At 59.8% G+C, this 113358-nt stretch carries 114 protein-coding genes, 1 tRNA gene and 3 pseudogenes (1 of these 118 cut by a window edge); 51 read left to right on the top strand and 67 right to left on the bottom strand.

Going from position 1 to position 113358, the window contains the following annotated elements; genetic code table 11:
• Window positions 1–133 precede the first annotated feature (133 nt).
• On the top strand, window positions 134–502 hold the full coding sequence (locus tag DWU98_RS06440; protein WP_230474731.1) for a ribbon-helix-helix domain-containing protein: 369 nt from the start codon (window positions 134–136) through the stop codon (window positions 500–502).
• A gap of 398 nt (window positions 503–900) precedes the next feature.
• On the opposite strand, the gene DWU98_RS06445 is transcribed toward DWU98_RS06440, so the two are convergent.
• From DWU98_RS06445 to DWU98_RS06535, 19 genes are all read right to left on the bottom strand, one after another.
• Complete coding sequence (locus DWU98_RS06445; protein WP_115494691.1) at window positions 901–1344, bottom strand: hypothetical protein; 444 nt, start codon at window positions 1342–1344, stop codon at window positions 901–903.
• 44 nt (window positions 1345–1388) lie between these two features.
• Window positions 1389–2708: a FliI/YscN family ATPase gene (locus DWU98_RS06450; protein ID WP_115494692.1), complete on the bottom strand. Its 1320-nt coding sequence runs from the start codon at window positions 2706–2708 to the stop codon at window positions 1389–1391.
• On the bottom strand, window positions 2701–4809 hold the full coding sequence (locus DWU98_RS06455; protein ID WP_115494693.1) for a flagellar biosynthesis protein FlhA: 2109 nt from the start codon (window positions 4807–4809) through the stop codon (window positions 2701–2703). Before DWU98_RS06455 ends, DWU98_RS06450 begins: the two co-directional genes overlap by 8 nt.
• 11 nt (window positions 4810–4820) lie before the next feature.
• Window positions 4821–5558 carry an EscU/YscU/HrcU family type III secretion system export apparatus switch protein gene (locus DWU98_RS06460; protein ID WP_115494694.1) on the bottom strand — a complete coding sequence of 246 codons (738 nt, stop codon included), beginning with the start codon at window positions 5556–5558 and terminating at the stop codon, window positions 4821–4823.
• The gene (locus DWU98_RS06465) at window positions 5555–6376 is read right to left on the bottom strand and encodes an EscT/YscT/HrcT family type III secretion system export apparatus protein (protein ID WP_115494695.1); all 822 of its coding nucleotides are present in this window, start codon (window positions 6374–6376) and stop codon (window positions 5555–5557) included. The genes DWU98_RS06460 and DWU98_RS06465 overlap by 4 nt, the downstream gene beginning before the upstream one ends.
• On the bottom strand, window positions 6298–6567 hold the full coding sequence (locus tag DWU98_RS06470; RefSeq protein WP_115494696.1) for a flagellar biosynthetic protein FliQ: 270 nt from the start codon (window positions 6565–6567) through the stop codon (window positions 6298–6300). Before DWU98_RS06470 ends, DWU98_RS06465 begins: the two co-directional genes overlap by 79 nt.
• Entirely contained in the window at window positions 6567–7292 is a 726-nt protein-coding gene (locus DWU98_RS06475; RefSeq protein WP_230474732.1) for an EscR/YscR/HrcR family type III secretion system export apparatus protein, read from the bottom strand. The genes DWU98_RS06470 and DWU98_RS06475 overlap by 1 nt, the downstream gene beginning before the upstream one ends.
• On the bottom strand, window positions 7250–8083 hold the full coding sequence (locus DWU98_RS06480) for a FliM/FliN family flagellar motor switch protein (protein ID WP_158544992.1): 834 nt from the start codon (window positions 8081–8083) through the stop codon (window positions 7250–7252). The genes DWU98_RS06475 and DWU98_RS06480 overlap by 43 nt, the downstream gene beginning before the upstream one ends.
• A gap of 152 nt (window positions 8084–8235) precedes the next feature.
• Window positions 8236–8871, bottom strand: coding sequence for a FliH/SctL family protein (locus tag DWU98_RS06485; RefSeq protein ID WP_115494698.1), 636 nt, complete (start codon window positions 8869–8871; stop codon window positions 8236–8238).
• On the bottom strand, window positions 8868–9284 hold the full coding sequence (locus tag DWU98_RS06490) for a hypothetical protein (protein WP_147293236.1): 417 nt from the start codon (window positions 9282–9284) through the stop codon (window positions 8868–8870). Before DWU98_RS06490 ends, DWU98_RS06485 begins: the two co-directional genes overlap by 4 nt.
• 196 nt (window positions 9285–9480) lie before the next feature.
• Window positions 9481–10365, bottom strand: coding sequence for a type III secretion system inner membrane ring lipoprotein SctJ (sctJ, locus tag DWU98_RS06495; protein WP_115494700.1), 885 nt, complete (start codon window positions 10363–10365; stop codon window positions 9481–9483).
• A gap of 2 nt (window positions 10366–10367) precedes the next feature.
• Window positions 10368–10682, bottom strand: coding sequence for a hypothetical protein (locus DWU98_RS06500; protein WP_115494701.1), 315 nt, complete (start codon window positions 10680–10682; stop codon window positions 10368–10370).
• A 16-nt stretch (window positions 10683–10698) separates the two neighbouring features.
• Window positions 10699–11187: a tetratricopeptide repeat protein gene (locus DWU98_RS06505; RefSeq protein ID WP_147293237.1), complete on the bottom strand. Its 489-nt coding sequence runs from the start codon at window positions 11185–11187 to the stop codon at window positions 10699–10701.
• A 54-nt stretch (window positions 11188–11241) separates the two neighbouring features.
• Window positions 11242–11625, bottom strand: a complete 384-nt coding sequence (locus DWU98_RS06510; RefSeq protein ID WP_147293238.1) for a hypothetical protein — start codon at window positions 11623–11625, stop codon at window positions 11242–11244.
• Window positions 11626–11918: 293 nt separating this feature from the next.
• On the bottom strand, window positions 11919–12239 hold the full coding sequence (locus DWU98_RS06515) for a hypothetical protein (protein ID WP_115494704.1): 321 nt from the start codon (window positions 12237–12239) through the stop codon (window positions 11919–11921).
• Window positions 12226–13536 (bottom strand): FHA domain-containing protein, encoded by a 1311-nt coding sequence (locus DWU98_RS06520; protein WP_115494705.1) that lies wholly within the window; start codon window positions 13534–13536, stop codon window positions 12226–12228. The genes DWU98_RS06515 and DWU98_RS06520 overlap by 14 nt, the downstream gene beginning before the upstream one ends.
• Window positions 13445–15460: a type III secretion system outer membrane ring subunit SctC gene (sctC, locus tag DWU98_RS06525; protein WP_115494706.1), complete on the bottom strand. Its 2016-nt coding sequence runs from the start codon at window positions 15458–15460 to the stop codon at window positions 13445–13447. The genes DWU98_RS06520 and sctC overlap by 92 nt, the downstream gene beginning before the upstream one ends.
• Before the next feature lie 237 nt (window positions 15461–15697).
• Window positions 15698–16795: a hypothetical protein gene (locus DWU98_RS21645; RefSeq protein WP_147293239.1), complete on the bottom strand. Its 1098-nt coding sequence runs from the start codon at window positions 16793–16795 to the stop codon at window positions 15698–15700.
• Between the two features lie 5 nt (window positions 16796–16800).
• Window positions 16801–18291, bottom strand: coding sequence for a dermonecrotic toxin domain-containing protein (locus tag DWU98_RS06535; protein WP_147293240.1), 1491 nt, complete (start codon window positions 18289–18291; stop codon window positions 16801–16803).
• A 437-nt stretch (window positions 18292–18728) separates the two neighbouring features.
• Between DWU98_RS06535 and DWU98_RS06545 the strand changes: the two genes are divergently transcribed.
• From DWU98_RS06545 to DWU98_RS06580, 7 genes are all read left to right on the top strand, one after another.
• The gene (locus DWU98_RS06545) at window positions 18729–19301 is read left to right on the top strand and encodes a fimbrial protein (protein ID WP_115494710.1); all 573 of its coding nucleotides are present in this window, start codon (window positions 18729–18731) and stop codon (window positions 19299–19301) included.
• A gap of 65 nt (window positions 19302–19366) precedes the next feature.
• Complete coding sequence (locus tag DWU98_RS06550) at window positions 19367–20113, top strand: fimbrial biogenesis chaperone (protein ID WP_158544993.1); 747 nt, start codon at window positions 19367–19369, stop codon at window positions 20111–20113.
• A gap of 73 nt (window positions 20114–20186) precedes the next feature.
• Window positions 20187–22889, top strand: coding sequence for a fimbria/pilus outer membrane usher protein (locus tag DWU98_RS06555; RefSeq protein ID WP_158544994.1), 2703 nt, complete (start codon window positions 20187–20189; stop codon window positions 22887–22889).
• Window positions 22890–23001: 112 nt separating this feature from the next.
• Window positions 23002–23283 carry a hypothetical protein gene (locus DWU98_RS21650; RefSeq protein WP_147293241.1) on the top strand — a complete coding sequence of 94 codons (282 nt, stop codon included), beginning with the start codon at window positions 23002–23004 and terminating at the stop codon, window positions 23281–23283.
• Window positions 23284–23743: 460 nt separating this feature from the next.
• On the top strand, window positions 23744–25276 hold the full coding sequence (locus tag DWU98_RS21655; RefSeq protein ID WP_230474733.1) for a collagen-like domain-containing protein: 1533 nt from the start codon (window positions 23744–23746) through the stop codon (window positions 25274–25276).
• A 159-nt stretch (window positions 25277–25435) separates the two neighbouring features.
• Entirely contained in the window at window positions 25436–26551 is a 1116-nt protein-coding gene (locus DWU98_RS06575) for a glycosyltransferase (protein WP_158544995.1), read from the top strand.
• 159 nt (window positions 26552–26710) lie between these two features.
• The gene (locus DWU98_RS06580; protein ID WP_158544996.1) at window positions 26711–28000 is read left to right on the top strand and encodes a trypsin-like peptidase domain-containing protein; all 1290 of its coding nucleotides are present in this window, start codon (window positions 26711–26713) and stop codon (window positions 27998–28000) included.
• A gap of 504 nt (window positions 28001–28504) precedes the next feature.
• Here the strand turns inward: DWU98_RS06580 and DWU98_RS06585 are convergent.
• A complete protein-coding gene (locus DWU98_RS06585; RefSeq protein WP_115494717.1) occupies window positions 28505–29722 on the bottom strand; it encodes a LysR family transcriptional regulator in 1218 nt (405 codons plus the stop codon).
• A gap of 258 nt (window positions 29723–29980) precedes the next feature.
• Here DWU98_RS06585 and DWU98_RS06590 point away from each other — a divergent pair, with 258 nt between their 5' ends.
• The 5 genes from DWU98_RS06590 to DWU98_RS06610 all read left to right on the top strand — a co-directional run bounded on the left by DWU98_RS06590 (window position 29981) and on the right by DWU98_RS06610 (window position 35459).
• On the top strand, window positions 29981–30838 hold the full coding sequence (locus tag DWU98_RS06590) for an amidohydrolase family protein (RefSeq protein ID WP_115494718.1): 858 nt from the start codon (window positions 29981–29983) through the stop codon (window positions 30836–30838).
• Window positions 30835–31731 carry a PhnD/SsuA/transferrin family substrate-binding protein gene (locus DWU98_RS06595; RefSeq protein ID WP_115494719.1) on the top strand — a complete coding sequence of 299 codons (897 nt, stop codon included), beginning with the start codon at window positions 30835–30837 and terminating at the stop codon, window positions 31729–31731. Before DWU98_RS06590 ends, DWU98_RS06595 begins: the two co-directional genes overlap by 4 nt.
• 39 nt (window positions 31732–31770) lie before the next feature.
• A complete protein-coding gene (locus DWU98_RS06600) occupies window positions 31771–33099 on the top strand; it encodes a cation:dicarboxylate symporter family transporter (protein WP_230474734.1) in 1329 nt (442 codons plus the stop codon).
• A gap of 67 nt (window positions 33100–33166) precedes the next feature.
• A complete protein-coding gene (locus DWU98_RS06605; protein ID WP_115494720.1) occupies window positions 33167–34585 on the top strand; it encodes a carbohydrate porin in 1419 nt (472 codons plus the stop codon).
• Between the two features lie 487 nt (window positions 34586–35072).
• Window positions 35073–35459 (top strand): hypothetical protein, encoded by a 387-nt coding sequence (locus tag DWU98_RS06610; protein WP_147293242.1) that lies wholly within the window; start codon window positions 35073–35075, stop codon window positions 35457–35459.
• A 74-nt stretch (window positions 35460–35533) separates the two neighbouring features.
• Here the strand turns inward: DWU98_RS06610 and DWU98_RS06615 are convergent, their stop codons facing one another.
• The 4 genes from DWU98_RS06615 to DWU98_RS06625 all read right to left on the bottom strand — a co-directional run bounded on the left by DWU98_RS06615 (window position 35534) and on the right by DWU98_RS06625 (window position 36762).
• Entirely contained in the window at window positions 35534–35719 is a 186-nt protein-coding gene (locus tag DWU98_RS06615; RefSeq protein ID WP_115494722.1) for a DUF805 domain-containing protein, read from the bottom strand.
• A gap of 64 nt (window positions 35720–35783) precedes the next feature.
• Window positions 35784–35957: a hypothetical protein gene (locus DWU98_RS21920; RefSeq protein WP_158544997.1), complete on the bottom strand. Its 174-nt coding sequence runs from the start codon at window positions 35955–35957 to the stop codon at window positions 35784–35786.
• Window positions 35958–36037: 80 nt separating this feature from the next.
• On the bottom strand, window positions 36038–36286 hold the full coding sequence (locus tag DWU98_RS06620) for a hypothetical protein (RefSeq protein WP_115494723.1): 249 nt from the start codon (window positions 36284–36286) through the stop codon (window positions 36038–36040).
• A 131-nt stretch (window positions 36287–36417) separates the two neighbouring features.
• A complete protein-coding gene (locus tag DWU98_RS06625; RefSeq protein WP_115494724.1) occupies window positions 36418–36762 on the bottom strand; it encodes a carboxymuconolactone decarboxylase family protein in 345 nt (114 codons plus the stop codon).
• Window positions 36763–37136: 374 nt separating this feature from the next.
• Here DWU98_RS06625 and DWU98_RS06630 point away from each other — a divergent pair, with 374 nt between their 5' ends.
• Window positions 37137–38540 (top strand): RAD55 family ATPase, encoded by a 1404-nt coding sequence (locus DWU98_RS06630; protein WP_115494725.1) that lies wholly within the window; start codon window positions 37137–37139, stop codon window positions 38538–38540.
• A gap of 4 nt (window positions 38541–38544) precedes the next feature.
• Entirely contained in the window at window positions 38545–38904 is a 360-nt protein-coding gene (locus tag DWU98_RS06635) for a response regulator (protein ID WP_115494726.1), read from the top strand.
• Between the two features lie 53 nt (window positions 38905–38957).
• Here the strand turns inward: DWU98_RS06635 and DWU98_RS06640 are convergent, their stop codons facing one another.
• The 5 genes from DWU98_RS06640 to DWU98_RS06660 form a co-directional block, all read right to left on the bottom strand.
• Entirely contained in the window at window positions 38958–41360 is a 2403-nt protein-coding gene (locus tag DWU98_RS06640; RefSeq protein WP_115494727.1) for a PAS domain S-box protein, read from the bottom strand.
• 121 nt (window positions 41361–41481) lie between these two features.
• Complete coding sequence (locus DWU98_RS06645; protein ID WP_115494728.1) at window positions 41482–42108, bottom strand: hypothetical protein; 627 nt, start codon at window positions 42106–42108, stop codon at window positions 41482–41484.
• 254 nt (window positions 42109–42362) lie between these two features.
• Window positions 42363–44558, bottom strand: coding sequence for an alpha-N-acetylglucosaminidase (locus DWU98_RS06650; protein WP_230474735.1), 2196 nt, complete (start codon window positions 44556–44558; stop codon window positions 42363–42365).
• 1 nt (window position 44559) lies between these two features.
• Entirely contained in the window at window positions 44560–44835 is a 276-nt protein-coding gene (locus DWU98_RS06655; RefSeq protein ID WP_115494729.1) for a lipid-A-disaccharide synthase N-terminal domain-containing protein, read from the bottom strand.
• Window positions 44836–44902: 67 nt separating this feature from the next.
• Window positions 44903–45196, bottom strand: coding sequence for a lipid-A-disaccharide synthase N-terminal domain-containing protein (locus DWU98_RS06660; RefSeq protein ID WP_115495079.1), 294 nt, complete (start codon window positions 45194–45196; stop codon window positions 44903–44905).
• Window positions 45197–45332: 136 nt separating this feature from the next.
• On the opposite strand from DWU98_RS06660, the gene DWU98_RS06665 reads away from it, so the two are divergent.
• Window positions 45333–46343 carry a Gfo/Idh/MocA family protein gene (locus tag DWU98_RS06665; RefSeq protein WP_115494730.1) on the top strand — a complete coding sequence of 337 codons (1011 nt, stop codon included), beginning with the start codon at window positions 45333–45335 and terminating at the stop codon, window positions 46341–46343.
• An 83-nt stretch (window positions 46344–46426) separates the two neighbouring features.
• Window positions 46427–46801, top strand: coding sequence for a YciI family protein (locus DWU98_RS06670; protein ID WP_115494731.1), 375 nt, complete (start codon window positions 46427–46429; stop codon window positions 46799–46801).
• Window positions 46802–46964: 163 nt separating this feature from the next.
• On the opposite strand, the gene DWU98_RS06675 is transcribed toward DWU98_RS06670, so the two are convergent.
• Window positions 46965–47882 carry an ion channel gene (locus DWU98_RS06675; protein WP_115495080.1) on the bottom strand — a complete coding sequence of 306 codons (918 nt, stop codon included), beginning with the start codon at window positions 47880–47882 and terminating at the stop codon, window positions 46965–46967.
• A 110-nt stretch (window positions 47883–47992) separates the two neighbouring features.
• Between DWU98_RS06675 and DWU98_RS06680 the strand changes: the two genes are divergently transcribed.
• Together DWU98_RS06680 and DWU98_RS06685 are read left to right on the top strand one after the other, a co-directional pair.
• Window positions 47993–48712, top strand: a complete 720-nt coding sequence (locus tag DWU98_RS06680) for an HAD family hydrolase (RefSeq protein ID WP_115494732.1) — start codon at window positions 47993–47995, stop codon at window positions 48710–48712.
• Between the two features lie 7 nt (window positions 48713–48719).
• Window positions 48720–48908, top strand: coding sequence for a CPXCG motif-containing cysteine-rich protein (locus tag DWU98_RS06685; protein WP_115494733.1), 189 nt, complete (start codon window positions 48720–48722; stop codon window positions 48906–48908).
• A 144-nt stretch (window positions 48909–49052) separates the two neighbouring features.
• Here the strand turns inward: DWU98_RS06685 and pncA are convergent, their stop codons facing one another.
• Window positions 49053–49688 (bottom strand): bifunctional nicotinamidase/pyrazinamidase, encoded by a 636-nt coding sequence (gene pncA / locus DWU98_RS06690; protein ID WP_115494734.1) that lies wholly within the window; start codon window positions 49686–49688, stop codon window positions 49053–49055.
• Window positions 49689–49776: 88 nt separating this feature from the next.
• Here pncA and DWU98_RS06695 point away from each other — a divergent pair, with 88 nt between their 5' ends.
• A complete protein-coding gene (locus DWU98_RS06695; RefSeq protein WP_115494735.1) occupies window positions 49777–50160 on the top strand; it encodes a hypothetical protein in 384 nt (127 codons plus the stop codon).
• A gap of 139 nt (window positions 50161–50299) precedes the next feature.
• On the opposite strand, the gene cls is transcribed toward DWU98_RS06695, so the two are convergent.
• From cls to DWU98_RS06710, 3 genes are all read right to left on the bottom strand, one after another.
• Entirely contained in the window at window positions 50300–51700 is a 1401-nt protein-coding gene (cls, locus tag DWU98_RS06700) for a cardiolipin synthase (RefSeq protein ID WP_115494736.1), read from the bottom strand.
• Window positions 51701–51812: 112 nt separating this feature from the next.
• A complete protein-coding gene (locus DWU98_RS06705) occupies window positions 51813–53180 on the bottom strand; it encodes an FAD/NAD(P)-binding protein (RefSeq protein WP_115494737.1) in 1368 nt (455 codons plus the stop codon).
• 33 nt (window positions 53181–53213) lie between these two features.
• The gene (locus tag DWU98_RS06710) at window positions 53214–53792 is read right to left on the bottom strand and encodes a cysteine dioxygenase (protein ID WP_115494738.1); all 579 of its coding nucleotides are present in this window, start codon (window positions 53790–53792) and stop codon (window positions 53214–53216) included.
• 243 nt (window positions 53793–54035) lie between these two features.
• Between DWU98_RS06710 and DWU98_RS06715 the strand changes: the two genes are divergently transcribed.
• Complete coding sequence (locus DWU98_RS06715; RefSeq protein ID WP_115494739.1) at window positions 54036–54320, top strand: hypothetical protein; 285 nt, start codon at window positions 54036–54038, stop codon at window positions 54318–54320.
• Window positions 54321–54380: 60 nt separating this feature from the next.
• On the opposite strand, the gene DWU98_RS06720 is transcribed toward DWU98_RS06715, so the two are convergent.
• The gene (locus tag DWU98_RS06720) at window positions 54381–55049 is read right to left on the bottom strand and encodes an energy transducer TonB (RefSeq protein WP_115494740.1); all 669 of its coding nucleotides are present in this window, start codon (window positions 55047–55049) and stop codon (window positions 54381–54383) included.
• A 337-nt stretch (window positions 55050–55386) separates the two neighbouring features.
• Here DWU98_RS06720 and DWU98_RS06725 point away from each other — a divergent pair, with 337 nt between their 5' ends.
• Complete coding sequence (locus tag DWU98_RS06725) at window positions 55387–56397, top strand: hypothetical protein (RefSeq protein WP_147293243.1); 1011 nt, start codon at window positions 55387–55389, stop codon at window positions 56395–56397.
• Window positions 56398–56634: 237 nt separating this feature from the next.
• Window positions 56635–57081, top strand: a complete 447-nt coding sequence (locus tag DWU98_RS06730; protein WP_115494742.1) for a hypothetical protein — start codon at window positions 56635–56637, stop codon at window positions 57079–57081.
• 128 nt (window positions 57082–57209) lie between these two features.
• On the opposite strand, the gene DWU98_RS06735 is transcribed toward DWU98_RS06730, so the two are convergent.
• Window positions 57210–58976 (bottom strand): DUF885 domain-containing protein, encoded by a 1767-nt coding sequence (locus DWU98_RS06735; protein WP_196239485.1) that lies wholly within the window; start codon window positions 58974–58976, stop codon window positions 57210–57212.
• 81 nt (window positions 58977–59057) lie between these two features.
• The gene (locus DWU98_RS06740; protein ID WP_115495081.1) at window positions 59058–59543 is read right to left on the bottom strand and encodes a DUF456 domain-containing protein; all 486 of its coding nucleotides are present in this window, start codon (window positions 59541–59543) and stop codon (window positions 59058–59060) included.
• 85 nt (window positions 59544–59628) lie between these two features.
• Between DWU98_RS06740 and DWU98_RS06745 the strand changes: the two genes are divergently transcribed.
• Entirely contained in the window at window positions 59629–60279 is a 651-nt protein-coding gene (locus DWU98_RS06745) for an RIO1 family regulatory kinase/ATPase domain-containing protein (RefSeq protein WP_115494744.1), read from the top strand.
• 90 nt (window positions 60280–60369) lie between these two features.
• On the opposite strand, the gene DWU98_RS06750 is transcribed toward DWU98_RS06745, so the two are convergent.
• Entirely contained in the window at window positions 60370–61146 is a 777-nt protein-coding gene (locus tag DWU98_RS06750) for a ferredoxin--NADP reductase (protein ID WP_115494745.1), read from the bottom strand.
• A gap of 353 nt (window positions 61147–61499) precedes the next feature.
• Here DWU98_RS06750 and DWU98_RS06760 point away from each other — a divergent pair, with 353 nt between their 5' ends.
• Complete coding sequence (locus DWU98_RS06760) at window positions 61500–62210, top strand: hypothetical protein (RefSeq protein WP_230474736.1); 711 nt, start codon at window positions 61500–61502, stop codon at window positions 62208–62210.
• Between the two features lie 6 nt (window positions 62211–62216).
• On the opposite strand, the gene DWU98_RS06765 is transcribed toward DWU98_RS06760, so the two are convergent.
• Genes DWU98_RS06765 through DWU98_RS06775 form a run of 3 tightly spaced genes read right to left on the bottom strand, consistent with a single transcriptional unit; the run spans window position 62217 to window position 65325 of the window.
• Window positions 62217–63821: a tetratricopeptide repeat-containing sulfotransferase family protein gene (locus tag DWU98_RS06765; RefSeq protein WP_230474737.1), complete on the bottom strand. Its 1605-nt coding sequence runs from the start codon at window positions 63819–63821 to the stop codon at window positions 62217–62219.
• Window positions 63818–64429: a class I SAM-dependent methyltransferase gene (locus tag DWU98_RS06770; RefSeq protein WP_115495084.1), complete on the bottom strand. Its 612-nt coding sequence runs from the start codon at window positions 64427–64429 to the stop codon at window positions 63818–63820. Before DWU98_RS06770 ends, DWU98_RS06765 begins: the two co-directional genes overlap by 4 nt.
• A 56-nt stretch (window positions 64430–64485) precedes the next feature.
• The gene (locus DWU98_RS06775) at window positions 64486–65325 is read right to left on the bottom strand and encodes an AraC family transcriptional regulator (protein WP_115494747.1); all 840 of its coding nucleotides are present in this window, start codon (window positions 65323–65325) and stop codon (window positions 64486–64488) included.
• Between DWU98_RS06775 and DWU98_RS06780 the strand changes: the two genes are divergently transcribed.
• The gene (locus DWU98_RS06780; RefSeq protein ID WP_147293244.1) at window positions 65298–65936 is read left to right on the top strand and encodes a hypothetical protein; all 639 of its coding nucleotides are present in this window, start codon (window positions 65298–65300) and stop codon (window positions 65934–65936) included. The genes DWU98_RS06775 and DWU98_RS06780 overlap by 28 nt on opposite strands.
• Before the next feature lie 42 nt (window positions 65937–65978).
• Here DWU98_RS06780 and DWU98_RS06785 read toward each other — a convergent pair whose 3' ends face one another.
• The 7 genes and pseudogenes from DWU98_RS06785 to DWU98_RS22175 form a co-directional block, all read right to left on the bottom strand.
• Window positions 65979–67865, bottom strand: a complete 1887-nt coding sequence (locus DWU98_RS06785; RefSeq protein WP_115494749.1) for a M61 family metallopeptidase — start codon at window positions 67863–67865, stop codon at window positions 65979–65981.
• A 74-nt stretch (window positions 67866–67939) separates the two neighbouring features.
• Window positions 67940–68233, bottom strand: a pseudogene (locus tag DWU98_RS22545) (TraB/GumN family protein); the annotation flags it as partial.
• Between the two features lie 233 nt (window positions 68234–68466).
• Window positions 68467–68763 (bottom strand): HigA family addiction module antitoxin, encoded by a 297-nt coding sequence (locus DWU98_RS06795; RefSeq protein ID WP_115494751.1) that lies wholly within the window; start codon window positions 68761–68763, stop codon window positions 68467–68469.
• Between the two features lie 64 nt (window positions 68764–68827).
• Window positions 68828–69106 carry a type II toxin-antitoxin system RelE/ParE family toxin gene (locus DWU98_RS06800; RefSeq protein ID WP_115494752.1) on the bottom strand — a complete coding sequence of 93 codons (279 nt, stop codon included), beginning with the start codon at window positions 69104–69106 and terminating at the stop codon, window positions 68828–68830.
• 9 nt (window positions 69107–69115) lie between these two features.
• A complete protein-coding gene (locus DWU98_RS06805) occupies window positions 69116–69442 on the bottom strand; it encodes a hypothetical protein (protein WP_115494753.1) in 327 nt (108 codons plus the stop codon).
• A 63-nt stretch (window positions 69443–69505) separates the two neighbouring features.
• A pseudogene (locus DWU98_RS06810) lies at window positions 69506–69820 on the bottom strand (DDE-type integrase/transposase/recombinase); the annotation flags it as partial.
• A gap of 25 nt (window positions 69821–69845) precedes the next feature.
• Window positions 69846–69968: pseudogene (locus tag DWU98_RS22175) on the bottom strand (transposase); the annotation flags it as partial.
• Window positions 69969–70265: 297 nt separating this feature from the next.
• Here DWU98_RS22175 and DWU98_RS06820 point away from each other — a divergent pair.
• Window positions 70266–71012 carry a hypothetical protein gene (locus tag DWU98_RS06820; RefSeq protein ID WP_147293245.1) on the top strand — a complete coding sequence of 249 codons (747 nt, stop codon included), beginning with the start codon at window positions 70266–70268 and terminating at the stop codon, window positions 71010–71012.
• Between the two features lie 543 nt (window positions 71013–71555).
• Window positions 71556–71885 carry a hypothetical protein gene (locus DWU98_RS06830; RefSeq protein ID WP_147293246.1) on the top strand — a complete coding sequence of 110 codons (330 nt, stop codon included), beginning with the start codon at window positions 71556–71558 and terminating at the stop codon, window positions 71883–71885.
• A gap of 171 nt (window positions 71886–72056) precedes the next feature.
• On the opposite strand, the gene DWU98_RS06835 is transcribed toward DWU98_RS06830, so the two are convergent.
• The 3 genes from DWU98_RS06835 to DWU98_RS06845 form a co-directional block, all read right to left on the bottom strand.
• Window positions 72057–72548, bottom strand: a complete 492-nt coding sequence (locus DWU98_RS06835; protein WP_115494758.1) for a GNAT family N-acetyltransferase — start codon at window positions 72546–72548, stop codon at window positions 72057–72059.
• Entirely contained in the window at window positions 72545–72835 is a 291-nt protein-coding gene (locus DWU98_RS06840) for a type II toxin-antitoxin system TacA family antitoxin (protein WP_115494759.1), read from the bottom strand. The genes DWU98_RS06835 and DWU98_RS06840 overlap by 4 nt, the downstream gene beginning before the upstream one ends.
• 269 nt (window positions 72836–73104) lie before the next feature.
• Window positions 73105–74289, bottom strand: coding sequence for a site-specific integrase (locus tag DWU98_RS06845; protein ID WP_115494760.1), 1185 nt, complete (start codon window positions 74287–74289; stop codon window positions 73105–73107).
• A gap of 125 nt (window positions 74290–74414) precedes the next feature.
• Between DWU98_RS06845 and dusA the strand changes: the two genes are divergently transcribed.
• The 4 genes from dusA to DWU98_RS06865 all read left to right on the top strand — a co-directional run bounded on the left by dusA (window position 74415) and on the right by DWU98_RS06865 (window position 77897).
• A complete protein-coding gene (dusA, locus tag DWU98_RS06850) occupies window positions 74415–75386 on the top strand; it encodes a tRNA dihydrouridine(20/20a) synthase DusA (RefSeq protein ID WP_115494761.1) in 972 nt (323 codons plus the stop codon).
• Window positions 75387–75512: 126 nt separating this feature from the next.
• Window positions 75513–75830, top strand: coding sequence for a PepSY domain-containing protein (locus DWU98_RS06855; protein WP_115494762.1), 318 nt, complete (start codon window positions 75513–75515; stop codon window positions 75828–75830).
• Window positions 75830–76516 carry a response regulator transcription factor gene (locus DWU98_RS06860; RefSeq protein WP_115494763.1) on the top strand — a complete coding sequence of 229 codons (687 nt, stop codon included), beginning with the start codon at window positions 75830–75832 and terminating at the stop codon, window positions 76514–76516. The genes DWU98_RS06855 and DWU98_RS06860 overlap by 1 nt, the downstream gene beginning before the upstream one ends.
• On the top strand, window positions 76488–77897 hold the full coding sequence (locus tag DWU98_RS06865) for an ATP-binding protein (RefSeq protein ID WP_115495085.1): 1410 nt from the start codon (window positions 76488–76490) through the stop codon (window positions 77895–77897). Before DWU98_RS06860 ends, DWU98_RS06865 begins: the two co-directional genes overlap by 29 nt.
• A 33-nt stretch (window positions 77898–77930) precedes the next feature.
• Here the strand turns inward: DWU98_RS06865 and DWU98_RS06870 are convergent, their stop codons facing one another.
• The gene (locus DWU98_RS06870) at window positions 77931–78305 is read right to left on the bottom strand and encodes a hypothetical protein (protein ID WP_115494764.1); all 375 of its coding nucleotides are present in this window, start codon (window positions 78303–78305) and stop codon (window positions 77931–77933) included.
• 173 nt (window positions 78306–78478) lie between these two features.
• On the opposite strand from DWU98_RS06870, the gene DWU98_RS06875 reads away from it, so the two are divergent.
• The 4 genes from DWU98_RS06875 to DWU98_RS06890 all read left to right on the top strand — a co-directional run bounded on the left by DWU98_RS06875 (window position 78479) and on the right by DWU98_RS06890 (window position 81099).
• Window positions 78479–79450, top strand: a complete 972-nt coding sequence (locus DWU98_RS06875) for a biotin--[acetyl-CoA-carboxylase] ligase (protein ID WP_115494765.1) — start codon at window positions 78479–78481, stop codon at window positions 79448–79450.
• A complete protein-coding gene (locus DWU98_RS06880; protein ID WP_115494766.1) occupies window positions 79447–80202 on the top strand; it encodes a type III pantothenate kinase in 756 nt (251 codons plus the stop codon). Before DWU98_RS06875 ends, DWU98_RS06880 begins: the two co-directional genes overlap by 4 nt.
• A 31-nt stretch (window positions 80203–80233) precedes the next feature.
• Complete coding sequence (locus DWU98_RS06885; RefSeq protein ID WP_115494767.1) at window positions 80234–80974, top strand: SPOR domain-containing protein; 741 nt, start codon at window positions 80234–80236, stop codon at window positions 80972–80974.
• 49 nt (window positions 80975–81023) lie between these two features.
• A tRNA-Thr gene (locus tag DWU98_RS06890) sits at window positions 81024–81099 on the top strand.
• A gap of 528 nt (window positions 81100–81627) precedes the next feature.
• On the opposite strand, the gene DWU98_RS06895 is transcribed toward DWU98_RS06890, so the two are convergent.
• Window positions 81628–82629: a hypothetical protein gene (locus tag DWU98_RS06895; protein WP_115494768.1), complete on the bottom strand. Its 1002-nt coding sequence runs from the start codon at window positions 82627–82629 to the stop codon at window positions 81628–81630.
• 281 nt (window positions 82630–82910) lie between these two features.
• On the opposite strand from DWU98_RS06895, the gene rocF reads away from it, so the two are divergent.
• A complete protein-coding gene (rocF, locus tag DWU98_RS06900) occupies window positions 82911–83834 on the top strand; it encodes an arginase (protein ID WP_115494769.1) in 924 nt (307 codons plus the stop codon).
• A gap of 83 nt (window positions 83835–83917) precedes the next feature.
• The gene (locus DWU98_RS06905; RefSeq protein ID WP_115494770.1) at window positions 83918–85291 is read left to right on the top strand and encodes a tryptophan--tRNA ligase; all 1374 of its coding nucleotides are present in this window, start codon (window positions 83918–83920) and stop codon (window positions 85289–85291) included.
• 217 nt (window positions 85292–85508) lie between these two features.
• Here DWU98_RS06905 and DWU98_RS06910 read toward each other — a convergent pair whose 3' ends face one another.
• From DWU98_RS06910 to DWU98_RS06920, 3 genes are all read right to left on the bottom strand, one after another.
• Window positions 85509–85970 carry a BON domain-containing protein gene (locus tag DWU98_RS06910; protein ID WP_115494771.1) on the bottom strand — a complete coding sequence of 154 codons (462 nt, stop codon included), beginning with the start codon at window positions 85968–85970 and terminating at the stop codon, window positions 85509–85511.
• Between the two features lie 238 nt (window positions 85971–86208).
• The gene (locus tag DWU98_RS06915) at window positions 86209–87792 is read right to left on the bottom strand and encodes an inorganic phosphate transporter (protein ID WP_115495086.1); all 1584 of its coding nucleotides are present in this window, start codon (window positions 87790–87792) and stop codon (window positions 86209–86211) included.
• 225 nt (window positions 87793–88017) lie between these two features.
• The gene (locus DWU98_RS06920) at window positions 88018–88518 is read right to left on the bottom strand and encodes a Spy/CpxP family protein refolding chaperone (RefSeq protein ID WP_115494772.1); all 501 of its coding nucleotides are present in this window, start codon (window positions 88516–88518) and stop codon (window positions 88018–88020) included.
• Between the two features lie 171 nt (window positions 88519–88689).
• Here DWU98_RS06920 and DWU98_RS06925 point away from each other — a divergent pair, with 171 nt between their 5' ends.
• Together DWU98_RS06925 and DWU98_RS06930 are read left to right on the top strand one after the other, a co-directional pair.
• Entirely contained in the window at window positions 88690–89385 is a 696-nt protein-coding gene (locus tag DWU98_RS06925) for a response regulator (RefSeq protein WP_115494773.1), read from the top strand.
• Entirely contained in the window at window positions 89382–90764 is a 1383-nt protein-coding gene (locus DWU98_RS06930) for a HAMP domain-containing sensor histidine kinase (RefSeq protein ID WP_230474738.1), read from the top strand. The genes DWU98_RS06925 and DWU98_RS06930 overlap by 4 nt, the downstream gene beginning before the upstream one ends.
• A gap of 10 nt (window positions 90765–90774) precedes the next feature.
• Here the strand turns inward: DWU98_RS06930 and DWU98_RS06935 are convergent, their stop codons facing one another.
• The 4 genes from DWU98_RS06935 to pdhA form a co-directional block, all read right to left on the bottom strand.
• Window positions 90775–91158, bottom strand: a complete 384-nt coding sequence (locus DWU98_RS06935; RefSeq protein WP_115495088.1) for a VOC family protein — start codon at window positions 91156–91158, stop codon at window positions 90775–90777.
• Between the two features lie 204 nt (window positions 91159–91362).
• Window positions 91363–92739: a dihydrolipoamide acetyltransferase family protein gene (locus DWU98_RS06940; protein WP_115495089.1), complete on the bottom strand. Its 1377-nt coding sequence runs from the start codon at window positions 92737–92739 to the stop codon at window positions 91363–91365.
• Between the two features lie 69 nt (window positions 92740–92808).
• The gene (locus DWU98_RS06945) at window positions 92809–93789 is read right to left on the bottom strand and encodes an alpha-ketoacid dehydrogenase subunit beta (RefSeq protein ID WP_115494774.1); all 981 of its coding nucleotides are present in this window, start codon (window positions 93787–93789) and stop codon (window positions 92809–92811) included.
• Window positions 93790–93792: 3 nt separating this feature from the next.
• On the bottom strand, window positions 93793–94878 hold the full coding sequence (gene pdhA / locus DWU98_RS06950; protein ID WP_115494775.1) for a pyruvate dehydrogenase (acetyl-transferring) E1 component subunit alpha: 1086 nt from the start codon (window positions 94876–94878) through the stop codon (window positions 93793–93795).
• 266 nt (window positions 94879–95144) lie between these two features.
• On the opposite strand from pdhA, the gene DWU98_RS06955 reads away from it, so the two are divergent.
• Window positions 95145–95993, top strand: a complete 849-nt coding sequence (locus DWU98_RS06955) for a tryptophan 2,3-dioxygenase (protein ID WP_115494776.1) — start codon at window positions 95145–95147, stop codon at window positions 95991–95993.
• 242 nt (window positions 95994–96235) lie between these two features.
• On the top strand, window positions 96236–97744 hold the full coding sequence (locus DWU98_RS06960; RefSeq protein ID WP_115494777.1) for a peptide MFS transporter: 1509 nt from the start codon (window positions 96236–96238) through the stop codon (window positions 97742–97744).
• 49 nt (window positions 97745–97793) lie between these two features.
• Here DWU98_RS06960 and DWU98_RS06965 read toward each other — a convergent pair whose 3' ends face one another.
• The 3 genes from DWU98_RS06965 to DWU98_RS06975 form a co-directional block, all read right to left on the bottom strand.
• Window positions 97794–98291 (bottom strand): MarR family winged helix-turn-helix transcriptional regulator, encoded by a 498-nt coding sequence (locus tag DWU98_RS06965; RefSeq protein WP_115494778.1) that lies wholly within the window; start codon window positions 98289–98291, stop codon window positions 97794–97796.
• Between the two features lie 125 nt (window positions 98292–98416).
• On the bottom strand, window positions 98417–99160 hold the full coding sequence (locus DWU98_RS06970) for an FkbM family methyltransferase (protein ID WP_158544999.1): 744 nt from the start codon (window positions 99158–99160) through the stop codon (window positions 98417–98419).
• A gap of 28 nt (window positions 99161–99188) precedes the next feature.
• Window positions 99189–100481: a hypothetical protein gene (locus DWU98_RS06975; protein ID WP_147293247.1), complete on the bottom strand. Its 1293-nt coding sequence runs from the start codon at window positions 100479–100481 to the stop codon at window positions 99189–99191.
• A gap of 1018 nt (window positions 100482–101499) precedes the next feature.
• On the opposite strand from DWU98_RS06975, the gene hppD reads away from it, so the two are divergent.
• The 4 genes from hppD (at window position 101500) to tpx (ending at window position 105739) form a co-directional block, all read left to right on the top strand.
• Window positions 101500–102594, top strand: a complete 1095-nt coding sequence (hppD, locus tag DWU98_RS06980) for a 4-hydroxyphenylpyruvate dioxygenase (RefSeq protein WP_425480218.1) — start codon at window positions 101500–101502, stop codon at window positions 102592–102594.
• A gap of 160 nt (window positions 102595–102754) precedes the next feature.
• Window positions 102755–104053 carry a homogentisate 1,2-dioxygenase gene (gene hmgA / locus DWU98_RS06985; protein WP_115494781.1) on the top strand — a complete coding sequence of 433 codons (1299 nt, stop codon included), beginning with the start codon at window positions 102755–102757 and terminating at the stop codon, window positions 104051–104053.
• 97 nt (window positions 104054–104150) lie between these two features.
• Window positions 104151–105134, top strand: a complete 984-nt coding sequence (locus tag DWU98_RS06990; protein WP_115495091.1) for a fumarylacetoacetate hydrolase family protein — start codon at window positions 104151–104153, stop codon at window positions 105132–105134.
• A gap of 104 nt (window positions 105135–105238) precedes the next feature.
• Complete coding sequence (tpx, locus tag DWU98_RS06995; RefSeq protein WP_115494782.1) at window positions 105239–105739, top strand: thiol peroxidase; 501 nt, start codon at window positions 105239–105241, stop codon at window positions 105737–105739.
• A gap of 55 nt (window positions 105740–105794) precedes the next feature.
• Here the strand turns inward: tpx and DWU98_RS07000 are convergent, their stop codons facing one another.
• The 3 genes from DWU98_RS07000 to gap all read right to left on the bottom strand — a co-directional run bounded on the left by DWU98_RS07000 (window position 105795) and on the right by gap (window position 108310).
• Window positions 105795–106706, bottom strand: a complete 912-nt coding sequence (locus tag DWU98_RS07000; RefSeq protein WP_147293248.1) for a hypothetical protein — start codon at window positions 106704–106706, stop codon at window positions 105795–105797.
• A gap of 88 nt (window positions 106707–106794) precedes the next feature.
• Complete coding sequence (locus tag DWU98_RS07005) at window positions 106795–107196, bottom strand: group III truncated hemoglobin (protein ID WP_115494784.1); 402 nt, start codon at window positions 107194–107196, stop codon at window positions 106795–106797.
• A 100-nt stretch (window positions 107197–107296) separates the two neighbouring features.
• Entirely contained in the window at window positions 107297–108310 is a 1014-nt protein-coding gene (gene gap / locus DWU98_RS07010) for a type I glyceraldehyde-3-phosphate dehydrogenase (RefSeq protein WP_115494785.1), read from the bottom strand.
• A 172-nt stretch (window positions 108311–108482) separates the two neighbouring features.
• Between gap and DWU98_RS07015 the strand changes: the two genes are divergently transcribed.
• The 5 genes from DWU98_RS07015 to DWU98_RS21925 all read left to right on the top strand — a co-directional run bounded on the left by DWU98_RS07015 (window position 108483) and on the right by DWU98_RS21925 (window position 112834).
• Window positions 108483–109295, top strand: coding sequence for a S1/P1 nuclease (locus DWU98_RS07015; RefSeq protein WP_115494786.1), 813 nt, complete (start codon window positions 108483–108485; stop codon window positions 109293–109295).
• Between the two features lie 217 nt (window positions 109296–109512).
• A complete protein-coding gene (gene pyk, locus DWU98_RS07020; protein ID WP_115494787.1) occupies window positions 109513–110985 on the top strand; it encodes a pyruvate kinase in 1473 nt (490 codons plus the stop codon).
• An 83-nt stretch (window positions 110986–111068) separates the two neighbouring features.
• A complete protein-coding gene (locus DWU98_RS07025; RefSeq protein ID WP_115494788.1) occupies window positions 111069–111512 on the top strand; it encodes an energy transducer TonB in 444 nt (147 codons plus the stop codon).
• A gap of 133 nt (window positions 111513–111645) precedes the next feature.
• Window positions 111646–112650: a class I fructose-bisphosphate aldolase gene (locus DWU98_RS07030; protein WP_115495092.1), complete on the top strand. Its 1005-nt coding sequence runs from the start codon at window positions 111646–111648 to the stop codon at window positions 112648–112650.
• A 16-nt stretch (window positions 112651–112666) separates the two neighbouring features.
• Window positions 112667–112834 (top strand): hypothetical protein, encoded by a 168-nt coding sequence (locus DWU98_RS21925; protein ID WP_158545000.1) that lies wholly within the window; start codon window positions 112667–112669, stop codon window positions 112832–112834.
• 33 nt (window positions 112835–112867) lie between these two features.
• Here DWU98_RS21925 and DWU98_RS07035 read toward each other — a convergent pair whose 3' ends face one another.
• Window positions 112868–113358, bottom strand: the 3' portion of a protein-coding gene (locus DWU98_RS07035) for a porin family protein (RefSeq protein ID WP_115495093.1). Its footprint extends 109 nt past the window's final position; 491 of the gene's 600 nt are visible here — the last part of the coding sequence; its start codon lies off the right edge, out of view; it ends in the stop codon at window positions 112868–112870.

Here is a 113358-nt window from a genome sequence, read left to right on the forward strand (position 1 = left end):
GCCAAGGATCGGAGGGTTTTAAGACAACGCTATATATATATAACGCCATGGACGTGGACATATAGGCAACTATAAGTCCAGACGTCCATGGAGAATGGACGCTACAAGAAAAATAATTAATAGGAAGTGGCGTGTGAGTAGTGAGTTTCTCTCAGTTGAAAACGATAAGGCGTGGTTTTCGTTTAAATCAGGTAAGTCATCGTCGGCTCTATTGGAAGGCCTTGATAAAAAGCTGACTGAACCGCGACCTAAATCCATTCGCCTCGACGGGATGTCGACGTGTGTGCGCCTGGAAGGGGTTTATTGGGCCATTTTGAAAACCATGGCTTCATATAACGAAATGACAACCAATGTATTGCTGACTGCGATGGATCGTGAGGTGCAGTTACGTCTTGGAGGCGCCAAGAACTTCAGCTCGCTCATTCGTGTCATGAGCACGACGCAGCTTCTCAGGATGTGTCCAGACGAAGTGGTGACGAAGGTCATGCAGAACATCGAATGAGTGAATCGGGCTAACAGGCGCGCGTGGCACGATGCGCCATGGACCCCCGTGGAGCGATGGGACGTTTCCCGCGTTAGCGCGCGACCATGGGTGCCCGTATCTTGTTTGCGTAGCGGGCCTTCTTGCGATGGAGAGTGGGTGATGTACGCATTGATCTGGCGCATGCATGGCATGCTGTTCATAGCGCAGGCACGTAGTGCGATGTGATCAGTTTTTTTGCACGAATGCGTAATAGGTTTTCACGGCGATCGCGCAAGCGATCACGCTGGATGTTGCGTGTCTAAGGTAAGCGTCTTATCAACTTGGCGGCAAGATGGGCGAGATAAGTGCCTGGGTTGCCCGTGCCCTAACAGGGTGTTTTCAGGTGCTATGAAACAAGGCATTTTAACAACGATGGATTAATGGTCAATCTCGTACCAATTTTCCGCGAGAATGGCGCTTGCCCGGCGCTCGATCTTCGCATAGGCGTCTAACCTTTCTTCCATGGCGGACAATTTTTCTTTCGCCTTAGATAATTCAAGGGCGATTGACTGGCATTGCTCTCGTTTTGCATCCGCCTGCGCGTGCGTGCGATGCAGTTCGACATCCATGGCGCGAAGCATGTTTCGATAGATATGGATGCTTCCAGGACGGCCGGAGATGATCTCCATACAGGCTGTACGGACCGCCTGCATCTCCTGCTCGATATGGCTTACTTTGTCCGAAAGCAGCTCGATCTGCTGCTGGGTATCCTGAAGACAGGAAGTCAGCTTCTGCACCTGTGCATCGATCCGCCGACAGCGAATGGTCGCAATCGTACTGAGTTCGCTCCTTGCGATGGCTAAAATCTGCGCGCGCTGCATCCTGCGTTCCTTCGATGGGGTGCAAAGTCAGGTTCCGGCGGACGTCAGGAGACCTGTGTAAGCATATTTAATGATGTTATGGTCTTTTGCCAATCGCGATGCTCGTGCGAGGGCTGGCGCAGTAAATCGCCGATCGCGTCCTTTTTCAGCACAGCCTGGTCCAGCTCTCTGTCGGAACCTTGGCGATATTCACCGAGCCTGATCAGCATTTCCGATTTTCTATAATCGGCCATCCATTTTCTGACCCGGTTGGCCATGGCAACGTGCTCGGGTCTGCAGACGTTATGCATGACGCGGCTCTTGCTTGCCAGAACGTCAATCGCCGGATAGTGACCGGCTGCCGCCAGTTCGCTGGATAAAACCAAGTGGCCATCGAGTAGCGAGCGGGCTTCTTCGCAGATCGGATCGCCGCCGTCCTCATCCTCGGCCAGCACGGTATAGAACGCCGTGATCACGCCGCGAGTGAGTCGCCCGGAACGCTCGAGCAGCCTGGGCAGCGCCGCAAATACGCTGGGCGGAAATCCTCTACGCGCCGGGGGTTCGCCAGCGGCCAGCCCGACTTCCCTTAGCGCTCGCGCGAATCGCGTCAGGGAGTCGAATAAAAGCAGAACGTGTTTTCCCTCTTCGCGCAAATCTTCAGCGATGGCCGACGCAGTTTGCGCGGCCTTGATGCGCTCCGCGGCAGGTCGGTCCGACGTGGACGCGACGACGATTGCACGGTTGAGCGCATGTTCGCCGAGTGCGTGCTGAATGAACTCCTGGACTTCTCGTCCACGTTCGCCGATAAGCGCCACCACGACGGCATCGACCTTCGAAAACCGGGCAAGCATCGATAGCAGCGAGGTCTTGCCGACGCCGGCCGGCGCAAAGATGCCTACTCGCTGTCCCACTCCGCACGCAAGCAGCGCGTCGATGGCGCTGATGCCTGTTTCGAGATGGCTGTCGATCACGGGTCGATCCATGGGCGATGGGATCTGCTCTTCGACGGAATACTCGCTCGGAGCCGTTATGGGCCGGCCGTCCAGCGGACGACAGAAACCATCCACCACACGGCCCAACAGTGCGTGGGCCTTCGGAATGAGCAGGCCGCCGCCCGTGGCTTCGACCATGCTTGCCGACGACAAACCGGTCATGGGGCCCAATGGCATCACAATCGTTTGACCGCCTTCCATGCCAACGACCTCGCCGAACAAGCCAGGATCGGAGGACGATGAATAGATGCGGCAAAGATCGCCCACGCGCAGTTGCACGCCGACGACACGAATCAAGGTTCCTACTGCCGATACGACCTTGCCACCTTGCCGCACCGGCGCAACCGATTGCTCCTGTGTACCTTTCCATCCTGCATGAACTGGTTCAATCATTGTCTCGCTCCACCACCGCAACGCGCTCCACGACAATGCTCTCGGACGGAATTTCTTCGAGCGCCAGCACGTGCCGCCTGATGCCGAGCCCTTTGAGCAAGCCCGCGATATGCCGACGCAGGGAGGCCGAGGTCAACACGGCGGCCGAGGCGGGCGCTTCATCCGACACCCTTTGCAGCGATGCCTGGAGCCGCTGCGAATCCTGGAAGCTCAGGGCGAGGCAGGGTTCGCCATCGTTGTCGATGCGCAACGCCTGGCTCAGCAACGTTCCCCATGCTTCATCGATAACAATCACTTTTAACGTCGACTCGCCTTCCGTGTACGTAGGGATTGTCAGCGGAACCACCGCCATTCTTGCTACTTCCAGGAGCCGATGACGAGAGCGATCGCCCGCAGGCATGCGTACGAGTGCCTCGCAGATGCCGCGCAAATTGCGTATCGACACGGACTCTTCCAGCAACTCCGCGAGCAGCCGGCCGAAAATCGTCGGTGTGACCGTTGTAAGCAGCGCGGCGACAAGATCGGGAAACGACGAGCGCAGCCTGTTGATAAGAAACTGGGCCTCCTGCGTGCCGACGAATTCGTGGGCGTGGTGATGGCAAATGGCATATATCTGCGCGGCCAATGCCTCGTCGGGACTGGCCACATTGGCACCGCGATCGCGCAGGAGCGCCATGGTGGCGCTATCGACCCAATAGGCCGCCTTGCTGCCCGGGAAGGATGTACTTCGTTCCGGATTGCAGTCGGCCAAGACATCGAAGGGTCCGTGCACCACAAATTCGCGAGCGTAAAGCTCTCCAGATATCACGATCGTATCGTTGACTTCGATGACATAGCTGTTGTCCCCCATCTGTGGTTCGCCGACCATGGAAAGTCCGGGAAACGGAAGGCCGAGGTTTTGCATCAAGTAGCGGCGAACATTGCCAAGTTCGCTATTGAAGTCGGCAGGCGCAAGCGCGTTGTAGGCTTGCCTTCCCACTCTTACCCGCAACGGCACGGTTGTACCGAATTCAACCGTATCCAGCAGGCAAGGCACATAGTTGGAACCGTCTCGTGCCATGTTGGGCATGGGCGCTTGGCGAGAAAGCGCGACGGTTTGCTCGTGCCTGCGTTTGGCCGTGCCGATGCCGAGCAAGGCCAGCCCGATAAGCGCGAACTGCACATGGGGAAAGCCAGGGATCACGGCGAGGATGAAGGTGATGGTCGAAGCCATCAGCACAGGGCGCGGCTGATTGGCGACCTGATCGTAAATGCGGCGTCCGAGATTGGAGAACTCACTGGACGATCCGCCGGAGTCGCCGCGCGTAATCACCAGTCCTGCCGCGATTGCCACCATAAGGGAAGGTATCTGTGACACCAGGCCGTCGCCAACGGTCAATATCACATACGTGTTGACCGCATTCGAAAACGTCAGGTGGTGTTGCGCGACACCTACCGCGATGCCGCCGACGATATTGATCAGGGCCACGATGATGCCGATCATGGCATCGCCCTTTACGAATTTCATCGCACCATCCAGCGCGCCATGGAGCTGGATTTCCTGCTGCAAGACTTCCCTTCGAGCGCGTGCCTCATCGGGCGTGATGACATTGGAGCGAAGATCTGCATCGATGCTCATCTGTTTGCCGGGAATGGCATCGAGCGTGAAGCGCGCGGCCACCTCCGCCACACGATCGCCGCCCTTGGCCACCACCACGATCTGCACGACACACAGAAGCAGGAAAATGACCAACCCGACCACGACGTTGCCGCCCACCACAAGCTGGCCGAAAGCCGCCACCATTTCGCCCGCATGGGCATGCAACAGAATGCCTTTGGTGGTGGCCACCTCCAATCCAAGTCTGAACAACGTGGTCAACAGAAGCAGGGAAGGGAAGATGGCAAGGTCAAGCGTCGACTTGATGTAGATGGCGACCGCGATCAACAGAAGCGAAAACGAAAAATTGGTAGCGATGGCCATGTCCAGCAAGAAGCCGGGTGTGGGCAGTACAAGCAGGCTTATGATGGTAAGAAACACCAGGCCCATCGCGATGTCGATATACCGCTCGACAAAAGGCGTGATATCCCACCTTTTCAGATCGCCAAATTGCGTGAGGTTCATCAAATAATCCTTTAGGAACTCAATTCGCGGTGAAGCCGTCGTCGCGCGCTTTTTACTTCAGGGCTGCCTTCCTGTTCCTTGTATTCGCGCTTTATTTCATCATCGCTCATCCTATTTCGCCGTATCCAAAGCTTGTGCTGTATAAGAAGGTCGCATGCGCCGATGCCGACACACCCAAGTACCGCAAAGCCCGAGGCCTTCCATCCGTCAATCAGGGCGGCTGAAAAGGCTGCGCGCCAGGAAACGTGATTGATCGACATGCTGCTCAATGCAGCGAGCAAATCCTGGCCGACACGAAAGCAGGCGGCGCCAATCATCAGCCCTTTGACGATTGAAATGCCTGTATTGATTAATTTCTGAGGGCTGAATAACTGCTTTATTCCCGAGGCGGGATTAATGCGTTTGAGGTCAAAAACGGTGCGTTTGCGCGCGGTGCGGCCTTTTGACTGAATGAAGCCGAGCGATAGCGCAAGCAGCAGGGCCACGCTGCAAGGCACGGCCAGACTCATGCCGACGAATTCCAATAGGGACGACCGGCTTGCCAGTTGATCGTCCATGACTCTCAAGGAGACGACGTCATCAATGAAAGGCGCGACCCAGCGCAGGAGCACGGTCGAGGCGAGCGGTATCAGCATCCACCACGCCAGCATCGTCATGCTCAGGCTAAAGGATTGGCTTTTCGGTATATCGCCGCGTTCCGCCGCTTCCTTCAATCGTTGTGGCGTGGGTTGTTTGGTTTTATTGCTCATTGCACCCGTGTAAGTTCGTGCATCAGGCGATGGAGGTAGCCCATCTGGCCTGCGATGGACAGGAGAAGCATCAGCGTCAGAAGCAAGGCCTTGAGCGCGAGCGATGCGCTTTGCGGATTGAACTCCGGGGTGTATCGCGATAACAGAACAATGCTGATGTCCGCAAACATGAGCATTGCCATAATCGGGGCTGCCATTTGGATCGACAGATTGACAAGCAGGTCAACGCCCTGGCCAAGCAGCATCGCTACGAATGGCTTGATGGATGCGGCTGGTACAAGCTCCGAAACAGGCCATGCCTGATACGTTGCGAGTATCACTTTCGCAAAATAGTAGCCATTACCGGCCGACATAAGAATCAATATAAGGAGCATGCTGTAGAGCGATTCGACGGGGCCGACCGAGCGGCCAAGGCTCGGGTTGAATAACTGGCCAACGGTGTAACCGCTGACCTGATCGATCAGCGCACCCGCGGCCCCAACCACCATGAACATACGGCTGATCATCCATCCCAGCGCGATGCCGACGGCGCCCTCTTTCAGCGCCAGCGCGTAGAAGAGAACCGACGTCACCTCGGGTACGTTGCCTGCCTGGTGTACGCACAATCCCACAGCGACGGCCATCGGCAGCACGAATGCACGGCCGGCCGAGGACCCGCCGCCGATGGGTAGCACCGCGAGCATGCACAGTGTCCGGATCATCGCCAGCAAAAGCGTCCCCGCCCAGCTGATCGTATCGATCATATCGAGCCTGCTTTCATACCCGGCACGAGCAGATAGATCGCGCCAAAAAGCTGGTCGAGCGTCTGCAATAGCCATCTGGACATCATGAGCAGAATCAAGCACACGACGGCCAGCTTAAGGACGTAGGCAATGGCCTGGTCCTGCACCTGCAAAGCCGATTGCAGAAGTCCGACAAAGACACCCACCACGAGTGCGGCGAGCAGTGCCGGCGCGGTGGCAAACAAAATGACCCGGAACGCCTGGTGGATAACCTCAAGCTCGGACATCACGGCGGATAGGATGCGATCAGGCTATGCATCAGCCTGGATAAGCCCGTGGTCGTCACGAATACCAGCAATTTAAGCGGCACAGAGACCGTCGATGGCGGGAACATACTCATGCCCATGGCCATGAGGAGATTGGCGACGATCAAGTCGATCACCGCGAATCCAATCGAAAGAAACATGCCGATTTTGAACGCCTGGGCGATTTCGGAGATCGTGAAGGCCGCCACGAGTACGGGTCCTTCTTCATCGCTGTGCTCTGCGGACGCATCGGCCGGATCGTCGTTTCCGCTGAAGTGCATGTCTTTGACCAGCTTCTGCAGAGAGTCGAACTCCATGCCATCGACATGTTTGCGCATGAACGCTTCCAGCGGCGCGCGCGTGGCGTCCATGACGTCCGCCATCATGGGCTTCGAATGCCCTTCGATAATCGAAATGATGTCAAGCCGCGACGCTATTTGCTGCCATACCGGCGCCATGATCATCAGCGTGGCGGCCATCGCCAGGCCGCTGATGGCCATGCCCGACGGCGCCTGCTGTACACCAAGCGCATTGCGAAGCAGAACAAGCACTATGGATATTTTGGTAAACGACGTTGTCATGACCACGATCAGTGGCAGCAGTCCGAGCACGGCTGCAATGATCAGGACGGCCGGAATATCCGGCACCTGCATGTCGGCACCGCTCACGGCTGCTCTCCACGGCACTCGGTGATAAGCACGGCCCAATAATGGTCGACCTCGACGAGTTCCCCGCGCGCGACGATCCGGCCGTTACAACACAGCGTTACGGATTTGCCTGAAGCGACATGGGAAAGCGTATACACCGAGCCCTGCCTGAGTCGTTGGATTTCGCCCAGCGTCAATAGCTTTTTATCCAGGATGACGTCGACGGGCACCGCCATGTCCTCCCATGCGCCTTTCACGCCAGGCTCCGAATCCACCAGCGCAAGCTGCCAGTCGTTCGCATCATTTTGTTCAGTCCGTTCCATTGGTTTGTTCCCGTTGATTCGGCGCATCGGTATCCGAGTGCCTTGAGTCAAATCGCCCACGTGCAGTACACATTCAAGCTTTGCCATGCGAACCATCGCGCCGGGTGCCAGCGAGCGAATGTCGCGTAATGAAAAGACACCTGCCGGCGCCATGACATAGGTCATGGTGGCGAGCCAATCGAGCCGTTTGGATGGTTCTTCGATAGTCAAAAAATCGTTCCATGCGATGCGTCGCAACGCCGTGCCGGCGACACCGACATGCCCACGTCGTTCTTTCCATGCGACACGAAAGCCGATGCTATCTGCGGGAAGCGAGGCGATAGTCTTTGCGGACTTCAGCGAAAATGTTGTGCCGATACGTTCCTCCAGCAAGCCGATCCATGGCGACAGCATCCAGTCGAGCCACTCTTTCAGCGCCGCCCCGGTGGGGGCGGCGCGCGTCAGGACATCCAATGAATATTCGGGCCACGCCGATCCGAGTTCCAAACCCAGATGCAAGGAACCGTAGCTTCCGATGAATTCGCTCACCAAGGCATAAGCAGGTAACGGCTCCTCCAGCGTGAGCAGTGGAAGCGAATCGTTTTCCCATTCGGGTACGTTGACGGCAATCTTTGCCCCTGCAAAGGCATTGCGAAGTTCGATGGTGTGTGGGCCCATGCGCCTCATTGATGGTTGGGCACTCATGATGGTGTATGACTTTCTTCAAGCTTCCATTGCACATCCAGTTCGCGCATAAGGCTCGTGCAGATCGCACGGACCTGACGATCGAACCCAACCTCAAGCACGCCTGTGTCTGTTTCGAGGCGAACTTCTCCCCTCTGGAGACGCGAATCGGAAACGGTCTCGCAGCCGGTTTTGCCAAATTTCGCATCCAGCGCAGCGATGGCCTGATCGACGATGGGAAACTGGGAGGGGTGAATATGGATGCGCACGAGCGGATTTTGGCGAGCGGCCAATAGACCCTGGTTGATGCGGGCGATCAGCAATACATCAGGGTCCATTCCATTAAGTGCTTCACGAATGGCTTTCTCTGCCGCCAACTTCAGATGCTTGTGGGCACCTCGCCACAGCTTCATGTGCGCAGCGAACGCGCCGGCAGCGTCACTGATGGCTTGTTTGTAGCCTTCCTCGTAACCCTTGCGGCGCGCTGCGAACCGACCTTTCGATAAGGCTGCGGCCAAGCGGCGGCGGGTTTGCCGGGATTCTTCTTCCAGACGTTCGTGCAAGCGCTTGACGTCGTCCAGGGCATCGATGTCCTCCTTGGACGAAATGGCGCTGCCATGGACCGTCCATGAACCTATGCGGGCAATGATCACTTGCTATCTCCCATGGCGAGATCGAGGCTGGACAAAACCATGTTGCCGATCGGGGAACAAAAACGTGTGGCGAGGCGACGTGCCGCGCATAAAGCCGGGCGAAGAACCGGGTCCTCGCTGGAAAAACGGCGCAGCAGGCGGCGACCTGCCTCCATGTGTGCCGCCCGTGTGTAGCGGTACATCACCGCCAGGCCGAATGCTTTGAGTGCGTAGCGATCTACATCATGGGCGAGCGTGGCCGGTGGATCGATGTCATATCGAAGCGCTTCGGTGAGCCTTCTTGCACCGATTTGATTGATAAGCTGCTCTTTGAGCGCACCGGTCACCAGGCGTTTGCGCAGGTGCTTGCCATGCAACATCACGCCCGCGTAAAGCAGTCCGACGCCCAGTAGCTCTTCATCGGTCGTTACCAAGGACCAGGACGCCACCTGCGATGGCATTGCGGGTGGTTCAAAGGCGTGAACAAGCCTGGCATTGGCGAAACGAAACCGACGAATATTTTTTCCAAGGTCTTCCATACCCTGCGGAAGACGAGAGGGTGAGTAAGCGTACGCAGGCAGCAATGCAGCGCGCACCAACGAACAATGAGCCGGAAGCATGGTGTGTATCTCAGTCATCGTCCTGGACGGCCGACTTGGGCTTACGCCTACCCAGACCACTTAGGCCCCCGACGGCATAACTTGAGCGTGAACCATTCCCTGCTTTTTGCTCACCGCCGCGGTGATGTCGAATCCAATCGTTGAACTTCTGCCAGAGTGCGGAAAAAGAAACCATGCTCGATCGGCCCATGGCCTTGAGCATGACAATCAACAAAAGGAATGCGACGGCCCAAGGAAGTCCCGTCAACATGGCGACCCGCGTCCATTCTGATGCTCTGTAGCGCAGCCCAAGATGCGTCTTGACCTCTTGAATGGCGTTGTCCCGCGCGATCGGGTAAACCGGCACCATCAGCAAGTCCACGTTGTCAGGCGAACCTTCGGCCAGGCTGTCGGCGATCAGGCGCTTGATCTGCGGTGTCAGCAAATCCATCCGCTGATCGCTGCGGTAGCGAATCATGGCGGACGCGGAAGGCGGCTCGGGATCCGTTCGTCGCGGATCTTTTTCGGGAAGGGCGACATGCACGCGCGCCGTGAGCACGCCGTCGATTTTCTCAAGCGTGCTGGTCAGTTCCTGGGCCAGCGCGTACTCATAACGGATACGCTCCTCCGTCTCGCTTGGCAGCAAACTTCCGCCAGGAAAGATATCCCCTAGTGTGGGATGACTTTGCCGCGGGCGGTCATAGGCCTGCATGATCTGCCCGGCCTCCGTCTCGGCGCTACCTTCCACATCGACGCTCCAGCTTCCATCCTTGGCGTGTGCCTTGCTCGCCTTGATGCCCTGCTGTTGAAGCAGAATGACGACGTCGTCGGCCTGCCTCTCATCGAGCCCGTCGCGGAAAGAGGCATTGCATCCGGCAAGCAGGCACGCGATACCGATAAGAACTGCCTTGCGCATGATCAACCGTTGATCTGTTCGAGGCGACTTACCGATTTCATCAAGTTGCCCATTAGCGTGGAAACGACGTCCACGGACAACTTGTTTTGCAGAACAGCGGTCTCAAGCCGGAGCGAAGAGGAGGTCTGGCTATTGATGCCAAGCAGCGAGCCCATGACGTCAAGCTGATGTTGCAGCCATTGCTTGTCCAGGTTTTGTAAGGCTGACCCCGAGCCCGCATTACCTGCGTCTGCGTCGTTTTGGTTTGCGTCGTCCTGCAGCGAAATATCGCCAAGACCCAGATTGGAAATTGCTGAAGCGACAGATTGAATGCCCATAATTGTGTAAACCTCATTATTGACGATGATTGATTTGACGGCGAAAGGCCGACAGCTCCCGCACGCCGAGCAGGGATTGAGCCAGTGCTTTAACGCCGCCGTTGTCAGTGGTGAAGCTTGTTTCGCTCAGGCGATGGAAAATGGCGGCGGCATCGGCAAAGCGGCCGCAATGAAAGTCGCATATGCCTTGCCATAGGCAGACATCGCGGTCCTGATTGCCAAGCGCTCTGGCCTGCTCGAAGGCATGAGAGCCTCGTGCATAGCGACCCGCTTTGACGCATGCCAGCCCGATGCCGATATACGGGAAAGCGTGCAGCGGATACGCGTGGCAAAGATGCTCGAACATGCGTTCCGATTGCGCGATCAACCCCGCGTGGCGACCGACATGGCCAATGCGTATCAATGCGTCGAGTGTTTTTTCGGGAATCATTTCGTTGGGTGCGGCACGATGGAGACGGCGTGCGTGGCAATCGCCGCTATTGTTTGTCGGGAATGCTTGTTCCAAGCTCAGGCGGATCTGAATGATCAGATCCGCACTGATCGAACGTTTGTTCCAGGATCAGCCACGTACGTTTGCAATGGCGTTGGCGTCGGTGTCCATCAATGCCTTGAAGGCGTTCGATGCCGCCTCGTGGGCATTTTTGTATTTCTCCATATCCATTTGGAATCGCATCGAAGCGCCCGGATCACCTGACATCGCTGCGGCCATGTCGGCTTCGGCTTGTGCGAACAAGGCCGAGGTGCCGGCTTCGGCGGTGGCCATCATGCTCGTGCTGTTCGCTGCGCCATTAACGCTTGCCAGCGAAGTGAACATGTTGTTGAGGATCGTATTGGTGTTGCCGATCAAGTTTTGAAGGTAGTTCGGATTCTGATAGTTATTCGTGTAGTAGCCATGTTGCGGGTCGACGGGGGTGGGAATGTTGACGTTGGTCGTCGTAGACATGATTTTCTCCATGATCGCGCCGGTTAATAATGACGTCGCTCCAAGACCGGGCTTGCTTGGGGGACTATGAGAATGGTCGTGCAATGAATGGATGGATGGGTGTTACAGCGTTATGTCCGTGCGTCAGTTAATGACGGTATCGACGCACGCTGATGCGGCCTTTTGCGCGCGTGATTGAACGCGTTTCGCTCTGGAAGAATGGAAATCGGGTCGAGGTGCCTTCGGCCTCAGAGACCCGCGCTATGACATTGCCCGAAGGTGCCAATTAGGATTTTTTTGCCAGGCCAACGTTCTCAACGCGGCGGGGGTGCGCCAAGGTGATGGGTGAGAGCGCTTGGCGACCCGGACATTTCCCTTGCCAGCGATATGACCCAATCATGCCGGTTGCTTCCTTTTAGCCGCATGACGATGTCGTAGGCCGCGGCCATACCCATGGCGAGCGCTTCGTGTCGACGTGCCGCCGGTCCCGACTGCGCTTCCTCGGCGGCGACGCGCTGCGCCTGCTCGAGTTTCCTGAGTGTGTCCAATATCGTTTCAAAAGCCATGTCGACTTCATGGCGGCCCGACATGGCAACGGGTGCATCGGCGCCGTTCTTGTTTTCACTGGCAGCCATTGTGCTTGTCCTTTTGCGTGTAGGCGTCGAATATGGCCGCATCATCGGCTGCCTTGAGCTTTACGCGGCATAGGCTGATGTCATCAACATGACCTTCCGGTACTACGGCTCCGGGAAATAGCCGATCGCCCCGTTTATTGATGACGATGGGCTCGCCCGTCGACGAAGAGACGATGCTGAAACCGAGGCGATCCAGCGGCACACGGACTTCATCCAGCCTCGGCTCGATCAGTGTGATCGTCACCTTCTTGAGGTCGGGGAGGTTGTTCTTCATTCGAGCTTCAACCGCCTCGAAATTCCATCCGTCCAGATCCTTGATGGCATCGGCGGTGAGAATGGTCACGGCGACCTCTCCGGGACCACTTACCGTCACCCGCGGCTCCCGGTAATGTTGTTCAAGCGTGGCTTGTATATTCAGTGCCAGGACGTCCATGGGCAATACATTCATGATGACCGCTCCGTAATTGGCTCTCAGTGCCAACTGCCGCAGGGCACCGAGTTGCTTCTGATCATCTACATAACCGTTATAGGTCGTGTAGCCGGTCACAGGATCGAGCCGATGCGATACGTTGGGATATGACTGTTGTATTTCTCGCATGCTTTCCTCGCGGTACTCGGTGGAAAGGTCGGGCTTGCTCAACATCAGCGCGACGACGGCCGTGCTGGCCGCCAGCGATCCCGCCAGCGGAATGAGATACCGTGGCTTGCCGGCGTACGCCAGGCAGAGCAGGGCATAACGAAACCAATGCGCCCTGCGCAAAAAGCGCATCCGCGCTACGCGCTCCTGTTGAGCGGAGAGCGCTCCAATAGTCGGCGTGCCCAACGGATCCATGCTGGTGATAAGCACCACATCGCAGCGCACGGGGCCCAGGGAAAAGCGGCTTCCCACGGTGAGGTCGGCCTTCTGGCCGACCTTCAGCGGGTCATCGAATACGTAAATGCCCTCCACCTCGGCGATGAGTTCGCCGCAGCCCTGATCCGGCTGCCAGAAGAGGCGGGCGTGGAGTGGTTCAATGTGTTCGTCCAGCAAGAGTATGTCGCCGGTTTCATCGTGGCCGATCGACCACGTTGTCTTGCCCGCAAGTTGAATGATTGCATCCGCGTGCATGCCGGACAGAATGCGTAAAGCGCACGTATTCATGGGTTGCCCATCAATGGGGTTTTTATTCGCGTACTGAACGGTTGAGATGCCTGAAACCTTGCGGCTATGGTCTGGCCGCGTCAGAGGTCTTCTTCGAAGCACCGTTTCCAGGTTTGCGCTCGACGGTTGCCTTGACCTTTTTGCCAGGATCGTCATTCGCCGGCGTTGAAGGCGCGGAATGTTCGTTCGGAATGGGTGGCAGCTGTTTCACCGGAAGTACCGCCGGCGGCGCTGTATCGATCTTTCGGGTCGGTGTGGCCCAGACATTCAAGAATTCCGTCGTGTCGATGCGCTTTGAATGCGGCGATGGCGATGGACGGACCTTGGAGGACGCATCGATGGACGGTGGTGACGCGGGCAACATGGCTCGCATCACCGGCGTGTCGTTGAGTTGATCACCCACAACCCTGGGCGTGATCAGGAACAGGCGTTCCACTTGCTGATGGGAATTACGCGTGCGTCGGAAGAGCGCCCCGAGTCCTGGGACAGAGCTCAGCCCCGGCACACCGGACAGATTGTCGCCGACGTTCTCGTATTGGAAACCGCCCACCAATAGACTTTGTCCGTCTTGCACGACCGCTTCCGTGGAGAGGTATTTATGGCTGGAACCGGGTACGCCTTCCACATTCGAATCGACGAAGCCGCCATCGTCCACTTCCAGGGTCAATTTGATCCGAGCGGGTTCATTGTCCACGGGGATGACCAGCGGTGTCGCTCGAAACGACAGGCCGGAATGGATGGGCGTGACATTGGCGTACCGATCGCCGCTGGCCTTGATGTAATAGGTTTGTTCGTTACCCATGTACGCCTCGGTGTTGTCCAGCGTCATGATTTTCGGTCGTGACAACACGCGCGCACGTCCATGGGTTTGAAGCGCGGTCAAACGGGTATTCAGCCGATCGAGCGATCCGCCGCCGATGGACTGAAAATTCAGACCCTGGCCGCCTGCGCCGAGTTCGGCATGGCCACCGCGAAGCGAAAGGTCGATGCCAAGATCGCGGACGTCTTCGCTGTCAATGTCGATGATAGTCACGTCGAGCTGCACGAGACGCTGGGGCCGGTCGAGTTGCTCAATGAGTTGCGCGTAGATCGGCATCATCGCCGGCGTGTCGTAGATCACCACCGAGTTGGTACGCACGTCCGCTTGAATGTGCACGGAGCGGTCAAGCTGTCCTTCGGCGGGATTACCCTGTGGCACGCTCCTCTGTTGCGCGGCAATGAAGGCCAACAGTGCTTGCGTGCGCAAGTCGTTGGTATCGCCTTCCTGCCCGGGCATCGGAGCCAGCGCATTGAGCGCGCTACCAGCGGCCAGCCCTTGAATAAGTTCCTTATTGTCGGGTGCAGGCGACGGTGCGTAGGAGTCTTTGAGCAGATTGCGCAGCAGCGTCGCCACACCGGGGATCACGTAATTGCCGTCATTGCCACGCAGATAGCGTTTGCTGTCCTGCGCCTGTGCGTAGTGCAAAGGAAAAACGCGAATTTCCATGGAAGAAATCGCAGGCCCGGGCGAGGGCCTGGCCAGCGAACCGACCAGCGACATGCTGCGTTGGTTGAGCGCCAACGACGCGCGATTGCGCTCGCTCTCCAACGCCTTGACCACCAGCTCGACATAACGGCTCGGCCCCGTGACCAGCACGCTTCCGCCGGAGTTGCGCACGCTGAAGCGCGGTTCGATCAAGCCAAGGTCAGCCAGCGCATGCAGTGCTTGAGTGCCTGTCAATGGCGCAATGGAAACGACTTCGGACATGTTGTCCGCACTTGAGGCGATATACATCGTCGAGCCATCGAAGTACCAGGTAAAGCCGTAGGCCGCTTCCAGATCGGAAAAAACTGCGCGGGCAGGCTTCTGGAACTGCCCATTCACAGTGCCGCGTACGTCGGGTTTGACAATGACGGGGAAGGCCTGCGTGGCGAGGATATCCTTGAGCACCTGCGTCAGCGGCTTGTCTTTCGCCGTATACACCACCATGCCGTCCCGCCAGGGAACATCCGCCGCATGGGTGATAACGGGAAGGGAAAGCAATAGGCTTGCTGCGCCGCCAAGCATCCATTGTTTGCATCGGTCCAGAGGCGTTCTCATAGATTTTCCATAATCATTGCATTGTAGTTAGGGGTTAAAGACTGTTTGTTGAGCACCAATGAGACGTCTGGAAAATGCCAACGTAGCGTTCCATCCATCGATGATAGAGATGCGCTTTCTCGCATCGGCATTAAATATGTAGTGAAGTGTCACCGCCGACGCGTGTATACGGACCTGGCATGGGGCAGGCCGCAACCGCCCCTTCCATTGATCAGTCTTGAAATATCAACTCGCTAATCAACGAGCTCCTTGGTACCTCGCGAGAACTGAGTGACCATTCGACGAGTTATCAATCAAGAAATTATTGCCTTCGCTATTTGGAAGGTTGCTCGCAAAATAGGGATCGGACGAAGCAACATACAGGTACGCATAGTCCGGATTTCGACGCTCCATCACGCCCCAGTCCGAATCTCTTGGTACTGTAAACGTAGCGTATCTGTTGACTACATTGATATGCGTTATACCGTCCGCCTTCTTCACTTCGTTGTAAGTGATGACCTCACTCCGGGTCTTGTAGTTTTCCGGATCGATATTACTGAGGTGGGTGCTGTCATCGGGCCTCAGGTAGAAATATTGCAAACACTTGTCTGATTTGCCTGCGTCATCAGTTTCTTTATTGAACGATTTGAACTGATAGCTGAGATAGTCGTTATCGTCGGCATTTTTCCCTCCGTGAATATAAATTCCAGTGGGGTCTGGTTTCCTCTTGATTCCAAAAATGAATGGGTCTCCTATAAAACCACGGAAATAATCGCCTATCTGGGTAAACTGATCTGGAAATGCTTTCCTCAAGGCACGCAGCGCCTCAGTGTTTTCTCTTGTTGGACCTGGGCCGGAGTCACCAACTTTTTCGGGCCCGATTGGCGCCGCCGGCTGCTCAGTCACTCCGGGGTCGTTGTGTCCGGGGAAGGGCTTACCCGGCTTGGCGTACTGTGGGGTTCCCGGTGGAAAGCCGGCATAAATATTGTAATTGTTCTGAAGCGTTCCACCGTACCACCACCCGCTCCTGGGATCGTCAGGTGGAAGACCCTTGGAAACACCTGCGCCGTTTGGACGTCTATAAACATTGTTGTGGTAAACGACTTCGCTGCTTGGCTGATAGGTCATAGCCTTGCGCCATTCCTTAGGGGCAATCGTATGTAACCATGATTGGTAATCCACCTTTCCGCTCTGGGGCCTGCTGGAGGCATGATCGGTGTTGGGTGATATAGGTGGATTTATGCAGTTGTTAGGGTCGTTGTTTGCTGTCGGGTTTGATGCGTCAGTGGCGGAGGGCGAGCTACGTAAGTCGTCCATGGGAGAGGGGGCTGAAGTGGGTAATTTGTCGATTTCCATAAGGGCTAATTGCTTATTGCATTGCATTGATTGACCGGATCGATGGGCTTATCGTCTTGATTGGGGTTTCGGTTGGCCGAAAGAGTTGATCGGGCGTTGATCACTCCGAACATATTTCGCCGGGGGAAAGATTCATTGGCGTGCTCAAGATCGCGCATGAGCGCATAGCCGGGTATTGCCAGGCTTGGTTTAAGCAAAGCCAGGGGCGTCAAGGCCATGCCGAACTCGGCCACGGCTGAGCTAAGGTCGAATAGGCGCGGCTGATTCATGTCGTGATCAAAAACGATATGAAGCAACGCATCGGAGTAGCTGCGGTTTTTCTGTCGTGCCGTGACGGTTTGAAACGTGTCGATCTGTGGCGCTGTGCCTAGGATCTGTTGTGGGTCCAAGTCGTTGCCGTGGTGTTCGCTCTCCCATGTTTCCAGCCATGCAGAGCACTGCGGCCATGCACCAAGCCTTTGCAGCGTTTCATCGAGTCCAACGTGCGGCCCGCTATAAGGGCGGTCTGCGAGTCTGAAGTGAGTGGACAATACTTCCCGTTTTAAGGCATCGCGTGCTTGCTCCGCGAACCAGCGTTTCATGCCCGGCAGGCTTTCGAATTCGTGCAGCGGCGATGAATGGCCAGGAATGTAAAGTAAGGTTTTCTGATCGGTGTGGTCGGTGACGTAGACCAAGTCGGTGGCGTGATACTGCCCGATATCAAGGATGCCGCTTTCCAGCCATGGGTCCACGGCCTCGACAGTGCGTAGATCTTCAGGCGTAAGCGCGAGCCACGGCTTGCCGGTCACGACACCAAAAGCGCGAAAAGCCAGTTGTAGGCCTTCATCGGTGAGGCTTCGCTCACCATGCTGCAGTGTGGCAGCCTTCAAAAAGGCGATCTTCGCCAGCAATCCATAGTGTTCTTCATGCGCCTTCCAGAATTTGTCGAGCTGCGCGAGATAGAGCACGGTGAAATCGGTTCGGACTGCGATGTCTCGGAGTTGAAGGGGCGAGATGTCCAGTTGAAGGATAGAGCCAGAGGAAGGTGACAGCGGTGCGCATCTGATGTGCCAATGGTCTCCCTCGTCGAGGGAGACGCTTGTACGAATCGCGTCGGCGCTCGGTGTTTCATGGTCTTGTTGCTCCCGCAACAGCGCTTCAGTCAGAGAGATCCCGCTCTGCGTGCCCGCTTGTGAGTGCTGGTTCTGCTCTTTCGTGTTGCGATCGACGCGCGGAAGGTATGTCTGATCCGGATCGACGTCGAGATCGAAGCGGCGCTTCAACTCGAGACGGATCATCGTCGCCGCTTGCTGGCGGGGCTCGTGCATGCCGGATGTGTACTTATCCGCATGGATATCGAGCGCGGAGCGCGCAAGCGAAATCGATGGTGCGCTCGAAGTTGTTTCAACGCCGGCAGCGTCGTTCGAGGCCGAACGCGTAGCGTTCGAAGAGGAAGGAGCGAGCGGCTGCGCACTGGCCGGTGATGGCGTCGCCATAGTGGTGCGGAAGGCTGGCATGGGAGACCCCTGGATGAAAAGTGGGGCCGATGATGCCGGCCGGTGGGTGATCGGCGGTGGTAACTATGTATTGGAGGCGATGAACGCCTGTGCGTGGATTTGCGCATACATATGTAACACCTAAGTCTGCTGTGGGAAGCGCATCATTCCCCGTCGATGCCTATCCGGGCATCGATTCATGGAAGTCGGACAGGGATGTCACCGGAGCGGGGAAGAAGGTGTCCGTGTCTCACAAGGCCGGTACATATCGACGTGCACTTGCCCGTATCGAACCCGAATCCCACTGGATCGGGTGTTCGGTTTATGCACGGAAAGAAGGCATTGCATAACGTACGTAGTCAGGCGTGAATGCGAATGCTTTTGCCGACTCCAATGGCATCGGCATTTTAAAACAGTCCATATACAGATGGACGCCTATATCAAGACAAGGAAACGAAATGAAGCACATCACGTATCTACCCGCCGTGGCGCTCGCCGCGAGCATGGTTGCCGGTTCAGTCAGCGCGACAACCATTGGAGGCGGCGCGATTACTTTCATCGGTACGATCACCGATAACACCTGCTCGGTGGAGGGTGGCGCCGGTACAGGAGGCGGTCTGGATGACTTCGCCGTGACATTGGATCCGGTCAAGGCATTTAACCTGGACCAGGCCGGTAAAGTCGCCGCGACCAAGGAATTCAAGGTGGTCGTGGGCGCCCCGGGCCAAGGCACCTGCCAAAACGGCAAAGTGGCGTCCATGTATTTCCTGAACGAATCGCCGGATGTGGTGGCGGAGACTGGCAATCTTGCCAACAAGCTTCCTGAGGACGAGGAAACCAACGTGCAGGTTCAGTTGCTGGATGACAAGCGCCAGGTGATCAACCTCACCAGTGCCAGGGCGGGTTTGCAAAACGTCACCATCGCCAATAACACGGCCGAAATGACCTATTACGCCCAGTATTACGCCACCGGTCCGGCGACCTCGGGCCTGCTCGAAACCGCTGTGCTCTACGCGGTCGACTACAACTGACGTTCCAGCGATGTCATCGTCGGCAGCGCGTGATGCTGCCGACGCTTCCCCCTTTGAGGTGTCTTATGAAGAACATATGGCGCGATGCCATGGGCGTTCTGCTCGTGCTTGCCTTCGCGTGGGCGAGGCCGAGTGCGGCAGGTGTTGTCATCGATGGAACGCGCGTGATTTATCACGCCCAGGATAAGGAGGCCACGATAAAGCTCACCAATGCCGGGAAGCGTCCAATACTCGTGCAGACGTGGATGAACCAAGTCAATGACACGTCATCGCCAGGCGCGTCTAAAGTTCCTTTCACCCTTACGCCACCGATATTCCGCCTGGAACCGGGAAAAGGGCAGGCCATTCGTGCGCAATACACGCGCGAACCGTTACCGACCGACAAAGAGACGTTGTTCTGGTTGAACGTTCTTGAAGTGCCGCCCAAGATGAAGGCGGATGATCGCAGCGTTCTGCAATTCTCCGTTCGCACACGCATCAAATTTATTTTTCGGCCTTCCAACTTACCCGGGAGTCCAGGCTCGGCCTTCGAGCAGTTGAGCTGGACGCTGGCGGCGACCGAGGACGGTCGTGGAGTGGTGCTCAAGGCAAGCAATCCAACGCGGTACTACGTCAACTTTGCTCAGGTCGGTATCAAGGCAGGAAATCGCAGCTATATGCATCCAGGGGGTGGCATGGTCGCCCCGGGAGCGACGGAAGCCTTTGCCATACCCGATTTCGATGCCCGATCAGTCGATGGCGTGAAGGCGACATTCGAAACGATCAGTGATCTTGGCGCTATCGGCAAGCACGAAAAGCCGATCAATCCGTAAATCCATTTTTACTATTTTTTACTCGTCACGCGCGCCGATGACGCACGCGGATGGGTGCACAGGAGAGGTACGCATGTGGTCCAGGAAGACTGATCCTACGCCAGGACGGCACCCGGCAATATGGCTGTTGCGTCGGGCCTGGTTGCCGACGCTGATCGTAAGCGCATTGACCCCGCACGCCCATGCGGCCGCTGCGGCGGTCGACCCGGCGGCGTCAGGCGGGGCGGATCCCGTTACATTCGATGCCGCGCTCTTTCCCGCGGGGAATACCGTCAATATCGACTTGTCACGATTCGAAAAGCAGGGCTATGTGCCGCCCGGCACCTACTACGGCGATGTTACCGTCAACGAGGCGTGGCGAGCGCACACCAACATCGTGCTGGTCAGCACGCCCGATGGAAAAGCCACGCAGCCTTGTTACGATGCGAGCACGTTGACGAGGTATGGCATCGACTTACGCAAGGTTGCCACGGATGCCGATCATCCGGCACGCAAGGCGATGCCTGAGGGAACGTTCTGCGGGGATATCGGGGATTATATTCCTGGTGCATCGGCCCAATTCGATCCGGGCGATCAGTCGCTTTCGCTTTCCATCCCGCAGATTTACATGTCGCGCGATGCACGCGGCTATGTCGATCCGTCGCAATGGGATGAAGGCATCAACGCCGCGCTGTTGAACTACAACAGCAACCTATACCGCGGCGGTATGAATGGTTCCGCCCGAGCGGCCGGCTATCTTGGCCTCAATGGGTCGCTCAAATTTGGCTCGTGGCACTTCTACCATCTTGGTTCGCTTAATGCGTCTCAAGGAATGGGTACGCATTACCAGACCACGTCCAATTACGCCCAGCATGATATTCCCGCCTGGCAGACGCAGTTGGTGGTGGGCGACACGTTCACACCCGGGGATATGTTCGACAGCGTGCGCCTGCGCGGCGTGCGCATGTATACCGATAGTCAGATGCTTCCGCAGTCGTTGCGAGGCTATGCGCCGATCATACATGGCACGGCGGAAACCAATGCGCATGTTGTGGTTCGGCAGAACGGATACATTATTTATGATACGACCGTCGCACCGGGTCCTTTCGTTATCGACGATCTTTATCCGACCGGATATGGCGGTGATCTCGATGTAGAAATCACCGAAGCGGACGGGCGCGTTCGGTACTTTTCCCAGGCTTATTCAGCGGTGCCGCAACTGTTGCGCCCCGGTCAGCAACTGTGGAGTGTAGCGGCTGGCCGCGTCGATCAGCGCGGCTTGTCCGCGCGCTTGCCGGTAATCGGGCAGTTCAGTTATCAGCGTGGCCTGAGTAATCTGCTCACGGCTTATGCGGGAACCACAGTGGGAGCTGATTACCATTCCGTATTGGGTGGCATGGCCTTCAATACGTCGGCGGGTGCGGTGTCCAGCGATGTCACCTATGCCGGCAATCGCACTCCGGGACTGTCCGCTACCAGCGGCTTCAGCTATCGCTTGGGATATAGCCGAAACTTTGCGGACACAGGCACCAGTTTCAACGTCGCCGCGTATCGCTATTCGACACCGGGCTTCGTTGGGTTGAATGACGCCATGACGCTTCGCGTGGCAGCGGCGCTGGGCAATGAAAATGTCGTGTTACGGCCGCATAGCCGCATGGACGTCAACCTCAACCAGTCCCTGAGCGATAACTGGGGGCAGTTGTATCTCAACGCCTCGTGGCGCGATTACTGGAACAGCAAGGGTCGTCAGGTTGACTTCAGCGCGGGATACAGTAATCGCTGGAAGTCCGTCAGCTACAGCATTTCGATTCAGCGTACGCGCGACACGGTCGATCAGTTGTTCCAGGGGCCAGTGCTTGTCGACCGTATTCCCGGAGCGTTGGATGGCTATTTGAATTCTGCGTCGGGCCATACCGTTCGTGACACGCGCATCATGTTGAATGTCACGATCCCGTTGGGACGGGCGGCGAATAGCCCAACGCTAACCAGTTACGTCAATCATTCGAACCTCAACGGCGATAACACACAGGTGGCGCTGAACGGGTCGCTCGGCGAGCAGCGACGTTTCACCTACAACGCCTCGTTGAGCCACAACACCGCGACGAGCGTCTCGCTGGGTGGCCAGTACGCCGGAGCGCACGGCAGCCTCACCAGTTCCATGAGCTACGGGAGTGGTTACCGACAGGCGGGTGTGGGCGCCAGCGGTAGCGTCGTTGCGCACGTGGGCGGCATTACATTCTCTGCGCCGGCAGGCGATACGGTGGGGTTGGTCTATGCGCCGGGCGCTGAAGGCGCGCTCGTAGACACGGCGGTGAATTCGCGGGTGGATTCGAACGGATACGCTGTGGTGCCCTCGCTCATGCCCTACCAGCTCAATACCATCGCGATTGACCCCAAGGGTGCCGCGGACAACGTCGAGCTCAAGGACACGACGCGAAACGTCGCGCCACGCCTTGGTAGTGTCGTGCGTTTGCGTTACGAGGTTGATACCAGCCGCTTGCTGCTCGTTGATGCCACGCTCCCGAATGGAGATCCAATTCCTTTCGGCGCTGAAGTGCTCGATGACAAAGGCAACAGCGTTGGCGTGGCCGGGCAGGCCAGTCGCTTGGTGATACGCGGCGTCGAACATTCCAGCACGCTTACAGTGCGCTGGGGGGCTGAGGAAAACCAAAGCTGCTCTCTGAATGTTGTAGTGCCGACGGCGACCGCGTCAGGTCGGAACGACCCCACTCCGATACTTCAGGCGGCGTGTAAAGCGGTTGGTGGATCTGCGACGACTCTGCTTCAAGCCCACTAAGCGAGGGTAAGTATTCGCCTCATCACGGGTGATCGCATTGAACAGTCCTGTCGGGCTTATGTGGTAGACCCGGGGACTGGTACAGAACACTGCGGGTCATCGATTGAATGGGATGGGCATTCTGCAAGCCAGCCACTATGAAAAACGTGCAATTGGGAGGGATACCCGGATGAAATTATTATCGCGATTATTGCGGCGTCGAAAAGCGGACAATTTGATCGATGCTCTTCATGAATTGCGTGAACGCCTGGGCGATCGCGTTTCTACCCAAGTCTTGGCGCAGGCGGAAGCGCGGATGTTGAGGAGGGTAGCTCAAGGATGTTCGCCGTCGGTTGCGGCGCGGTTGGTTATCACATGGGCATTGTGCGCTGATCATGGCGAGCAAGCATCATGAGCCGAGCATTTATTACACGCAGTGACCGTGCGCCAAGCAATAGAGAGCGATTCGAGGCATGGCGTAAGGCGATGAAGGTGTTCGGCACGGACGCGCCTTCCCTCCTTCCCGGGGCGCCTCCTATTGGGCGAGACGAAGCGACATCGAAGAAAGCGAGCACCGGATCGGTGGTGTCAGTGCCCTCTTTCACTGGTAACACGTAGCCGGACGGGTCACGGCCGGCTGTGGTGCCTCGGGTGATCGCATGTCACGCATGACTGGATGCTTTATGATTTTTCGCTATATATGCAACGCCCGGCATCATCCCGGCGGGTGATATTAATAAAAAAACATTAATGGTAAGGCGCTATTTTGAATTAGCGAATTATATCTAGGAGGCTGCATAAAACTAAAATTGGCTTATGCGATGTCATTTGCTTCATTTTTCGCGCTCCAGTGCTGATTCGATGCAGTGCTGGTAATGAATACACTAATTATCTATATTCATAGGAATATTATTATGCCTATTAGCACGCTTCCTTCCACTAATGATTCCTATTATGGCGGTGTGTCGGTGTCTGCCGCGGCTTCGGCAAGCGCCGCGATTGTGGTTCAATCTCCATCGCCGAGCGGCAGTCGGGTCAGTGGTGGGGTTGGTTCGGGCACCCCGTCGATGGATTATCAGACGTGGCTTAGCAATGTTGCTCCTAAACCTTGGAATGCTTCTCAGGTTTATAAGCCTGGCGACCGGGTGGTACGCGGACAAGATATTTATCAAGTGCCGGCTCATGCGGCGCCTCATCAGGGTGTCAAGCCTGGTGCTGACGATAGCAAGTGGCTATACGCTGGAAAGGTCAAGAATGAGTACGCGTTGGAGACGCATTATTCGTCCGGTACGCAATACAGCGGGGTTGGTTCGAATAAAACCATTCATGCGCCCAATGCTGATAAATATCATCGTGGCCCGAAGGGTCCGCCTGGTGATCGCGGTCCGCAAGGCGTGCCTGGTCAGAGAGGCCCGGCAGGTACGAACGGCAAAGACGGTAAGGACGGCAAGGATGGTGTAAATGGCAAGGATGGTAAGGACGGCAAGGACGGTTTGAGGGGGAAGGTTGGTAAGGAAGGCAAAGATGGTTTAAAGGGTAAGGATGGTGCAAATGGCAGGGACGGTGCGAGTGGCAAAGATGGCTTAAAGGGCAAGGATGGTAGGGACGGTAAGGATGGTTTGAATGGCAAGGATGGCGCGAATGGTAAGGATGGTTTGAACGGAAAGAATGGTAAGGATGGTAAGGATGGTGCAAATGGCAGGGACGGTGCGAATGGCAAAGATGGCTTAAAGGGCAAGGATGGTAGGGACGGTAAGGATGGTTTGAATGGCAAGGATGGCGCGAATGGTAAGGATGGTTTGAACGGAAAGAATGGTAAGGATGGTGTGAATGGTAAGGACGGTAAGGATGGTTTGAATGGTAAGGACGGTAAGGATGGTTTGAATGGAAAGAATGGCAAGGACGGCGTGGATGGCAAGAATGGTTTGAAGGGCAAGGACGGTAAGGACGGCGTAAACGGCAAGGATGGCCAACCCGGGGGGCTGAGCTTAAAGGGAAAGGTCGAAGCCGCGTTTTGGGGGTTTATCGGTGGTCATGTCGGCGGTTTTAATGCTGCATCTCTGAAAGAGTTCGCCGGTTTTGTAAAAAACAAGCTCACCGGCCAAGGCTACGATAATAAAGAGGTGGACGACGCGATAAAGCATGAAGAAAACCATGACTTCAGCGGCTTCATCCACGGCTATGGTGTAAGTCGCCCGACGTGGAGTTTGGGGCGTGACGTTATTAATCACGGAGCAGTCGGAGACGTCTACGATGGAAATAAGGGGCAATGGCGTCACACCGCTCCGCCGATCAATAGCCCACCCATTATTTATGGCGGTTATTCAAACTATACGTCAAATGTCACACCCGGCGGCTCGACTCCTTTTAAGCCGGCGGTATCGCCACCCCAGAGCGGCAATGCTTGATTTGAATACATGCGTAGCCGTCTCATTTAAACCAACCTGGGTATTCCCCGGCTTTGCCGGGGAATACTTACTTTCATCGTTAAGCCGTCAACGATGGATGAGGCCGGTGCTGCTTTTTTTCATGTACCCCTATCACGTATCACGCGTCAAGGAATGACAATGGCAAGCATTGGTTTGTGCATGATTGTCCGCAACGCTGCTAGCACGCTGGAGCGTTGTCTCACGTCGGTGCTCCCCTTGATCGATTATGCATGCATCGTCGACACGGGTTCAGATGACGAAACCGTGCGCGTGGTTCGGCATTTTTTTCAGAAGCATCGTATCCGCCATGACATTTATCGCGATACGTGGCGCGATTTTTCCAGCAATCGAAATGCCGCCATGGACTGGATGCGTCATCGCGGGGACGTTGACTACTACATGGTTCTTGCTGCAGATGACGTTGTCTGTTTCAGCGAAGCCTTTGATGTACATAAATTCAAGGAGCAGATGGGGTTTGACGTTTATGACGCCCAGGTTCATGAAGATGGCGCCCAATGTGATCGACCGGTCTTGTTCGAGGCCAATCTTGGTTGCTATTACCGCGGGAAAATCCACGAATTCCTGGTTATACCGGCACATGCTACGCGTTGCGAAGTCACAGCTTTTCATCTGGAGTCGACGCGTGGTCCGAGTGATCGCGATCGAGCAGCGTATCTGAGTGATGCGGGTGTCATTGAAGAAGCCCTGCGCGAAGAAACGGATCCCTTCATGCTTTCGCGTTACCATTTTTATCTGGGGCAAAGTTACATGAGGGGCGGCGATTTCAAAAAGGCCATCAAGGCTTTTTATGCACGGGTGCAATGCGGTGGCTGGGAGCAGGAGCTTTTCATAAGTTTGTTGTGCATTGCGCGCATGATGGCTGGGCTCAATTATCGCGAAGAACGCGTTATCCACGCCTATTTCCGCGCATGGTCGGTATGCCCGGAGCGCGCTGAACCCCTTTATGACCTGGCCGCTTACGCGCGGAAGAACAAGCACCATCATTGGGCGCGTTTGTTTGCCGGAAAAGGCATGCAGCTTGAGAAGCCTACGCGGGGGTTACGCATCGAGCATGACATCTACACCTATAAGCTTCTCGAGGAGTACGTCAACGCGGCCTATGGCTGCGGGGATTATTCGGAATCCTTGGAGGCATGCACGCGATTGCTTAAACAGGCCGCGCTACCAGCGTCGGAACGAGGGCGTGCCATGACCAGCGCCATCAATGCATTGGAACGCTTGCGATCGGTGTGACAGATGTTGCCACTGCGTTGCTAATCGGCATCGCGTAAGTCGCTCTGGCATGAAAATATCGATGGAATAGACATTACCTCTATACCACCGCAACCGTTCGCGAACGAGGATCATGGCCTTCAACGCGTTTTCATGGCATGCGCAGATGGAGAGCAAGGTATGAATATTCCACGCGATTACCTCAATGCGTCTTATCGGTATGATGCGACGCATCTGGATTCGGACAACCCTCCGCAATCGTCAGGTCGGGCCGGAACACCAGCCTCCACGCAACCGACGGCGTCTACTGTCGCGGACAAGGGTGAGCAATGGCCTTATTCGCGCGTGAACCCTGCGAGCACGTCTTTGCAGGTAGCCCAGCCGGCTATGTATTTCCGTTCGCAGGCGGTATTCAAAGTTCAAGGTCCTACCGGGCCGGGCACGGCCTTTCGCCTCGGTCCGAATAATTTGTTCATGACTAATTCGCACGTTATTCCAGGCGATCCGCGGGAGAGACCCTATACGTTGCTTGCCGGTTATGAAGCGAAACAAAACTTCGATGGCGCAAAGGATCCCGTAAGCGCGCGGATCGGCAAGGTTCTGTATCGCAGCGGTCCCTATCGCGACCCCAACGATCCCAGCCAAGGCATGGATGTGGTGGTTTTTTCCATCGACCAACACGATTATCAAAGCGGTAAATTGGACCGGTTCGGTTATCTTGGCATCGATACCCGGCCACCGCACGCGGGTCAGCAAATCTATTTGCCGAATTATTCGGGTGGCTACCCTGAGCAGATCGCGTTTCGCGATCGTATGGGAAGGCCCGCTCGCGTTGCCACGGTGCCCTCGCGTTCCGGTCAGCGGATCACCTTTAACATGGGCGTGAAAAGAGGCAGTTCGGGATCGCCCGTGATCGACGCGAAGACGCATGACGTCATCGCTATCAAACCCTCGGGCATACCCGATGGCAACGATGACCGTTGGCCAGATGCCCCCAATAGCACCGCAACGCCGATGAGCGATGTCTTTCCCCATATTGCGTACCTTTTTCCAGGCGGTGTGGCACCCATAGGTTCGCCTTTCCCGCCCGAACTTGGCCAAACGGCCGCTGGATCGCCCCATCCGATTCTGGCCGGGGACTCAGCGCAGAAATTGCCCGCGCAATCCCAAAAGCCAATGAACACGGCACCGCCCGGTGTTCAGATACCCGCGCGTGATTCAGCGGCCAAGCCGGCAAATCAGGTGTCGCTCCAGACGAGCCCGCCGCAAAGCGGGCCATCTCAATCACCGGTGGGTACGGAGCCGACGTCGCCAAGCACGGTGCCCGCCTGGGACCCGGACAAGGTCTATTGGACGGGGGATCTGATATCGCATAACGGTAAGCAGTATGAAGCGCGATTAATCAATATAGGCATTGCGCCAGGCCCGAATGCGCGGTTTACATGGTTGCCTCGGTCTGCGGATCGTTAGATCGTTAGTTGCAAAAGAAGGCCACGATGCAGGGATGCGCAAGCAAGCGAGCATGCGGATTCGCGCGATAAGTAAGCCTGCTTTGTTGTTCTATGGGCGCTGGCCGGATTCGGATGCGCGTTATCGGATCTGACTTGGCTCCGCTGTCCGCATACCGTCCGGACGGTGCGGACAGCTGTCCGCGGACAATGGCGCGCCCTGCCGCGAACAGCTGCAGATGGCGGTGTTATGCGGTTTTCGAGGTGTCGGTGTGGTTGGCATCGGCCTTGCAATAACTATCTCGAAAGCCTCACCAACCTCTCAACGGAGAACCGCCATGAAATTCGAGACCCTGATGCTCAACAGCTTTTTCGCCGCTTGTGTTGCGCTGTGCGTATCCACCCTGGCAGCGATGCTGGCATAACCACGGACGCTCTTTACCGCCGCTGGAAGTCATGCAGGGATGAAAAGCCACCAGTCGGCGAAATGATAGGCAGGTGCCGGCCAACCTATCGCACGCAGACTTCAGCCGTTCCTTTCTGCCGCCAGCCGATGCGCCATGTCGACGAAATGCGCCTGCAAAGGTGTCGGTCGCCAGTCACCGCGACGCGTCAAAGCGATGAGACGTCGCAGCGCTTCGCCCGGTGAGCCGATTTCCGTCAAGGCTCCGGCTGCGCGTTCGAACAGAAATTGATCGCGCGACATCAAGGTGAGCCAATCGCCTTTCAGCATGAGTCCGCGTGTCACCAGCACGGAACTGCATTCGATCGTAGGTGTTGGCGATTCAACGCCCAGCGCATGAAACATGCGCTCCCAGTTGCTGCGCATGGGTACGCCATGGGCGGGAATCACCCAGGGAAAACGCAGCAGATCGGCGGCAGTCGGGCGCTTCTTGTTGCGCAGCGGATGCGTGGCGTTACCGACGATGGCCAGTTGGTCGTAGAACAATTTTTCCTGCACGACATCGTTGGCCGGCGAGGGGTCGCGCCAGGCGCCGCCGACGAGTAGATCGATGTCGCCATGACGAAGGGCATGCAGCAATTCGTCGTACGGCGCTTCGCGCACTTCAACCGATGCGGCCGGGTGCGCCGCGGCGAACTGGCCAAGCAATTCCGGCAGAAACACGGCGCGCGCCATCGGTAGCGTGCCCACGCGGATGCGCCCGCCATCGCCTGCATCCATGGCGGCGACTTCATCCATGCCGGTTCGCAATTCGGAAAGCATCAGGCGCGCGAAGCGTACGAAGCGGCTGGCAACATCCGTGGGCCGCACCGCACGCCCCACACGGATCAACAACGCGGTCCCGAGAAAGGTTTGCAGATCGCGCACGGCACGATGCACGGCCGGTTGCGACAGGCCGGTCTGCGTTGCCGCCAATGCGTAGCTGCTGGTGTTTTCCACCGCGATCAGTGCACGCAACTGTGCCATGGTCACGCGTCGTTCGATATGCGTCACCGGCGCCAACCTGGCAGAGCGGCGAACCAGGCGAACACCTTGTGTGAGGTATCGCAGCGCACGTTCGACACGGATGATCATTGCGCGTCCGGCTGCCGTGGGCACCATGCCGCCGGGTTGCCGCTCGAACAGGCGCGCACCGGCCATCGCTTCGACTTTGCCGATCGCCTGGGTCAATGCCGGCTGCGAAAGGCTTACCTGGCTTGCGGCCGAGCTCATGCTGCCAGCGCGGCCGATCGCGCTCAGCGCATCCAGATGACGCAGATTCATGGCGTAGACGTCACTCATGAGCAATCGATAGCAATAACTTATAGGCGGATCATAATTCGAATTTGGCAACGGAGGCCATAAGCGGCAGATTCGCCCTATCCGCTTCCATCCCGTTCCGAGCATGGCCGCAGTCAATACCAAAGTTGAAAGGGTCGAGCGTGCTGGCATGCGCAACGAACGGGCGCGCGCGAGGCGGCACTACCTCTGAGACGCGACACGTTCCCGATCGGCGTTATCGCCAACAAATCCCCTACGAACTCAAGATACCCAACCACGATGAGAATCATCGATACCCACTTGCACGCCATCGCTTCGGATACGACCACCTATCCGACCGCGCCCATCGGCGGGCAGCAATCCGATTGGTCACGCCAGCACCCCGTGGACGCTGCCGGTGTGCTGCGTGCCATGGACAAAGCCAACATTGCCAAGGCCGTCGTGGTGCAGGCGTCTACCGTCTACGGGCACGACAATCGCTATGTCGTGGATACAGTGCACGCGCATCCCGATCGCTTCGTCGGTGTGTATTCGATCGACGCGCTTGCCCCCGATGCGGTGGAACACATCGATCGCTGGCAGGCCGCGGGCCTCTCGGGTTTTCGCCTGTTCACCACCGGCAGCACCATGCCGGGTCAGTCGCAGTGGCTTGGCCACAAAGATTCTTACGCAGCATGGGCACATGCCGAAGCGCTGGGCATTCCCGTATGCCTGCAGATGACCATGCAGGGCTTGCCGGCGTTGCGCGCGCTGCTCGAACGCTTTCCGCGCACGCGGGTGCTGCTGGACCACTGCGCGCGGCCGGACCTTTCTGACGGCGCACCTTACAAGGCCGCCAGCGCCTTGTTCGACATGGCCACGTTTCCCGGCGTGTATCTGAAGCTGACCAACCGGACGCTTGCGGCAGCGGCGATGGGGCCATCGAGTCCTGCCGCATTTCTCGAGAAGATCATCGATGTATTCGGCGCCGGTCGCATTGCCTGGGGCTCGAATTTCCCGGCTGCCGAAGGCGCGCTGCACGAATTGCTGGAGGTTGCGCGCGTCGTGTTGCAAGACCTTGCTCAAGCCGATCGAGCGCTTATTTTGGGTGGCACGGCGGAAATCATCTACCCCGCGCTCAAGGCGGCGCGACCATGAGCGAGCCGACCGCACTGCACACGGTGCTGGCCTCTGCGTCGCTCGCAACGGCGCTCAGGCAGCAGGCGAATACATCGGACGTACGCTTTTCGTTCGCCGAGGTGTCCCCGGTGCACAAAGCGTTTGCGCCGATGGTGCGGCAGCAGGCTTACGATCTGAGCGAGCTGGCCGTCGTCACCTGCCTGCAGGCCATTGCCTATGAGCGACCGGTGGTGATGTTGCCGATCGTGGTGGCGTCACGCTTCCAGCGCGGCTGCCTGATCACGCGCCGTCAGCACGATGTCGTTTCGCCGCAAGCGCTGGCTGGCAAGCGCATCGGGGTCAGGTCGTATACGCAGACCACCGGTATGTGGATACGCGCGCACCTGTTGGAGGACTACGGTGTAACCGCCGACAGCATGCGCTGGTTGACGCGTGACCCCGCGCATGTGGAGCAGTACCGCGATCCCTCGTTCGTGGAGCACGACACTACTGGCAAAAGCCTGGTTCACCTGTTGCGCGACGGCGATATCGACGCTGCTATTTTTGGCAACGATCTGCCGGATGACGATGCATTCGCTCCGGTGTTTCCCGACGCGCGCGGCAGCGATCTGCAATGGTGGCAACGGCATGGTTTTGTACCGATCAACCACATGATGGTGGCCAGCCGCGAGACCTGTCATCGCCACCCGGCGGCCATCAGGGAGGCGTATCGCCTGATGAAAACGGTTGTTCAGCAAACGGCTGCGCCGGCCGGCCAGCCACGTATGACATTGGCAGGCTTTCGGCAGCTGGGCGCGCCACTGGCCTGGATCATCGACGCCTGCGTGGAACAGCGCCTGCTGCCGCGCAAACTGAGTTTCGAGGAGGTATTTGGCCCCGCGGAAAAACTGCTGGAGGGCCTGATTGACTGAGGGTTTGCGTTGACCTTCCGTTCCGATAGGCGACTACTCTTGAATACCGCGCTATACGACCAGACCACCGCCATGAGCAAGCCGGACCACCAGCCCCTGCTGCAGACGCGCCCGCGTCGCCCGTTCTATCGGGACCTCACCTTCCAGGTGGTGGCCGGGATGGTGCTCGGCGTGGCGGTGGGTGCGCTATGGCCGGGCCTCGGCCGGGAACTGAAGCCGCTGGGCGACATCTTTATCCGGCTCATCGAAATGGTGGTGGGTCTGATCATCTTCTGCACGGTCACGCACGGCATTGCGAGCGTGCGCGACCTGAGCAAGGTGGGGCGCATCGCGATCAAGGCGATTGTCTATTTTGAAGTGGTGACCAGCATTGCACTGGTGATCGGGCTGGTGACGATCAACCTGCTGCGGCCCGGCGTGGGCATGCATATCGATGCGTCGATGCTGCAGCATGCGCCCGCCGCCCAAAGTGCCGCGCCGATCGGTTTTGGCGAGTTCTTCGTGAACCTCGTGCCAATGTCCGCGTTCGGTGCGTTCGCGCAGGGTGACATCCTGCAGATCCTGGTGTTCTCGGTATTGTTCGCGTGCGGCCTGGCATCGATCGGCGAGAGAGCAAAACCGGTGCTGCAGGTGGTCGATGCGGTATCGGGCGGGTTGTTCTGGATCATCAAGATTGTGATGAAAATCGCGCCGATCGCCGCCTTCGGTGCGATTGCCTTCACGGTCGCGCAATTTGGTTTGAGCACGCTGCTTCCGCTGGGTGCGCTGATTGGCGAATTCATGCTGACCTGCGCGATCTTTTTCCTGCTGGTGCTCGCGCCGATAGCGCATTTCAGCGGATTCAACCTGCTCAAGCTGATGCGCTACATCCGCGAGGAACTGGTACTCGTGCTGGGTACCAGTTCCTCGGAAAGCGTGTTTCCGCAACTGACGGCCAAATTGACGCGCCTTGGTGTCAACGAATCGGTGGTGGGCATGGTGTTGCCGACCGCCTATAGCTTCAATCACGACGGTACGTGCCTTTACTTCGCCGCCGTGGCGGTGTTTCTCGCGCAGGCGACGGGAACAGCGCTGGGCTGGGAGCAGCAACTAGGGTTGCTGGTGATTCTGCTGGTCACTTCCAAAGGCGGCGCGGGCGTGTCCGGTTCGGCCATTGCCGTGTTGACCATGACGCTGGCGGCGACCAAGACCATTCCGGTCGGCAGCGTCGCCTTGATCCTGGGTATTCATCGCGTTTTGTCGGCTGCATTCGTCTTCACCAACATCGCAGGCAACTGCGTGGCGACCATCGTGGTCGGCCGTTGGGAAAAAGCAGTCGACACACAACAACTGAAGAGGGAGCTCGACATCGGCTATCGCATCGTCTGATCGATAGCCACCCATACATAACGACTCGCGCAGCCTACGAGCTTCGCGAAAGGGGAGGTTTTGTCCAATGCATCGGCTTTCTCTACGTAGTTCGCTTTACCTGTTGTTGTTGGCGACTGTGGGCGCTCACGCGCAGAGCGCCAGCACGGGCACGAATAGCGGCACGCTTGCCAATCCGTCCGCCATGCCGACGGATACGGCACTGCTGCATCCGCAACCGGCGCCGTCGCGTCCCGCGCTGGTTCAGAAGCTACTCAACGACGGCGTCAATGTGCGCATCAGCTTGATCGATCAATACGCCAGCAATCCCACCGGCGGCGTGCATCAAGGCCACACCAACGTCGGGCAGTTCAATTTCGGCGCGGATCTCGATCTCGGTCAAATGTTCGGTCTGACCGGTGGTTCGTTTCACTTCACCGTGTATCGCGATTACGGGCTGAGCTTGAACCACCTCGTCACCGGTACGTTCACCAAGCAACAGTACATCTACAAGAACCCGTACCCGCGTTGGCATCTTGGCCTGTTCGCCTACGAACAGAAATTGCTGAACGATCGGCTGGATATTCTGGTCGGCCGCCTGGGCGCGACGACGTTCTATGGGCACCTGGTTACCAACTGCCAGTTCCAGTCCGGCACGGTGTGCGGCGAGCCACGCATCATCGTTTCGGAAGCCGGTTTCAGTCTGCTGCCTTCGGCCACGTGGGGTACCAACATCAAATATCGGCCCACCACGCATACCTATGTGGAGACCGGTATTTTCGAGGTCAACCCAACGACCTCGGCCAGCAACGGACTGGATTTCTCAGTGGCTTCGGCGACCGGCTACACGGTTCCGGTCGAGTGGGCGTGGACCAACGCCGATGCGCAGGCCACGCGCTATCCGTTCGAGTTGAAAGCCGGTGCCTATGTCAGCAACGCACCGCTTAGCGATCCTTATTACAACACGCTCGGCCTCTCGCGCGGCTTGTACGGTGGAAAGCCGCTGGTCGATCACTTCGTTCGCGATGGTGTCTATCTGATGGGCGATCGCGTGGTGTGGCGGCCGGATGCGGATTCCTCGCGCCGGTTGAACGTGTTCGGCGGCATCGTGCAACAGCTCGAAGAAGCGGAGATCATGCGTCAGCAGATCTATACCGGCGTCGTCTTGACCGCGCCGTTTGCGAGCCGTCCGGATGACACACTGGGTTTTTCCGCTTCAGAATTCGAGCTGACCCCGGGCGAGCGCTATTACCTGCGCGATGCGCGCATCAAGGCGGGTGGAACGGGCACCAATGCCACGCACCAGTTTGCTTACGACCTGACCTACAGCCTGCATCTGGTGCGCGGTCTCGAATTGATGCCGAGCATTCAATACATCGTGCATCCGGACAACTCTGAGCTCCCCAACACCCCCGTATTGCCGAAGAACCTCCTGGTGTATGGCATCGGTGTGCGCATGGATATCGGTTACATGCTGGGTTTTCTTCGCGCGCCAGCGGGCGATTGAATCATTTGAGAAGTCATGCGAGCGGAAAAGTGGGACACAGTCGTTTAGTGTTTTTGTATTCCCGCGTGTTTCCGATGGAGCATGCAAAAACGATTTGCAATGCAAATGGGTAGAACGGAAAGCTCGAAAAGCCCCGCATTTTGTTCAACGCGATTGACGCGTCATTAACGATGCACATGTTTTAAGGGGCGCGATAACTGCCGATAACAAGCGGTTATCGCGCCATCTGGCAACAGCGTAACGCCACAGATACTTCCACGAGTGACTATCACCGGGGCTTTTATGCCCATCAAGGAGGTTTGCGATGCGCATACTTAATTTTCAAAGCAGATTGCACGCGCTTGGCTTTGGTCTGGCTGTCGTGCTGATTGGATTAGTCTCATCGCTCGTATCCACGTCTGCACATGCTCAAGGCTCATTTCCGCTAGCGTGTAATGGCCATACCAGCTCGACATTTTCACCTGGGCTCACTTATACGGAGCAATTGGTGACGTATTCCGATCACGAAGCGTGGGCGTGTACGCCTCCACTGAACGATTCGCAGCTTACGGGTGGATACGCTGAGGTCGTCAACGCTAATGGACTTTTTTCCTGCGATACGCTGTTCCTCCCGGGGAACGAAGATCGCGTAGTGACGTACAATTGGAACGATCAAGTGTCGTACAGCACGATTACCTACACGAACGCCACAGTGGTAAACGCATTGGGGCAAATAGTGATTACCGAAACCGGCACGGTTACGGCGGGAAACGGTTTGGGTAGTTCGGCAGTGCTGGTGACGACCGAATTCAGTAGTCTGTTGAACAATTGTGGAACGTCCCAAGGGCAGGAATCATTCGCCGGGCAGCAGACTCTGGCGATCACCGCTCTTTGAAAAAGGCATTGCCACATATGGGACACAATGGGCCGGCATTCGCCGGCCCATTGCTTTATGCAATGCATGCGCATTTACGTGCGCAGCTTTTCTGTCGGCCACTGATTGAACGCAAACACGTACATCATGATGATGTTGACCAGCGGCACGAAGATCAGCAGCGACCACGCGCCGTGGTAGCCCGCTTTGGAAACGATCTTCCAGGCAGGAATCACCGCCAGGATGCCCGCCAGCAAACCCACGAACGGATGCGGATACATAAGCCCTCACTTCCCCTCTGGCTCCCCATTGGAGTGGGCTTAGCTTAGCTCTAAAGCGAGGCGGTCAGGCTGCGTCTTCGGTGGGCCAGCGCGGCGTTTCGGTCTGCGCCAAAGCCATGGCCTGGCGACGAAGGCAGTCGTCCTGGATGCGTTCGGAAAGCAGGCACGGTTCGCCCATGCGGCATTGGGAACACGATTGGTTGTGCAGCATCAGCGCTGCGACGACGGATGTAGTCATGCTGGAACCCTCCTAGCTCCGGAAAACAAGTGGGAGCCCTGATAAGGCTATCGGTCCGAAGCGCCTTTTCTTGAATGCGTTCAGATGGCCCAGGTAGCGGCAGCGAGTATCCATCGCGAAGGGGGCGATATGCCGTAGCGGCTCAGGATTTCGTAAATCCGCTCGGTGACCCAGTCGTAGCGGTCGAGCGATACGCGATCGCGGATAGCATTGGCCAGGTCCAGGAATTGGATCCAGAACTCCGCACCCTGGTTGTCCTTCAGCAACTGCGGCACCGTGCGAGCCAGGTCGCCAAGCTGCAGTTCGATGTCTTTATCGGTCAGGCACACGGACACATGTCCTCGCGGGTTGGCCGGGGTGGAGTTACCCCAGTACCAGCGATGACGTTTGAGCGGCCTGATTTTGAAATGGCGCAGGGAGGTCGGGCGGCGCCTGGCCGCCAGACCTCCGATGGTCCGGTTTAATGGCCGTCCTCATGCGCATTGACCGCGTCCATCACCCGGGCCGAATACACCAGCGCCGCGCCTGCATTGAGGGCGATGGCCACGCCCAGTGCCTCGGCGATTTCCTCGTGCGTGGCGCCGTGTTTGAGTGCTTCACCGGTATGTACGGTGATACAGCCGTCGCAACGGGTGGTGACGGCCACCGCCAGCGCGATCAATTCGCGCGTTTTCGCGTCCAGGTGGCCGGTTTTCTGGCCGGCCTTGGAAAGGGTCTGATAGCCGGCAACGGTATCCGGGCTCAGTTTGCCGATTTCGCCGATGCGGCCCAGGAGTTCTTTGCGGTAATCGAGCCAGTCGAGCATGAGAAAGTCCTCGCGGTAAAAGGTGGCAGCGGGGGAGCGGTACCCGACTGCTTTTTGATGATGCGCTTTTGCGTGAGTGGCTGTATAGCCAACCGCTCGCTGTCCTTTCGCTGCTACCTGCGAGCCTGTAACACTCGCCGTCACACGCACGTCGATTCGCGCTTTGTCCGTCCGCATGCTTTCAATGGTACGTGGATGACGCGACCGGCCATGGAATGCCCACAAACGCGTTATGCCATCCTGCGCAAGGCTCTGATTCAGAGCACGATCGACCACCGTTCTGCCCCATCCACACAGGCTTATCGAGACATCTGCCATTGTTGGCCCGGGCAGGCGCCACGTATCATCGTCGAAAACAGCGGGAGTGAACTTAAGTGCTCGATAAGATCTCGACAGGCGTAGAAGGGCTGGATTGTCTTACCGGCGGTGGCTTCCTGCGAGGTTCGGCATACATCATTCAAGGGCCGCCGGGTGCGGGCAAGACCATTCTCGCCAACCAGTTTTGCTATGCGCATGTTCGCGCGGGAGGCCGCGCGCTGTATCTGTCGCTGCTGGCCGAATCCAGCGCGCGCATGCTCGCTTACGTCAGCCAGATGAGCTTCTTCGATCCGGACGTGGTGCCGGCGCGCATGGAATACATCAGCGGCTACGGCGTGCTTGAACGGGAAGGCTTGCCCGGTCTGCTCAAGCTGGTGCAGCACGAACTGCGCCGATTCGACGCCAGTGCCATGGTGCTGGACGGCACGTTTGTCGCGCAGTCGGTGGCGTCGGAGCAGGAATTCCGCTCGTTCATCCACACCTTGCAAGGCGTGGCGAATCTGGCCAACGCGGTGCTGGTCATGCTCACCCATCAGGCGCGTGAGGTGAGCAGCCCGGAGCACACCATGGTCGATGGCTGGATCGAGATCAGCAACGACATCGTGCGTTATCGTTCGGTGCAGTCGATCCAGGTGCGCAAACATCGCGGTGCGGCCATCCTGGGCGGCAAGCATCGGTTGCGTATCAGTGCGAGCGGCATCGACGTGTTTCCGCGCATCGAAAGCTGCCTCAGCGATGCGCCGCCACCGCCCCATCCAGGCACCACTGTCAGCACCGGTCTGGCGGAGTTCGACAAGCTTTTGGGCGGCGGCCTTCCATCCGAATCGGCAACGCTGGTCATGGGCCCGACGGGTTCGGGAAAAACCACGCTGGGCGTGTGTTTCTCCGCGCAAGCGTCGGCACAGGCGCCGGCGTTGCTGTTGAGTTTTTATGAAAGCCCGGCACGCCTGCGCGCACGCGCGCGGCAACTGGGTTTCGATCTGGATCGCCTGGCCGATCAGAATGTATTGCGTCTGCTGTGGCTGCCGCCGGCCGACCTCATTGTCGATGAAGTGGCGCATGGCATCGTGCAGCACGCCAAGGCGATCGGCGCCAAGCGCGTGTTTGTGGATGGCATCGTCGCGCTGCGTGATAGCCTGGTGTTTCGCGAACGCTTGCCTTATTTCATCAACGCATTGAGCCACCAGCTGCGCGAATGCGGAGCCACGGTGATGTACACACAGGAAAGTGCGGAAATGGAAGTCGATAACGTGATGCCCAACGACGAACTCTCCGCGATGGTCGATAATGTGATGGTGCTCAACATTTCGCGCCGCCGTCACACCGCGCAACGCTACATATCCGTCGTAAAGATGCGCGACAGGCATTTCGAACCGCGCATACAGCCGTTCCATATCGGGGAACAAGGTCTGTCGTTCGGTTTAGATCCCGCAGCCACCGACTCCGATCAGGTGGATTGACCCGATGCTACGAATTTTGTTGGTGGAGGACGACCCGGATGTTGCCGCGGTAACGCGCGGCATGCTTGAGTTTTGCGGCTATCACGTCACCGTGGCCAGCAACGGTCGCTATGGGCTGGACATCATCCGGCAGGAACAGCCCGAACTGATCGTTACCGACTTCATGATGCCGATGATGTCGGGCCTGGAAATGATCGAAAGGGCACAAGAGGCCGGTTATGAAGGTCCGGTCATTCTGTGCAGCGCAGTCCCGGAATCGCAATTTCCGCCACACCGCGCGCGCTACGATGCGTATTTGCAAAAACCCTACTACGTGGCGGCCTTGCTCGATGCGGTTGAGCGCATGAAGGATCGTGGCCGATAACGATCGGCATCGTTTTTGTTTGCCGTTGCCCTCAAACCAGCGCCGACACCTCGTCACACTTCGCGCTGCGCACGGCTCCATTCGATCAATTGCCGCACTTCCTCCGTCAGCGTGTCGACATTGAAAGGCTTGGAAAGCACGCTCATTCCAGCGGGAAGCTCGACGGAAGAGGGAGTCAAGGTCGTGTCGTAGCCGGTCATCAACAGCACCGGTACGTGCGGCTGTTTGCTGCGCACGGAGTTGGCGAGGCTGCGACCATTCACGCCAGGCAAGCCGATGTCGGTGATGATGAGGTCGAAGGGCTCGGCGGACATGGCAATCGATAAACCTTCCAGGCCATCCGACGCCACCGTGACGCTGTAGCCCAGCTTGCTGAGCACTTCATTGATTGCATCGCGCACCATGGGCTGGTCTTCCACCAGCAAGACGTGTTCGCCGCGCGCGCGATGGCCGCTTACGCTTGCCGGAGGTTCGCCGGGAGCCTGCATGGGGCCCCTGTAGCGCGGCAGCAGCAGGCTGATGCGTGTGCCTTCACCCAGCTCGCTCTCGATCACGCAATGGCCGCCGGATTGATGCGTAAAGCCATACACCATGGACAGGCCAAGCCCTGTTCCCTGGCCTACCGGCTTGGTGGTGAAGAACGGATCGAACACGCGCTCTTTGATGTGCGACGGAATGCCGGTGCCGTTATCGACCACACTGAGCTTGACGTAGTGGCCATCCGTGGCGAGCACGTTGAAGGCATCTGGATCCTCGCCCGTGACGTTGCTCGCTTCGATACACAGGCGCCCGCCATGGGGCATCGCGTCGCGCGCATTGATCGCCAGATTGAGAATCGCATTTTCAAGCTGGTTCGCATCGCAATGCGCGGGCCATAGATCCTCCGGCAGCGCGAACTCCAACGCGATGTGTTCGCCGATCGAATGCCGCAGCATCTCGCGCATGCTATCGACCAGTCCATTCACGTTTACCGCCTGCGGATCGAGCGTCTGGCGCCGTGCGAAGGTAAGCAGGCGCTGCGTCAGCACCGCGGCCCGCCGCACGCTGCCGAGCGCGTTTTGCAGGTGTTTGTCGGCCTGCGTGAAATGCTCGCGCTTGCCGATGATGTCCACCACCTCCAGCGAGCTGGAGATCGCCTGCAGGATATTGTTGAAGTCGTGCGCGATGCCGCCGGTGAGCTGGCCCAGTGCTTCCATTTTCTGCGACTGGCGAAACTGCGTTTCCATCTGGATCTTTTCGGTCATGTCGCGCATGAAGATGTTCATCAGCGGACCGGACGCCAGCGATAGCACGCTGGCGCTGAGTTCGGCGGTGAAGCGTCGCCCGGCGCGATTGGCTGCGATGAATTGATGTGTTTGCCGGCTCAGTTTGTGGGTCCACACCGACGCCAGCCAGGTTTGTGCGCTGTTGTCGTCGGACGGAAAGCACAAATCCGCCAGCGGTTTGCCAAGCACTTGCTCGCGCGACCAGCCGAACAGCTCGTGTGCCTGCGGATTCCATTCGATGACGCGGCCCGATTCGTCGATTTGCGCGAAGGCATCCAGTGCCGTATTCACGATGCCGCGGAAACGGCGCTCGCTCTCGAACAGCGCCAGCTCCGCGCTGCGACGTATGCTGGCATCGCGCGTGACCTTCGCAAAGCCGATGAGCTGGCCGTTGTCCAGCACCGGATCGATCACCACATTGGCCCAGAAGCGCGTGCCATCTTTGCGCACGCGCCACCCTTCCGCTTCGAAGCGCCCGTCGCGCATGGCGGTGGCCAATGCAAGCTGCGGTATGCCTGCGGCCCGGTCTTCCGGCGTGTAGAAATTGGAAAAATGGTGACCGATGATTTCCTCGGCACGGTAGCCTTTGATCTTTTCCGCGCCGCTGTTCCAGCTCGCCACGTGGCCGGTCGTGTCCAGCATGAAGATGGCGTAGTCGGTAACGCTGCGCACCAGCAGCTCGAAATCGCGCCCCGAGCGGGCCAGGGTCGCGGCCATCGTTGCCTGGTGCGTATGTGCGTGGCTCGGTTGTAGTGCGGCTTGCGATGGTTCCAGCAGCAACTGCGAGTGTTTGTGGCCCGACAGATCCATCAACACGTTGATGCCACCGATCAATTCGCCCTGCGCGTCGAACAACGGCGTGGGAAACGGTAGGAAGGGCACGCGCGTGCCGTCGGGGCGTTCGGCGATGGCCTCCATATTGCGTACGGGGCGACGTTCGCGCAGTGCTACCGCCATGGGGCATTGCTCGTGCGGTAGCGGCGTGCCATCGGGCAGGAGGAGTCGCCACGTCACGCACCACATATCGCCGATGGCGGGCGTGCGTCCGGCAAACGCAACCGACGCTTTGTTGAAATACGTGATGCGTCCTTGCGCGTCGGTCGTGTACACGGCAACCGGCAATTCGTCCAGCAGACCTTGCCCGGACAGAACAGCGTTGACGGCTGCTGTGGATGGAATATCTCTCAACACACCAGAAGCCCTTGGAGCAGTGGTTACAAACCCATGGAAGCAGTATCCGTGAAAGAATCGTGAGCGCCGATTTCCTTACGGACCGCAGGGAGTTTGCCAAAAAAAGCTGGAGCTTGGCAGCCTACTGCATGTGTTCGCGCGCTTCACCCAGGCATTGTTCCAGCGCCGTGTTGAGCGTGGCGACAATGTGCTGACCCAGCTCGACATAGGTTGTTGCGCGTGGATGACGTTCACGCTTGCTGCAACCGGCCAGCAGGTCAGTGCCGGCATAGCCCTCGGCGTCGAGGCGATGGGCGAACAAGCAGGCCCTGGGTGCGTCCAGGAACACCTGGAGCTGCACGCACGCTCGGCTGGACAGGTCTGCCGACGCGGTGGGAGCGATGAAAATGGCTAGCGCGCGGCTGCCTTTGCGGCGCAGATGGCGCATGGATTCTTCCAGTTCCACGATCAGCACGTGGTCCTCGGGCACATCCAGGTCGCGCAGCAGCACGCCTTCGATTTCGGCGGCGGCTTTGCGTGCCTCCATTTCGATGCGTCCCAGGAAGCCCAAGCGCAATTCCTGCCGGGTATAACGCAGCGGCATGGTGGAGACCTGGGTGTCGTCCTTGCGCACGATCCAGGAATGGTTGACGCGCTCGAACGAAATGCCGGCTTCCTCGTAGGTTTGCCGGCAGTTTTCGGCACTGATGCCAGCGTGGGCGGCCCAGGCAGCTTTGAGGTAGGCAAGGTTGGGCCGCGCGCTGATCATGCAGGTCTCCGGGATGGGCCGCGCGTTGGCGAGGCTTGTCCAGGCTATCGGCGTGCGGAGCGGAAACTTCAGTCTGCAGCCAGTTCGGAAAGCGTGGCGGCCCGCCCCCTCCTCTACGTGCAGTAGGGGAGGGCTGGGGTGGGGTGAAGCCATCTCGCGGAGAATGGCAACCATGCCGCAAGGGCGAACAACCCCCACCCCCACCCTCCCCTGTAAGCAGGGGAGGGTGTTCAACTGCGGCATTTGTTGGTGGCTCAGTGCGCGGGCAGCTTTAGCGCCTGTGCAACGTCGGAGGCGGCGGTATAGGCATCGCCCGTGGGCTGATCGGCATAGCGCTGGGTGCCGTGGTTCCACGCATCGCCCATCGCGAACCAGTCGATGGGCTTGGGCGCGGTGCCGGTGCGCAGGGCATCGTCCAGCGTGTGGAAGTAGGTCTGCCAGCGCAGGCGGTAATAGTCGCGGGTGAGGCCGGCCCAATCTTTGTTGCCGTAGTCGTGCAGGCTGGCACCTTCGCTGGCTTTGCGCTCGCCCCAGGTGGTGAGAATGGAACGGGCGTCATAGTCGAGCCGGGAGCGCTCGTCGGGCGTCGATGCCCATGTCTGCACGCGCGTCAGCCATCCCCCGACGAGGAAGAAGCGGTTGGTGCCGAGCAGTCGGTCTTGCAGGTCCATCAGGTGCAGCCAGCGCTGGGTGAGTGCTGCAAAGCCCGCGCGATCGTGCTTGTCGTAGGCAGCCTTGATCTGTGGCAGCAGCAGGCGGCTTTCATTAGCCAGCGTCTGGCGTGCGATATCCACCAGGTCGTAGCGATAGGTTTCGCTGTCGCGCAGGGCAGGGGCGACTTGCAGCATCTGCGGCAAGGCTTGCCTGAAGGCCGCGGCGCTGTAGCGCATGGCTTCGGGCGACCAATTCGATGCGCGGTTGACGGTAAGGCTCGGCTGCGCGTCGAACAGCGACTCCTGCGCCGCATCGCGTTCGCTGTTGAACACGATCTGGTCGATCTGGATGTCATACGCCGTATGCAGCAACACCGTCCACGCGGCTGATGCGTGCGGATCGGCCGCGCCGTAGCGGCGCCGCACGTAATCGGCCGTCCATGCCGCCGTATCCACCGGTTCGCTGCGCCACGCCATTTCGGTGAACAGGTCGAAGGCGAACGGATTGGTATCCATGCCTTCGGTAAACACCGCAGTGCCGGACATGTTGTCGTTGATACGACCGAGGCGTTGCAGGCGTTGGGTGATGTTGCGGAGGTTTGCGCCCAAGGTGGTGCGTCCGCCGAATTCCCAGATGCCGCCGAATAGAAAGGGAGCGTCCTGAAAATCCTTCTGGCGATTGTCGCGCGGCACCCGATCGTGATCGATATCGATGATCAGCACATGGTGGCGATCTACGCCGGCAAGCAGGTCCTGGCGCGGATTGCCTTGCCAGGCGAGCATCATCCAGCGCGCGCCGGGATGCGCGGCCAGCAAGGCTTGTTGCACGTCGCGTGCGGCTTGCGGAACCGGCACATTCCCCGCCTCACCGCCTTCCTGAAACACTTCCATGTCGTAGATGCTGCTGTCGCCGAACAGCTCGCGCTGGTGGCGGTAGAACGCAGCAGCCAGTTTCGCGAACATCGGATCGCGCGGATCGAGCCAGCCCGGCCGCGTAAAACCGGCCCATTCGCCTTGCGGCACGACATGTGCCTTGGGAAATCTGTGCTGGAAATCGGCCGGCACAATGCCGTAGAAACCGGGCAATACCGGCGTGATGCCCAACTCACGCAAGCGCGCGATGATCTGCTGCGCGGATGCCGCGCGCTGCTGCATCAACGTGGTGCTGATGGGGCCGTTGAAGCAGCACAGATTACCCATCAATTGCCAGTTCTGATGGGCCGGTTGGGTGATCCACTGGCGGATCTCCTGATCCGAATAGCCGACGTCGCGAAACGTCCGGTACAGCACGCTATCCATGCCGCGCTCGATCAATACCGCGTTGATGCCGGACAGCGCCAGTACGTCGATTTCGCGCTGCCAGCGCGGCCAATCCCAGTAGGGTGCGGTATAGCCGTCGACGTTTTCGTTCAACGCATAACGGTACGCATACGGCGTCTGTTTTTCGATCACCGCGGTGGGCAACGGAAACGGCGCATCGCCCACGCGATCGCCATTAGGGGAGATCTGCACCTGCGCGACGTATTTCAGATACCAGTTCACCCCAAACAGCAAGGCGCTGGGCGTGCTGCCTTCGACCTTGATGTGCCCGTTTGCGCGGCTGATGCGAAAGCGTTCGTGACCGCTTGCAGCGGTCAGTGCGCCCAGTTCGAATTGCTGTGCCTGATGGGGAAGCAGGCGCGTGAGCACGGCCTGTTCCGGTGCGGTGTCGAAGGCAGGCTTCTCCGCAGCATGTGTCGCCCATGGTGTCGCCATCAACAGTGCAACGGCGCCCAGCCAGGGACGAAGCGGGCGCATCTCAGTCCGGATCGGGCTGCTTTCGCAGCATGATCAGATTGCGCAGGAAGATGGCCAGCGTCACCGCTTCGCCGATGATGAACACCGCTTCGCGCTGATGGATCGCATAGCTCAACAAGATCACGCCACCGGCCACGCTCAGATACCAGAACGAGGGTGGAATAAGGCTCTGGCCGCGCGCTTCGCTGTACAGCCATTGCACCAGAAAGCGCGCGCCGAACAGCACCTGTCCGATCAGGCCCGCGCCGATCCATAGGGTCTGGGGGCTTAGCGACACGTGATTCTCCGGGAGACGTGCGGGCGCTGCGGCTGCGCTGAGGAGGTCGCCATGGGCGTGTGGATGCTCATGAGGCCAGCCCTGAAGATTCGGTGGCCGGTTCCTTCCGCGGGCGCCGGCGCAGGTGCAGGTTGCGCACGTAGATCAGCAAGCCGCCGGCCTGGCCCACGATGAAGACCGGATCCTTCTTGTAGCAGGCATAGCACAGCAGCAGCAGCGCGCCGATGATGCTGGCGTACCAGAACGCCATCGGCACCACGCTACGCCGCTTGATCTCGCTATAGACCCACTGCAGCAGGAAACGGCCGGAAAACACCGCCTGACCGATCAGTCCCAGCACAAGCCAGGCGTTGTTAAGCATGCCCATTCAGGTTACTCAAAAGGCCGGAACAGGGGTTCCGGCGGAAAATGTCACAGTTGAACATGTGAACTATAAGGCAGGGGCGAGGGTGCCGTCTCGCCCGTAAAATGGCCCGATCGCCAAAAAGGAGCGAAGAATGACCGGGCAAGGCAAGGTGAAATGGGGTGTTCTTGGGGTTGCCAATATCGCCGTGAAGAAGGTTATCCCGGCCATGCAGCTCGGTCGGGACGGCAGCATCGTGGCGATCGCCTCGCGCGATCTGGGCAAAGCGCACGCCGCGGCGCGCGCTTTGGACATCCCCAAGGCCTACGGTTCCTATGAGGAGCTCCTCGCCGACCCCGAGATCGAAGCGATCTACAACCCTTTGCCGAATCATCTGCATGTGCCCTGGTCGATCAAAGCGGCCGAGGCCGGCAAGCACGTCCTGTGCGAAAAACCGATCAGCCTGACGGTGGCCGAAGCGAAGACGCTGCTCGCCGCGCAGCAACGCACTGGCGTGAAGATCGGCGAAGCGTTCATGGTTTGCACGCATCCGCAGTGGCTGCGCACGCGCGAGCTAGTGCGTTCGGGTCACATTGGCACGCTCAAGACCATCATGGGCGCCTTCAGTTATTTCAATCGAGACCCCGGCAATGTTCGCAACGTTGCTCAATGGGGCGGTGGCGGCTTGATGGACATCGGTTGTTATCCGATTACCACTTCACGCTTCATTTTTGGCGAAGAGCCCACGCGCGTCATGGGTTTGATCGAACGCGATCCAGAATTCAAGGTGGATCGGCTCGCTTCGGCGATATTGGATTTTCCATCCGGCCAATCGATTTTTACCTGCAGCACGCAAATGACACCCTATCAGCGCATGCAGTTCTTGGGCACGACGGGGCGCATCGAGATCGAAATCCCTTTCAATGCGCCGCCCGATCGCCCGACGCGGCTTTTTATCGATGACGGTCGCGACGTTTTCGGCGGTGGCATCACTACCGAGACGCTGCCGGTCTGTGATCAGTACACCATTCAGGGCGATGCTTTTTCGCGCGCCATCCGTGGCGACGGCGACGTGCCAGTTTCGATGGACAGTGCCATAGCGAACATGGCCGTTATCGAAGCGGTGTTTCGCTCGGCCGAATCCGGAAAGTGGGAAAAACCCTGACTGTTGGCCCTGGACCGCATGCCGGGCATGGCCTACCCTGCATCGGCTGATGTGTTGTTTTCCCACGCTGCCGCGAGGACGTCATGAAATTCCTGGTCATGATTTACAACGACGACAATCTGCTCGATGCGCTCGCCCCCGGCCAATACGACAGCATGATGCACGGGTGCTTCAAGCATGCCGACGAGCTGCGTGCTAAGGGTCATCTGCTCGACTCGATGCAGCTGGGGCCGCCGACGAAAACGAAAACGGTGCGCGTGCGCAACCAGCGCACCACCGTGATCGATGGGCCTTATACGGAAGCGCGTGAGTACCTGGGCGGTTTCAACCTGATCGAAGCGGCCGATATCGATGAGGCCGTACGCATTGCGCAGACCTTTCCGTGGGCGGCAACCGGGTGCATCGAGGTGCGGCCGGTGCATGATATTCAGGCGGAAAGGGAGCGGGTCGGGGCCTAGGGCGTCTGCTGGTTCTGCGCATTGCCGCGCTTGCCCGCAAAACTTCATCTCGCCTCACCGTCTCCGGCCTTCGCCGGAATGACGATGAGGCGCGGTTGGAATGACACTAAGGCAGCGATTGAATGACGGGGCCAGAGTTTGCCCCTATGGCGCGAATGAGCCACTAACCCCCCGTAAGCTCCTTCTGCTCCTCATCCAGCGGGAGCACCTCATCGAAGATGGTGTAGTCGATGATATTCACCCCATCGTCATCTCTGCGCACCAGATCGATGAAGCGGTAATTCCAGCGCACATCCTTGATGGCCCATTGGTGGCGCGCCATCATCGATTGTGACGTGGTTTCATCAGTGCCTTCGATGGTAAGCAACAGCGTCGCCTCGCTCGCTTCCAGGCTTTCAGGCGAAACGCCATACAGCGGGCTGCTTTCGTCGATGACGTGCATGATGTTCCAGCTCAGCATGAAAATCGGATGCTGGTCGCGCACCAGGTCCAGATCGATGATGCGGCGGATGTGAAAGCCTTCCGGCGATGCATACATGCTCAGCAAGTGCAGCTTTGCGGACGCTTGCGCGATCAGGTTCAATCGCATGTTGGCGGCGCGCATCATCAAGGTTTGCTTGCCATCGATCATGCGCACGATGGGGTGTTTGCCGAACAGAATCTTGGCGCGGGGCCGCGAGAAGCGCGCGAAAATCAGGCCGGTGAACACGGCGATGTTACCCATCCCCAGGATGATTTCCCCCGTGGCCACCACGTGCGTGTAGACCGACTGCGGATGCATGTCACCGTAGCCTACGGTGGCGAGCGTTTCCACGCTGAAGAAAAACGCACCGGCCAAGCCCTTCGGAAATTGATTGGCGATGCCATTCGGGTCGACCTGGTAGATCATCGCGAACAAAGCGTTGAAGATCAGGAATACGCTGATCGCGAAGCCAAAGAACGCCGGCCAGCTCATGGTCAGCGCGCGGTGGTAGAAGTCGTCCCAGAAGCGCTCGTTCAATCCTTCGGAAACGAAGGGATGCCCGCCGATCTGCACGACACGAGGTCGCCGCAGCAATGAGACCACCCGCTTGCCGTTCATGGTGAAAACCCCGTCGATGCCGTGCAGGGATTGTAGCGCCCAAGCGCGCCGCGGCCATGCACCCGGGGCGCCGGAGCGGTAAACTTGCCAGTCCATTGCGAGGAGCGCACATGCTCAAGCTCATTGGCTTCGACGGCGACGACACGCTCTGGCATAGCGAGGGTTATTACCGCCAGGCCAGCGCACGCTTCACCGAGATCGTCGCCCACTACGTGGACGTGGGTGACAGCCACGTGCAGGCCAGCATGCTGGCTACCGAAAAGCGCAACCTGAAACTGTTCGGCTACGGTGCCAAAGGCATGACGCTGTCGATGGTGGAGACCGCCATCGCGATTACCGAAGGGCGCATTTGCGCCACGGATATCCATCAACTGGTTGAAATCGGCAAGACGATACTGCAACACCCGGTGGAACTCTTGCCCGGCATACGCGATGCCGTGGCTGCCGTGGCCGAACACCATGACGTCGTGCTGATCACCAAGGGCGACTTGTTCCACCAGGAAAAGAAAGTGGCGCAGTCGGGCATGGCCGATGTGTTTCATCGGATTGAAATCGTGTCCGAAAAAGATACGGCCACCTATCGCCGTGTACTCGATGAATTCTCGCTGGAGCCTGCGCAATTCGCGATGGTGGGCAACTCGCTGCGCTCGGACATCGAGCCGGTGATTCGTCTGGGTGGCTGGGGCGTGCACATGCCTTACCACGTGACGTGGGCGCACGAACTGGAAAACGGCCTGGGCGAAGCGGATGCACCACGCATGCTTACCGTTGACGAGCCTTCGGCGATTCCTGCCGCCATCGCGCAACTGGCACAGCGCGCCGCGTCCTGAGCGAAGCATGCTTACGTCACGCCACATCCAATGTCCTTATTGCGGAGAACGCGTCGAGATTCTGGTGGATGCCTCAGCGGGTGATCAGCAGTACATCGAGGATTGCCAAGTGTGTTGCCGGCCGATCAGCATCGCTGTGTGGGTGGGAGCGGATGACGAGGTGCAGGTGAGTGTGGCGGGAGAGGACGAGGTCTGATTCGCCGTGAATGGCTCCCTCCCCTACGTGCAGTAGGGGAGGGTTGGGGTGGGGTGAAGCGTCCACTCTCGCGGTGAATGTGTGCTTGCGGCAAGCGCGTGCGACGCCACCCCGGCCCTCCCCTGCAAGCAGGGAGGGAGTAAGTCAGCACAAGGCGGCCGATTCCACGATGGCGACTCCTAATCGCTCAAGCGTCGCGCGCGTAGTCTCATCACTTTGCGGCGTTACCGGACGCGTGAGATCCCACACCAGATGCGCGCGAAAGCCCGCCATCAGCGCATCCTGCACCGTCCATAGCACGCACACCTCCCGCGCCAGCCCCACGGCATAAATCTCGCTCACGCCACGCGCCCGCAGCCATCCGGCCAGGCCAGTGCTGGGACGCTGGTCGTCTGGGCCGTGGTTTTCGTGGAAGGCGCTGTAGGAATCCACATCCGGGCGATTGCCTTTGCGCAGGATCAGGTCCACCGGCGACCAATCGATGCCCGGGTGAAGCGCTGCACCGGGCGTACCCTGCACGCAGTGGTCGGGCCACAAGGTTTGCGGATGACCGTAGAGTTCGATCTGCTGAAACGGGCGATAACCCTCATGCACGCTGGCGAACGAAACATGCCCGCGCGGATGCCAATCCTGAGTGGCCACGCTCTGCCGGAACAGGCCACGGCGCAGCAGCCGATCGATGCCGGGCACAATGGCATCGCCTTCGTGGCAGGCAAGCGCGCCACCCGGCATGAAATCCGGTTGCACGTCGACAAGGATCAGCGCGGCGTTGGGGTGCATCGAAAAGCCCCGGCAGAGTGATCGCAAGATTCCACAGCGAATCGCCGGCATAATGCAAGCGTCATCTTCAAACAGGCGGGAACGGCTGATGCATTACGATCAATCGTGGATGGGCTATGGACTGGTGGGTGGCCTGGAAGCGGGCGGCATCAGCGCGGTCGTGGCATTGTTGGTGTACTTCATCGTTTACGCTTTCGGCCGCAAGCAGGGCTGGAGCCCGCTGCGCATGATCGCCATCGCCTTCCTGGTTTCACTGCTGCTCACCGCCAGCGGCGACATGTGGGACCTGATCTATTTCAACTATGCGCCGATGAATTCGCTGCAGTATCTGAAAGCGCGCCTCGCGCAGGTGCACGATCCGGACAACATCGGCCAGCGCGTATTTTGGGAAATGATCGGCGCGCTGGTGGGTGCCGGCCTGGGGTGGATTTTCCGCGGCGGGGATTGGCGTGGTGCGTTGCGCGGCGATTGACCACGTTCTTTAAGCCGTCGCCCCGGCGAAAGCCGGGGCCCAGGGTCTTTTGCTTTTAAGCCGCTGACACCGGCTTTGTTCGCTCCTCAAGACCCGGCACATTCACGTGCCCTCTTCATGTACGTGGTGACGACGGGGGCTATAAAATCGGATCGAACAACCGCGCCACATGCATCGCAAGCCGCCGCGCGTACGATGCGCTGCCATATTCCTCATGCGTAATCAGCACCGCCCGCTCGAAATCATCGAGCAACATGCGCTCGACATCTTGAGCAAACGCACGATCCACGTTCAACGCACCGATCTCGAAGTTGAGCCGGAATGACCGGTTATCCAGATTCATGCTGCTGACGCACGCCGTATCGTCGTCGACCAGAATCACCTTCTGATGCATGAAGCCCGGTTGGTAGCGATAAATGCGAACGCCTGCTTCGATCGCACTATTGGCATGCAGGGTGGACGCAAGGAAAACCGTGTGATGGTCGGGACGTGAGGGTAGCAGTACGCGTACGTCCACGCCGCGCAGCACGGCCAACCGCAGCGCCGACATGACGGCCTGATCCGGCACGAAATAAGGCGTGGTGATCCACAGTCGCTTGCAGGCGGCATTGATGGCGACGGTGAAAAGCAGCGAGCAGCTTTCCTGCGGATCGGCCGGGCCGGTGGCCGCGATCAGCGTATACGCTTCCCCTTGCGCAGGGCGCGGCGGCAACATCGGCGGCAATTCGCCGGTCACCCAATGCCAATCCACGGCAAAGCTGCGCTGCAGATCCAGCACCGCTGGCCCCGCCAATTGCAGATGGGTATCGCGCCAGGGCGAAAGTGGCGATTTCAAACCAAGGTATTCGTCGCCCACGTTCAAGCCGCCGAGAAAGCCCAGCCAGCCATCCACGACAACAATCTTGCGGTGATTGCGGAAGTTGAGCTGAAAGCGGTTGGGGCGGCGCTGCGTGGCAAAGGGATGGATGCCGACCCCGCCCTGTTGCAGCGCTTCCACATAATGGCCGGGTAGCGCGTGGCTGCCGATGCCATCGAACAAGACGAACACGCGCACGCCCGCCGCCGCGCGTTCCAGTAACGCCTTTTGCATGCGACGGCCAATGCCATCGTCATGGAAGATGAAAAACTGTACGAGGATGCACGTCTGGGCCTGCGCAATCGCGTCGAGCATGGCCTCGAACGCAGCATGCCCATCGATCAGCAATTTCAGTTGCTGGCCGGAATGAAACATACCGTTCACCATCTGCGCAAGGGCGCCATAGCGCTCGCATGAGGGCGGTATGCCGGCACGCTCGCCATCCTGCGATGCTTGCGAAAGGCGTTGCCGATGCGCGCGATGCAAGGTCACATAGCCGGAGAAATGGCTGCGCCCCAGATACAGGTACGGCACCAGCGTCACATACGGCAGCAGCGCCAGACCCAGCGCCCATGCGAACGCACCTTGCGGCGTACGCGTATGCATGACCGCATGCATGGCGGCGAGAACGCCGGCCACATGCAGCAAGAAGGCGAGCAGAGGGAGCAGGTGCGAAAGGCTCATGGCGCGCGCTTCGAATCCTTCTCCCGGCGGGGATGTTTTGAATGAAGCGCAGTCTTGCGGAGATGCGTCATTGGCACAAGGCGTTCGAGCCTTTCGCCTTGCGCCGTTTCGCTTACGGGGCGAGCAGATGGTCGGCCAGTTGCCGCGCCTGCTGGCGAACTTCCGGCATGGCGGTGGACTCCCACAGCGTGCCGCGCAGCATGCTGCCCATCGCGAAAAATCGCGGCCACGCCTGACCGTCGTGCACGATCCGGCCATCGGGCATGGCCTGAAGGCCCAGGCCGAAGGGATCGGGACGGATATGCCCGTTGGTAACCAATTGCTGCAGAAGGGTGTGTTGCGTGCGGCGGATATCGGTATCCAGTCCGGTGCTCTGGATGATCAGGTCCGCATCCAGCGTGTGTTCCTGCGTTGCACCTTTAGGCAGGTAATGCATCTTGAGGCCGCGCTCGGTCGGCGCGACACCATGCAGGTGTCCAGTGAGACGTTGCAGTCGACCTTGTTTTTCCAATTCCATGATGGCCTGTGCGACTTGCGGTGGCATGCGATGCCGTGAGCGCTCCCATGCCCAGCGTGCATGGCGCAGGAAGCGTGCGCGATCGGCCTGTGGCAGCAGCAACCACAGCGCCTGCGTTTGAGGGCGCAGACAATCGATCACGCGGCGCCAATCGTCGGTATGCGTGACCGCTTCGCGCAATAGATGCATCCACGTGCGGATGTCGGGTGCGTCGCGCATCGATTCGATCAGTTCATCGCCGTCTTCGAACGGCAGCGCTGCACTGGCTTGATGCACTTGCGGCAGCAAGCCGTGACGCGAGAGCGCCGTGAAGCGCGCGTTCGGCCACACCGCGGCCAATTCGATGATCACGTCCACCGCCGTCAAACCAAGACCGATGACCACCACGTGATGCGCTTGCGTATCGGGCTTGGCATCGTTGAGCAACAGCCACGGCGCGGTCACATAACGACCGCTTGCCAGCGCGGCCTCATCCACCTGCGCAAGCGGGCGCGCAGGCAGCGTGCCGAGTGCGAGCACGGCAGCCTCGACGGTAGTGGTGGTTTCCCCTTGGAAGATGGTGACGCCGCTGTTTTCGGGCACCATCGCATCCACTTCATACGGCACGATGCGAACGTCGTGACCGTTTTCTTTGGCACGCGTCAGCGCGCTGGCGGTTTCCGCTTCGAGATATTCGCCATACCAACAGCGCGGCAGGAAGTCCGTGCCGGAAATGCTGGGATCGCGCTTTTGCATGTATTGGAGAAACCCGCCCGGACGGCTGGCGAACATGCCCATCGAGGCCGCACGCACATTGAGCAGATGACGTTCCGAACGTGTACCGTACGCCACGCCGCGACCAGGCGTGCCGCCACCGGTGTACCAATCCAGATGCAACGGCTGCGGCAGCGGACGCTCCAGCAATTCGCTGAGCAGCGTAGCGCCCGCGGCGCCGCCGCCAATGATGGCGACGCGTCGAAACATGTCACTCCTTAACCGGTTGGATGAAGCTTGATATCAGACGCGCAGAGGCCCGGCAATCCGCGCACGTTGCGGCGCGCCCCGCCAGAACGGCTCGGATTGGGTTTGCGCGTAACTGGCGTAGTCATCCAGATCGCCGCCGTAGACATGCAGCGTCAGCGCCGTTTCGTGGCGCGAGAGATTGCGGCAACGATGCATGTAGGGCGGGTCGGCGTCGAACCACGTTGCATCGCCCGGCCCCAGCCAGTCACGTCCGCGCAAATGCCATGGCTCGGACGTGGATGCGCGCGACCACGATTCCACCTCGAGCGCGCCGTACAAACTCAATTCAATGCCCCACAAGCCGGCATGATCGTGCGACGGCGAACTGTAGCCAGGCGGCCACGCCATCACCAGCACACTCGCGCCGGGACGCGCACGACGCGCGAGCAGCCAACGCTCAAAGCCCCGGTTGCGCACACGCAAATCGCGCAGGCCATGCCCAAGCGCCTGCGCATCGCGATGTACGATGGCACCTAATTCGCGCGCAAGCGAAGCAAGATCCGGATTTTTTTCGAGCGCGTGTGCAAGTGCACTATCACGTAAAGCCTTGAGACTATTTCGGTATGTACGCATAGGATTCGTAAGCAGACCGGGATGGCCCGCAGTGGAGCATGCACCGCGTTAAATGGTCGTAAGAGGCCGTAGACGGACGCTACCCCGGAGCGGGCGACTATGACTTCCGAGGCATGAAGGTAGGGCGGCATCGGCCTATGCTTAAGACGTGTCAGGCGGCGGTGTGTAAAGCGCAGACGATTTATTAAACCTTTGTGCTGCGTAGCGCATCAGACAGGAATGACGGATGTCGGAGGAACGGACATGATCGAGTTAATGGCAATCGTGGTAGTGGTCGGCATGCTGTGGGTGATCGGCTCGGTGATTGGCCTGATCTTCAAGCTGGTGTTCGGCCTGGTCGGTGGTCTTTTCGGCCTGCTCGCAGGCGCACTGGGATTGGTCATTGGCGGCGTGGTGATGTTGTTTGTGTTGCCACTCATCGCGCTGTCGTTGCTGCCGGTGATGTTGCCTGCGATGCTGCTGTTCGGCTTGGTCTGGGCGATCGTGCACGTTGCGCGCCGTTCGTCCGCCACACCGGTATCGCGCTGATATCTTCACTATCGAAACCTGACCCGGCGACATCCAGCCGGGTCAGGCTTTGCGCATTTTTTACATTTCTTGCAGTGCAAAAGTGACCGGTACGCGTGCCCACGCTTTCACCGCATGGCCGTCGATCACCGCGGCTTGAAATTGCCAGCTCGCCAGCACCTGTTCGCGTGCACTCTTGTCCAATAACGGATAGCCGCTGCCGTGTTCGATCACAACATCGATCGGCTTGCCGTTTTCATCCACCAATACGCGTAACAGCACGGTGCCCTGCATGTGCATGCGCATCGCCTGGATCGGGAATTTGAGCGGCGAAGAACGATAGGTCAGCGATACCACGCCCGGTGCTACCGACGGCGGCGCGACGTTGGACGGCGGTGCGACGACTGGTTTGGCGTCGTGCGAAGGCTCGATGATGGGTGACGTGGTATCTATCGGCGCTACCACGTGTTGCACCTGCGTAATCGGTATGTGCACGGGCGCGGGTGCAGGGACTGGCTTCGTAAAGGGTTTGACCACGATGTCTGGCGGCGGGTGCGGCAGCGGTGGCGGTTCGACGAAGTCGATCGTGGTGGGTCGTGCGGATGCGAAGACGTCTGCGATCTTCGGCGCCAGCGGACGCAGCGCGAAGACGAGCGCGGCAAGGTTGAGGGAGATGGCCGCGCTGAGCGCGGTAACACGCACCATGTCCGGGTGCGCACGACGAACGACAGCCAGGCTTGCGGACGACATACGACGACCTCCTGACGCGACGATGTAGGTTGTATGCAGCGGTTGCGCGACGTGTGGGGACACGTGGGGATCGCGGCCGATGCGGCTTCAGCCTATGCCGGCTTTCCGGGTTTGTGCAATAGCCGTCCAAATTGTGTGAAAAAACAGCAACTTTTTCACCGTCGATGCACGCCGGCGCCATGACAGTGCCTGGACCCCGGGCCACCGGGGTGCACACGGATGTGATGGGGATACCTATTCGGGGATCGTCCTGTTTCATGCTTCACCTCGAGCGGTGAAAAACCCTTCGTTTGCGAAGGAGCGCGTTCACTCACCTTCGAAGAGGGATACGCGAATCATGAAACCATCCATTCAATCGTTCAGATCGTGGAAGGGCGCATGCGCGCTTGTCGTCATGGCCGTATTGGGCGTGTGCGGTGTGACGCAGGCTGCCGATAGCGCAACCACGTTTACACCCAAGGCAGTGGCTGACTTCAACAGCAACGTGCGTCCGCAAGGCGTGCCCACCGATTATCTGGTGACGCCGAACGGTTTTTTCTCGCCTTCCTGCGTGCAGCGGATCAATGAGGGCGAAACGCTGCATGCCGATGGCCGCATCGAAGCGGCGGATGGCAGCGTGCGCATGGCCGCTGCCTGCACGCAAGCACACTATCGTTTCGATGGCACGCGCGTGGAACCCAACGGCAGTTTCTTCATGTCGCCGGTCCAGGCACGCGCCAAGCCCACCATCAATGGCTGGGTGGAAGACGCCAACTATGAAAGCTCGGTCAATATCGGCAAGATCGTCGCGACCTGGACGGTGCCCAGCACGCCGACCAACCAATCCGGGCAGACCGATTATTTCTTCCCTGGCTTGGAACAGAACGACTCCAACCCGGAATCCATCCTGCAGCCGGTGTTGGGCTATGACGCGTTCAGCGGCACGGTGTGGACGCTGTCCAGTTGGAATTGCTGCGTCAGCGGCACCACGTATTACAGCGGCCCGATCAATGTAAACGTGGGCGACACCATTCTCGGCACCACGCAATGCAAAGCGGCCAACAGCTGCAGCACATGGACCATCACGTCCAAGGACGTGACCAGCGGTAAAAGCACTACGCTCAGCACCGATCCTTACGGCAATCTGCTGTGGGTGTTCGGTGGCGTCATGGAAGTGTACGGGGTGAGCAGCTGCAACCAATTGCCCGCCAGTTCGCCGTTGAAGTACTCGAGCATCGGCGTCTACAACACCAGTTTCAGCCAGATATCCAACCCGCCGTGGGGAGCGGATTACCCGGTCGGCGCTACCTCGCCGCAGTGCAGTTACAACGTATCGACGACCTCCAGTAGCGTCACCTTGACCTACTGATCGATACCGGCAGCCTCCCCGCTGGATTCCGGCGGGGAGGCTTTTTGCGGGCAAAAAAAGAACCCCGCGGGGGTGCGGGGTTGCAGGATTAACGGACATCGGGGAGGCGATGTCCGTGGTGGTCATGTTCGTGAAAGCGGTCTTGACGAGGCGTGCAAGCCACGTGATGACGATCTTCACGAAATGAGAGTTGTGACCAATGCCACAATTTTGCTCCATCCATTGCGGAGGTCATCGATGAAAACCACGGATGTCATCAAAGGAGCGGCGTTGTTGCTGTGCGTGGCCTGGCTAGGTATTCCTGCGCCGGCCCGAGCAGCGCAAGACATCAACTGCAAACTGCATTTCCAGCTTTCGGGCTGGTCTGCGTTTTACAAGCGCGCCGAAGGCAGCGGCACGGTGACCTGTGACAACGGCCAAAGCATGCATGTGACTATTCGTGCCGAAGGCGGTGGCTTGACCTTCGGCAAAACCGAGGTCGACAACGGTCACGGGGAATTTTCCGGTGTCTATGACATCCACCAGGTGCTTGGCCACTACGGCGGCGCTGAAGCCCATGCTGGCGCGCAGGAAAGCGCAGACAGCCAGGTGGTGACCAAGGGCAACGTCTCGCTGGCGCTCAGCGGCAAGGGGCGTGGATGGAATCTGGGTGTGGCGTTCGGGGCGTTCATCATCGAGCCGTGAGCGCGTTTAACGATTGGGATGAAGCCGATCTCGTCGTGAACGTCAACTGTGCTGCAAGCCCGGTCAACCCCACCCCAACCCTCCCCTGCACGCAGGGGAGGGAGATGTTTGTGGCAACGTGGCTTTTTTTACTTCTTCTGCGACGGAATGAACTGCGTTCGCACCGCTTCGGCGAGCTGATCCGGCGGCAGCAGGCCCTGGGCGATGATGAAATCGTTGAACGCTTGCCGGTTGAAGTTCTTGCCCAGCGCGAGTTCCGTTTGCAGGCGTAGCTGTTCGATACGCATATAGCCGTAGAAATACGCGGTGGCCTGGCCGGGGCTGTTGAAGGTGTAGCGGTCCAGCTCCTCGCGTGTCATCGCTTCGGAGAGGCCGACGTCGTAACGCAGCACATCATGCGCGCGTTCCTTGGTGATCAGGCCAAGGTTCAACATCGGGTCGAGGAACGCACGCGCCGCGCGCAGCATGCGTAGCTGCAGCGTGACGAACTGGCCGGCGGGCGGTTCGTACGGCAGCATTTCCGCCTCGGCATACAGCGCCCAGCCTTCCACATTGACGCTGTTGAACGCGAATAGACTGCGCGCCAGCGATACACCGCGCTCGACCATGGCCGAATACTGCAACTCATGACCCGGGCGCCCTTCGTGCGCGGTCAGGGTCCACGCGGCCGCTTTGAAGGTGAAGTCGTCGTAGGAGGCTGACGCATCGCCGTGGTTGGCGGGGTTGCCCATGGTGAGTACGAACGTGCCATGTTCGCCGTGATTGTTGATGAGTGGCGGTGGATCCATGTGCGGTGCCGGCTCGGCAGCGGTCTCCGCTTCCGACGCCACGCGCATCTGCATCGCACGCTGCGGCAGCGTGACGATATGTTCGCGGCGGATGATGTCTTCGATTTTGCCGATCACCTGGTGATACCAGGGCTCGACGTCATTTTTGCCGAGTTGTTGCTGCTTGAGTGCCTTGAGCACATCGCGGTAATCGGTGGCCTTGATGCCTTCGTCCTTGGCCACGACGGGCGCCAGCGTCTGCATGGCCGAACGCACTTCGACAAATTCGAGTTGCGCCTGCTTGATGAGATCTTCCGGCGAGATATCGAGGCCGACCTGCTTGAGGTTGTAGGTATACAACGGTTCGGGCAGGCGGAAATCGTTGCGCTGACGCGGCACGATGGTGGTGCGTACCCATGTGTCGTACGCTTTGAGCTGCGCATCCAGTGCATCGAGTGCGGCCTTGCTCTGCGCATTATCGAGTTTGTACTTGGCGAACAGCTGGCGGACGCCTTGCGCGTAACGCGCGCTATTGGAAAGCTGCTGATCCACATTGCCCTTGTAGGGCCCAAGCAGGTGCGGGTCGGAGAGGCGTTCGCTGGTTTGTGCCTCGGCCAGTGTGATGATCGGCGTACATCCCGGCGCCTTGCCCACATAGCATTCCAGGCGGTTGAGCGCATGCGGTTTGCGCCTGGCGTCCACTTCATCGTTCAACAGCGCGAATTCGCCGTTGAAAATAAGCTGGCCTACGTCCTGATACGGCAGCATGTATTTGTGGTTGAGGTCGATGCCTTCGATGTCCAGGTCTGTCGCATGGATCATGATCTGCAGATCCTGGCGAACGTTGGGGTCTTTCTCGGTCGCCAGCGCGCTTTGGAGTTTGCCTTTGACGGCGACCAATGCCGCGCGCTGCCGGGCATCCACATTGGGTTTGAGATCGCTGACCTGGTCGTCGTACGCAGCGAGACCGATTTGCGAAGCATTTTCCGGATTGAACTGCCCCAGGACATCCAGCAGCGGTTTCGCGTCGGCGTTGCTGCGTTGAACCCAGGCGAGCGCGCTGCCCTGGGCATACGCCGATCCGGTGGCAACCAGGGCAATCGCCGCGGTCAGGGCGAGGCGTTTCATCATGACAGAGTCCCTAGAGTGAAGTGCGAGGAGCTTATTCGCAGTGGCGCGTCTTGCGCCATGTACCGGAAGCTGGGTCATTCAAACATGGAACAACCACACGCCAGCGGCCAGCGCCACCATCATGACCGACAGCACTACTTTCACCAGCGCGCCGAACAGCAGGCCCAGCCAGGTGCTGATGCCTACGTGCGCCGAGCGCAGCACGCTCTTGCTGGAAATAAGCTCGCCCGCGACCGCACCGAAGAAGGGCCCGAGAATCAGCCCCGGCAAGCCGAAGAACATGCCTATGACGGTGCCGAGGGTGGCGCCCCACATGGCCGTTGAGCTCGCCCCCACGCGTTTGGCGCCCAGCGAGGCGGCGATGAAGTCCACCGCTACGCCGAACGCGGCCATGACGCCCAGGACGATCACCCAGGTCGTGCTCAGGTGGTGGTAGTCATCCAGCGCCGCAGCCAGCCACAGGCCGCCGAAAATCATCGGAATGCCGGGCAGGGCAGGTATGAATGCGCCGATCAGGCCGCCCACGATCAAGGCGAGCGCAAGCGCGTAAAGGGCGATGTCCATCAGCAGCATGCGGTGTCCTTAGGTGGTGCGATCGGCCACAATAGTCTGTCGCCACGTCGCGGCGAGCAAGCCGCAGGCTAAACCCGTGTCAGACAAGCGCACCGTGCTCAAGGCCGATGAATTGGGCCGCATCGAAATCGTAGAGCGTGAGGGCGTGCGTTGCATCCGTCGCGACATCCGCGCTGCGCGCTGGTGGGCACGCCTGTTTGCCTATCGCGCCGCCAAGCGCGAAGCACGCGCGCTGGCCACGTTGCAGGGTATCGATGGCGTGCCCGCATTGCTGGAGTGGAACGGTCATGAGCTGCTGCGCAGCTACATCGACGGCCGCCCGATGCAACAGGCGCAACCGCGCGAACCGGCTTATTACCGCGATGCCTTGCGCCTGCTTGCGCACCTGCATCGGCGCGGCATCGTGCACAACGACTTGGCCAAAGAGCCCAATTGGCTGGTGCGAGCGGATGGTCGTCCGGCGCTGGTCGATTTCCAGATCGCCTGGACGCGCGGGAAACGCGGGCGCCTGTTCCGCTTGCTGGCGCGCGAAGACCTGCGTCATCTGCTCAAGCACAAACGCACGTATTGCGCTGCTGCGCTCACGGCGCGGCAGTGGACGATGTTGAATACGCCTGCGGCGCATTCACGCCTGTGGCGAGCGACGGGTAAACGGCTCTACAAGCTGATTGCGCGCAAGGTGTTTGGGTATTGGGATAACGAGGGGAAAGGGCGCGTGCGCGATTGAGCGGTTACCGGTCTATTCGCTGGAGCTTCGCACTACGTTGCAGTCATTCCGGCCTGCGCCGGAATGAAGAGCAAAAAATGGCGCAGCGAATTACTTCTCGACAAACGCCCGCTCGATCACATAATCACCCGGTTCGCGCGTACGCGGTGATGCCTCAAACCCGCGCGCATCCAGCAACGCGCAAAGATCATCCAGCATCACCGGACTGCCGCATAGCATCACGCGATCCGTCTGCGGGTTGAGCATGGGCAAGCCGATGGCTGCGGCCATCGCGCCATCCACGATGTTGTCCGTGATGCGTCCGCGATTGCGGAACGCCTCGCGCGTGACGGTGGGGTAATAGATCAGCTTCTCGCGCACCAGCGCACCGAGATACTCATGATTCGGCAGCTCGTTCTCAAGATAATTGGCATACGCAAGGTCGTTGATGTTGCGCACGCCGTGCGCCAGCACGATCTTGTCAAAGCGCTCGTAGGTATCCGGGTCGCGGATGATGCTCATGAAAGGCGCAAGTCCGGTACCGGTGCCAAGCAGGTACAGGTGTTTGCCGGGTTTGAGATCGGTCAGCACCAGTGTGCCGGTGGGTTTGCGGCTCACGGTGATGCGGTCGCCCGGCTTAAGGTGCTGCAAACGCGAGGTGAGCGGGCCGTTTTCCACCTTGATGGAGAAGAACTCCAGGTGTTCCTCCCAACTGGCGCTGGCGATCGAATACGCGCGCATCAGCGGGCGGCCTTCCACTTCCAGGCCGATCATCACGAACTGCCCGCTGTCGAAGCGGAAGCTCGGATCGCGCGTGGTACGAAAGCTGAAAAGGCTGTTGTTCCAGTGATGAACGTCAATGACTTGCTCGGTCGCCAAAGCCACCATGGTGTTGTCTTCTCGGATTGTTGAACGGGGATGACGCTGCTTGGACAGCGTGTTCACTCGCGGGGAGGGCAGGGCCATTGCCTTGCGAGTACCGTGTATGCCACGGGTCAGGGTGCATAGATTACGGCATTTGACCCATGCCCGCGTTAAAGAACCCCTCCTGGGTGGGGGCAGGCCTTACGGGGGCAACGGGAGTGCGTGGCACGGGGTTCTGGCTCTGCGGCATCACGGATGTCGATTTGCCTGCCTCCCATTCGTCATTGGCAAGCACGGTTCGTCGTCGGGCCCGATACATCTTCACGCCCGGCAGCGAACGCTCAGCCATCCGCGCCGCAACGAGGGAGCCCGAGAAGATGAAAAACGCCCAGTCTTTCAGCCACCTGTTTGTGCCATGCATGCTTGCGGTGCTGGTGAGTGGCCAGGCCGCTGCCGCCCAGCCGGCGCAGCAAAGCTATCCGGCCATGGCACCGCTTTCCCAATACCTGATGGCCGACCGCGCCGCCGAAATAAAGCTGGCGCGTAGCGCCGCCCCGGCGGCCATTTCCGATCACGCCACCGTGCTGGTGCTCGAGGCGCATGGCTATGTAACGGCGGTAAAAGGCACGAACGGCTATGTGTGCATGGTCGACCGGTCATGGTCGTCTCAATTGGACGCGCCCACGTTCTGGGATCCGAAACTGCGCGGGCCGACGTGTTTCAACCCACCGGCCGCCCGATCGGTGCTGCCCATCACGTTCAAACGAACGACGCTGGCGCTGGGCGGCCAATCCAGGGAGGAAATAAAGAAGGAAATGGCCGCTGCGTTCAACGCCGGGCAGTTGCCTGCGCTGGAACCCGGGGCGATGTCCTACATGATGTCCAAACAAGGTTTTCTCGATGATCAGGCCGGCCATTGGATGCCGCATCTGATGTTTTACACGGCCGGCAATGTGAACTGGGGTGCTGACCTGGCTGGATCGCCCGTGATGTTGAACACGCAGTTTCGCGACGGGCCGTACCCGATCAACGTATTGATGATCACCGTCGGCAAATGGTCCGATGGCACGGCAGCTCCCGCGATGTAAGCAACATCAGGACAGCACCGGGCGGGTATCGATGCCCGCCTGATGGAGCAGCTGTTCCAATGGCCCCAGCCAAGGCCGGTATTTCTCCCACCGGCCGACCGCTTTGGCGTGCAGCGGCTCGCGCACCTGCGCGGTGCTGGCCGTCGCCACCGCGGCGGTGTTGTGCTGGAAGCTGAGGCAGGCGTCGTTCCATTCCAGCTCGCAGTGCGCGAGCAGCCGGCGCGTCGTGGGTTCCTGTTCGGCCACCAGCGTTTCGTAATTCACCTCAAGGATGCGTCCCGGCAGCACCGCGTTCCAATGCGCCATCATGCGATCGAATTGAATGTAGAAGCGGCCGATATCGAGCAGGTCGAAGCTGTAGCCATGGAAGGACGAGTTTTCCATGAACATTTCGCGGAAATTGCTCAGGCATGTATCCAGCGGATGGCGACGCAGGCAGATGATCTTGGCCTTGGGCAACGCTTTGGCGATCAGCCCAAGATATAAGAAGTTATGCGGAAGCTTGTCGATGAAGCGCGGTTTGAGCGCCGTTTGCGGGCGCGTGCTATCCACATAGCGCAAGCCAAGACGCTCCCAGTCCAGTCGATGCGACTGCTCGATCAACGCCGGGCCCAGGCGTGCCTGCACGCCCTCCGGTGCCAGCCGCTCCAGCTGCACGCCGAAATTCATCAGCTCACCGGCGGAATAGACATCCGGATGGCTGGAAAGAATGCGTTCCACCAAAGTAGTGCCCGAGCGTGGCATGCCGACAACGAAGATGGGTTCGTCGCTGCCGTAGCCGGAGCCGGTCGATACGGTGGGAAACGCTTTGATCAGCGCATCGACCATGGCGCTGTCCTGCTCGGGCTGATAAGCCACCTGCTGGCGCGCTGCCGTCTTGCCCAAGCGCATATGCTCGAAGGCGTTAGCGTAGTCGCCAAGGTCCTCGTATTCCTTGCCGAGTGCGCCATGCACATGGATTTGCGCATCGACGTCATCCGGGTGTGCAGCCAGCAATGCATGCAGGGCTTCGATGTGATTGCTATCGGCCGTTTGCCGGCGCACGCGCGAGCGAAGCCCATAAGCACGCCAATACGTGGGCATGCGTTCGAGACAGGCGTCGAACTGTGCTTCGGCCGCGTCGACGTTACCGGTAAAGGTGTACGTCAACGCCGCATTGAAATGGCTGATGGCGTTATCCGGCGCCCATGTCAGCACTCGAAGGAACAGCGCATGCGCACGCTCATGCGCATTGCACTGCATATAGACACCGCCCAGCGCATCCAGCGTCATCGGACTGGCCGGCGTCAGCGCATAGGCGATATTGGCAATCTGCAGGGCTTCGCCATAGCGCTGGGCCTGTGCCAGCGCGCGCGCGAAATGCGTGGTGTATTCAGCGCTTTTGGTATTTAGCACGACGGCGCGATTGAGATGCTCGAGCGCGCGACTCAACTGCCGCGTATCCAGACAGGCCAGTCCGGTCAGATAGTGGGCCTGCGCGTTATTGGGTTCCACCTGCGTTGCTTGCAGGGCAAGTTGACCGGCCTGCGCAACGTCGCCTTGCGCATAAGCGCGTGTTGCGTCGTTGAGCAATGTCGAGGCGGGCGAAAGGTTTTGGGGGCCAGTGGTCACGGCGAGTCTCGGTCCGATGCTTCTTTGCGAACGACGATCCGGTGGACACGTTTTCCAGAAGAACGATTCATGCCCTCCTCGTCGAGGAGCAGAGTATGTCCGATGCAGGCGTCCAGTACCAAAGCGCGATCGAATGAGGCGTAGAGGCGATCATGCTCGTCTCGCATTGATTCACCATCCGTCACCCGCCAGGTGAGAAGGAGGGTGCCATGCGGTTGGAGGATATCGAGCAATCGCTGCGTCGCCCTGCCGATCTGCCCGGGATGCACGTGCATGATGACGGTTTCGCAAAGCACATTGCGAAACTGATGGGATGGAATGGGTTCCAGTTCAGGTAACGCCGCCTGCGTAAAGCACAGGCCAGGGTGCCTCAGGCCTGCCTGCGCGAGCAATCCCGGCGAAGCATCGTAGCCCACGGCATCGAAGCCATGCGCATTCATCCATGCTACATCGCGACCGGAACCGCATCCGATATCGGCAGTCAGGCCATGCGTGAAGTACGTCTTGATGAGCGCATAGAGATCGTCCGGCGAGGGCTGTGTTTCCCAGTCGGCGGCAAATGATGCTGCCTCGGTGTCGTAGGCATCGATCGTGCTTTTGTCTGCCACCTGAAAATCATCCTCATCCACGTTGAAATGCCCATGCGATCGAGCGACGGGAAAAATCACCGACGTGCACGCTGCGATACACCGGAATGGTGACCTGCAGAGGCATGTTCCCCGGCGGGTCTACCAAAATACAGCGTAGGCGTTGTGCCAAGCATCTTGCGGAAAGCCGCGATGAATGCGCTCGGCGCGTTGTAGCCGGCTTCCTGCGCGGCGTATGTGATTTTCACGCCTTCACCAAGCAAACGCATGGCGTGCATCAATCGAAGCTGCTGCCGCCATTTGCCGATGGTCATCGCGGTTTCTTCCTGGAAGATTCGCTCGATGGTTCGGCAGCTTGCGCCACACTTCTGGCAAATCTGCGCTAACGACTGGCGGCTTCCGGGATTTGCCATCAGCACTTCCGCGACACGCATCGCTCGCGGATCGCTCACGCTAGGGAGTTGCAGGGGCACGGTTTGTACGACCATCAATTGGTCGATGATGACATCGATCAGATGCCGTTGTGCAAGCACGCGGTTTTTGAGCGTGCCCGCCGCGCAGGCTTCGAGAATCAGTTCCTTGAGCAGCGGCGAGATGTTGACCACACAGCACGATCGAGGCAGTGCCTTTGCCATGCGGGGCTTGAGATAAAGCGTGCGCATGGCAACCGGCCCCGACATGGCGACGGTGTGCGCCACGCCCTTGGGTATCCACACACCGCGATGGGTAGGCACCACCCAGCTACCTTCTTCGGTCTCTACGGTCATCACGCCGCGGGTGGCGTAAACCAATTGATCGCGATCGTGAAAGTGCAGCGGAATAACATGGTTCGGGACGTAATTGCGGGTAAGCGTGACGATCGCATCGCCCGTGCTTGCGAGGCGATCGAATGTGCCGGGTTGTCGTTTTTTCGACATTTATTGGCATGTTATCGATGGATCGACCATCCGGCAATGACTATGCTGGTTCCATCTTGCTGATCGCATGGGAGCGGGATGTTATGGCAAATCTAGCGCGTAATTACGTATCTGCCGCCATGGCGATGGTGATGCTTGGCCTGGCGCCGCATGCAACCGGTGCGGCATCCCCTGCATGCATCGATGCGGCAAGCCGGCAGTTGGATTTTTGGGTGGGTAACTGGACCGTTGGTGCGGCCGGTTCATCGCCGACGGCGCACAGCAAGGTTTATCTCGCGCTGGACAAATGCATGGTGATCGAAAGCTGGGACGGCGGACGAGGGCACCGTGGTGAGAATATGTTTGCCTATAGCGCAGACGACAAAAGCTGGCACGGTTTGTTTGTCGACAACGAAGGACGTGTGCACGTCTTTTCCGGCGGAAAGGCCTCGCCGGGGCAGGTCGAATTCACCGGACCGAGCGCCGGGCCGAAGGGTGCAACGGTGCTCAATCGCGTGACGATCGTTCGCATCCGTGCTGACAAGGTCGAGCAGACGTGGGAGAAGTCCACTGACAATGGGGTGACGTGGTCGGTGGCTTTCCGCGGTGAATATTCACGAGCCCATCCTTAGGTTCGTTGGACATCGAGGTTTTCCGCGAGTTCGAAGCAGCCTCTATGGGCGAGGCGCAAGCAGCTCGCTGAGCGTATCTCGTCCCTCACCGCGAACGAGATGCGGGTAGCGCAAGCCGTCGTGGTAGTTGATATGTAATGCAAGGTTCTCGCCGAGATTCTCGGCGAGCAGTTCGATCGCCATCGTCTTATCTCGCTTTGCTGCGATGACCGCCGCTTTGAGCGCATCGCCGGAGAACGTCTTGCCATTGATCGCAATGACCTTCATTCCCGGAGCAAGTCCTGCCACAAACGCGGGTTTGTTCCATACCACGTCTTCGACGTCTCCATCACTACCGATGACAGCGCCGATGGAATAGGTGAGATCGGTGGCGTGGTTGGATTCATTCATGTCTGCCGACGGTTCATCGGTGTAAACCAGCTTCCAGCCATGCGATTGGATGCCGCCGGTCAATGGGCCATGTCCATCCAACCGGGCGCGAAGGTAGGACGCCCAGTCGAACGGTGCGATGGCATTGAGCGTGTTGACGACGTCTTCAAACGAATAGGGATTAACGGCAAAGCTGCCGTTTTGCATGCCGAAAAATATTTTGCAGAAATCATCCAGACTACGCGTGTCATGGCTCAGCGCGCGCAGTTGGCCGTCGACATCGAGCCAGATCATCATTCCCGCGCCGTAATAGTCGTAGGTGGCCTGGTAACTTATATACGTTGCGCTCGCGCGCATTGCAGGATCGTTCGTGGTATCTCGCACCGTGCGCCAACTGGCCAGGCCGGGGCGGCCTGTATCGAATGTTGCCGCTACGCTGGCGATCATGTCCCTGGCTTGCTCGGGCGTCCAAAGCCCCGCGCGCGCGGTCATGACGTATCCCATCAATCGGGTCTGTCCTTCGTAAACCCAGAGCGAACCATCCTGCAAAGGTTCGTTGAGATTGGCGGTGTCTTGGTCAGCGCCGCGACGATACTTGCCATTCCAGGAATGATTGAGCTCGTGCGGGAGCAATTCGTACTGCGGTATGTGCGCGCTCTTATGCTCAAAGTAATCGGCGCTGGCGCCGAGTTCACTGGAACGGTGATGCTCACGTCCAATCCGGCTTAGCTTGTCACTCAACGCCAGCAAGAAGTCGTAGTGATCGTAGTGGCGCGCGCCGTAGAGCCGATACATTTGTTGCACGAGATTCTTGTAGGCTTCGATCTGATCTGCCGGGACATTGAGGTATTGGGGGTCGTCCGCAAAGATATTCAGATGTACAGCGGCTGAGGCGCCCGGGTCCAGGTCGATCCGTTTGAAATATGTCCCCGCATACACGGGCGAGTCCACCAGATCGTCATAGTCGATGGGTGCATAGACAACGGTGTTGCCGGCAATGGATGCGACGTTCAACGCCGTGGCTGATTGCCAGCCTGGCGGATACGTTACGCTCGCTTGGGCGCGGATGCGGTCTGCGTAATAACCCGCTGGATAAAGGCTTACCGTGTTCCACTGCAAATCGAGCATTTCCGGCGTCATGACGATGCGTCCCTGGCTTTTATCCAGCGGCGAGAGAAACTGGAAAGCAGCGTCGATGCTGTGAGCGCCTGGCGGCACGGTGACATGAAATGCATAAACGTTGAGCGTATCGCGGACCCAATCGAGCCGCTTTCCATTGGCCGTCATGACCAGCCCGGCCAGCGCGTCGATCGGGCCAATGGGCGCATGCGTGCCGGGAATCCATTGCGGATACAGCAGCGTCAATGCTCCGGGGCGTGCCGGGATGGTTTCATGAACACTAAAAATCCGATGTTTTAGATCGGTGGCGTCTACCGCTATTTTCAGCGTGCCCGCCGGATAATCCTGATTTTTCGGTACCGGTATTTCGCCCGCTGAGCTGACGTTGGCTATGCAAAGAGCGGCGAAAAGGGCGGCGGCGATGGGAAGGCGGCAGTTCAAGGTGATCTCCCTGGCTAAACGCAATAGGCCTTCTGCGTTGGACGCGCACCACGTAAAAAGCGTTTAAATCGACTTCAATGGCCGGCATTGTGGACACGTTGAGTAGCTTCAATCAGCGAGAGGCGCTCTACGCTTAACCCCTCCTTCTTACAGAGGGACAGAATTCCCCGCGGCCCTACCATGTGGAATAGACCGACAATCACAATCGAAGTGCTTTTCGAGGCAAGCATGGTTTCGAATCGCGGTAGCCATGCTTTATTTCGTCTAAAGGTAAGTTCTTCAGCGAGTTCGGGATAGTCGCGACTGTAGCGCTCCACCTCGGTCGATGCTGGAGCTTGATTGCCTGCGGCCCAATCAACATAAATGTTGCGGTTGGCGTCCGTTGATCGTCACACCATGCGGTGTATCCACACGCAAGTAGTACCAGCTTTCACCCGTAAGTAAGCTGCGTTGGAAGTACAGCGATTCACTGCGGAGGGTTCCACTATCACAATCCGTGGCGCTTTCGCAGACTACGTACACTAGGTCCCTTCGCCTGTAGGCTTGGCAATCGATTCAATCTCCACTGAGATTCGATTGGCAAGATCTAAGAGGCCTTTCTTTACGCGGCGTGCGAATAGGGCTCAATTTTCGCCAGTTGGTCGCCAATCTGATCTTTGGTCATGGCGCGATCGAAGTCGTCCTGCAGGCCCGTCCAAAAGCCCTCGCTCGTGCCAAAGAACTTGGCCAGGCGCAGTCCCGTATCGGCGGTTATGGAGCGCTTGCCGGCGATGATTTCGCCGATGCGCGTTTGCGAAATGTCGATGGATTTGGCGAGCCGGTAGGGTGTTACGTCCATGGGCTTGAGGAACTCCTCAAGCAGGATCTCACCCGGATGCGGGTAGGGTATGGTGCGCATTGTTACACCTTCCTCATTCTGTCTTATTCGGTCTTGGTCTTACTTGTCTCGGTCGTGCGTCACTTCAGTGATAGTCGACAATCTCCACATCGTACGCATCACCGTCACGCCATTTGAAGCAAACCCGGAATTGATCGTTGATCCGAATGCTGTGTTGACCTTTCCGGTCACCTTTTAGCGCTTCAAGTCGGTTGTTCGGCGGTATGCGCAGATCGTCCAGTGTGGCGGCACGTTGAAGGATGGCCAGCTTGCGCATGGCTACACCTTCGATATTGACCCACCGACGAAATCGCTTGCCTTCGAACAGTTCCCTTGTCGCTTTGTCGCGGAAAGTCCTTATCATGGGCGAATACTACCGAGGTGCGGTAGTAACGTCAATCGATACTATGTGTTTCACGTGGATAGCTGGCCGGTGCTGATCGCGAAACCGTGCATCGGTAAGAACGTCGAACTGCAGATAGGGCGAGAAAGGATCGTGCCGACTTAAGTACCTCGAAGGTCCCAGATAAAATCGTCTGCGATGGTTACCGGTGCGGCCCTCTTCGTGACGAGCCACTGCATGTTGCACGTAGTCGCTAACCGTCGCCACGCCTTCCTGCTCGGCTCGGCGCAACGCCTGTTCCTTGAACTCCTCGCTGTAACGTTGCCGGGTTTGCTTCACACCTGTCTTCTGCTTCATGGATCACCTCGGATAGCGAATTGAATCGCTTAACCGGGTGTCCGCGGAAGAGGGGCAAGATCACTCCTTCTTTAAGCTGCTGAAGAACGATTCGGCCACCGAGTTATCCCAGCAGTTGCCGCGTCGACTCATGCTGACCTGAAGCCCGTGCTCGCGACAGAAGCGACGCCAATCATCGCTGCCGTATTGCACGCCTTGGTCGGAGTGAATGACGACCTCCGCCGTGGGGCGTCGCCGCCAGATCGCCATTAGGAGAGCATCCAAGGCCAGTTCGCGTGCCAGGCTGGATTTCATCGACCAGCCGATCACCGCGCGCGAATACAGGTCGATGACGACCGCCAGGTACAACCAACCTTCGGCGGTGCGCAGGTAGGTAACGGCTTACGCCTTGTTCGCGCAGCCACGCATACAGGCTGTGCGTCGACATCCCCAAGCGCTCTGCGACCTCCGAAACGGGATAACCGCGCTCGGTAACTTGCTTGACCGCCTCAGCCTTGAACTCGTCGGTGAAACGTTTGCTGGTCATAGATCCTCCGATCCTCAATAGACACTATCAGGTGTCTACGGAACCGGGGGCGTACCACCGCTCGCGGGCGCGAGTTCACGAGAGGGTTCAAATTCCGTTAGGGCTTCAGGATGTGCATACGCAATGGCTCTTGCTGCGAGCTCTTGCTATTTTGCAGGCATGCCAGCTGTTGCTCAGAGCGCGAGACGGGCAATTGAGTGCATTCTGAAAAACGTAGGCCCCTGGAAAGGCGGTCTGCTCGTAAGAGAACCTGGGAGCGGGGATAAGGTTTGGGGGAAACTTGGATCCACGGCGCTGTTGGCCGCCAGCCTGACAGTGCCGGCATTCAACGGCCACTTTGAAAAGCAGCGGGAGGCTCTGTTCCGAAGCATCTCTTCTGCACAGGAGGCCGATGGCTCTTTCTGTTGCAATCCGGGATCGGACCGCGCAGATGGGAAAGGTATTGATTATTATCCAGGCGAAGCTTTGGTCGCTCTACTATTGAACGCGCAAGCGGGGGATCGAGAGAAGCTTAAGCTGGTTAATGTTGCTTTCGAATACTACAGAGATCACTTTAGAACGAAGCCGACGACAGCGTTCGTCGGTTGGCATGCGGAAGCCTGGTCCCGCGCAGCATCGCTGTGCGGTAATTCGGATTATGCCGCCTTCGTCTTTGAACAAGTTGATTGGCTGCTTGGACTTCAACTCACAGATCGCAGCCGGGATGGGCTAAATGGTGGCTTCATCGTGCAAACCGCCGTACCACCAAGTGTCTCATCCGTGGTTTATACGGAGGCGGTAGTAAGGGGGCTTGCCGCAGCGCGGCGTCTAGGCGACACGGTTCGTATGGAGCGCTATAAGAAGTCGGCCCTAGCCGGATTGAGGTTTTGTTTGCAGCTTATAGTGTCTCGGGAGCAGGCTGGTTTTCTGGAAGAGCCAGATCGTGCCTATGGCGGCGTCACTGGCTCTCTGCATACTTTCGACGTTCGGGCGGATCACGTACAGCATACGATCACGCTGTTGCTGGCGACACTCGAGCAGGCTGCATCTTTGGATATTGCATAGGGGCAGATCGATGCGAACCGTATTGATAGTTGTTGGGGTGCTGGTCCTGATGGCCTGGTTGGCGGTTGCGGGTTCGTCGATTTATGGCCTGGTGATTACGAACCGTATGTCTCAGGCGGCTGGCCCGCTCGTCACTCACCTTGGTTATGCATGGGACGCCGACAGTTGGAAGGAGCATTGGATGTTCCACAATTCCTACACGTTGATATGCGGGTTACTCGGATGTTTGGGAGCAATATTATTGGTCCGCCTGAAGCCGATTGGCTTTCTGATTGAGGCTATCGCTAGTCTTCTCTGGTTTCTACTTCCGTACGGCCTAGCGATATTTGGGCTTCGCAGATTTGGGTATGAATTTGTGAGGTTCGGCAGTAACGTTCAGCTGCTGGGATTGTTTATCGCGTTTACTGTGGGATACCTGGTCATCACTCGGCGAGTGCGTGCGGCGGACGCTCAGAAGTCTTAGCGATCGGAATGATCAGTGCCGAATAGTTACGCTACGCTATGGATTCAGACTTAATGACGGACGGAAGACGTAGGGGACATATGACAAGCTATGAAAACTGGATGGGCTTCGGCCTTTGCATCGTTGGCTTTGTAGTTTTGTGTGCGATGAAAGGCAATGAGCCCTGGCGGCACAGCAATTTGTTGGTTGGCATCTTCCTTGTGTTGCTTGCGTCGCTGGCGTTCGGTCTTTTTACGGACATGGGAACTTTATTCGACCTGCTGGCTCAGTCTAAAAAGATTGACCAGACGACGCACGACAAGGCTAAGAGCATTGCCGCTGTGTGGGCGTTCGTGTTTCCTGGTGTTATCGCGGCTATCGGTGCGAACCTAATTACAGGCTGGTTTACGTCAAAGAGATCCAGCGAATGATGAAAGCCGATGTTGAGTGATGTGGCTTCGCTGGTAGACAGCCAATTCACTTCAAAGCACTTAGCCCGGCATGTGCGAGTGTGAAGGCCGCCGACGCTCGGGCTCTCATTGGTGCAGCGGACTGCTGGCAAATTGGGTGCGTGCGCTCTCGGCCGATGCCGGGCGGTGAAGTCACAGCGCCGCGTGTAGGTCCACCAGTGTGATCATCAACAGCAAGGGGTCAAGCGGAGACGGGTCGAATCCGAGCCGCTCGTAAAATGCCTTGGCATCGGCCGAGAGCGCATGCACCAGCATACCGCGCACGCCAATCGCGTCGGCGGCCTGAAGGACACGACGGGCGGCATCTTGCACGAGGGCACGACCGATGCCCTTCCCTTGCTGCGATTGATCTACCGCCAAGCGACCGAGTACCACCACAGGAATCGGGTCTGGCATGTTGCGCCGGAACCTGCCCGGTGCAGCATCGACCGTTACAGCACTGGCCGCCAGGGCATAGTACGCCACTACACGAGCACCTTCGCAGACGACGAACGTGCGGGATGCGCCGCTGCTCTGGTTTTTCAGAGCACGCCGCTTCAGCCAGATGTCCAATGTCTCCACGCCCGACTGAAAGGGCTCCACATCGTGGTGTGGACCGAGCGGTTCGGGCGCGGCAAGGGTCACACCTTCTCCCAGGGAGCCGGGGTCTGCATGGTTTTGCGCAGGCGTTCATTCGGCCGGGGCGGCATGTCTAGGCGGGCCAGAAAGGCGGCGTAAGCTTTCGCGCTGGCCGTAATGGCGGTTCGATCCAATAGTGCTTCTTCAGCGGCCGCACGCGCAGCGTCCAGCACGAACGATGTGCGATTCTTGCCTCGCGCCTTGGCCGCACGGTCGATCAAGCTCCGTTCCTCGGGCTTGATCCGAAGATTGAGCGTTTCCCGCTTGGAGTGGTCTGTGGTGGTAGCTGGCATGGCGCAGGCTCCTATGTTTCGCCCAGTCTACCACGATGTAACGACATCGTCATTACAGCCATCGATAAGGCGCTCATTGCTTGCGCCCTGGTGGCCCCGAGCCTTGGCTATATCGCGTTGCCTCTGGAGCCGGTATGGGTCGCCTTTATCAACCGGCGTGCGCTTATGGCGCGACAGCCACGCTTCACTTTCAGCACCCCGCCCGGGCCCAACGTCGATATCCCAATCCGATTAAGTAGTCACGATTGGTATTAGCATTTTGCGGCCTGTTAGGCAGCGTCTGAAAGCGTAGTGCTTACATCCTCAAAGCGTTGTCCTTGCCGATCTCTCTTAGAGGCGTTGCGGTTGCGCTTCGTTGCTATGGCTGCCCCTGGGAACTTTTTCTCATTGCGTTCGCGGAATGATTTGCTGCGAGTGATGCTATGCAGGTTCTCGGGATGTAGATTGGCGTACCGCTTCAGCATCTTCCAGTCTTTGTGACCAGTCACCAGCACCACTTGCTCTATCGAAAATCCGGCCTCAAACAATCGACTCGTGGCTTCATGTCGCAAGTCATGAAAGTGCAGATCCTTGATCTTCAATTTCTTGCAGATTCTTCGAAAGGCCGTCCCCACAGACCGCGGGTTGTAGGGAAAAACGCGATCAGTCCCCTTCGAAAGGCGGGCTTGCGTCTGCAATATCCGCCATGCGTCAAAGCCAGTGGCATCCAACAGCGGAACCTTCTGGTTATTTCCCTCTTTCTCTCGAGGATCTTTGCGGTCCCGAACGAGAAGAGTGCGTGTTGCTTGATTTACGTCCTCCCGCGTGAATCGACAGATCTCATCTTCCCGCATGGCTGTCGCAATCGCGAACGGAACGATTCTATCTATCGGGATGGTCTGTCGCGGATTGTTCGCAGCGTACTCAATAATTCTGCTGATCTCGTCAGGCGTGGGTCGTCGGTCACGCTCGCGTGACTTTCCAACCAACCCGAGTCTCTTGAGCGCGATGCGCGCGAGCGCGATGGATTCCGTCGAAACATCAATCCCGTGAACCGCCGCAGCGTGAGACAGAATCGTCCGGATATAACCGATATCCATGCTCAACGTCGCAGGGCCGGCTCCTTCTTTCGCGCGGTTCCTCCCAAATTGGATGAAGCGCTCGCGCCCTAGATCGCGAATCTGAACTTTTCCAAGTTTTTCCCTGAGCAACTCAAGTGAAAATCGTTTGGTGCGTCGAGGGGATTTGCCGACCTCGTGCATGTCGGTGAGATGTAGATCGATGAGGTGCTCAAAAGTCGTTGGATCAACGCATGTACGACTGGTCGGCTTCTCTCCTCGATCAATCCTGCGCTCGGCATCCAGTGCCCAGCTATCCGCATCTTTTCGGCGCCGGAAAGTCTCACTAAGGTAATGACCCTTGCGTCTAACTTGGACGCGCCAATTACCCGAGGGAAGTTGCAGGAAGGTGGCCATGGAGTGCGTTCCGTGTGCGCTATGTGTGCACAGAGGGGTCGTAGTGAGGCATATTTCAGCGTTCTACAGTGCACACGAGCGTGCACAAAAGCGTTCCTATGTCCCTGATTATACAGCGTAACTATATGAATTCAAAACGGAATATGATTTCCGTGGCCCCGATGATGGATTGGACGGACCGGCACTGCCGTTACTTCCATCGCCTGCTTTCGCCCAACACGCGCCTGTACACCGAAATGGTGACCAGCGCGGCGCTGGTGCGCGGAAAGCAGTTGCGATTGCTCGAGCACAGCCAGCAGGAGCATCCGGTCGCGCTGCAGCTGGGGGGCAGTGATCCGCACGAGTTGGCGCAGGCCGCGTGTTATGGCGCGCAGGCCGGCTATGACGAGATCAATCTCAATGTCGGTTGTCCTTCCGACCGGGTGCAGTCAGGGCGTTTCGGTGCGTGCCTGATGCGTGAACCGGCGCTGGTGGGCGATTGCGTGAAGGCAATGCGCGATGCGGTGTCTGTGCCGGTGACAGTGAAGTGCCGCATCGGGGTGGATGATCAGGACGACTACGCGGACCTGCAACATTTCACCGAGACGATGCTTGAGGCGGGCGTGCAAGTGCTGGTGGTGCACGCGCGCAAGGCGTGGCTGCAGGGTTTGTCGCCGAAGGAGAATCGCGAGATCCCGCCGCTCGACTATGCGCGTGTCTATCGCCTCAAGCGCGAATTTCCGCAATTGGTCGTGGTAATCAATGGCGGTATCACCACGGTGGCGGCGATACGCGAGCATCTTGCGCAGGTCGATGGCGTGATGCTGGGGCGTGCGGCGTATCACGACCCGTATGTGCTCGCGCGGGTCGAGCAGGCGCTGTACGGTGTGCCGCTGCCCACGCGCGAAAGCGTGTTGCAGCACATGCGTCCCTATGTGGACGCGGAGCTGGCGCGCGGCACCGCACTCAAGCACATCACCCGTCATCTGCTGGGGCTATACCAGGGCGAGCCGGGCGCACGTGGTTTTCGGCGCGTCCTGAGCGAAGGCGCGCACCTGGAAGGCGCCGGCTGGTCGCTGATCGAACGGGCGATGGCGCCGATGCGGATGGCGGCGTGAAGAGAATCTGACGGGCTTTGCACGGTACCCGCTTAGGGCCCTGGATTCGGCCGTCCGGTCATTATTCAGCCCAGGTTGCGCAGTATGTTCCGTCGGCCGGGGTCTCCGGCACGCAAGCACGGAACTATGGCTTTGAAGCAATTCGCATGGATAGTCGCGGCCGGGCTGCTGCTCGCCGGCACGGCTGTCGCGCAGTCGTCGCCACAGGCCGGCATGAGCCTGGACGAGGCTGTCACGCAAGTACAGCAAAAGGTGGGCGGCAAGGTGCTGTCGGCCGAGCCGCGCCACATCGGGCGCAATAAGGTGGAGTACCGTATCAAGGTGCTTACGCCCGAAGGGCATGTGCGCGTTTTCAGAATGCCCTCTGATGCCACCCGTGTGCCGCCTGCGGCACAATCCCCCAAGAAGTTCCCCAACGGCGGAAGCAAGAAGGAGAAACACTGATGCGCATCCTCCTGGTCGAAGACGAAGCGCCGCTGCGTGAAACGCTGGCGGCCCGACTCAAACGCGACGGGTTTGCCGTAGATACCGCCCAGGATGGCGAAGAGGGCATGTACCTGGGTCGTGAAGTGCCGTTCGATCTGGCCATCATCGATCTGGGTCTCCCGAAGATGTCGGGCATGGATTTGGTCAAGTCATTGCGCGAGGCCGGACAGCGATACCCCATCCTGATCCTCACCGCGCGCGGCAGTTGGCAAGACAAGGTCGAAGGCCTCAAGCACGGCGCCGACGACTACCTGGTCAAGCCGTTCCACGTGGAAGAGTTGCTGGCGCGCATCAACGCATTGGTGCGCCGCGCGAGCGGCTGGTCCAAGCCGGTGCTGGCGTGTGGGCCCATCAAGCTGGACACCACCGCGCAAACCGTGACGGTGGAAACCAAGCCGGTGGACCTCACCAGCTACGAATACAAAGTGCTGGAATACCTGATGCTGCACGCGGGTGAGCTGGTGTCCAAAGCCGATCTCACTGAGCACATCTATCAACAGGATTTCGATCGCGATTCGAATGTGCTGGAGGTTTTCATCGGCCGGCTGCGCCGAAAGCTGGATTCAGAAAGCACTCTGAAGCCGATCGAGACGGTGCGTGGACGCGGATACCGCTTTGCCATCCCCCGCAGCGAAGACGAATGATGCAGCCGAGCGCCGCCCGTTTTCGCTGGCGGCGCGGGCGGCGCTCACCACCGGCCTTGTGCTGGCCGCCTTTCTGGGCGCCATCGGCTGGACGCTGTCACGCACCTACAACGCCAGCGAACTGAACAAACTGCAGGACCGCCTGCACAACTACGTCATAACCTACATCGCCGGTACCGACCCGCGTCGCGACGGTACGCCGTTGATGCCCGATACGCCGCCGGACCCGATGTTCTCGCGTCCGGGCTCCGGCCTGTATGCCGTGGTGCTGGGCGACAACAACTTCCACTGGGAGTCCTCCTCCGCGCTGGGTCGTGATTTCAGCTTTCTGCATCCGCTGGAGCCGGGCGATCATCAATTCATCGGCCCGGTGGATACGGAACTGGGGCGGCTCTACTACTACAGCTTTGGCGTGGCGCTGGACGTGCCTGATCGGCCCGCGGTGCATCTGACGTTCACCGTTGCGCAAACCGAAGACGAACTCGAAAGCAACACGGCCGTCTATCGCCGCAGCCTGGTCGGCTGGCTTGCCACGCTGGGCCTGATGCTGATCGTGCTGCAACTGTTGCTGCTGCGCTGGAGCCTTACGCCATTGCGCAAAGTGTCCAGCGACATGAGCCGCGTCGAGCGCGGCAACAGCGATCATCTGGATAGCCAATATCCCATCGAGCTGACCGGCCTCACGCACCGCATCAATGCCTTCATCGAAAGCGAACGCGAACAGCGTACGCGCTATCGCAACACCCTGGCCGATCTCGCACACAGCTTGAAAACGCCCTTGGCGGTGATGCGTTCGCAAGTGGAATCGTCCGATGTATCCACCTCGGTACGCGGGTCGCTACTGGACCAGGTGCGCCGCATGGACGAACTGGTCGCCTATCAGCTGGCACGCGCGGCAACCACCGGGCGCCAGACCTTTGCGGCAAGTGCGGTGCCTATCGCCGGACATGCCGAAGATCTCGTGCAAAGCCTGGAAAAGGTTTATGCCGCGAAAAACGTGCTGTGCGAGTTCGATATCGAAGACGGCGCCGCGTTCTACGGCGAGCAGGGCGATCTGCTCGAACTCATGGGCAACCTGCTCGAAAACGCCTTCAAGTGGGCGCAGCACCACGTGCTGCTGGTCGTGAAAACCGATCGTCAGCCGGGTCGCCCGCGCCCGGGCCTGCTGCTCAGTGTCGAGGACGATGGCCCCGGCATCAAAGAAGATAAGGTCGAGAAGGTTCTGCAGCGTGGCGTGCGTGGCGATGAGCGCGTCAAAGGCCACGGCATCGGCCTTTCCATCGTGCAGGACATCGTGCGCGCCTATAGCGGGGAATTGACGGTGGATCACTCGCCGGAATTCGGCGGCGCGCGCTTCAGCGTGGTACTGCCGCCGGCCTGATGGGCGGCGATGCGCAGTAACGCATGAGAGTGGTTACTGGATCGAACCGGGCAGCAGCGATTGCCAGCTCAGCCCGGAGGGACCAGAACTGTGCGAAGCGCCATCAGGCGATGTATCGCTGCCCCCGAAATGGGCGGGCGCATCGTCCATCGTACTGTTGGTAGAGCTGCTGCCGTGGGTGCTGCTGCTGGACGAAGAGGAAGACACCGCGCTCGTACTCCGCGAGATGTTCAACCCGTCGCCATTGGATGCGGACGTTTCATGCCCGCTGCCATGATCGCTGTTGCCGTGGCCGGTGCAGCCGGTGCTTGCGCTCACGTCACCCGTCGCTGGCGCACCAGCGGCCACCGCCTGGGCGACGGCGCCAAGACTCAGCAGGCATCCGAGCAGCAACGATGTGGCACGCATGGCGGTAAAGCCCCCAAAGGCATATTGCCTATCTTTTGGATGGTCCCAGAAACCCCGGTCCGATACCAGTGCCCCGGCCGCGGCGCCTGCCTTAGAATCGCCCGATGCCCCATTCCCATGTTCCCGCCCCCTGGCGACCCGCCGCGGTCGCCCGTCTACAGGCCTGCTGAGACATGCAGCCGCAACAGCTTCTCGCTGCCCTGGCGTCCGGGGAAACACTTTCCGGTTCGCGTCTGGCCACCGAGGCCGGCGTCACGCGAGCCGCCATCTGGAAGCAGATCGAGGCCTTGCGGCATCGCGGGGTGCCGATTGAATCCGCCGGCGTGGCCGGCTATCGGCTGCCTTGGCCGATCCAGATGCTGGATGGGCAGGCCATCCGCGCCAACCTGTCCGCCGCGCTCGCGTCTCGCCTGGGTGGGCTGGACGTGCATTGGGAGATCGATTCCACTTCCAGCGTATTGCAGCGACGTGGCGCCGGTGCGCCCGATTTCAGCGTCGTGATGGCTGAGACGCAGACAGCCGGCCGCGGCCGGCGCGGGCGCACGTGGCTGTCGCCGCCGGGCTTGAACATCTACCTCTCCTGCCTGAAGCGATTCGATGGCGGCTTTGCCGCGCTCTCCGGTTTGTCCTTGGCGACCGGCGTGATCGTGCTGCGCGCGCTGCACGCGCTGGGTATCCACGGTCCGTGCCTGAAGTGGCCCAATGATGTGCTGGCCGACGGCGGCAAGCTGGCCGGCATCCTGGTGGAGCTCAGCGGTGAATACCAAGGTCCGTGCGCGGCCGTGATCGGCATCGGCCTCAACCTTCGGCTCACCAATGCCCTGCGCGAACAGGCCGGCCAGCCCGTGTGTGACCTGGCTACGCTCGCCCAGGGCGTGCCGCCCGACCGTAATCACGCCGCGGCCGCCTTGATCAACAGCCTCGTCGACGGGCTGGAGCAATTTGAGCGCGATGGCTTTGCCGCATTCGCCGATGACTACGCCGAACATGACGCCCTACGCGGTATACCGCTGCACGTGAGCAGTCCCTCCGGTGAGCTGGATGGTATCGGTGCCGGTATCGATGCGCGTGGCGCGTTGCAGCTGCAAACCGCGCATGGCGTGCATGGCATCGACAGCGCCGACGTCACGGTGCGACGCGCATGAAGCTCTTGCTCGATCTGGGCAACACGCGCCTGAAATGGGCACTGGCGACCGACGTGGGCTGGCACGCGCGGGGCGCCGTGGCGTGGGAAGAAGATGTGCCGACGGCACTCGCGCAGGCGTGGCGCAATCAGCCACCGCCGCAGGATGTGTTTGGCGCATCGGTGGTGGATGCGACGCGCGAGCTGCAGGTCGCGCGAGTTGTGAGCGAAACGTTCGCGCGTGACGTCCAATGGGTGCGCACACCCGCCGAAGGCTGCGGCGTGCGTAACGCCTATGCCGAACCGCAGCGCTTGGGCGTGGATCGCTTTCTGGCGATGGTGGCGGCCCGCGCTGCCGGTCAGGCGCCCTGTGTGCTGGCAGGTATCGGCACGGCCTTGACGCTCGATGCACTCGCCGCCGATGGCCAACACCTGGGCGGGTTGATTGCGCCCGGTCCACTGCTGATGCAGCAATCGCTGCTCGGTGCGACGGTGCGTGTGCGGCCGGATCGCCCGGGCGTTATCCGCGCCATCGCGGACAACACCACCGACGCCGTGACCTCGGGCTGCTGGCAGGCCGTTGCGGCGCTGATCGAACGCTTCGCCAACCATGTGGCCCGGCAGCATCCGGGCACGCAGCGCCTGCTGCTGGATGGCGGCGACGCTGGCGCCTTGCTGTCGTTGCTGGACATTCCGGCGGAGCTGGCCACTGACAGCGTGCTGCGCGGTTTGCTTGTGTGGTCCACCGCACATCCGCGGGCTTCGAAACCCTAGAATCAGCTATCCAACGGGGGATGCTCGGTCAATGGTTCTGCGCCTGTTATTCGTTTTGCTGATTGCGTTCAACATCGCCGTAGGCGCGTGGCTGCTGTTGGGCCAGAACGACACGCATGCCAGCTTCGCCACGGACCCGGGCGTACCCAAGCTCCATTTGCTTTCCGAACTGCCGCCGCCCGCAAGTACCATCGCACAAGCCGCGTCGATAGCGTCTGCGGCATCCACAACGGCGGCGACGGCTTCAGTACCTGCGCCCGCCACCACGACCACCACGCGTGCACCGGCCGCCGCATCGACCGACGCCAATACGCTGAGTTATGCCTGCATGGCGCTCGGTCCTTTCGCCACGCAGGAAGATCTGCGCATTGCCCGGAACGCGCTTGGCGCGCAAGTGCAACGCATTCGTGCGCGCCAGGAGCAGACCATGCAAATGCGCGGCTGGTGGGTTCACTTGCCGCCGAGCGCCACGCATGCCGCAGCCCTTGCCCAGGCGCGCGCACTGGGTGCACGCAACATCCAGGATTATTTCGTGGTGAGTTCGGGCGACAACCCGAACACCGTCTCCCTGGGCTTGTTCAAGGATCCTGCCAACGCGCGCAAACGCCGGGATGAGATCCTCGCCGCCGGCTTCCCTGCCCAGGTCACCGAGCGCACCGAAAACGTGCCCGAATATTGGCTGGACCTGATTCCCACCGACAGCAAGCATTTCGACTGGCGTAGCCGCATCCACGACCCGGCGATCGGCTCGCACAGCACGGGCTGCTTTTGAGGGAAGGATGCCAGTCTCGTAGCCACGCTGTTAGAATGGACGGCCCAATGCCGGCATAGCTCAGTTGGTAGAGCAACCGCCTTGTAAGCGGTAGGTCGTCTGTTCGAGTCAGACTGTCGGCACCAGATAGCCATCCAGGCACGTTCAAGCAAGGCCGGAAATCCTGCAACTGGGGTTCTGGCCTTTTTTATCATCCAGTGCGGTCCTCCGGTATGCCAGCGCGTAACCCGCCGCCGTCATAAGGGCAGTCGACCCATGCTGCGCCACTTTCTTCAACAAAACGTACTGCGCATCGTTCCGTTGCCTGCAGGGAGCCGTGCAACGTGTACCGTCGTTACCGGAATGAGGCGAATAAGATGTATCGCTCTGTCAGTAAAGGTTGACACTGTTTGCAGAGCATTGCCGAATAGCTTTTTCGCACGCCAACACGCAGCATGTGTGTCACTTCCGCTTGACCGCTGCATGCGCACTATCACCCAGCCGTGAGGCTCGGCGCGCTGCGACTCAACAATCGAGCATTGCTACTTCACTTCAGTCATTGGTAAATACCCAGTGTCGCGCGCCGATCAAGCGGAAGTCTCACAGGGCCCCACTCACACCGAGGAGTTGGGTGCGTTGATCGCAGCGTCTATGCACGATTCATACACGCGCGATCAGAGCGACGAGGGCGTGCCTTGTTGCAACAGCCGATCCATCGCTTGCTCGTGTTCGGCCTTCAGCGATTGCAGTTCTTGCTTGGCTGCGCGTTCCTCGAACACTTCCTCGTTGAGGGTTTGTGCCAAACCCTGGATCTGCGTATGCATGGGTTCGGGCAGCATGAGCTTGCCGGTAAAATCCAAATGCGATCTGCCTAGTGCCTGTTGGGCGACGTTCAACACCTGCTCGGCGGTGCCGATATATCGATTCTCCACCGCAAAAAATCGGGCGAAGGCTTCGTCACCTTGCGCGCGCGATTGGAGAAAGCCAGTTAGCACGGTGGTTCGCAACGGTTGCCGAATTTCCGCGAGATAGGACTGATTGCGATCTTCGAACGCTTTGAGCTCAATTTGATGCTCGGCGAGCATGCTTCGATAGCGCTCCAGTGATTGACGACTTGCAGCAATGCCTTGGGCGGAGACAAGTCGCTGCGGCGTCAGTGCCATTTCAAGATGCAAGTCGCGCTGCGCCTGAAGACGTATCGCTTCCTTCTGCTTGAATACGATGGAGTCCTGCGTGATGTGCTCGATGGCGATCTGCAACGACGAAGCGCTCGCACTGTTGATCGATGCCGTTCCATTCGTTGTCGAAGGTACGGACGTGCTGGAGGCAGGATTTTTGCTGTCCATGGCCTTGGTCAAACTTACCAGCGCCTGATGAACGCCTTGCGCGCGTTGTTGCTGTTGGTTGTCGAGCAGCACCGAGCCGTACGCAACCGGAAGCACGATCGTCCAGGTTACCAATAGCGTTCGCCGGAAGCGCGTTTTTGCCAGCCAGCAGAACAGGCCACCGATCAGCAACGCTACCAGCACGCCGCCCAGGACGTGCCCGATCACCAAGCCCACATGGGTGGGATTGGTGGGCGTCCCGTACAGCAGGATGGCCGCTGCAATTGCCGCAGCCAGCAGTGCCAGGGACCAGACGATCGCCCCGCCTGCTCCGATATCGGCGGTTTGCATGGTGCGTGTGCGTGAGGAATGTGAGCCGCGGCCGGGACCGGCATAGCGGCCGCGCCCAACGATGAGGTCGCACGAACCGCAAACGGTCGACGCGCCGGATGTCGGCGCCCCGCAAACTGAACACGTCATGTTGTCCCCCGGTGGCGGATGACCATCGCATCGCCCGTTCCCTGCGCACGTTATAGCAGATGCCTGAAAGCCTGGGCGACCCCTCTGATGGGCCGCTCTGTCTGGACCGGCTACACTTGCGTATCTATGCGAAACACCAAGAGAAAATCGGTATGAGTAGGCAGGCGATTGCATTGATTGGCGTACCCACTGACATTGGTGCTGGGCACCGCGGGGCGTCGATGGGGCCGGAGGCCCTACGCGTGGCGCAGCTCGTGGAGAAACTGCGCCGGCGCGGGCTGGAGGTGATCGACCGCGGCAATCTGCACGGCCCGATGAACCCCTGGGAGCCGCCGGAAGACGGCTATCGCCACCTGCCCGAAGTGATCGCCTGGAATCTGGCCGTGCACGTGGCCATCCACCAGGAGCTGCAGAGCGGGCGTCTGCCCGTCATGCTGGGCGGCGACCACAGCCTTGCCATTGGCTCGATCAGCGCGGTGGCGCGCCACTGTCGCGAGCAGGGCCGCAAGCTGCGCGTGCTGTGGCTGGATGCCCATGCCGATTTCAACACCTCACAGGTCACGCCATCGGGCAACATCCACGGCATGCCGGTGGCCTGCCTGTGCGGCAACGGTCCCCGCGAACTGGTGGAAATCGGCGAACGCGTACCGGCGGTGACGCCTGATGTGTTCCGCCAGATCGGCATCCGCTCCGTCGACGAAGGCGAAAAACGCCTGGTGCGGCAGGCAAAGATGGATATCTACGACATGCGGCATATCGACGAAGTGGGCATGAAGCGCACGATGGAAGAAGCACTCGACGACGTGGATGAAAACACCCATCTGCACGTGAGTTTCGACGTGGATTTCCTCGACCCGTCCATCGCGCCTGGCGTGGGCACCACCGTGCGCGGCGGTCCGACCTACCGCGAGGCGCAGTTGTGCATGGAAATGATTGCCGATACCGGTCGCCTGGGCTCGCTGGACATCGTGGAGTTGAATCCGGCCTACGACAAACGCAACCGCACGGCGCGGCTGGCGGTGGAACTGGTCGAGTCCTTGTTCGGCAAATCCACCTTGATGCGCGAGCCGGACTGAGCCCGTACACTGCCGCTTCCGTTGCGCACGGATTGCGCGACCGACCGTTATTGACCCGTCACCGATTCAGCCCACTACGCCGCATGCAAACTCGCGTCCTCACAGGTATCACCACCACTGGCACTCCGCACCTGGGCAATTACGTGGGTGCGATCCGGCCGGCCATTGCCGCCAGCCGACGTGCGGAGGTGGATGCGTTCTTCTTCATGGCCGACTATCACGCGCTCATCAAGAGCGATGATCCGGCGCGCATCGAACGTTCGCGTCTGGAAATTGCGGCAACGTGGTTGGCCGCCGGGCTCGATCCGAACAAGGTCACGTTCTATCAGCAATCCGATATCCCGGAAATTCCGGAGCTGACGTGGTTTCTCACCTGTGTCACGGCAAAAGGGTTGCTCAATCGCGCGCACGCCTATAAGGCCGCAGTGGACAAGAACGTCGAAACAGCCGAGGACGCGGATGCGGGCATTACCGCCGGCCTTTACATGTATCCGGTACTGATGGCCGCTGACATTCTTGCCTTCGATGCGCAGCAAGTGCCAGTGGGACGCGACCAGATTCAGCACATCGAAATGGCGCGCGATATCGCGCAGCGTTTCAATCACATCTATGGCCGTGAATTCTTCGTGTTGCCTGAAGTGGTGATTGAAGAGCAGGTTGCCACGCTGCCGGGATTGGACGGCCGCAAGATGTCCAAGAGCTACGACAACACCATTGCGCTCTTCGCTGGCGGCGCCCGGCAATTGCGTGAAACCATCATGCGCATCGTTACCGATTCGCGGATGCCCGGCGAGCCGAAGGATGCGGACAGCTCTTCGTTGTTTACGATTTTCCGTGCCTTTGCCAGCGAAGCGGAAAGCGCGGCGTTTCGCCGTGCGCTGGAAGAAGGCATCGGTTGGGGCGATGCCAAGCAGGTGTTGTACGAACGCCTCGAAGCCGATATCGCGCCCATGCGCGAACACTATGAAAATTTGATCGCCCGTCCTGGCGACATCGAGGACATCCTGCAGGAAGGCGCCCGCAAAGCACGCGCCATCGCGGCGCCGAAAGTCGCGCAGCTGCGCGATGCGATCGGCTTGCGCGCGATGTCGTCCACGCACACGAGGTCGGGTGTGTCGAAAGCGGCATCGAAAACGGCCAAGCCGCCGCGCCTGGCCAGCTTCCGCGATGCGGACGGCAGCTTCCGTTTTCGCCTGTTGTCGCCGGAAGGCGATGAGCTGTTGCTATCCAAAGCCTTCAACGATCCCAAGCAGGCCGGCTTGGTGCAAAAGCGGTTGAAGACGCTGGGCGGTACGGCCGCGACAGTGCTTACGGTGCCGCGCTCGTGCGTGCTCGAACTGGATGGCGAAGTGGTGGCTACCGGCCCGGACTATGCCGATGACGCCACGCGCGATGCGGCCGTCGTTGATCTGCGTGCTGCCTTGGATTTGCTGGCCGCGCAGGAAAAAGGCGAATAATGCGAAGCATAGATTGACCAGCTTCGCTGTTGTGAAGCGCCTCGGCCTCCCCCGGGATGACGGTGAGGCGGAGATGAGGCGAGGCACAGCGGGTGCAATGGAGACACACGCACGCTCACCTCGCCACCTAAGCGTCTCAATCAAAAACCGCCCTGACGTTCGCCGCCGGGCCGGATGCCCTGCGACACCATCCGGCCCGGCCTGCTCGGGTCAACAGTTACGTGCCGCTGGATCCGCCGCTCGAGGACGGCGTAGAGCTGCTCGAACTGTTTACCGTCAAGCCTGATGCGTCGACACTCTTGACGCCCTTCACACCCTTGGCGAGATGGATGGCGTGCTTCTTTTCAGTCTGAGACGTGGCCGTACCGGTCAAGGTCACGACACCATCGGTGGTGCTCACTGTAATGTCATGAGCTTTCACGCCCTTGGCGGCCGCGAATTTGGACTTCACCTTGGTGGTGATCCACGAATCATCGACCTTGCCAGGCATGTCCTGATTGCTGTTGCTGGTGGATTGCATGCTGCTCGGTTGCTGCTGCATGGTCGACGGTTGCTGCTGTTGTTGCGGCATGGACGAAGGCGATGTGCTCTGTGCCATCAGAGAGAATGGCACGGTGGCAAAGGCCATCATTACTCCAGCGGCGATTAGGGATTTGCGCAGATAAGACACGTTACGCATTGGCAATCTCCTTGAGCATGTGGGCTGCTGCGCAGGTTATGTGGGCGCAGTTAGGCGCATCGCTATTGATTCGCCCATACATGGCAACAGGAAGCGCGTGAACGCTACGTTGCAAACCATCAAGAAGTGTTGCGTTCATTCAGCGACGTGGTGATGCCGCCAAGGTAGTGTTTCGTGTTCGTTCCGTCCGACCGTCTGGCGGGGCGGAACGAGCGGGAAATACCCCTCGGAAAGTCGTTCAGAAGAGATGTTTGAACACGATGAACAAACCCCCGGCAAGCAGCATCGAAGCGGGCAGCGTAAGTACCCAGGCCATCAGCAAGTTGCGCACGGTGGCCCATTGCAGGCCTGAACCGTTCGCCGCCATCGTGCCAGCCACACCGGAGGTGAGCACATGGGTTGTGCTCACCGGCAGGTGATACATGTCCGCGGCTTGAATCAGGGTCATCGCCACCAGTTCGGCGGATGCGCCCTGTGCATAGGTGAGGTGTTCCTTGCCAATACGTTCACCCACGGTCACCACGATGCGCTTCCATCCCACCATCGTGCCCAGCCCAAGCGCCAGTGCGACGGCTACCTTCACCCACGGCGGGATAAATTGCGTCGCCTGGGTGCCCAGGCCACGCCAGCTGGTAAGGGTGGCGGTTTCTTCGCTGCTCAGGCCAGGTTGCGCAAGCACGAGGGGAATGGCGGTATTGGCCAGATAGATGTCGTTGCGCACGTTGCCCATCTGCTCCTGCGGTACCGAGCGCAGCGAGGGACGATTGCCCACCTGCTGGTCGATATCGGCGATCAACGCCGACAGCGCAGGCACCGTGTCAGGCAGCAATTTGCGCTGCTGCAGCGCCGTGGTGACGATGTCGCGAGGGTTGCCGTTCACGGCTGCGCCATGATCGATCGTGCTCAACACGTGTTGCGCTTCGACCGACACCTGGTGGAAGGTTTTCACCTGGCCGCCAGATACCGCGCCGTTCAAGGCGTAGGCGGTGGGCACCGTACCGATCAGGATCAGCATGATCAAGCCCATGCCTTTCTGGCCGTCGTTGGAGCCGTGACTGAAACTCACGCCCGTGCACGTCAGCACCAGCAATGCGCGGATTGGCCACGGCGGCGGCTTGTTGCCTTCCGGCGCGCGATACAGCGCGGGAATCTTCACTACCGACTTGAGCAGAAACATCAGCAGGCCGGCAAGGATGAAGCCGGCAATCGGCGAGAAAACCAGGCCGCGCAGCACGCCGATGGCGGCATTCCAATCCACGCCGCTGGTGCCGGTTTTCAACGCGGTCAGCTGATTGGCGAGACCGACGCCGATGATCGACCCGATCAAGGTGTGTGAGGAGGAGTTGGGCAAACCGAAATACCACGTGCCCAGGTTCCATATGATCGCAGCGACCAGCAGCGCGAAAACCATCGCAAAACCCGCTCCGCTGCCGACCTGCAAGATCAGTTCCACCGGCAGCAGCGAGACCACGGTAAAGGCCACCGCACCGGACGACGTCAACACGCCGAGAAAATTGAACAGGCCCGACCAGATCACTGCCAGATTGGCCGGCATCGAATGCGTGTAAATCACCGTCGCCACGGCGTTGGCGGTGTCGTGAAAACCGTTCACGAATTCAAAGCCCAATGCGATCAGCAGCGCCACGCCCAACAGAATGAAAGGCGCGGTCGAGTGCGCTCGCACAATGGAAAGGTCATCGATCAGGTGGGTACCGGCATAGGCCGCCCCTACCAGCAATATCAGCCCGAAAAGTATGCCGAACAGGCGTCCGGAGCCTTGGGTGGATGCGGTGCTACTGGCAACAGCGGCTTCCGTCTGCATGGGCGTGCCCTCGGTGATCGGCACTACGCACGCTAAGCGCTATGCGCGACAAATACGTGACAGCCGCGCTTTTCAGCTTTTCGTCGGGTTCGCCCGCTGGTGGCAGGCCCGAATTGAGCCCAAAAAAAGCCCACAAAAAAGCGATCGCCGTGTGCAGCGGCGATCGCTCGAGGTGCCGGTTAGAACGTCCGCTAAGATGCGACTAACCGATCTTCTTGTTGTGATTTACTGCGCCGAGCTGTTGATCGAGGGCTGCGGGTGCGAGGCTTTGAACTCTTGCCATTCCTGCCGGCGGGCCTGGGCTGCGGCCTTGTTGCTGGTGTACTGCGTCTGCTGAGCGCTTGTCAGCACGCTGTTGTAGATCTGTGCCGTGACGGCGGCACGCGCGACGATCCGGGCCTGGGTGAAGCTGGCTTCAGCCTGGGCCAGGCTGGCGGCGGCGGCCTGATAGCCGGACGAGTTGGGCGACAGCGCTTCGAACGCCTGGCGCGCCTGGTGCACAGCCTGACCCTGCGACTTCAGCGAAGCAAAGCTCTGCTGCACGATCGACTTGATCTGGGACTTCTGGGCATCGGTGAGATTGAGGCCGCGGAACGCCATCGCGCCTTCAGCGCGGGCGCCATGGTGCGGGCCGCCGAAGCCGGGGCCGCCGGGGCCGGCGAAGGCCAGCGTGGTGCAGCCGAGGGCGGCGGCGAGGATGAAGGACAGGGTTGTGGACTTGCGCATATCAAGCTCCTGCTTGGGTTAAGTGGGTTGCGGATTATTTGAAATCAGGAGCGCGTTTAAGATCTTTGCCGTGGTGTAAAGAAGGGTAAAGCCTGCCGCTTGCGAGCGATAAGTCGCTTCACACGGCTGTCATGCGATAGTACTCCCCACATTATTTCGTACTTTCTTTGCATGTCCCGAATACTGATTGGCGATGACGATCGCGAGCTGTGCGCGTTGCTTGCTGAGTACCTGCGCCGTGAAGGTCTGCAGGTCGACGTAGTACACGACGGCGAAGCGGTGATGGCGCGTTTGCGCGATGCGACGCTGCGCCCGGATCTGTTGATCCTCGATGTGATGATGCCGGGCCGTAACGGTCTGGATACCTTGCGCGATTTGCGCGCGCAGTATCGCTTGCCGGTGATCATGCTGTCCGGACGCGGCGAACCGGTCGATCGCGTCGTAGGGCTGGAGCTTGGCGCGGATGATTATCTGTCCAAGCCGTGCCTGCCGCGCGAATTGCTGGCGCGCGTGCGTGCGCAGTTACGTCGCCATACGGTGGAAAGCGTGGGCATGCTCACTGCGGGCGTGTTGCGTTTGTTGCCGGGCGAGCGGCGCGCATACGCGGGCGATCAGGAACTCAACCTCACCGGCGCCGAATTCGCCTTGTTGTTGATACTCGTGCAGCGTGCCGGCGAAGTGATCGACAAGACCTCGCTCACGCGCGTGGCGCTGGGTCGTGAATTGGAACGGTACGACCGCAGCATCGACGTGCATGTCAGTCGTCTTCGCCACAAGCTTGCAGAAGCGTCCGCGCAATCGCCGCGCATCGATTCCGTTCGCGGAGCCGGATACGTATTGATACCCCCCAGCGGTGCATCGGCGTGAGCACGTTCAGAAGTCCATTCCGCAGTCCGTTGTTCTGGCGACTGCTCATTTCCGTGTGCATCGCGAATCTGTTGGTATTGATGTTGGGCGGCTTGCTCACGCGCAGTTTTATCGCCTATTCGATGCAGCAGGATTTCGATTGGGCCGCGATGGCGCAGGCTGCCAATGATGCCTATGAAACCGGTGGCGCAAGCGGTTTGGATACATGGGTCAGGCAAGAGCGCGGGGACGGTGTGGACGCCACGCTGTTCGAGAATGGGGAGCCGTTGCGCGATATTCGCCTGCCGCCTTCCATTCGCCATTTGCTGCCCGACTGGCTTTCATCCGGTCAGAACATCGCATTGCATCCTTATCCGGGCTTATATATCGCCGTGCAGAATGTTACGGGCAGTGACGGCCATGCGCGTCAACTGGTGGCGGTAAGCAGTTCACGCACGCGCATTCCGCCACGCACGCGGGGAAACATTTTGATCGGCGTGCAGCTTGCGCTGTCGTTGCTGATGATCGGTGCCATCGGCTGGTGGGTGGCGCGCAGTGTCGCGCGACCGGTCGAGGTCATGCGTACCGCAACGCGAAAAATGGCATCCGGTGAATTCACCACGCGTGTCGAAAAGCGCTGGAGCAGCAAGCACGATGAACTCGGACAACTCGCGCGCGATTTCAACGGCATGGCCGAGCGCATCCAGATCCTCGTGGCGCATGATCGTGGCGTGCTGCAAGACCTGTCCCACGAATTGCGCTCGCCCTTGGCGCGCCTGCACCTGATTCTGGACCTCGCCCAGCACAGCAGCGATCCGCAGGACGCCGCCGCGCACTTTCAACGCGCCGAGCAGGAAATCGCCCGCATGGACCGCATGACCGCCGAAATGCTGGCGTTGTCGCGACTGGAAGGTGGCTTGCCGGGCATGGAGCGCGAATCGGTCGATCTGCTGGCGCTCGTTGCTGATCGCGTAGCGGCGGCGCGCATCGACGCTCAGGCGCGCAACATCGGTTTGCAGCTGGCCGACGAAGGGCCGGTCACGGTGGATGGCAGCAGCATTCTGCTTGAGCGTGCGCTGGACAATGTGATTTCCAACGCCATCAAATTCAGTCCGCCCGATGGCGTGGTGCAGATCCACGTGAGCAAGGCGCAGCAGCAGGTGCAAGTACGCGTTCGCGATCACGGGCCGGGCGTCCCCGAGGAAGAACGGCACTTGCTATTCAGGCCGTTCTTTCGCGGCACCAACGCCGCTCAGGCCGGCGGGCACGGCTTGGGGCTGGCGATCGTCCAACGCGTGATGCAGGTGCATGGCGGTGATGTGGATGCGCAAAATGGCGCGGACGATGGCTTGGAGGTCACGCTACGCCTGCCACTACATGTCGCGCCGGAAAGTGCCTGATCGCGCGCACTCAAGCCCATTGATTCAAATGCGGCCCGAACGCCTCGCGCTGCTTTTTCACGATGCAGAAACGATGGCCGCTAGGTGCTTCCATCACCCACCAGCGGCCTTTTACGAAGGCGATACGCTTGGCGCCGAGCTTTTCGAGCCGCGTGGCTTCCGCGTCCTGATCATCGGTTTCGATATCCAGATGCACGCGGCTGGGGTGATCCACCTTCTGCAGTAGCACGAGCGGTTCGTCATCGGACGTTTCCAGCTCGGCATAGCTGCCGTCGCCCTCCACGTCGACATCCGCAATCGGCTTGCCGAGCGCGGCACTCCAGAAAGCAGTGGCTTCACGTAGGTCGTCGCATTGGCAATCCAGCACCAGCGTGCTGAGTCGGCTGTGATGCATGGTGGGTTCCTTGAGTTTTTGGTGGCCAGTGTGCCGGCCGCGTTGTGAAGAACGCGGTCTGCTGCATCGCAGCGGGGGAAAGGCGGTCGTTCCTTTGTTTTCCGGACATGCCGCACCGGAGCGAGTGCCTCTGCCATCGTGCTGCGTTGAAGCCATAAAAAAAAGCGCCCCGTGCGGGGCGCTTTTTTTTCCGCGGTGTCGCGATCAGTTCGGCGCCGACAGATTATCCAGTAACGCCTTGAGGAAGCGCGCTGCTTCGCCGCCCGTGGCAGCACGATGATCGAACGTGACGCTGATCGGCATACGGCGATGCACTTCGATGCCACCCATCACGGCGACCACGTCGTGGCTCAACTTGCCCGCGCCGATGATCGCCACGCACGGCGGCACCACCACCGGGGTCGCGTAACGACCGGCGAACATGCCGAAGTTCGACAGGCTGATGGTGTAGCCGCTGAGTTCCGAGGACGGAATCGTGCGATCTTCCACCTGCGCGCGTAAACGCTGGATGCCGGTGCGCACGCCAGCACCGTCGAGCATGTCTGCATTACGCAGGGCGGGCACGAACAAGCCGTCTTCCGTATCGACGGCGATGCCGATATCCACATGCGGATGCAGCGTGCGCGTGAGGTTCTTGCCGTCGAACCAGGCATTGAGCGCCGGCACGGCTTTGCACGCGGCGACGATGGCGCGGATCAGGCGTGCGGTGATGTCCTGCTTGCCGATCCAGGCGTGCAGGTCGGCATCGTCCACCAGCGTGGTGGGCACCACGTTGGCGTGCGCTTCGGCCATGACGCGCGCCATGTTGCGACGAACGCCCTTGAGCTGTTCGGGCTGGCCGCTGGCGTGCACGCTCGGCGGTGCCGTGCGCACCGGCTTGCCGGCCAGCGACACCGGCGTGCGTGCTGCTTCCGGCTGCGGCAATTCGGGTGCCAGATGACGACCGGCGGAGGCCGGTACGACGCGAGCAGGGGCGGCGCCGAGGGCGGCGTTGCCGTTGGCTGCGGCGTTCTTCACATCCTGCATGGTGACCACACCATCGGCACCGGTGCCGCGCACGCGCGTGATGTCCACTTTCAACTTCTTCGCCAGTGCGCGAACCGCCGGAACGGCTTTTACGCCGCCCACGCTGGAGGTCTGTTCGACGTGCACGTGACTGCCGCTGACCATCGCGCCGACCACGGTGCCTTCGTCTTCGCGCTCTGCGTTGCCGTTGCTGGTTTCGATTTCGCCGCCTTCATCGGACGCAGTGACTTTCTTAGGTTCTGCCGCGGCGGCTTTCTTCGGGCCGTGGTGATGGCCGGTGGATTCGGCTTCCGCGCGCTGTTTGGCATTCGGATCGGGTTCGAATTCGGCCAGTGCGGCGCCGGTGTCGATCACGTCACCGGCTGCGCCGTGCAACTTGGTGACTTTGCCGGTGTAGGGCGAGGGCACGTCGACGACGGCCTTGGCGGTTTCCATCGACACCAGCGGTGCGTCGAGCTTGATTTGATCGCCTTCCTTGACGTGCCACTCGACGATGGTTGCGTCGGGCAAGCCTTCGCCGAGGTCTGGCAGGTAGAACGTCTTGATGTCGGCCATGTTCGGATTTCCGAAAGTGTGTGTGTGTTGGTTTTTTTCGCCCACCCCTGCGTGTCGCAGGGATGGAGCTTAGGACTGGGCCAGTGTACGTTTCGCCGCTTCCACCACGCGTTCCGTGCTCGGCAGATATTTCATCTCCAGGCGGAACAGCGGAATGTGCGTATCCCAGCCGGTGACGCGCTCTACCGGCGCGAGCAGGCTGTACAGGCATTCCTCGGCGATGCGCGCGGCGATTTCCGCGCCGAAGCCGGCCGTCTTGGGTGCTTCGTGCAGGATCACGCAGCGGCCGGTTTTCTGCACCGATTCGGCGATGGTGTCGAAATCCAGCGGCGTGAGCGTGGCCACGTCGATCACTTCGGCGCTGATGCCTTCCTCGGCCAGCGCGTCGGCGGCTTCCAGCGCTTCCTTCACCTGCGCGCCCCAGGTCACGATGGTGACGTCGGTGCCGTCGCGCAGCACGAAGCACACGTCCAATGGCAGCGCTTCGCCGTCATCGGGTACTTCTTCTTTGTACTGGCGGTAGATGCGCTTGGGTTCGAAGAACATCACCGGATCCGGATCGCGGATCGCGGCAAGCAAGAGGCCATAGGCGCGTGCAGGCGACGAAGGCATCACCACGCGCAGGCCGGGGATGTTGGTGAACAGGTGTTCGTTCGCTTCGGAGTGATGCTCCGGCGCGCGAATGCCGCCGCCCCAGGGGGCACGCCACACGGCCGGCACGGTGATGCGTCCGCGCGTGCGGTTGCGCATGCGTGCGGCGTGGCAGGCGATCTGCTCCATCATCGGGTAGATGAAGCCTTCGAACTGCGCTTCGGCCACCGGCTTCATGCCTGCAGCGGCAAGGCCGACGGTGACACCGGCGATGGTGGTTTCGTCCAGCGGCGTGTCGAGCACGCGCAAGGGACCGTATTTTTCCTGCAGACCCTGCGTGGCGCGGAACACGCCACCGTTGACGCCGACATCTTCGCCCAGCACGACAACGCTTTCGTCATGGGCCATTTCATACGCAAGCGCTTGGGTAACGGCTTCGATAAGAGTGATTTGTGCCATGGCTTAGTGGGCCTTCTTGTCGAGCGAGAGCGCGAGGTCGCGCTGTTTGGCGAGATCCGCGGGGACTTCGGCGAAGGTGTAATCGAACATCGCCGTGACGGGTTGGGTCTTGGTCTGGAGGTAGGCATTGACCTCGTTATCCATCCACTCGTCGCACTCGGCTTTCCAGGCCTCTTCTTTCTTGTCGTCCCACACTTTCTTGGACACCAGCCAGTTGCGCAGGCGCTTCATCGGTTCTTTCGCCCAGGCATCTTTCACTTCCTGCTCGCCGCGATAGCGGCGTGCATCGTCGGCCGTGGTGTGATCGCTCAGACGATAGGTGACCAGCTCCAGCACGCTGCCGCCCTCGCCGTTGCGCGCACGCTCCAACGCATCTTCCATCGCCTTGCGCACGGCGATGATGTCGTTGCCATCCACCTGGATGCAGAAAAGCCCTGCGGCAATGCCTTTCTGCGCCAACGTCGGTGCGCCTGACTGGATCTTGCGCGGTACGGAAATGGCCCACTGGTTGTTAACGATCACCGCGACCATCGGCAGGTTCTGCGCGCCGGCGATATTGATGGCGCCGTAGAAATCGCCCTTGGACGAACCGCCGTCGCCGATGGTGCACACGGCTACGCGCTTTTCGTTGCGGATCTTGAACGCCAATGCGGTGCCGGCGGCGTGCAGGCATTGCGTGGCGATCGGCACCGACCAGGCGAAGTCGTGGCGTGCGGCGCCGTTTTGGTAATCGTTGCCGCGCTCATCGCCACCCCAGTACATGTACACCTCGCGCGGCTGCACGCCGCGGTAGAGCTGTGCACCGTATTCGCGGTAACTGACGGCGAGCACGTCTTCGGGCTTCATGGCGCTGCCAATGCCCACGTGTGCGGCTTCGTGACCCAGGCAGCTCGCATACGTGCCGAGCTTGCCGGTACGTTGCAAGGCCACCGACTTGGCGTCGAACACGCGGGTGGACAACATCAGCTTGTACAACTCGACCATATGGTCGAGGTCTTTGGCGAAGGCAGGTAGATCGTCCCGGACCTGCTTGCCTTCGGCATCGAGGTATTGCAGATATTCGATTTCAAACTTGGCGGCGATGGACACGACTCGCTCCCGTAAGGGGTAGGGGAAAACGCTGCGGGGGAGGCGCGGCCCATCCAGTGGGGCCGGACGCACTAGGGATTTGACTAAATTTTACGCGGGCATCACTGCGTTGTGTGTGTAGTCAAAGCGCCCTTTGAACCCAGACAAACGGTATTTTTTAGCAGGCCGCCATGTTGCGTCGCAAGGTACACTGCAGCATGCGAACCACCGCACCGGCGGTTCGCCATAGTCATTATCATCAGTCTTTTTGCGGGTTTACGGACGCCATGACGGATAACCAGCGTGACCTGGAGGCGGGCATCGAGCTCGATCTCAGCGGCCGGATGACCTATGGGGGCTACCTGCGGCTGGACCAGTTGCTGACCGCGCAGCAGCCGGTCAGCCAGCCCGCCCATCACGATGAAATGCTTTTCATCGTGATGCATCAGGTGGCGGAACTGTGGATGAAGCTGCTCATTCATGAATTGAAGTCGGCCATTGAGCACCTGCGTATCGACGATGTGAACGAGTGCCTGAAGATCCTGGCGCGCGTCAAGCACGTGCAGCGGCAGCTTTTCGAGCAGTGGGCGGTGCTGGAGACGTTGACGCCGTCGGAATACCTGGAGTTTCGCGACGCGTTGGGTTCGTCGTCGGGCTTTCAGTCGCTGCAATACCGCATGATCGAATTCATGCTGGGTAACAAGAACGCGCAGATGGTCAAGGTGTTCAACTATGACCCGATGGCGCAGGCGCGCTTGCGCGAGGTGCTGGAAGCGCCGGGCTTGTACGACGAATTCCTGCGTTATCTCGCCCGCCATGGCCATGACGTACCGGCGGCGCGCATCGAGCGTGACTGGAGCGAGCCGTATCAGCGCCATGAAGGTGTATTGCCGGTATTGAAGCGCATCTACGAACAACGTTCGACGTTCTGGACCGAGTACCACATGTGCGAACAACTGGTGGACATTGAGGAAAGTTTCCAGCTTTGGCGTTTCCGCCATATGAAAACGGTGGAGCGCATCATCGGACACCGGCGCGGTACGGGTGGTTCCTCGGGCGTGGCGTTTTTGAAGAAGGCGTTGGATCTGGAGTTTTTCCCTGAGTTGCTGGATGTGCGCACGGTGCTGGGCAGTTGAATCCCGTTGTGCTGCCGTCCCGGCGAATGCCGGAGGCAGCGCGAAGTACGGGTTTGAAGCGGTGAGCGAAGCGAATCGCCCAGTAATTTGTAAATCGTCGAAGTCGCTGGGCCCTGGGGTTCGCCGGGGCGACGATTTCTCTACGTTGGAACGTGTCTGGAAGTCTTCCTTGCTGCATCGCGTTTGACTTGAACGCACCTTGCCCGTTACATCTCTTGGGTCCAATCCCAAGGGGAACCCCAGTGAATCAGCATTCCGAAGCCGGCGTTCAGACCGCGCCCGACTTTCCACAGCTCTTTGGCCATCCGCGCCCCCTGTGGATGCTGTTCATGACCGAATTCTGGGAACGCTTCGCCTTCTATAGCGTGAGCTGGGCGCTGGCACTGTATATCGTGGCGCAGTTTTATCACGGCAATGCTGCCGGCCAGGGCTGGGCCAGCGCAATTTTCAGCGCTTACACCGCGTTGGTTTACGCCAGCAGCATTTTCGGCGGCTACGTGGCGGACAAGGTGATCGGCTATCAGCGCTCGATCCTGGTCGGTGCGTTGGTGATGGGGCTTGGTTTGTTTGTGATGATGCTGCCCGAGAAGAATCTGCTCCTGTGCGGCCTGGCCCTGGTCATCGTGGGCAACGGGTTGTTCAAGCCCAATATCTCCTCGATGGTCGGACAGTTGTACGGGATCGGCGATGAGCGTCGCGACCGCGGCTTTACGTTGTTCTACATGGGCATCAATTTTGGCGCGTTGGTGGCGCCGCTGTTGACCGGATGGTTGGCCGGGTATCTGACCAACACGCCCATGCAGCAGAACTACAAAGTGGTGTTCGCCGCCGCTGGTGTGGGCATGATCCTGAGCATGGTCTGGTTTTGGTTCGGTCGCCGCGGTCTTCGCGGAGTGGGTCGCCCCGCATCCGGCGCCGAAGGGCTCGGTCGCGTGGCATGGGTGTTCGTCGGCATCGTGATCGCGGTGCCGCTGGTGTATCTGTTGCTGAGATACGGCGCGGAGCGTCTTTCGCTGGTCCTTGCGCCGCTGTTTGTCATCGTCGCCGCATTGCTGATCGTCGAAGCGATGCGCCATGACAAAGTGCAGTTGGATCGTGTGTTCGCGATGCTGATCATCTTCGCGTTCAACGTGCTGTTCTGGGTCTTCTATTACCAGCTGGGCACGTCGTTCAATTTCCTGGCGGAAAATCTGGTCGATCGCCGCATGCCGGGTGGCTGGATTTTCCCGGTGGCCTGGTTCCAGTCGGTCAGTCCGCTGGCGATCATCGTGCTGGCGCCGGTCGTGTCGTTGACGTGGGGCCTGCTCAACAAGCGGCACATGGAACCGTCGATTCCCCGCAAATTCGGCCTCGGTCTGATTTTCAACGGGCTCGGCTTCGCCGGACTGATGTACGCGTTGTCCAGGTTGATCGGGGAGGGCGGCAGCCTCATCCCGTTCTGGCCGCTGACGCTGTGCTACGTGCTACAGACGGTGGGCGAGTTGTGCCTATCGCCGATCGGCTTGTCCATGGTCACTAAACTCGCGCCACCGCGGCTGGTCGGCGTGGCGATGGGCGGATGGTTTCTTTCGCTGGCCGTGGGCGGCAATTTGTCGGGCTTGGTGGCCGGTTATATCAGCGGCACCCATGGCATGACGGCCGCCTCCGCGCTGGGCGGATTCACCTTCGGCTTCTGGCTGCTGGTTGCTGCAGGCGTCCTGTTGCTGCTGATCTCGCCGCTGATCAATCGATTGATGCATGGCGTGAAATGAGCACACGCGGGGAACGGCGAATCGGCCGTTCCCCGCCCTACGTCGGTGGTTACATGCCGTGCTGACCGGCCAGAAGCTTATCCAGGATGCGCGTCAGCCACTGACGCTCTTCCTCATCGAGCTTGACCAGCACCTCGCGCTCACGGGCGCGTGCCATCGGCGCGACGTCGTCGTGGATCACCCAGCCGGCTTCGGTCAGGCTCAGTACGGAGCGGCGTTTGTCATTGCCGTGCGTCTCACGGTGCACGCGGCCGGCTTCCACCAGCCGGGCGAGCGCGCGACTCACTGCCACCTTGTCCATCGCCGTGCGTTCGGCCACTTCCCGCGCGGACAAGCCGTGGAACCGCGCCAGCACCGCCATCACGCGCCATTCGGTCATGCTGAGGTCGTACCGGCGCTGGTAGTCGTCAGCGATCGCCTGGCTCACCGTGTTGGAAAGGATCGACAAGCGATAAGGCAGGAAATGTTCCAGTTCCAGCGGGGCGTGCTCGGTTCCGGCGGGGGCGGGCTTGCGCGGGTGAGGTAGGGTGGCGGCGTGTTTGGTCATGCGATGGGTGTCGATTTGGCCTGTGGATGCTATGTACCGACTATAGCGACGACGCGGCTTTACCGAAATTGGCTATCTCGCCAGGTGCGTACAAGGCGGCTCACCGGGAAACCAGGCTGCCCCGCTTACAGCTCGTGCCGTGCATCGAGCTGGAAATTACCCTCGGCGGGTGAAGCGATGACGTTCTGGTAGACGCAGCCCGGGAACAGGTTAGTGGCACTGCCGACGTGGTTGTCCGGGTTGTACAGATAGGGCACGTGCGACCAGGCACGGTAGCCCAGATCCTTGATCGCCTGTACCTCGGCGTGCGCCAGCTCGATCTCCGAAAGGCGGAAATAAATGATCGGACGATGCTTGCGGATGGTTTCGGCGGCACCGGCCAGAAGATTGATCAGCGCTTTCTGCGGGTTGACCTTGATCAAATGCAGCGCATCGAGCTTGAGCTCGTCGACCGTGGTGACAGTGAATGCTTCGTCCTTGCTCTCGCCCGACGTAATCATGCCCTGGCCGGTGGCCCGGCCCAGATAGCGCTGATAGGTGTAGACATTGGAAAGCTGATTGAGCGCAACGTTGGCGCAGAGCTTCTGGAAGGTGAGGCGGCGAGGTTCGGTGACGTGCACCTGGCCGCGCTCGCCAACGGCTTTCGCCAGCCACAACGTATGGGCGCCTGTCTCGGCGCCGAACTCCAGCACCGTATGGCCTTCTTCGATCACCGTGCTGAGCAGCTCGATCTCCTGCTCCATCCATTCGCCATAGGCTTTCAGCGACTGCGCGGCGAAGCTTTCCGGATTCGCTGCCGTCATCACGCCATAGCGGGTGGGCCACAGGTTGTTGGCAAGTTGGGTAGTCGCGTCATGGAGATGATTCATGGGGATGTCCTTAGCTCGGGTGAGAGAGTCACAACATGCAGCTTGCGCGCTTGTATTGGCGTTCCGATGCCTGCAGAGCGGTGTCATGCCAGCCCGGCGAGGCGGCTGCCCATAGCCGGCACGCTTGCTGCCAGAGGGTCAGCAGCGCTGAACCCTGCCGTTCGCGCCAGGCCCGTTCGCATAAGCGACACGCATCGGCGTAGTTGCCCGCACGCAGATGAGCGCGGGCCATCAGGGCCAGGGTGTCGGCGTCGTTGACGGGCAAGGCTTCCAGCCGGCGCGTCAGATCCATGGCGACCTCGCCTTGGATCGGTGTATCGGGGATCTGTTCGTAGGCCAACTGAATGGCCAGTCTGCATTGCAGGCCCGCGTGCGCCAGGTGTGGATCGTGTTCAGCGGCGAAGGCGAGGAAGAGCGCGTTGCCATAGGCGGTTCGGGCCTGTTCGGGCGGCAGTACCTGCCCGTAGGCGAGCGTGGCCTTGGCCAGTGCCAGCGCGTTTTCGGCGGTCGGGTGGTTTTCATGCAGCGTGTGCAGCAGTTCTGTCGCACGCTGCAGGCTTTGCTCGCGTGCCGCGCCTTCTTCGATGTCCGCGCGTTGCAGTAGCACGCCGGAGAGGAGGCGTTGCGCCGCAAGCGTGGCGTGCGGGAACTGCTGCAGTTGCAGGCAATACGCCTGCGCTTCGTCGCATTTGCGCAATGCGGCTTGGCCGGCTTGGATGGATGCCCAGTAACGGAGGGCGTGGATCCACGCTTCCCATAGCGGCGGGTTCGCCTGCTTCAAGACAGCGGCGTGACGCACTTGCATGTTGCGCAAAGCCAGTAGCCGCGAACCGCCTTTTTTCCGTTTTGCCTGCAGCACATCCAGATTGATCAAGCTCGCTTGCAGAGACGCTCGCTGATCGGGCGGTGCGATGGCGAGTGCGGCTTGAACAAGCTCGGTGGCGTCCTGGTAGCGCGCTTCCGCCTTGCACGGAGACATGTCCTCGATGCCGGACAACAATGACTGCACCTGCCGCCACACGTCTATCGCGGACGGTGCGGCCTGCGCGGTGGCGATGGCTGCGGCAGCTTGAGCCAGCGCGGTCGGTGCGGCACGCGATGCATCGGGCGCCACGCTTTCGCGGGCCGGTGCGTGATGCGTTGCCCTTGCCGCCGCCGGCGTGAAATCCGTGGCGTCGACCCGCTTCCACGCTGACCAATATTCGCGCGCCGCGGGCTGATAACGCCAAGGAAGGGAAGGGCGCAGCGCCGGATGGGGGAACGGGGGCTCCTGCGAGCGTGCGTCCGCATGAAGCGGAGTGGTGGGTACGGATTGATCCACCCGACCGTCGTTCGCACCGAATGCGTCGCGGGTCGGGGCGCCGTTTTTTTTGCGCTGGGGCCAAACCTTGCTGAGCAGCCATAGCAAAAGCCCCACGACCAGCATCAACCCTGCCAAAGCCGCAACCCATTTCCAGAGGCCATGGCGCGGTTGGCGCGGCTCGGCCTGGAGGGATTGGCCAGGTGCAGCCGCCTCGAGGCTGCTGGGTCTTGGCAACTGCGCGGACGGCGTCGGTGCGGTGTCCGACGATTCACCGCTGGAAACGTTCAGGTGAGCTGCCGGCGAGGGGGACTCCGGCGCAGGCGACGCGTCCGTCGTGCGGGGCAGGATTGATGCGGCGGGAGTCGTTGCGACCGGTGTTTGCGCATCGGCGAAAACCGCCGGCCTGCCGGAGGCGGACGCGGCTACTGAAGAACGCGCCACAGCATAGGCACGCCGGGACGGGGGCGCGCGGAATTCGTCCGGCGCCAAACCCGCGCCAGGGAACACATCGGAAACGCCTTCCGTACCCGAGTGAGGAGGCTGGAGGAGTGTCGAGTCCGACGGGGCCTCCCGGCTGGGCTTCATAGGTGCATGGGGCGACGCTTTTTCCGTCGACGAGGACGCCTTCTCCGCGGAGGGGCTAAGTGGCGCGCCGGTTTCATCGCGTGGCCGTATCTGACAGGCACTGAGCCCCAGGCCGAAACTCAGGCACGCCAACACAAAGCCGCGACCGGCCAGCCTCGTTGCGGGGCGATGACGTGTCCAAGTATCAGGTTTCGCGATCACGGTTCTATGTACCTATTCCATCAGGCCATGGCGTTGGTAAACCGCTGCAGAAAGCGCTGAACACTTACTCCACGACTACGTATTTCCTTTTATCGCAGGTGCTTGCCTGATGCGACAAGCGGCCGAGGCCTTCTTTGTACATCAGAATCGGCTTGCAATTGGTTTCAAATGTAACTATAACGATAGTCTGATCCGGATGGCGGCATGCTGACCTGGCCGCCGTCGCGCACTGACTTCACAGGAGAGCGCCATGAACGCCCAGCCCAATCTCGGCATGCACGTCACCACCTTCGAGAACCCCATGGGCATCGACGGATTCGAATTCGTTGAATTTGCCGCGCCGGCCGGCCGTGGCGGCGAGCTGCATCAGTTGTTCCAGAACATGGGCTTCACCGCGGTGCTCAAGCACAAGCACCGTGCGATCACCGTCTATCGCCAGGGCGGGGTGAACTTCCTGGTCAATGAAGATCCCGATTCGTTCGCCGCCGAATTTGCCGCCAAGCACGGCCCGTGCGCCTGTGGCTTCGCGATCCGTTTCAAGAAGCCCGCGAACGAGGTGCTGAAGGCGGTGCTAGCCAATGGCGGCGAGGATTCCACGCAGAAGGCCGATACCAAGGCGGTGAACGCGCCGGTGGTGAAGGGCATTGGCGATTGCATGCTGTATCTGGTGGATCGCTACGGCAACGCCGGTAGCATCTACGACGGCGATTACCAAGCCATCGCGGGCGTCGACCCGCATCCGGCCGGTTTTGGCCTTACCTTCATCGACCACCTCACGCACAACCTGTATTTCGGCAACATGCAGCAATGGTCCGATTACTACGAGCGCCTGTTCAACTTCCGCGAGATCCGCTACTTCGACATCAAAGGCGCGAAGACCGGCCTGGTTTCCAAGGCGATGACGGCACCGGATGGCATCGTGCGCATTCCGCTGAATGAATCGAACGATCCGAAGAGCCAGATCAACGAATACCTCGATGCGTATCACGGCGAAGGCATCCAGCACATCGCTTGCTTCACCGACAATATCTATGAAACGGTCGAGGCGATGCGCGCCAAGGGCGTGCAATTCCTGGAGACGCCCGATACCTATTTCGACGTGATCGACATGCGCATTCCCAACCACGGCGAAGATGTGCCACGTTTGGCGAAGAACAAGATCCTGATCGACGCCGACCCGGAAACCAAACAGCGTAAGCTGCTGCAGATCTTTACGCAGAACAATATTGGACCGATCTTCTTCGAGATCATCCAGCGCAAAGGCAACGAAGGGTTTGGCGAGGGTAACTTCCAGGCGCTGTTCGAATCGATCGAGCGCGATCAGATGCGGCGCGGCGTGCTGTGATGCTTTAAACCCCCCTCCCCTCGGGGAGAGGGGTAGGTGAGGGGAGAAGGCGTGCCTCGCACCACAAAAAAGCTCGCTTTTCTTGCGAGGGTGGTCCCTCACCCCAGCCCTCTCCCCGGAGGGGAGAGGGCATTAAGGCTAGGCAAGAGTGAAACACATCATGGAATCGAACGGCTATCAATCGGGCTTCGGCAATGATTTCGCCAGCGAGGCCATCGCGGGTGTGTTGCCGGTAGGGCAGAACTCACCTCAACGCGTGGCGCATGGCCTGTATGCGGAGCAGCTTTCCGGCTCGGCCTTCACGGCCCCGCGCCACACCAACCGGCGCAGCTGGCTGTACCGCATTCGCCCCGCGGCCGTACATAAACCGTTCGAGCCGCTTGCGCACGCCAGCTTCCATAACCACTTCGACGAAGCGCCCGCCACGCCCAATCAATTACGCTGGGATCCCTGGCCGATACCGTCGGTGCCGACGGATTTCATCGATGGGCTGGTTACGCTCGCCGGCAATGGCGGTCCGGCCGAACAGGCCGGTTGCGGTATCCACGTGTACGTGGCGAATCGCTCGATGCATGGGCGCTTCTTCTACAACGCCGATGGCGAGTTGTTGATCGTGCCGCAACTGGGGCGCCTGCGGCTCGCCACCGAACTGGGCGTGATCGAGCTCAAGCCTCTGGAGGTTGCCGTTATTCCGCGCGGTGTGCGTTTTCGCGTTGAACTGATCGACGCTCCAGCACGCGGTTATGTGGCGGAAAATTTCGGTGCGCTGCTTCGTCTGCCAGACCTGGGCCCGATCGGTGCGAACTCGATGGCGCTGCCGCGTGATTTCCTCACCCCGCACGCCGCCTATGAAGACGTGGATGGCGATTTCGAGCTCTTCGCGAAATTCCAGGGTGCGCTGTGGCGGGCGAGCATCGATCATTCGCCGCTGGATGTGGTGGCCTGGCATGGCAACTACGCGCCCTACAAATACGATCTCACGCACTTCAACACCATCGGTTCGATCAGCGTGGATCACCCGGACCCGTCCATCTTCACCGTGCTCACCTCACCCAGTGACACCCCGGGCACGGCAAACGTGGATTTCGTGATTTTCCCGCCGCGCTGGCTGGTGGCCGAGCACACCTTCCGTCCGCCGTATTTTCATCGCAACGTGGCCAGCGAATTCATGGGCTTGATCGAAGGCGTATACGATGCCAAGGCCGGCGGTTTCGCGCCAGGCGGCGCCAGCTTGCACAACTGCATGAGTGGGCATGGCCCGGATGCGGCGACGTTCGAAAAGGCCGGCAGCGCCGATGTGAGCAAGCCGGATCACATCACCGGCACCATGGCTTTCATGTTCGAAACGCGCAAGGTGATTCATCCCACCAGGCAGGCGCTCGATGCGCCGCAATTGCAGCGCGACTACTATCAGTGCTGGCAAGGTATCGCCAAGCATTTCGATCCCAAGCGCGCGTGACGCGCGGCTGGCAAATCAACGCGATGGCACGCTGGCGCGCTATTGCACCTATCCCATTATGGAAGGCTGCGCGCGACGCAGCCGGTGGAGTGAAGGCATGAAACTGGGCAGTCTCAAGGAAGGCGGTCGTGACGGCACGCTGATCGTGGTGAGCCGTGACTTGACCCACGCGGTCAAAGCCACTGGCATCGCGGCGACCATGCAGTCCGCGCTGGATGATTGGTCCAACACCGCGCCACGCCTGAACGCCTTGTCTGACGCACTCAATGCAGGCCACGCAACGGGCGCCTTTGCGTTAGAAGTTGCTGCGCTTGCCGCGCCCTTGCCGCGCGCCTATGAATTCGTCGACGGCAGCGCCTACTTGCCGCACGTCGAACGCGTGCGTCGGGCGCGCGGTGCGGAAGTGCCCGAATCCTTTTATGTCGATCCGCTGATGTACCAGGCCACCAGCGCAGGCTTTCTGGGGCCGCGCGATCCGGTGGTGGTGCCGAGCGAGGAATACGGCATCGACCTGGAAGCCGAAGTGGTGGTTATCACCGACGACGTTCCGATGGCGGCGACGTCCGAGCAGGCCGCGCAGCACATTCAACTCGTTGGGCTGGTGAACGATGTGAGCCTGCGCAACCTGATCCCCGGCGAGCTCGCCAAAGGGTTTGGTTTTCTGCAATCCAAGCCGCGTTCTGCGCTGTCGCCGGTGTTCGTGACGCCCGATGAGCTGGGCGATGCGTGGCAGGACGAAAAATTGCATCTGCCGATGCGCACCTGGCTCAACGAGAAGTGGTTCGGCGAAGCCGAATGCGGCATCGATATGCAATTCAACTTCGCCCAGCTCGTTGCGCACGCGGCCAAGACGCGGCCGCTTACGGCCGGCACCCTCATCGGCTCGGGGACGATCGCCAATCAGGACACCAGCAAGGGTGCTTCGTGTCTGGCCGAGCAGCGCACGGTGGAAACCTTGCGCGATGGCAAGCCAAGCACGCCGTTCCTTAAGTTCGGCGATTCGCTGCGTATCGATGTGACCGACAAGAGCGGTGCGTCGATTTTCGGAGCGATCGAACAGCGCGTCACGCGGTTGAAGTGAGTCGCCAGTCCGATGCGTGGGTGCGCATCGGCACAACACGTGACGTGCCGGGGGTATCGGCGCTATCTTCCTGTGTCCAAACCCCATGATGCCAGGAGCAGCGTATGTCCGAAGTGACTCTCAAAGGTAATCCAGTGCAGGTCGACGGCCAGCTTCCGGCCGTGGGTGCAAAGGCCGCTGCTTTCCATCTTGTCGGCAAAGATCTTGCCGACGTCTCGCTCGCCAACTTCGATGGCAAGCGCAAAGTGCTCAACATCTTTCCCAGCGTCGATACGCCGACCTGCGCCACCTCGGTGCGTCGTTTCAACGAGAAGGCCAGTCAGCTCGACAACGCTGTGGTGCTGTGCATTTCAGCGGATCTGCCGTTCGCGCAGGCGCGCTTCTGCGGTGCGGAAGGTTTGAGCAACGTGGTCACGCTATCGACCATGCGCGGAAGCGACTTCCTCAAGAACTACGGTGTGGCGATTGCTTCGGGTCCGCTCGCGGGTCTTGCTGCACGCGCCGTCGTGGTATTGGATGAACACGACAAGGTGCTGCATACCGAGCTTGTCGGCGAGATCGCTCACGAACCCAATTACGACACGGCGCTCGCTGCGCTGCGCTGATCGCGTATTGTCTGTCAGAAAAAAAGGCCCGGGAAACCGGGCCTTTTCGCTCGCGTCAACGCGCGTCCTTATTGAGGTGATAGCGCATGTCGCTGAGCAGCATCGGCACCCATGCGTACCGCGGTGCGTTGTCGCTGGCTGGGTCTACCGTCATCTGCTGCGCCGCATGCAGCAGGTTCGTGCCTGTGTCGGGTAGCGGCTCGGCATCCAGGAGCTGGGCTTTGCTGACGGAGCCATCGGCCGCGAACGTCAACACATAGTCGGCCATGCCCGAATTGACCTGGCGTTCGTGATTGATGGCCGGCTGGAAGTAATGGCCACGGCTGCGTGGCTTGAGATGGAGCACCCGGTCGTCGCTCGCGATGCCGGCGCGGATGGTGCTGTCATAGGCAAACACAAAGCTTCTGACGTCCTTCATGATGGCGTCGATGTCCGAGTCATTCAGACCTTGCTTGGCGCGATAGAGGAGTTCGGCGGTGTAACTGTCTTGGACATCGCTCTTCTTTTGCGCGATCGACGCGTAATGGCCGTAGATCTGCGCCCAGTTCATGGCTTCGCGGTATTGACCGGCGGCGAGCTTTATTTCGGCCATTTTCGCCATTGCCAGCACGCTGCCGCGAATGGCGGCATTGCTCAGATAGAGCATCGCTTTCTGGGCATCCTCCTGCACGGGCGAGCCGGGCGCGTGCTTGCCCATGTGATAGATCGACCCGAGCATGTACAGCGTTTGCGGATCTAGCGTATCCGGCGACTGCTCGATGGCCGCGAGCGCATGCTGGCGATCGGCAAGCGGTGTCTTTTCGTCGAACAGCGCAGCCCAATCGCGATCGGACATGCTGTGTCGGATCGGCGCACTTTGCGCGTTGGGTGGGTGATCACCGTGCGCGTCGACGGTAGACGACGCCATGACCAGCGGCATCCACAGCGCGATCCCGCACCGTAGCGCGCGATTCTTCATCCACTTCATGCCAAGGCCCCCCTGTTTGACCTCGGGGTGCGAGTATCGCGTGCGCGCAGCGTGAACGAAAGAGGGGCGTTGGCGCGGCGCGTGCAGGTCAGGGTTTGCCGACGATAGAGATTGCCATGGGACGTGCTTGCAGATGTTCCGGCAAGCCAAGCCCAAGCCGCAGGCTGCGACCGATGCGCTCGGCGTGTTCGATCATCTGGGCGGCGGCATCTTCGTCCAGCAATTCGGTGGTGGTTTCGCGCCATAGCACAAGCCAGCGCGCGAAGTGCTCCAGGCGGATAGGTTGCGCGCGATGGACGGCCATCGGGTTGCCGCGGTAGCTGCCAGCGCGCAGCGCTACGGAAGACCAGAAGGAAACGAGCCGGTGCTTGTGTTCGTTCCAGTCGTGTACCGCGGCGTTGAACACCGGGCCCAGCGAGGGGTCGACACGCACTTTCTCATAAAAGCGATCGACCAACTGGGCGATCTGGGTTTCATCTAATGACGACATGGGTACCTATGATAGTCCATGACGACAAGCTGACATGAATCGATCGGTCAAAAAAAGCCGGGCGTTGCTGCGCCCGGCTTTTTCACGGTGATGGGTGTGCTTACTTGGCCGCCATCAGCGCATGCGTCATGTCGAGCATGCGGTTGGAGAAGCCCCACTCGTTGTCGTACCAGCTCAGCACTTTCACCAGCGTGCCACCCATCACGCGCGTCTGCGTGGCGTCATAGATGGAGGAGTGCGAGTTGTGGTTGAAGTCGATCGACACCAGCGGCTTGGTGTTTACACCCAGGATGCCCTTCAGCGCACCAGTGGCGGCCGCATGGATGGCGTCGTCGATTTCTTCCTTGGTGGTGTTGCGTGCGGCAACGAAGGAGAGGTCGACTACCGACACGTTGATGGTCGGTACGCGCATGGCGAAGCCGTCCAGCTTGCCGTTGAGCTCTGGCAACACCAGGCCCACCGCGGCGGCGGCACCGGTCTTGGTAGGGATCTGCGAATGCGTGGCCGAGCGCGCGCGGCGCAGGTCGGAGTGGTAGACGTCGGTCAGCACCTGGTCGTTGGTGTAGGCATGGATGGTGGTCATCAGACCATGCACGATGCCGATCTTCTCGTGCAGTACCTTGGCAATCGGCGCCAGGCAGTTGGTGGTGCAGGAGGCGTTGGAGATCACCTGGTGTGCAGCGGTGATCGTGTTGTGGTTGACGCCATACACGAAGGTGCCGTCCACGTCCTTGTCGCCCGGCGCGGAGATGATCACCTTCTTGGCACCCGCCGCCAGATGCGCGCCGGCCTTCGCCTTGGAGGTGAACAGGCCCGTGCACTCCAGCACTACATCGATGCCCAGGTCTGCCCACGGCAGCTTGGACGGATCGCGCTCGGCGCACACCTTGATGCGATCGCCATTGACGACCAGTTCACCGCCATCTACCGACACCTCGCCCGGGAATTTGCCGTGGGCCGTGTCGTATTGGGTCAGGTGCGCGTTCGTTTCGGCGTTGCCGAGGTCGTTGACCGCGACAATCTGGATTTCATTCGTGCGCTTGGCTTCGTACAGCGCGCGCAGGGTATTGCGGCCGATACGACCGTAACCATTGATGGCGACCTTGATGGCCATGAGACAGCGTCCTCCAAAGGATGATGGGGCAGCGAAACGGCGGCACATGCGGCCGCCGAAATCGGCATTCTAGCCCGAACCGGCGCTGGGAGGCCGTGGCGGGTGCCCTCTGTGTCTGATTGTCATAAGGCGTATGGCATGATTGACCGCTTACAATCGTCGGGTTTTTCGCATGTTCTCTGTCCGCCGAGTTGCTGCCGCCTTGTTCGCCACGCTGGCCGTTGCGCAGGCCGCCGATGCCTGGGGTCCGTTGGGACACAGCGTCGTGGCCGAGCTGGCGCAACGGCACTTGAGCCCCGTCGCGGCGGCGGAAGTGAAGCACCTGCTCGCGCTGGATCACACCCAGTCGCTGGCCGATATCGCGAGCTGGCCCGACGAGATCCGCAACGATCCCAAAGAGCAGGCCTTGTGGAAGGAAACGCGGCCGCTGCATTACATCGATTTCAAGAATCCCTCCTGCGCATACGTGCCGCCGCGCGACTGCAAGGACGGCAAGTGCGTGGTCGAGGCCATTCCGCATTATGTGGCGATCCTCAGTGATCGCAGTCAGCCGGATGCAGTCCGCTTGCAGGCGCTGAAGTTCGTGGTGCATTTCATCGGCGATATCCATCAGCCGTTGCATGCGGCCTACCGTGACGACGCGGGCGGCAACGCTTATCAGGTGCAGTTCCAGGGGCAGGGCACGAACCTGCATCGCGTGTGGGATTCGGGCATGCTCGGTACGCGTGGCCTGAGTTGGAAGGCCTACGCGGACCGGCTCGACGCCGAAGGCATCGCGCCGCTGCCGCGGCCGATCGCGCCGCTCGACCAACCGGCAGTGCAATGGGCGGAGGAGTCCTGCCAGATCACGCATGATATCTATCCGGCCAACCACAAGATCGACCAGGCCTATGTCGATGCCGAGCTGCCGGTCGCAGACAGCCGTCTGCGTGAGGCGGGCAGGCGGCTGGCTGAAGTGTTGAATCTGGCTCTGCAAAACGGCTGATGGCCGGATCGCCGTCCCTGGCGGACCGGGCGGCTGAGAACTCGACGATGGGTCCCCTTGCGCGCGATGGGACCCATTTCCGTTTATCCGTCTAAATCACAGTTTGCCTTTGCGGCGGTGCCGCAGATGAAATCATGCATTCGAATGCACGATTTTGCATTGCGGAGTTTGCGTGGACTTCTGTTAGGCTCCACGGACGACTGTGAACACTGAAGCAATGACTACCGACACTCATTCCCGCCGCACCAAAATCGTTGCCACCCTGGGGCCCGCCACCGACGCGCCCGGCATGCTCGAACGAATCATCTCCGAAGGCGTCGACGTTGTACGCCTCAATCTTTCCCACGGACAATCCGACGATCACCGCGCCAGAGCCGCGGCGGTGCGCAAGGCTGCCGGAAAGGTGGGACGCGAGGTCGGCATCCTCGCCGATCTGCAGGGGCCGAAGATCCGCGTCGAGCGCTTTGCCAATGGGCCGGTGGAATTGCGCGATGGCGATCCGTTCGTGCTGGACTGCCGCGTGGATGCACCGCCGGGTGATACCACGCGCGTAGGTGTGAGCTACCTTGGCTTGCCCCAGGACGTGAAGGCTGGCGACATTCTATTGTTGGACGACGGCTTGGTCGCGCTTACCGTGCTTGATGTGGCCGGCACCGAGGTGCGTTGCCAGGTGCTGATCGGCGGCCGTTTGTCCGACCGTAAGGGTTTGAATCGCCAGGGCGGCGGCCTCTCGGTGTCCGCGTTGTCCGACAAGGACAAGGCCGATATCAAACTCGCTGCCGAAATCGGTGCGGATTTTCTTGCCGTGTCGTTCGTGCGTTCGGCCGCGGACATGGACATGGCGCGCAAGCTGCTCAAGGACGCCGGCGGCAACGCGTCGCTGGTCGCCAAGATCGAGCGCGCGGATGCGATTCCGGTGCTCGGCGAAATCATCGACGCTTCCGATGTGGTGATGGTCGCGCGTGGCGACCTGGGCGTGGAGATCGGCGATGCAGAGCTGCCCGGCTTGCAGAAGAAGATCATCCGCGAGTCGGTGCAGCGTAACCGCGCTGTCATTACCGCCACGCAGATGTTGCAGTCGATGGTGCGCTCGCCGATTCCCACCCGCGCCGAAGTACTCGACGTGGCCAACGCCGTGATCGACGGCACGGATGCGGTGATGCTTTCGGAAGAAACCGCCGCGGGCATGCACCCGGACAAGGCCGTCGCCGCCATGCGTCGCATCTGCCTGGGTGCCGAACGCCAGTTCGAGCCCAAGGAAGATTTCGTCAAATCCGGGCACCGCCTGGATCGCACCGACCAAGCCATCGCGCTGGCCGCGATGGTGCTGTCGAGCGAAGTGGGTGTGCGCGCCATCGTGGCACTCACCGAATCGGGCGCGACCGCGCAGTGGCTGTCGCGCTACCGCAACGCGATACCGATCTATGCGCTGTCGCCGTTCGACGATGCGCGCCGCCGCATGCTGGTGCTGTGTGATGTGCATCCGGTGGCTTTCACGCACGACACGCTCAATCCGGCGGTATCCGCACGCGAAGCCGTGCGCCAGTTGTTCACCGCCGGCAAGCTCGCCGAAGGCGACCGCGTGGTGCTCACGCATGGCGACCACATCGGCAAGGGCGGCGGCACCAATACGGTGAAGCTGCTGTCGGTGGGACAGGACGGCATGGTGGAAAGCTTGCGGGATTTGTAACCGATACGGTCAGCCCGTCGCGCACGACGCGTCGGGCTGGCTAAACTGGTTGCCGTCCCCAAACCCTACATCGGAGGTACGCCATGCGCACGACGATTCGTTTCGGCCAATCCCTGCTCGTGGCGGCAGCGCTGGCCGCCTGCATGCCGGCCCTGGCCCAGGAAGCGCGCCGGGTCGCGCCAGATCAGCTTCCTCATCTTTGGATCCTGTTGAACCGCGACGTGTCGGTCGACGTACCCAACAGCGGCGTGAACATCTACAAGCCCAGTTGCGTGGCGGTCACCTACATGATCGGCAGCGACGGTGCCCCGATGAACGTGCAGGTCGCCAAAATGGTACCGGCCAGCGACCTCGGTAAGGCGGCCGTGAGTGCGGTGTCCAACTTCCGTTACGGTCCCTCGCTCACCAACAGTAGCCACGCGCCAGTGGCCACCTACTACGTGATTCCCTTCAATGCGCCGGACGATCCCACCCAGCGCGACCAGCTCATGGCGCCCTGCAAATTAGCGGGTTACGGCCAAGCCTGACCGGGTTTGGTGACGAGTCCTGAACGCCCGTCCAGCCGGATGGGGCTATAATCGCGCGCTTTCCACCCGTCCGCCCGACCGGGTGGCCTCCCTTGCGGCCGCGCGCCGCCAAACGTTTTACGGAGTCGTCCACATGAGCATTGAAGATCTCGAGAGCATCGCCCTGGCGATGGTCGCGCCCGGCAAGGGCATCATCGCCATCGATGAGTCGACCAACACCATCAAGAAGCGCTTCGAGTCGGTCGGCATCGAGAACACCGAAGAGAACCGCCGTGCCTATCGCGAGCTGCTGCTCACCACGCCGGCCCTCTCCGAGCACATCTCCGGCGCGATTCTTTACGACGAGACGATCCGTCAATCCACCAAGGACGGCGTGCCCTTCACCCAGATCATGAAGAAGAACGGCATCATCCCGGGCATCAAGGTGGACAAGGGCACCGTGCCGCTGGCTGGTTTCCCGGGCGATGTGGTCACCGAAGGCCTCGATGGCCTGCGCGAGCGTCTGGCCGAGTACGTGAAGCTTGGCGCGCAGTTCGCCAAGTGGCGCGCAGTGATCAACATCAGCGAAGACAATCCCAGCTCCACCGCCATCGAAGCGAACACGCACGCGCTCGCCCGTTACGCCGCCCTATGCCAGGAAGCCGGCCTGGTACCGATGGTGGAGCCGGAAGTGATCATGGACGGCGACCACAGCATCGAAGTGAGCTACGAAGTGCACGAAGCGGTGCTGCGCAGCCTGTTCAACGCGCTGTATGAGCACAACGTGCTGGTCGAAGGCACCATCCTGAAGGTCAGCATGGTGATTCCGGGCAAGGAATCGGACGAGCAGGTCAGTGTCGAGGAAGTGGCCGAAGCCACTGTGCGCGTGCTCAAGACCACCGCGCCCGCCACGCTGCCGGGCATCGTGTTCCTCTCCGGCGGTCAGAACGACGAGCAATCCACCGCGCACCTCAATGCCATGAACCGCATGGGCCCGCACCCGTGGCCGCTGTCATTCTCTTACGGCCGCGCCATGCAACAGGCCGCGCTGAAGCTGTGGTCGAAAGACATGAAGAGCAACTACGGCGAAGCGCAGAAAGTGGTGCACGCACGCGCCAAGGACAATGGCCTGGCTGCCTTGGGCCAGTGGAAAGGCTGATCGCTCGTTGATATCGATGAAAAAGAGCGCCCGCGTGGTGCTCTTTTTTTGTTTGGCTGCAACGCTAAATACCGCTCGCCTCGCCGCCTATCTCACAGGAGGTCGCGTTGCCATTCAGCGCAAATTTTTACCTTGCGGACGTCCGTCGAAAAAGAACGGGCGCCATGAAGGCACCCGTGAATGACAACAACTGCTTTTTTGATATTTTTCGCGAAACTCAGAAGCGATATTCCGCCGATACCGTGTATGCATTCGTCGGCAACTGCACACCCTGGCCGCGACCCGAGCCGTCGTAGTAGTTGTAGTTCACACCAACGCTCCAGTTCTGGGTGAGGTTGTAGCCCACGCCTACGCCCGCGTAGTAACGGGTGCGATCGAAGCGCTCGTAGGTGGCGTTGTAACGGTCGGTCAGACCCTGCCCTTGTGCATAGAAAGCACCGCCACGCACTTCGCCGTACCAGTTGGGCGTGAAGTTGTAGCGCAGGTTCGCGCCAAGTGTCGGGCCGTACAGCTTCGATTGCAGCGACGAATCAGAACGTGCCGCGCCGCGCGCATCGATGCGGCCCAGGTACTGAAAACCCGCTTCCACGCCCACCGACATCTGCGGATTGATCGCAAAACGGTAACCACCCTTGATGCCGCCAATAGCATCACCGTTGGTGTCATAGGGGCCTTTGTTGATCTGGCCGTAGCCGGCTTCGGCGCCGA

Origin of the sequence: Dyella monticola, assembly GCF_003363155.1 — a bacterium.
GTDB classification, from domain to species: Bacteria; Pseudomonadota; Gammaproteobacteria; order Xanthomonadales; family Rhodanobacteraceae; genus Dyella_B; species Dyella_B monticola.

Bases quoted from the DNA above. Each gene is read 5' to 3' on its own strand.
- DWU98_RS06925 (WP_115494773.1), top strand. From the start codon at position 88,690: ATGTCCCGAATACTGATTGGCGATGACGATCGCGAGCTGTGCGCGTTG.
- DWU98_RS06515 (WP_115494704.1), bottom strand. From the start codon at position 12,239: ATGGCTGCCAGTGAAAACAAGAACGGCGCCGATGCACCCGTTGCCATG.
- DWU98_RS06945 (WP_115494774.1), bottom strand. From the start codon at position 93,789: ATGGCACAAATCACTCTTATCGAAGCCGTTACCCAAGCGCTTGCGTAT.
- DWU98_RS06450 (WP_115494692.1), bottom strand. From the start codon at position 2,708: ATGATTGAACCAGTTCATGCAGGATGGAAAGGTACACAGGAGCAATCG.
- DWU98_RS07000 (WP_147293248.1), bottom strand. From the start codon at position 106,706: ATGAAGTGGATGAAGAATCGCGCGCTACGGTGCGGGATCGCGCTGTGG.
- DWU98_RS06910 (WP_115494771.1), bottom strand. From the start codon at position 85,970: ATGCGTAACGTGTCTTATCTGCGCAAATCCCTAATCGCCGCTGGAGTA.
- DWU98_RS06555 (WP_158544994.1), top strand. From the start codon at position 20,187: ATGTGGTCCAGGAAGACTGATCCTACGCCAGGACGGCACCCGGCAATA.
- DWU98_RS06955 (WP_115494776.1), top strand. From the start codon at position 95,145: ATGACGGATAACCAGCGTGACCTGGAGGCGGGCATCGAGCTCGATCTC.
- DWU98_RS06625 (WP_115494724.1), bottom strand. From the start codon at position 36,762: ATGCTCGACTGGCTCGATTACCGCAAAGAACTCCTGGGCCGCATCGGC.
- DWU98_RS07015 (WP_115494786.1), top strand. From the start codon at position 108,483: ATGTTCTCTGTCCGCCGAGTTGCTGCCGCCTTGTTCGCCACGCTGGCC.
- DWU98_RS06675 (WP_115495080.1), bottom strand. From the start codon at position 47,882: ATGAACGGCAAGCGGGTGGTCTCATTGCTGCGGCGACCTCGTGTCGTG.
- DWU98_RS06800 (WP_115494752.1), bottom strand. From the start codon at position 69,106: ATGATAAGGACTTTCCGCGACAAAGCGACAAGGGAACTGTTCGAAGGC.
- DWU98_RS06880 (WP_115494766.1), top strand. From the start codon at position 79,447: ATGAAGCTCTTGCTCGATCTGGGCAACACGCGCCTGAAATGGGCACTG.
- DWU98_RS06580 (WP_158544996.1), top strand. From the start codon at position 26,711: ATGAATATTCCACGCGATTACCTCAATGCGTCTTATCGGTATGATGCG.
- DWU98_RS06705 (WP_115494737.1), bottom strand. From the start codon at position 53,180: ATGTTTCGACGCGTCGCCATCATTGGCGGCGGCGCCGCGGGCGCTACG.
- DWU98_RS06735 (WP_196239485.1), bottom strand. From the start codon at position 58,976: ATGAAACGCCTCGCCCTGACCGCGGCGATTGCCCTGGTTGCCACCGGA.
- DWU98_RS06970 (WP_158544999.1), bottom strand. From the start codon at position 99,160: ATGAATCATCTCCATGACGCGACTACCCAACTTGCCAACAACCTGTGG.
- DWU98_RS06750 (WP_115494745.1), bottom strand. From the start codon at position 61,146: ATGGTGGCTTTGGCGACCGAGCAAGTCATTGACGTTCATCACTGGAAC.
- DWU98_RS06535 (WP_147293240.1), bottom strand. From the start codon at position 18,291: ATGCCAGCCTTCCGCACCACTATGGCGACGCCATCACCGGCCAGTGCG.
- DWU98_RS06575 (WP_158544995.1), top strand. From the start codon at position 25,436: ATGGCAAGCATTGGTTTGTGCATGATTGTCCGCAACGCTGCTAGCACG.
- DWU98_RS06550 (WP_158544993.1), top strand. From the start codon at position 19,367: ATGAAGAACATATGGCGCGATGCCATGGGCGTTCTGCTCGTGCTTGCC.
- DWU98_RS06660 (WP_115495079.1), bottom strand. From the start codon at position 45,196: ATGCTTAACAACGCCTGGCTTGTGCTGGGACTGATCGGTCAGGCGGTG.
- DWU98_RS06605 (WP_115494720.1), top strand. From the start codon at position 33,167: ATGCATCGGCTTTCTCTACGTAGTTCGCTTTACCTGTTGTTGTTGGCG.
- DWU98_RS06710 (WP_115494738.1), bottom strand. From the start codon at position 53,792: ATGCGTACATACCGAAATAGTCTCAAGGCTTTACGTGATAGTGCACTT.
- DWU98_RS06635 (WP_115494726.1), top strand. From the start codon at position 38,545: ATGCTACGAATTTTGTTGGTGGAGGACGACCCGGATGTTGCCGCGGTA.
- DWU98_RS06695 (WP_115494735.1), top strand. From the start codon at position 49,777: ATGCATTACGATCAATCGTGGATGGGCTATGGACTGGTGGGTGGCCTG.
- DWU98_RS06720 (WP_115494740.1), bottom strand. From the start codon at position 55,049: ATGTCGTCCGCAAGCCTGGCTGTCGTTCGTCGTGCGCACCCGGACATG.
- DWU98_RS06830 (WP_147293246.1), top strand. From the start codon at position 71,556: ATGACAAGCTATGAAAACTGGATGGGCTTCGGCCTTTGCATCGTTGGC.
- DWU98_RS06935 (WP_115495088.1), bottom strand. From the start codon at position 91,158: ATGCATCACAGCCGACTCAGCACGCTGGTGCTGGATTGCCAATGCGAC.
- DWU98_RS06680 (WP_115494732.1), top strand. From the start codon at position 47,993: ATGCTCAAGCTCATTGGCTTCGACGGCGACGACACGCTCTGGCATAGC.
- DWU98_RS06870 (WP_115494764.1), bottom strand. From the start codon at position 78,305: ATGCGTGCCACATCGTTGCTGCTCGGATGCCTGCTGAGTCTTGGCGCC.
- DWU98_RS06685 (WP_115494733.1), top strand. From the start codon at position 48,720: ATGCTTACGTCACGCCACATCCAATGTCCTTATTGCGGAGAACGCGTC.
- tpx (WP_115494782.1), top strand. From the start codon at position 105,239: ATGTCCGAAGTGACTCTCAAAGGTAATCCAGTGCAGGTCGACGGCCAG.
- DWU98_RS06885 (WP_115494767.1), top strand. From the start codon at position 80,234: ATGGTTCTGCGCCTGTTATTCGTTTTGCTGATTGCGTTCAACATCGCC.
- DWU98_RS06855 (WP_115494762.1), top strand. From the start codon at position 75,513: ATGGCTTTGAAGCAATTCGCATGGATAGTCGCGGCCGGGCTGCTGCTC.
- DWU98_RS06875 (WP_115494765.1), top strand. From the start codon at position 78,479: ATGCAGCCGCAACAGCTTCTCGCTGCCCTGGCGTCCGGGGAAACACTT.
- DWU98_RS21645 (WP_147293239.1), bottom strand. From the start codon at position 16,795: ATGGAAATCGACAAATTACCCACTTCAGCCCCCTCTCCCATGGACGAC.
- DWU98_RS06460 (WP_115494694.1), bottom strand. From the start codon at position 5,558: ATGAGCAATAAAACCAAACAACCCACGCCACAACGATTGAAGGAAGCG.
- DWU98_RS06715 (WP_115494739.1), top strand. From the start codon at position 54,036: ATGATCGAGTTAATGGCAATCGTGGTAGTGGTCGGCATGCTGTGGGTG.
- DWU98_RS21650 (WP_147293241.1), top strand. From the start codon at position 23,002: ATGGGCATTCTGCAAGCCAGCCACTATGAAAAACGTGCAATTGGGAGG.
- DWU98_RS06805 (WP_115494753.1), bottom strand. From the start codon at position 69,442: ATGAAGCAGAAGACAGGTGTGAAGCAAACCCGGCAACGTTACAGCGAG.
- DWU98_RS06585 (WP_115494717.1), bottom strand. From the start codon at position 29,722: ATGAGTGACGTCTACGCCATGAATCTGCGTCATCTGGATGCGCTGAGC.
- DWU98_RS06740 (WP_115495081.1), bottom strand. From the start codon at position 59,543: ATGGACATCGCCCTTTACGCGCTTGCGCTCGCCTTGATCGTGGGCGGC.
- pyk (WP_115494787.1), top strand. From the start codon at position 109,513: ATGACTACCGACACTCATTCCCGCCGCACCAAAATCGTTGCCACCCTG.
- DWU98_RS06845 (WP_115494760.1), bottom strand. From the start codon at position 74,289: ATGGCCACCTTCCTGCAACTTCCCTCGGGTAATTGGCGCGTCCAAGTT.
- DWU98_RS06445 (WP_115494691.1), bottom strand. From the start codon at position 1,344: ATGCAGCGCGCGCAGATTTTAGCCATCGCAAGGAGCGAACTCAGTACG.
- DWU98_RS06905 (WP_115494770.1), top strand. From the start codon at position 83,918: ATGCAAACTCGCGTCCTCACAGGTATCACCACCACTGGCACTCCGCAC.
- DWU98_RS06595 (WP_115494719.1), top strand. From the start codon at position 30,835: ATGAGCGAGCCGACCGCACTGCACACGGTGCTGGCCTCTGCGTCGCTC.
- dusA (WP_115494761.1), top strand. From the start codon at position 74,415: ATGAATTCAAAACGGAATATGATTTCCGTGGCCCCGATGATGGATTGG.
- DWU98_RS06470 (WP_115494696.1), bottom strand. From the start codon at position 6,567: ATGTCCGAGCTTGAGGTTATCCACCAGGCGTTCCGGGTCATTTTGTTT.
- DWU98_RS06920 (WP_115494772.1), bottom strand. From the start codon at position 88,518: ATGCGCAAGTCCACAACCCTGTCCTTCATCCTCGCCGCCGCCCTCGGC.
- DWU98_RS06520 (WP_115494705.1), bottom strand. From the start codon at position 13,536: ATGACGATCCTGGCAAAAAGGTCAAGGCAACCGTCGAGCGCAAACCTG.
- DWU98_RS06615 (WP_115494722.1), bottom strand. From the start codon at position 35,719: ATGTATCCGCATCCGTTCGTGGGTTTGCTGGCGGGCATCCTGGCGGTG.
- DWU98_RS06645 (WP_115494728.1), bottom strand. From the start codon at position 42,108: ATGATCAGCGCGCGGCCCAACCTTGCCTACCTCAAAGCTGCCTGGGCC.
- DWU98_RS21655 (WP_230474733.1), top strand. From the start codon at position 23,744: ATGAATACACTAATTATCTATATTCATAGGAATATTATTATGCCTATT.
- DWU98_RS21925 (WP_158545000.1), top strand. From the start codon at position 112,667: ATGAAAAAGAGCGCCCGCGTGGTGCTCTTTTTTTGTTTGGCTGCAACG.
- DWU98_RS06940 (WP_115495089.1), bottom strand. From the start codon at position 92,739: ATGGCCGACATCAAGACGTTCTACCTGCCAGACCTCGGCGAAGGCTTG.
- DWU98_RS06965 (WP_115494778.1), bottom strand. From the start codon at position 98,291: ATGACCAAACACGCCGCCACCCTACCTCACCCGCGCAAGCCCGCCCCC.
- sctC (WP_115494706.1), bottom strand. From the start codon at position 15,460: ATGAGAACGCCTCTGGACCGATGCAAACAATGGATGCTTGGCGGCGCA.
- DWU98_RS06590 (WP_115494718.1), top strand. From the start codon at position 29,981: ATGAGAATCATCGATACCCACTTGCACGCCATCGCTTCGGATACGACC.
- hppD (WP_425480218.1), top strand. From the start codon at position 101,500: ATGAACGCCCAGCCCAATCTCGGCATGCACGTCACCACCTTCGAGAAC.
- DWU98_RS07025 (WP_115494788.1), top strand. From the start codon at position 111,069: ATGCGCACGACGATTCGTTTCGGCCAATCCCTGCTCGTGGCGGCAGCG.
- DWU98_RS06860 (WP_115494763.1), top strand. From the start codon at position 75,830: ATGCGCATCCTCCTGGTCGAAGACGAAGCGCCGCTGCGTGAAACGCTG.
- DWU98_RS06915 (WP_115495086.1), bottom strand. From the start codon at position 87,792: ATGCAGACGGAAGCCGCTGTTGCCAGTAGCACCGCATCCACCCAAGGC.
- rocF (WP_115494769.1), top strand. From the start codon at position 82,911: ATGAGTAGGCAGGCGATTGCATTGATTGGCGTACCCACTGACATTGGT.
- DWU98_RS06840 (WP_115494759.1), bottom strand. From the start codon at position 72,835: ATGCCAGCTACCACCACAGACCACTCCAAGCGGGAAACGCTCAATCTT.
- DWU98_RS06500 (WP_115494701.1), bottom strand. From the start codon at position 10,682: ATGGGCATTCAATCTGTCGCTTCAGCAATTTCCAATCTGGGTCTTGGC.
- DWU98_RS06990 (WP_115495091.1), top strand. From the start codon at position 104,151: ATGAAACTGGGCAGTCTCAAGGAAGGCGGTCGTGACGGCACGCTGATC.
- DWU98_RS07005 (WP_115494784.1), bottom strand. From the start codon at position 107,196: ATGTCGTCATTAGATGAAACCCAGATCGCCCAGTTGGTCGATCGCTTT.
- DWU98_RS06760 (WP_230474736.1), top strand. From the start codon at position 61,500: ATGAAAAACGCCCAGTCTTTCAGCCACCTGTTTGTGCCATGCATGCTT.
- DWU98_RS06465 (WP_115494695.1), bottom strand. From the start codon at position 6,376: ATGGCTATTGCAGACGCTCGACCAGCTTTTTGGCGCGATCTATCTGCT.
- cls (WP_115494736.1), bottom strand. From the start codon at position 51,700: ATGAGCCTTTCGCACCTGCTCCCTCTGCTCGCCTTCTTGCTGCATGTG.
- hmgA (WP_115494781.1), top strand. From the start codon at position 102,755: ATGGAATCGAACGGCTATCAATCGGGCTTCGGCAATGATTTCGCCAGC.
- gap (WP_115494785.1), bottom strand. From the start codon at position 108,310: ATGGCCATCAAGGTCGCCATCAATGGTTACGGTCGTATCGGCCGCAAT.
- DWU98_RS21920 (WP_158544997.1), bottom strand. From the start codon at position 35,957: ATGACTACATCCGTCGTCGCAGCGCTGATGCTGCACAACCAATCGTGT.
- sctJ (WP_115494700.1), bottom strand. From the start codon at position 10,365: ATGCGCAAGGCAGTTCTTATCGGTATCGCGTGCCTGCTTGCCGGATGC.
- DWU98_RS06725 (WP_147293243.1), top strand. From the start codon at position 55,387: ATGAAACCATCCATTCAATCGTTCAGATCGTGGAAGGGCGCATGCGCG.
- DWU98_RS06775 (WP_115494747.1), bottom strand. From the start codon at position 65,325: ATGTCGAAAAAACGACAACCCGGCACATTCGATCGCCTCGCAAGCACG.
- DWU98_RS06545 (WP_115494710.1), top strand. From the start codon at position 18,729: ATGAAGCACATCACGTATCTACCCGCCGTGGCGCTCGCCGCGAGCATG.
- pncA (WP_115494734.1), bottom strand. From the start codon at position 49,688: ATGCACCCCAACGCCGCGCTGATCCTTGTCGACGTGCAACCGGATTTC.
- DWU98_RS06730 (WP_115494742.1), top strand. From the start codon at position 56,635: ATGAAAACCACGGATGTCATCAAAGGAGCGGCGTTGTTGCTGTGCGTG.
- DWU98_RS07030 (WP_115495092.1), top strand. From the start codon at position 111,646: ATGAGCATTGAAGATCTCGAGAGCATCGCCCTGGCGATGGTCGCGCCC.
- DWU98_RS06510 (WP_147293238.1), bottom strand. From the start codon at position 11,625: ATGTCTACGACGACCAACGTCAACATTCCCACCCCCGTCGACCCGCAA.
- DWU98_RS06650 (WP_230474735.1), bottom strand. From the start codon at position 44,558: ATGCGCCCGCTTCGTCCCTGGCTGGGCGCCGTTGCACTGTTGATGGCG.
- DWU98_RS06670 (WP_115494731.1), top strand. From the start codon at position 46,427: ATGAAATTCCTGGTCATGATTTACAACGACGACAATCTGCTCGATGCG.
- DWU98_RS06780 (WP_147293244.1), top strand. From the start codon at position 65,298: ATGTGCCGGGTTGTCGTTTTTTCGACATTTATTGGCATGTTATCGATG.
- DWU98_RS06895 (WP_115494768.1), bottom strand. From the start codon at position 82,629: ATGCAAACCGCCGATATCGGAGCAGGCGGGGCGATCGTCTGGTCCCTG.
- DWU98_RS06795 (WP_115494751.1), bottom strand. From the start codon at position 68,763: ATGCGCACCATACCCTACCCGCATCCGGGTGAGATCCTGCTTGAGGAG.
- DWU98_RS06665 (WP_115494730.1), top strand. From the start codon at position 45,333: ATGACCGGGCAAGGCAAGGTGAAATGGGGTGTTCTTGGGGTTGCCAAT.
- DWU98_RS06455 (WP_115494693.1), bottom strand. From the start codon at position 4,809: ATGAACCTCACGCAATTTGGCGATCTGAAAAGGTGGGATATCACGCCT.